The organism is Larkinella sp. VNQ87 (assembly GCF_049445795.1).
Taxonomy (GTDB): Bacteria; Bacteroidota; Bacteroidia; order Cytophagales; family Spirosomataceae; genus Larkinella.
Genome location: NZ_JBMSDT010000001.1, coordinates 1 through 115,343 on the forward strand (window position 1 = coordinate 1; position 115,343 = coordinate 115,343).

103 protein-coding genes (1 of these 103 running past the window's edge) are annotated in these 115,343 nt (G+C 53.1%); 65 read left to right on the forward strand and 38 right to left on the reverse strand.

Translation table 11 applies throughout. The features are described from left to right. On the forward strand, positions 1 to 1,842 hold a 1,842-nt coding region (locus tag ACO2Q8_RS00005), incomplete at its 5' end, for a gliding motility-associated C-terminal domain-containing protein (RefSeq protein WP_423342711.1). A 34-nt stretch (positions 1,843 to 1,876) separates the two neighbouring features. Further along, positions 1,877 to 2,116 carry a hypothetical protein gene (locus ACO2Q8_RS00010; protein WP_423342712.1) on the forward strand — a complete coding sequence of 80 codons (240 nt, stop codon included), beginning with the start codon at positions 1,877 to 1,879 and terminating at the stop codon, positions 2,114 to 2,116. Between the two features lie 15 nt (positions 2,117 to 2,131). Here the strand turns inward: ACO2Q8_RS00010 and ACO2Q8_RS00015 are convergent, their stop codons facing one another. After that, on the reverse strand, positions 2,132 to 2,845 hold the full coding sequence (locus ACO2Q8_RS00015; protein ID WP_423342713.1) for a YebC/PmpR family DNA-binding transcriptional regulator: 714 nt from the start codon (positions 2,843 to 2,845) through the stop codon (positions 2,132 to 2,134). Positions 2,846 to 2,935: 90 nt separating this feature from the next. Further along, positions 2,936 to 4,204, reverse strand: coding sequence for a diaminopimelate decarboxylase (gene lysA / locus ACO2Q8_RS00020; protein ID WP_423342714.1), 1,269 nt, complete (start codon positions 4,202 to 4,204; stop codon positions 2,936 to 2,938). A 158-nt stretch (positions 4,205 to 4,362) separates the two neighbouring features. Here lysA and ACO2Q8_RS00025 point away from each other — a divergent pair, with 158 nt between their 5' ends. The 7 genes from ACO2Q8_RS00025 to ACO2Q8_RS00055 all read left to right on the forward strand — a co-directional run bounded on the left by ACO2Q8_RS00025 (position 4,363) and on the right by ACO2Q8_RS00055 (position 10,780). After that, positions 4,363 to 4,668, forward strand: a complete 306-nt coding sequence (locus ACO2Q8_RS00025) for a hypothetical protein (protein WP_423342715.1) — start codon at positions 4,363 to 4,365, stop codon at positions 4,666 to 4,668. Between the two features lie 148 nt (positions 4,669 to 4,816). After that, positions 4,817 to 5,365 carry an RNA polymerase sigma factor gene (locus ACO2Q8_RS00030; protein ID WP_423342716.1) on the forward strand — a complete coding sequence of 183 codons (549 nt, stop codon included), beginning with the start codon at positions 4,817 to 4,819 and terminating at the stop codon, positions 5,363 to 5,365. Next, a complete protein-coding gene (locus ACO2Q8_RS00035) occupies positions 5,362 to 6,243 on the forward strand; it encodes an anti-sigma factor (RefSeq protein WP_423342717.1) in 882 nt (293 codons plus the stop codon). The genes ACO2Q8_RS00030 and ACO2Q8_RS00035 overlap by 4 nt, the downstream gene beginning before the upstream one ends. 168 nt (positions 6,244 to 6,411) lie before the next feature. Continuing rightward, a complete protein-coding gene (locus ACO2Q8_RS00040) occupies positions 6,412 to 6,975 on the forward strand; it encodes a fasciclin domain-containing protein (RefSeq protein ID WP_423342718.1) in 564 nt (187 codons plus the stop codon). A 101-nt stretch (positions 6,976 to 7,076) separates the two neighbouring features. Further along, positions 7,077 to 7,565, forward strand: coding sequence for a peptide-methionine (R)-S-oxide reductase MsrB (gene msrB / locus ACO2Q8_RS00045; protein ID WP_423342719.1), 489 nt, complete (start codon positions 7,077 to 7,079; stop codon positions 7,563 to 7,565). A gap of 234 nt (positions 7,566 to 7,799) precedes the next feature. Then, positions 7,800 to 10,373 (forward strand): penicillin-binding protein 1A, encoded by a 2,574-nt coding sequence (locus tag ACO2Q8_RS00050; protein ID WP_423342720.1) that lies wholly within the window; start codon positions 7,800 to 7,802, stop codon positions 10,371 to 10,373. 98 nt (positions 10,374 to 10,471) lie between these two features. Continuing rightward, the gene (locus ACO2Q8_RS00055) at positions 10,472 to 10,780 is read left to right on the forward strand and encodes a hypothetical protein (protein ID WP_423342721.1); all 309 of its coding nucleotides are present in this window, start codon (positions 10,472 to 10,474) and stop codon (positions 10,778 to 10,780) included. Positions 10,781 to 10,814: 34 nt separating this feature from the next. Here ACO2Q8_RS00055 and ACO2Q8_RS00060 read toward each other — a convergent pair whose 3' ends face one another. Continuing rightward, positions 10,815 to 12,575 carry an ABC transporter ATP-binding protein gene (locus tag ACO2Q8_RS00060; protein WP_423342722.1) on the reverse strand — a complete coding sequence of 587 codons (1,761 nt, stop codon included), beginning with the start codon at positions 12,573 to 12,575 and terminating at the stop codon, positions 10,815 to 10,817. 141 nt (positions 12,576 to 12,716) lie between these two features. Here ACO2Q8_RS00060 and ACO2Q8_RS00065 point away from each other — a divergent pair, with 141 nt between their 5' ends. Further along, complete coding sequence (locus tag ACO2Q8_RS00065) at positions 12,717 to 13,286, forward strand: DUF4126 domain-containing protein (protein WP_423342723.1); 570 nt, start codon at positions 12,717 to 12,719, stop codon at positions 13,284 to 13,286. Positions 13,287 to 13,310: 24 nt separating this feature from the next. Here ACO2Q8_RS00065 and ACO2Q8_RS00070 read toward each other — a convergent pair whose 3' ends face one another. The 4 genes from ACO2Q8_RS00070 to ACO2Q8_RS00085 form a co-directional block, all read right to left on the reverse strand. Beyond that, complete coding sequence (locus ACO2Q8_RS00070; RefSeq protein WP_423342724.1) at positions 13,311 to 14,390, reverse strand: dipeptidase; 1,080 nt, start codon at positions 14,388 to 14,390, stop codon at positions 13,311 to 13,313. A gap of 41 nt (positions 14,391 to 14,431) precedes the next feature. Then, entirely contained in the window at positions 14,432 to 15,148 is a 717-nt protein-coding gene (locus ACO2Q8_RS00075) for a membrane or secreted protein (protein WP_423342725.1), read from the reverse strand. A 164-nt stretch (positions 15,149 to 15,312) separates the two neighbouring features. Continuing rightward, positions 15,313 to 17,520 carry a molybdopterin cofactor-binding domain-containing protein gene (locus tag ACO2Q8_RS00080; protein WP_423342726.1) on the reverse strand — a complete coding sequence of 736 codons (2,208 nt, stop codon included), beginning with the start codon at positions 17,518 to 17,520 and terminating at the stop codon, positions 15,313 to 15,315. 95 nt (positions 17,521 to 17,615) lie between these two features. Continuing rightward, entirely contained in the window at positions 17,616 to 18,104 is a 489-nt protein-coding gene (locus tag ACO2Q8_RS00085) for a (2Fe-2S)-binding protein (protein WP_423342727.1), read from the reverse strand. Positions 18,105 to 18,280: 176 nt separating this feature from the next. Here ACO2Q8_RS00085 and ACO2Q8_RS00090 point away from each other — a divergent pair, with 176 nt between their 5' ends. Continuing rightward, positions 18,281 to 18,589, forward strand: a complete 309-nt coding sequence (locus ACO2Q8_RS00090; protein WP_423342728.1) for a GNAT family N-acetyltransferase — start codon at positions 18,281 to 18,283, stop codon at positions 18,587 to 18,589. On the opposite strand, the gene ACO2Q8_RS00095 is transcribed toward ACO2Q8_RS00090, so the two are convergent. After that, positions 18,586 to 19,482 carry a sterol desaturase family protein gene (locus ACO2Q8_RS00095; protein WP_423342729.1) on the reverse strand — a complete coding sequence of 299 codons (897 nt, stop codon included), beginning with the start codon at positions 19,480 to 19,482 and terminating at the stop codon, positions 18,586 to 18,588. The two genes, ACO2Q8_RS00090 and ACO2Q8_RS00095, sit on opposite strands and share 4 nt — an antisense overlap. A gap of 226 nt (positions 19,483 to 19,708) precedes the next feature. Here ACO2Q8_RS00095 and ACO2Q8_RS00100 point away from each other — a divergent pair, with 226 nt between their 5' ends. From ACO2Q8_RS00100 to ACO2Q8_RS00110, 3 genes are all read left to right on the forward strand, one after another. Beyond that, the gene (locus ACO2Q8_RS00100) at positions 19,709 to 20,260 is read left to right on the forward strand and encodes an outer membrane beta-barrel protein (RefSeq protein WP_423342730.1); all 552 of its coding nucleotides are present in this window, start codon (positions 19,709 to 19,711) and stop codon (positions 20,258 to 20,260) included. Positions 20,261 to 20,376: 116 nt separating this feature from the next. Further along, positions 20,377 to 21,408: a threonine aldolase family protein gene (locus ACO2Q8_RS00105; RefSeq protein ID WP_423342731.1), complete on the forward strand. Its 1,032-nt coding sequence runs from the start codon at positions 20,377 to 20,379 to the stop codon at positions 21,406 to 21,408. A gap of 90 nt (positions 21,409 to 21,498) precedes the next feature. Continuing rightward, positions 21,499 to 23,094 (forward strand): GNAT family N-acetyltransferase, encoded by a 1,596-nt coding sequence (locus tag ACO2Q8_RS00110; protein WP_423342732.1) that lies wholly within the window; start codon positions 21,499 to 21,501, stop codon positions 23,092 to 23,094. A gap of 141 nt (positions 23,095 to 23,235) precedes the next feature. Here ACO2Q8_RS00110 and ACO2Q8_RS00115 read toward each other — a convergent pair whose 3' ends face one another. Both ACO2Q8_RS00115 and fumC read right to left on the reverse strand, forming a co-directional pair. Then, positions 23,236 to 24,102: a glycerophosphodiester phosphodiesterase family protein gene (locus ACO2Q8_RS00115; protein ID WP_423342733.1), complete on the reverse strand. Its 867-nt coding sequence runs from the start codon at positions 24,100 to 24,102 to the stop codon at positions 23,236 to 23,238. Positions 24,103 to 24,211: 109 nt separating this feature from the next. After that, on the reverse strand, positions 24,212 to 25,615 hold the full coding sequence (fumC, locus tag ACO2Q8_RS00120; protein ID WP_423342734.1) for a class II fumarate hydratase: 1,404 nt from the start codon (positions 25,613 to 25,615) through the stop codon (positions 24,212 to 24,214). Between the two features lie 147 nt (positions 25,616 to 25,762). Between fumC and ACO2Q8_RS00125 the strand changes: the two genes are divergently transcribed. Together ACO2Q8_RS00125 and ACO2Q8_RS00130 are read left to right on the forward strand one after the other, a co-directional pair. Next, positions 25,763 to 25,972: an antitoxin Xre/MbcA/ParS toxin-binding domain-containing protein gene (locus tag ACO2Q8_RS00125; RefSeq protein ID WP_423342735.1), complete on the forward strand. Its 210-nt coding sequence runs from the start codon at positions 25,763 to 25,765 to the stop codon at positions 25,970 to 25,972. 6 nt (positions 25,973 to 25,978) lie between these two features. Further along, positions 25,979 to 26,596 carry an exonuclease domain-containing protein gene (locus tag ACO2Q8_RS00130; RefSeq protein ID WP_423342736.1) on the forward strand — a complete coding sequence of 206 codons (618 nt, stop codon included), beginning with the start codon at positions 25,979 to 25,981 and terminating at the stop codon, positions 26,594 to 26,596. Here ACO2Q8_RS00130 and ACO2Q8_RS00135 read toward each other — a convergent pair. From ACO2Q8_RS00135 to ACO2Q8_RS00165, 7 genes are all read right to left on the reverse strand, one after another. Beyond that, the gene (locus ACO2Q8_RS00135) at positions 26,585 to 27,103 is read right to left on the reverse strand and encodes an AAA family ATPase (RefSeq protein ID WP_423342737.1); all 519 of its coding nucleotides are present in this window, start codon (positions 27,101 to 27,103) and stop codon (positions 26,585 to 26,587) included. The genes ACO2Q8_RS00130 and ACO2Q8_RS00135 overlap by 12 nt on opposite strands. After that, entirely contained in the window at positions 27,100 to 27,765 is a 666-nt protein-coding gene (gene pnuC / locus ACO2Q8_RS00140) for a nicotinamide riboside transporter PnuC (protein ID WP_423342738.1), read from the reverse strand. The genes ACO2Q8_RS00135 and pnuC overlap by 4 nt, the downstream gene beginning before the upstream one ends. A gap of 134 nt (positions 27,766 to 27,899) precedes the next feature. After that, entirely contained in the window at positions 27,900 to 28,337 is a 438-nt protein-coding gene (locus tag ACO2Q8_RS00145; protein WP_423342739.1) for a DUF29 domain-containing protein, read from the reverse strand. A 36-nt stretch (positions 28,338 to 28,373) separates the two neighbouring features. After that, positions 28,374 to 29,171: an exodeoxyribonuclease III gene (locus ACO2Q8_RS00150; protein WP_423342740.1), complete on the reverse strand. Its 798-nt coding sequence runs from the start codon at positions 29,169 to 29,171 to the stop codon at positions 28,374 to 28,376. 13 nt (positions 29,172 to 29,184) lie between these two features. Beyond that, on the reverse strand, positions 29,185 to 31,995 hold the full coding sequence (gene leuS / locus ACO2Q8_RS00155; protein WP_423342741.1) for a leucine--tRNA ligase: 2,811 nt from the start codon (positions 31,993 to 31,995) through the stop codon (positions 29,185 to 29,187). A 147-nt stretch (positions 31,996 to 32,142) separates the two neighbouring features. Further along, the gene (locus ACO2Q8_RS00160; protein ID WP_423342742.1) at positions 32,143 to 33,603 is read right to left on the reverse strand and encodes a DUF7133 domain-containing protein; all 1,461 of its coding nucleotides are present in this window, start codon (positions 33,601 to 33,603) and stop codon (positions 32,143 to 32,145) included. A 185-nt stretch (positions 33,604 to 33,788) separates the two neighbouring features. Beyond that, a complete protein-coding gene (locus tag ACO2Q8_RS00165; RefSeq protein WP_423342743.1) occupies positions 33,789 to 34,859 on the reverse strand; it encodes a plastocyanin/azurin family copper-binding protein in 1,071 nt (356 codons plus the stop codon). Between the two features lie 214 nt (positions 34,860 to 35,073). Here ACO2Q8_RS00165 and ACO2Q8_RS00170 point away from each other — a divergent pair, with 214 nt between their 5' ends. From ACO2Q8_RS00170 to ACO2Q8_RS00235, 14 genes are all read left to right on the forward strand, one after another. Continuing rightward, on the forward strand, positions 35,074 to 36,246 hold the full coding sequence (locus ACO2Q8_RS00170) for a S8 family peptidase (RefSeq protein ID WP_423342744.1): 1,173 nt from the start codon (positions 35,074 to 35,076) through the stop codon (positions 36,244 to 36,246). A gap of 224 nt (positions 36,247 to 36,470) precedes the next feature. Continuing rightward, a complete protein-coding gene (locus ACO2Q8_RS00175; protein ID WP_423342745.1) occupies positions 36,471 to 37,529 on the forward strand; it encodes a sulfite exporter TauE/SafE family protein in 1,059 nt (352 codons plus the stop codon). A 78-nt stretch (positions 37,530 to 37,607) separates the two neighbouring features. Next, positions 37,608 to 38,801 carry a trans-sulfuration enzyme family protein gene (locus ACO2Q8_RS00180; protein WP_423342746.1) on the forward strand — a complete coding sequence of 398 codons (1,194 nt, stop codon included), beginning with the start codon at positions 37,608 to 37,610 and terminating at the stop codon, positions 38,799 to 38,801. 29 nt (positions 38,802 to 38,830) lie between these two features. After that, positions 38,831 to 39,040, forward strand: a complete 210-nt coding sequence (locus ACO2Q8_RS00185) for a UPF0175 family protein (protein ID WP_423342747.1) — start codon at positions 38,831 to 38,833, stop codon at positions 39,038 to 39,040. A 5-nt stretch (positions 39,041 to 39,045) separates the two neighbouring features. Further along, positions 39,046 to 39,501: a DUF3368 domain-containing protein gene (locus tag ACO2Q8_RS00190; RefSeq protein WP_423342748.1), complete on the forward strand. Its 456-nt coding sequence runs from the start codon at positions 39,046 to 39,048 to the stop codon at positions 39,499 to 39,501. Further along, the gene (locus tag ACO2Q8_RS00195) at positions 39,498 to 40,607 is read left to right on the forward strand and encodes a Gfo/Idh/MocA family protein (RefSeq protein WP_423342749.1); all 1,110 of its coding nucleotides are present in this window, start codon (positions 39,498 to 39,500) and stop codon (positions 40,605 to 40,607) included. The genes ACO2Q8_RS00190 and ACO2Q8_RS00195 overlap by 4 nt, the downstream gene beginning before the upstream one ends. A 54-nt stretch (positions 40,608 to 40,661) precedes the next feature. Then, positions 40,662 to 41,375 carry a phosphoadenylyl-sulfate reductase gene (locus ACO2Q8_RS00200; protein WP_423342750.1) on the forward strand — a complete coding sequence of 238 codons (714 nt, stop codon included), beginning with the start codon at positions 40,662 to 40,664 and terminating at the stop codon, positions 41,373 to 41,375. Positions 41,376 to 41,479: 104 nt separating this feature from the next. After that, positions 41,480 to 42,391: a sulfate adenylyltransferase subunit CysD gene (cysD, locus tag ACO2Q8_RS00205; protein ID WP_423342751.1), complete on the forward strand. Its 912-nt coding sequence runs from the start codon at positions 41,480 to 41,482 to the stop codon at positions 42,389 to 42,391. 12 nt (positions 42,392 to 42,403) lie between these two features. Next, complete coding sequence (locus ACO2Q8_RS00210; RefSeq protein ID WP_423342752.1) at positions 42,404 to 42,643, forward strand: hypothetical protein; 240 nt, start codon at positions 42,404 to 42,406, stop codon at positions 42,641 to 42,643. After that, a complete protein-coding gene (locus tag ACO2Q8_RS00215) occupies positions 42,643 to 43,071 on the forward strand; it encodes a type II toxin-antitoxin system VapC family toxin (RefSeq protein ID WP_423342753.1) in 429 nt (142 codons plus the stop codon). The genes ACO2Q8_RS00210 and ACO2Q8_RS00215 overlap by 1 nt, the downstream gene beginning before the upstream one ends. Further along, the gene (locus ACO2Q8_RS00220; RefSeq protein WP_423342754.1) at positions 43,071 to 44,324 is read left to right on the forward strand and encodes a sulfate adenylyltransferase subunit 1; all 1,254 of its coding nucleotides are present in this window, start codon (positions 43,071 to 43,073) and stop codon (positions 44,322 to 44,324) included. Before ACO2Q8_RS00215 ends, ACO2Q8_RS00220 begins: the two co-directional genes overlap by 1 nt. A gap of 286 nt (positions 44,325 to 44,610) precedes the next feature. Continuing rightward, the gene (locus ACO2Q8_RS00225) at positions 44,611 to 46,764 is read left to right on the forward strand and encodes a nitrite reductase (protein WP_423342755.1); all 2,154 of its coding nucleotides are present in this window, start codon (positions 44,611 to 44,613) and stop codon (positions 46,762 to 46,764) included. An 86-nt stretch (positions 46,765 to 46,850) separates the two neighbouring features. Next, positions 46,851 to 47,603 (forward strand): uroporphyrinogen-III C-methyltransferase, encoded by a 753-nt coding sequence (cobA, locus tag ACO2Q8_RS00230; RefSeq protein ID WP_423342756.1) that lies wholly within the window; start codon positions 46,851 to 46,853, stop codon positions 47,601 to 47,603. Between the two features lie 143 nt (positions 47,604 to 47,746). Further along, positions 47,747 to 48,316 (forward strand): precorrin-2 dehydrogenase/sirohydrochlorin ferrochelatase family protein, encoded by a 570-nt coding sequence (locus ACO2Q8_RS00235; protein ID WP_423342757.1) that lies wholly within the window; start codon positions 47,747 to 47,749, stop codon positions 48,314 to 48,316. Here ACO2Q8_RS00235 and ACO2Q8_RS00240 read toward each other — a convergent pair. Then, on the reverse strand, positions 48,313 to 48,648 hold the full coding sequence (locus ACO2Q8_RS00240) for a hypothetical protein (RefSeq protein ID WP_423342758.1): 336 nt from the start codon (positions 48,646 to 48,648) through the stop codon (positions 48,313 to 48,315). The genes ACO2Q8_RS00235 and ACO2Q8_RS00240 overlap by 4 nt on opposite strands. A gap of 89 nt (positions 48,649 to 48,737) precedes the next feature. Between ACO2Q8_RS00240 and ACO2Q8_RS00245 the strand changes: the two genes are divergently transcribed. Next, positions 48,738 to 49,205, forward strand: coding sequence for an OsmC family protein (locus ACO2Q8_RS00245; RefSeq protein WP_423342759.1), 468 nt, complete (start codon positions 48,738 to 48,740; stop codon positions 49,203 to 49,205). A gap of 109 nt (positions 49,206 to 49,314) precedes the next feature. Beyond that, positions 49,315 to 50,109: a thymidylate synthase gene (locus ACO2Q8_RS00250; protein ID WP_423342760.1), complete on the forward strand. Its 795-nt coding sequence runs from the start codon at positions 49,315 to 49,317 to the stop codon at positions 50,107 to 50,109. Positions 50,110 to 50,204: 95 nt separating this feature from the next. On the opposite strand, the gene ACO2Q8_RS00255 is transcribed toward ACO2Q8_RS00250, so the two are convergent. Beyond that, positions 50,205 to 50,489 carry a 2TM domain-containing protein gene (locus ACO2Q8_RS00255; RefSeq protein WP_423342761.1) on the reverse strand — a complete coding sequence of 95 codons (285 nt, stop codon included), beginning with the start codon at positions 50,487 to 50,489 and terminating at the stop codon, positions 50,205 to 50,207. Positions 50,490 to 50,629: 140 nt separating this feature from the next. Here ACO2Q8_RS00255 and ACO2Q8_RS00260 point away from each other — a divergent pair, with 140 nt between their 5' ends. The 18 genes from ACO2Q8_RS00260 (at position 50,630) to ACO2Q8_RS00345 (ending at position 74,767) form a co-directional block, all read left to right on the forward strand. Next, entirely contained in the window at positions 50,630 to 52,327 is a 1,698-nt protein-coding gene (locus ACO2Q8_RS00260) for a helix-hairpin-helix domain-containing protein (RefSeq protein ID WP_423342762.1), read from the forward strand. Positions 52,328 to 52,440: 113 nt separating this feature from the next. Further along, a complete protein-coding gene (locus ACO2Q8_RS00265) occupies positions 52,441 to 54,843 on the forward strand; it encodes a TonB-dependent receptor (RefSeq protein ID WP_423342763.1) in 2,403 nt (800 codons plus the stop codon). An 83-nt stretch (positions 54,844 to 54,926) separates the two neighbouring features. Next, positions 54,927 to 55,958, forward strand: coding sequence for a DUF4249 domain-containing protein (locus ACO2Q8_RS00270; RefSeq protein ID WP_423342764.1), 1,032 nt, complete (start codon positions 54,927 to 54,929; stop codon positions 55,956 to 55,958). A gap of 80 nt (positions 55,959 to 56,038) precedes the next feature. Continuing rightward, entirely contained in the window at positions 56,039 to 57,061 is a 1,023-nt protein-coding gene (locus tag ACO2Q8_RS00275; RefSeq protein WP_423342765.1) for a glycosyltransferase family 9 protein, read from the forward strand. Between the two features lie 14 nt (positions 57,062 to 57,075). After that, on the forward strand, positions 57,076 to 57,948 hold the full coding sequence (locus tag ACO2Q8_RS00280) for a carbon-nitrogen hydrolase (protein ID WP_423342766.1): 873 nt from the start codon (positions 57,076 to 57,078) through the stop codon (positions 57,946 to 57,948). Positions 57,949 to 57,956: 8 nt separating this feature from the next. Beyond that, positions 57,957 to 59,585 (forward strand): hypothetical protein, encoded by a 1,629-nt coding sequence (locus ACO2Q8_RS00285; RefSeq protein ID WP_423342767.1) that lies wholly within the window; start codon positions 57,957 to 57,959, stop codon positions 59,583 to 59,585. A gap of 263 nt (positions 59,586 to 59,848) precedes the next feature. Then, the gene (locus tag ACO2Q8_RS00290) at positions 59,849 to 60,586 is read left to right on the forward strand and encodes a hypothetical protein (RefSeq protein ID WP_423342768.1); all 738 of its coding nucleotides are present in this window, start codon (positions 59,849 to 59,851) and stop codon (positions 60,584 to 60,586) included. A gap of 115 nt (positions 60,587 to 60,701) precedes the next feature. After that, the gene (locus ACO2Q8_RS00295; RefSeq protein WP_423342769.1) at positions 60,702 to 61,730 is read left to right on the forward strand and encodes a hypothetical protein; all 1,029 of its coding nucleotides are present in this window, start codon (positions 60,702 to 60,704) and stop codon (positions 61,728 to 61,730) included. Between the two features lie 148 nt (positions 61,731 to 61,878). After that, the gene (locus ACO2Q8_RS00300) at positions 61,879 to 62,916 is read left to right on the forward strand and encodes a hypothetical protein (RefSeq protein ID WP_423342770.1); all 1,038 of its coding nucleotides are present in this window, start codon (positions 61,879 to 61,881) and stop codon (positions 62,914 to 62,916) included. A 119-nt stretch (positions 62,917 to 63,035) separates the two neighbouring features. After that, entirely contained in the window at positions 63,036 to 63,539 is a 504-nt protein-coding gene (locus ACO2Q8_RS00305) for a hypothetical protein (protein WP_423342771.1), read from the forward strand. A gap of 161 nt (positions 63,540 to 63,700) precedes the next feature. Beyond that, the gene (locus ACO2Q8_RS00310; RefSeq protein ID WP_423342772.1) at positions 63,701 to 64,780 is read left to right on the forward strand and encodes an agmatine deiminase family protein; all 1,080 of its coding nucleotides are present in this window, start codon (positions 63,701 to 63,703) and stop codon (positions 64,778 to 64,780) included. After that, positions 64,780 to 65,118 (forward strand): n-acetylglutamate synthase, encoded by a 339-nt coding sequence (locus tag ACO2Q8_RS00315; RefSeq protein WP_423342773.1) that lies wholly within the window; start codon positions 64,780 to 64,782, stop codon positions 65,116 to 65,118. The genes ACO2Q8_RS00310 and ACO2Q8_RS00315 overlap by 1 nt, the downstream gene beginning before the upstream one ends. Positions 65,119 to 65,127: 9 nt before the next feature. After that, positions 65,128 to 65,811, forward strand: a complete 684-nt coding sequence (locus tag ACO2Q8_RS00320; protein WP_423342774.1) for a hypothetical protein — start codon at positions 65,128 to 65,130, stop codon at positions 65,809 to 65,811. A 122-nt stretch (positions 65,812 to 65,933) separates the two neighbouring features. Continuing rightward, a complete protein-coding gene (locus tag ACO2Q8_RS00325; RefSeq protein ID WP_423342775.1) occupies positions 65,934 to 68,261 on the forward strand; it encodes a peptidylprolyl isomerase in 2,328 nt (775 codons plus the stop codon). A gap of 99 nt (positions 68,262 to 68,360) precedes the next feature. Then, positions 68,361 to 69,722 carry a foldase protein PrsA gene (locus ACO2Q8_RS00330; protein WP_423342776.1) on the forward strand — a complete coding sequence of 454 codons (1,362 nt, stop codon included), beginning with the start codon at positions 68,361 to 68,363 and terminating at the stop codon, positions 69,720 to 69,722. Positions 69,723 to 69,853: 131 nt separating this feature from the next. Continuing rightward, the gene (locus tag ACO2Q8_RS00335; protein WP_423342777.1) at positions 69,854 to 70,819 is read left to right on the forward strand and encodes an AAA family ATPase; all 966 of its coding nucleotides are present in this window, start codon (positions 69,854 to 69,856) and stop codon (positions 70,817 to 70,819) included. A 150-nt stretch (positions 70,820 to 70,969) separates the two neighbouring features. Beyond that, positions 70,970 to 73,423 (forward strand): carboxypeptidase regulatory-like domain-containing protein, encoded by a 2,454-nt coding sequence (locus ACO2Q8_RS00340; protein WP_423342778.1) that lies wholly within the window; start codon positions 70,970 to 70,972, stop codon positions 73,421 to 73,423. Positions 73,424 to 73,474: 51 nt separating this feature from the next. Further along, positions 73,475 to 74,767, forward strand: coding sequence for a serine hydrolase (locus tag ACO2Q8_RS00345; RefSeq protein WP_423342779.1), 1,293 nt, complete (start codon positions 73,475 to 73,477; stop codon positions 74,765 to 74,767). A gap of 468 nt (positions 74,768 to 75,235) precedes the next feature. Here ACO2Q8_RS00345 and pafA read toward each other — a convergent pair whose 3' ends face one another. Next, on the reverse strand, positions 75,236 to 76,930 hold the full coding sequence (gene pafA / locus ACO2Q8_RS00350; protein WP_423342780.1) for an alkaline phosphatase PafA: 1,695 nt from the start codon (positions 76,928 to 76,930) through the stop codon (positions 75,236 to 75,238). Positions 76,931 to 77,018: 88 nt separating this feature from the next. Here pafA and ACO2Q8_RS00355 point away from each other — a divergent pair, with 88 nt between their 5' ends. Next, positions 77,019 to 77,744, forward strand: coding sequence for a fatty acid desaturase (locus ACO2Q8_RS00355; RefSeq protein WP_423342781.1), 726 nt, complete (start codon positions 77,019 to 77,021; stop codon positions 77,742 to 77,744). Positions 77,745 to 77,830: 86 nt separating this feature from the next. Here the strand turns inward: ACO2Q8_RS00355 and ACO2Q8_RS00360 are convergent, their stop codons facing one another. Next, on the reverse strand, positions 77,831 to 78,805 hold the full coding sequence (locus ACO2Q8_RS00360; RefSeq protein WP_423342782.1) for a polyprenyl synthetase family protein: 975 nt from the start codon (positions 78,803 to 78,805) through the stop codon (positions 77,831 to 77,833). 177 nt (positions 78,806 to 78,982) lie between these two features. Between ACO2Q8_RS00360 and ACO2Q8_RS00365 the strand changes: the two genes are divergently transcribed. Next, a complete protein-coding gene (locus tag ACO2Q8_RS00365) occupies positions 78,983 to 79,900 on the forward strand; it encodes a patatin-like phospholipase family protein (RefSeq protein ID WP_423342783.1) in 918 nt (305 codons plus the stop codon). 6 nt (positions 79,901 to 79,906) lie between these two features. Here the strand turns inward: ACO2Q8_RS00365 and ACO2Q8_RS00370 are convergent, their stop codons facing one another. Then, positions 79,907 to 81,046: a DUF692 family multinuclear iron-containing protein gene (locus ACO2Q8_RS00370; protein ID WP_423342784.1), complete on the reverse strand. Its 1,140-nt coding sequence runs from the start codon at positions 81,044 to 81,046 to the stop codon at positions 79,907 to 79,909. A gap of 15 nt (positions 81,047 to 81,061) precedes the next feature. Next, positions 81,062 to 81,223, reverse strand: a complete 162-nt coding sequence (locus ACO2Q8_RS00375) for a hypothetical protein (RefSeq protein ID WP_423342785.1) — start codon at positions 81,221 to 81,223, stop codon at positions 81,062 to 81,064. A 265-nt stretch (positions 81,224 to 81,488) separates the two neighbouring features. Here ACO2Q8_RS00375 and ACO2Q8_RS00380 point away from each other — a divergent pair, with 265 nt between their 5' ends. Continuing rightward, positions 81,489 to 81,944, forward strand: a complete 456-nt coding sequence (locus ACO2Q8_RS00380; RefSeq protein ID WP_423342786.1) for a hypothetical protein — start codon at positions 81,489 to 81,491, stop codon at positions 81,942 to 81,944. Between the two features lie 82 nt (positions 81,945 to 82,026). Beyond that, positions 82,027 to 82,485, forward strand: coding sequence for a hypothetical protein (locus tag ACO2Q8_RS00385; RefSeq protein WP_423342787.1), 459 nt, complete (start codon positions 82,027 to 82,029; stop codon positions 82,483 to 82,485). 16 nt (positions 82,486 to 82,501) lie between these two features. Here the strand turns inward: ACO2Q8_RS00385 and ACO2Q8_RS00390 are convergent, their stop codons facing one another. Then, positions 82,502 to 83,827, reverse strand: coding sequence for an OmpA family protein (locus ACO2Q8_RS00390; RefSeq protein WP_423342788.1), 1,326 nt, complete (start codon positions 83,825 to 83,827; stop codon positions 82,502 to 82,504). 98 nt (positions 83,828 to 83,925) lie between these two features. Further along, positions 83,926 to 84,714, reverse strand: a complete 789-nt coding sequence (locus ACO2Q8_RS00395; protein WP_423342789.1) for a hypothetical protein — start codon at positions 84,712 to 84,714, stop codon at positions 83,926 to 83,928. A gap of 212 nt (positions 84,715 to 84,926) precedes the next feature. Here ACO2Q8_RS00395 and ACO2Q8_RS00400 point away from each other — a divergent pair, with 212 nt between their 5' ends. After that, complete coding sequence (locus ACO2Q8_RS00400) at positions 84,927 to 85,193, forward strand: hypothetical protein (RefSeq protein WP_423342790.1); 267 nt, start codon at positions 84,927 to 84,929, stop codon at positions 85,191 to 85,193. A 40-nt stretch (positions 85,194 to 85,233) separates the two neighbouring features. Here the strand turns inward: ACO2Q8_RS00400 and ACO2Q8_RS00405 are convergent, their stop codons facing one another. Then, complete coding sequence (locus ACO2Q8_RS00405) at positions 85,234 to 86,685, reverse strand: amidohydrolase (RefSeq protein ID WP_423342791.1); 1,452 nt, start codon at positions 86,683 to 86,685, stop codon at positions 85,234 to 85,236. Positions 86,686 to 86,899: 214 nt separating this feature from the next. Between ACO2Q8_RS00405 and ACO2Q8_RS00410 the strand changes: the two genes are divergently transcribed. The 3 genes from ACO2Q8_RS00410 (at position 86,900) to ACO2Q8_RS00420 (ending at position 89,568) form a co-directional block, all read left to right on the forward strand. After that, entirely contained in the window at positions 86,900 to 87,322 is a 423-nt protein-coding gene (locus ACO2Q8_RS00410; protein WP_423342792.1) for an OsmC family protein, read from the forward strand. 179 nt (positions 87,323 to 87,501) lie between these two features. Beyond that, positions 87,502 to 87,969, forward strand: coding sequence for a hypothetical protein (locus tag ACO2Q8_RS00415; protein ID WP_423342793.1), 468 nt, complete (start codon positions 87,502 to 87,504; stop codon positions 87,967 to 87,969). Between the two features lie 114 nt (positions 87,970 to 88,083). Continuing rightward, positions 88,084 to 89,568, forward strand: a complete 1,485-nt coding sequence (locus ACO2Q8_RS00420) for a helix-turn-helix domain-containing protein (RefSeq protein ID WP_423342794.1) — start codon at positions 88,084 to 88,086, stop codon at positions 89,566 to 89,568. A gap of 90 nt (positions 89,569 to 89,658) precedes the next feature. On the opposite strand, the gene ACO2Q8_RS00425 is transcribed toward ACO2Q8_RS00420, so the two are convergent. The 3 genes from ACO2Q8_RS00425 to ACO2Q8_RS00435 all read right to left on the reverse strand — a co-directional run bounded on the left by ACO2Q8_RS00425 (position 89,659) and on the right by ACO2Q8_RS00435 (position 93,813). After that, the gene (locus tag ACO2Q8_RS00425) at positions 89,659 to 90,846 is read right to left on the reverse strand and encodes an acyl-CoA dehydrogenase family protein (RefSeq protein ID WP_423342795.1); all 1,188 of its coding nucleotides are present in this window, start codon (positions 90,844 to 90,846) and stop codon (positions 89,659 to 89,661) included. A 9-nt stretch (positions 90,847 to 90,855) separates the two neighbouring features. Continuing rightward, the gene (locus ACO2Q8_RS00430) at positions 90,856 to 92,937 is read right to left on the reverse strand and encodes an alpha-L-fucosidase (protein ID WP_423342796.1); all 2,082 of its coding nucleotides are present in this window, start codon (positions 92,935 to 92,937) and stop codon (positions 90,856 to 90,858) included. A 165-nt stretch (positions 92,938 to 93,102) separates the two neighbouring features. Beyond that, positions 93,103 to 93,813 (reverse strand): TerC family protein, encoded by a 711-nt coding sequence (locus ACO2Q8_RS00435; protein ID WP_423342797.1) that lies wholly within the window; start codon positions 93,811 to 93,813, stop codon positions 93,103 to 93,105. 357 nt (positions 93,814 to 94,170) lie between these two features. Between ACO2Q8_RS00435 and ACO2Q8_RS00440 the strand changes: the two genes are divergently transcribed. Then, positions 94,171 to 94,806, forward strand: a complete 636-nt coding sequence (locus ACO2Q8_RS00440; protein ID WP_423342798.1) for an MCP four helix bundle domain-containing protein — start codon at positions 94,171 to 94,173, stop codon at positions 94,804 to 94,806. A 110-nt stretch (positions 94,807 to 94,916) separates the two neighbouring features. Here the strand turns inward: ACO2Q8_RS00440 and ACO2Q8_RS00445 are convergent, their stop codons facing one another. Beyond that, positions 94,917 to 95,459 (reverse strand): dihydrofolate reductase family protein, encoded by a 543-nt coding sequence (locus tag ACO2Q8_RS00445; RefSeq protein ID WP_423342799.1) that lies wholly within the window; start codon positions 95,457 to 95,459, stop codon positions 94,917 to 94,919. A 328-nt stretch (positions 95,460 to 95,787) separates the two neighbouring features. Here ACO2Q8_RS00445 and ACO2Q8_RS00450 point away from each other — a divergent pair, with 328 nt between their 5' ends. Both ACO2Q8_RS00450 and ACO2Q8_RS00455 read left to right on the forward strand, forming a co-directional pair. Continuing rightward, on the forward strand, positions 95,788 to 97,377 hold the full coding sequence (locus ACO2Q8_RS00450) for an FAD-dependent protein (protein ID WP_423342800.1): 1,590 nt from the start codon (positions 95,788 to 95,790) through the stop codon (positions 97,375 to 97,377). After that, the gene (locus ACO2Q8_RS00455; RefSeq protein ID WP_423342801.1) at positions 97,370 to 98,008 is read left to right on the forward strand and encodes an NUDIX hydrolase; all 639 of its coding nucleotides are present in this window, start codon (positions 97,370 to 97,372) and stop codon (positions 98,006 to 98,008) included. The genes ACO2Q8_RS00450 and ACO2Q8_RS00455 overlap by 8 nt, the downstream gene beginning before the upstream one ends. A gap of 9 nt (positions 98,009 to 98,017) precedes the next feature. Here the strand turns inward: ACO2Q8_RS00455 and ACO2Q8_RS00460 are convergent, their stop codons facing one another. Then, positions 98,018 to 98,809: a hypothetical protein gene (locus ACO2Q8_RS00460; RefSeq protein WP_423342802.1), complete on the reverse strand. Its 792-nt coding sequence runs from the start codon at positions 98,807 to 98,809 to the stop codon at positions 98,018 to 98,020. 463 nt (positions 98,810 to 99,272) lie between these two features. On the opposite strand from ACO2Q8_RS00460, the gene ACO2Q8_RS00465 reads away from it, so the two are divergent. Further along, the gene (locus tag ACO2Q8_RS00465; RefSeq protein ID WP_423342803.1) at positions 99,273 to 101,936 is read left to right on the forward strand and encodes a DNA gyrase/topoisomerase IV subunit A; all 2,664 of its coding nucleotides are present in this window, start codon (positions 99,273 to 99,275) and stop codon (positions 101,934 to 101,936) included. A 1-nt stretch (position 101,937) separates the two neighbouring features. Beyond that, positions 101,938 to 102,645 (forward strand): SanA/YdcF family protein, encoded by a 708-nt coding sequence (locus ACO2Q8_RS00470; protein WP_423342804.1) that lies wholly within the window; start codon positions 101,938 to 101,940, stop codon positions 102,643 to 102,645. Positions 102,646 to 102,647: 2 nt separating this feature from the next. Here the strand turns inward: ACO2Q8_RS00470 and ACO2Q8_RS00475 are convergent, their stop codons facing one another. Genes ACO2Q8_RS00475 through ACO2Q8_RS00490 form a run of 4 tightly spaced genes read right to left on the reverse strand, consistent with a single transcriptional unit; the run spans position 102,648 to position 106,177 of the window. Then, a complete protein-coding gene (locus tag ACO2Q8_RS00475; RefSeq protein WP_423342805.1) occupies positions 102,648 to 103,367 on the reverse strand; it encodes a DUF2490 domain-containing protein in 720 nt (239 codons plus the stop codon). Continuing rightward, positions 103,327 to 103,977 carry a DUF4956 domain-containing protein gene (locus ACO2Q8_RS00480; RefSeq protein WP_423342806.1) on the reverse strand — a complete coding sequence of 217 codons (651 nt, stop codon included), beginning with the start codon at positions 103,975 to 103,977 and terminating at the stop codon, positions 103,327 to 103,329. The genes ACO2Q8_RS00475 and ACO2Q8_RS00480 overlap by 41 nt, the downstream gene beginning before the upstream one ends. Next, positions 103,925 to 104,770, reverse strand: coding sequence for a polyphosphate polymerase domain-containing protein (locus ACO2Q8_RS00485; RefSeq protein WP_423342807.1), 846 nt, complete (start codon positions 104,768 to 104,770; stop codon positions 103,925 to 103,927). The genes ACO2Q8_RS00480 and ACO2Q8_RS00485 overlap by 53 nt, the downstream gene beginning before the upstream one ends. Before the next feature lie 6 nt (positions 104,771 to 104,776). Then, positions 104,777 to 106,177, reverse strand: coding sequence for a CotH kinase family protein (locus tag ACO2Q8_RS00490; RefSeq protein ID WP_423342808.1), 1,401 nt, complete (start codon positions 106,175 to 106,177; stop codon positions 104,777 to 104,779). A gap of 213 nt (positions 106,178 to 106,390) precedes the next feature. Between ACO2Q8_RS00490 and ACO2Q8_RS00495 the strand changes: the two genes are divergently transcribed. Further along, positions 106,391 to 107,719 (forward strand): adenylate/guanylate cyclase domain-containing protein, encoded by a 1,329-nt coding sequence (locus ACO2Q8_RS00495; RefSeq protein ID WP_423342809.1) that lies wholly within the window; start codon positions 106,391 to 106,393, stop codon positions 107,717 to 107,719. 2 nt (positions 107,720 to 107,721) lie between these two features. On the opposite strand, the gene ACO2Q8_RS00500 is transcribed toward ACO2Q8_RS00495, so the two are convergent. The 3 genes from ACO2Q8_RS00500 to ACO2Q8_RS00510 are packed head-to-tail and all read right to left on the reverse strand — an operon-like array spanning position 107,722 to position 113,437. Continuing rightward, positions 107,722 to 111,363 (reverse strand): BamA/TamA family outer membrane protein, encoded by a 3,642-nt coding sequence (locus tag ACO2Q8_RS00500; protein WP_423342810.1) that lies wholly within the window; start codon positions 111,361 to 111,363, stop codon positions 107,722 to 107,724. A 20-nt stretch (positions 111,364 to 111,383) separates the two neighbouring features. Then, entirely contained in the window at positions 111,384 to 112,220 is an 837-nt protein-coding gene (locus ACO2Q8_RS00505) for an SdiA-regulated domain-containing protein (RefSeq protein WP_423342811.1), read from the reverse strand. Positions 112,221 to 112,243: 23 nt separating this feature from the next. Then, positions 112,244 to 113,437 carry a Pycsar system effector family protein gene (locus tag ACO2Q8_RS00510; protein WP_423342812.1) on the reverse strand — a complete coding sequence of 398 codons (1,194 nt, stop codon included), beginning with the start codon at positions 113,435 to 113,437 and terminating at the stop codon, positions 112,244 to 112,246. Between the two features lie 234 nt (positions 113,438 to 113,671). On the opposite strand from ACO2Q8_RS00510, the gene ACO2Q8_RS00515 reads away from it, so the two are divergent. Then, positions 113,672 to 115,343, forward strand: the 5' portion of a protein-coding gene (locus ACO2Q8_RS00515; protein ID WP_423342813.1) for a DUF5686 family protein. Its footprint extends 857 nt past the window's final position; 1,672 of the gene's 2,529 nt are visible here — the first part of the coding sequence; the start codon lies at positions 113,672 to 113,674; its stop codon lies beyond the right edge, outside the window.

Here is a 115,343-nt window from a genome sequence, read left to right on the forward strand (position 1 = left end):
CAGAACGCCCCCGCCACCGGCACCTTCCGCTGGCAAACCGGCTGTGCCCACGTGCGCGACGAACCCTATGACATCGTCTTCCGCGTCGTCGACCTGCACCCCGGAGCCGGACAAACCCAACTGGCCACCCTGGAAGCCTTCCGCATCAAAATCTACGCCCCCCAGCCCCAGAACCTGACGGCTCGACCGGCCGCCGACCCCGCCGGACGCGCCATCGTGCTCAACTGGAACGCCTACGCCTGCGGACCCTCCGCCCTGCCCACCGGTACGGTCATGGCCATCTACCGCAAGGAGGGCTGTGAAACCGAAACCTTCGACCCCTGCGCCGACAACGACCAGCTCGTCGCCAACGGCTACACCCGCATCGACACGGTCGCTATCGCCCGCACCAGCTACACCGACAACAACCAAAACCAGGGCCTCCGGCGTGGGGTCCAGTACAGCTACCGCATCGTCGTCGAGCTGCCCCGCCCCAACAACGGCCGCAGTGCCGTCTCCCAGCAGGTCTGCGTCAACCTGCCCCAGCAGGTGCCCCTGATCACCAACGTCACCGTCGACTCGACCTTCCAGAGCCGGGGGGTGATCACCGTCCGCTGGACCCGCCCCCCCGGCATCGACCCCACCGACGGCACGGGGCCCTTCCAGTACCGGTTGCTGCGGGCCACGGGCCTGGAGGGCACCAATTTCACGCCCATCGCCACCATCAACACCAGCCTCTCACCCACCGCCCCCGACACGGTCTACACCGACCGCGGCCTGAACACGGTGGACAATGCCTACCGCTACCGCATCGAGTTCTACTACACCGACCCGGCCAGCGGTCAGTTGCAGCGCCTGGATGCCACCGAAAACGCCAGCTCGGTGCGGCTGACGGCCACGCCCGCCGTGCGCAGCATCCAGCTTAGCTGGCAGGCCAATGTCCCCTGGAGCAACGACAACCAGACCCACCGCATCTACCGCTCGCGGACGGGCCCCAACGGCCCCTTCAACCGCATTGCCGACGTGCCGGTGCAAGGGCCCAACACCTTCACCTTCACCGATCCGGGCACCGACACCTATGCGGCCGACGGGCTGCAGCCGGTCACCATGTCCCTCGACAGCAGCTACTGCTACCGGGTGGAAACCGTCGGCCGGTATGCGCCCCCGCTGACCACGCAGTTGCTCTTGAACTACTCGCAGGGGGTGTGTGCCTCGCCCATCGACACCACCCGCCCCTGTCCGCCCCGGCTGGCCATCGACACCGTGAACTGTGCCAGCCTGGCCGCCGATGCCTACTGCAACCAGACGAGCTTTGCCAACACGCTGAGCTGGCAGCCGGGTCAGGGCAGCGGCTGTGAGACCCAGGTGGCCTACTACCGCATCTACTTTGCCGCCTGCGCGGGCCAGCCGCTGGTGCTGCTCGACTCGGTCAATGCGCTGAGCTACCGGCATGAGAACCTGCCCTCGTTTGCGGGTTGCTACGAGGTGCGGGCCGTCAGCCGCAGCGGGCGGGAGAGTGCGGCCAGCAACCGGGTCTGCAAGGACAACTGTCCGTTGCTGACGATGCCGAATGTGTTCACGCCCAACGGCGATGGGCGAAACGATGTCTTTGAGCCGGTGCGGTGTGCACGGTTTGTGGAGTCGGCCGAGCTGACGGTGGTCAACCGCTGGGGGGTGCAGGTCTACCGCAGCAGTGATGCTTCATTGCGGTGGGATGGCAAAAACCAGCAGGGGCGGGCGGTGCCGGGGGGCTTGTACCTGTATCAGATCCGGGTCAAGTTCAAACGGCTGGACTGCTCGGCGCCGGCCGAGACCATCAAGGGGTGGGTCGAATTGCTCCGTGAAAACGGAGGAACCAATTGAGAAAAAGACGGTTTTCGCGCTAAACCAGGGAAGTATGTGGTATTTCACCATCCGACAGGATGATCTATCCAACGCTCAGTACCGGACGTTGCAGAAAGAAGCCAGGCTCACCGAGGTTGAAATTTTCAACGAGCCTTATGATAACTTGTGCGTGTTTGAAGTAGAACGGGAAAAATACCGCGATTTTGTCGATACACTTGACTTGGAGGGCTTGCGGTATGAAGTGGTCAGCGAGCGCCCTAGCCGACAGGATTTACTGGAGAGAATGCGGTAATCGGGAAGGCCCCGATTACCGCATGTTATGGAATACGTTCTGGACATCTTCGTCCTCTTCAATGCGTTCGAGCAATTTTTCGACATCAGCGGCTTCTTCTTCGCTTAGCTCCTTCATGTCATTCGGAATCCGCTCGAATTCAGCCTGTTTTAGCTCATAGCCTTTTTCTTCAAGGTGTTTCTGAATGGCTCCAAATGCTGTGAATTCACCGTAAATCACCAGTTGTCCGGCTTCTTCATCCAGGGAGATCTCGTCGGCACCAAAATCGATCATCTCGAGTTCGAATTCATCCAGATCGATATCGCCCGCCGGAATTCGGAATACACTTTTACGGTCGAACATGAAGTCAAGCATTCCGGACGTTCCCAGAGCGCCCCCGGATTTGGTGAAATAACTCCGCAGGTTGGCCACGGTCCGGTTGATGTTGTCGGTAGCGGTTTCGACCACAATAGCAATGCCGTGCGGACCGTATCCTTCGTAGGTGATCTCTTTAAAATCTTCCTGCTCTTTGGAGGTCGCCCGCTTGATGGCCCGCTCTACATTCTCTTTTGGCATGTTAGCCGCCCGGGCATTCTGAATAATGGCCCGCAAACGCCCATTTGAGCTGGGGTCCGGCCCACCGCTTTTCACCGCAAGGGCAATGTCTTTTCCAATTTTGGTGAAGGTCTTAGCCATCATCCCCCACCGCTTGAACTTTCTGGCTTTCCGGTATTCAAATGCGCGTCCCATCGTCAGTTATGAATTAAGAGTTAAGAGTTAAGAGTTGCGCTGCTAAATTGGATGCGTCCGCCAACTCATAACCGCACGGGCGGCCCCGTCTTAATTCTTAACTCTTAGATTTAAAATGTTTTCTTCTTCAAAATTAAGTTCAACCTGATTACGCACCAAATCCTCGAAGGTTTCGCGCTGGCGGATCAGGTACGGTTTTCCGTCGTACACCAGCACCTCGGCGGGGCGAAACCGTGAGTTGTAGTTGGAACTCATGCTATACCCGTAAGCACCCGCGTTTTTCAGGGCCAGCACATCGCCCGGCCGAACCTGATTCAGCGAACGGTCCCAACCGAGGGTATCGGTTTCGCAGATGTAGCCTACTACTGAATACAGATGCTTCTCACCCGACGGGTTCGATACGTTGACGATTTCGTGGTAGGCATCGTACATCATCGGGCGGATCAGGTGGTTCAGCCCCGAATCGACGGCCACAAAGGTCCGGCCCGGATTCTCTTTGACAATATTTACGTTAACCAGCAGAACTCCGCTTTCGCTCACGAGAAATTTACCCGGTTCAAACCACAACTCCAGTTCCCGGCCGTAGTCCTGACAAAAATGCTGGAATGCGGTAGTTACTTTCCGACCAAGTTCGGCCACATCCGTGCTATGGTCGCCTTCACGGTACGCAACTTTAAACCCGCTGCCAAAATCAAGGAATTGCAGATTTGGATAATCGTGAGCAAGGGCAAACAGAACCTCCGCCCCTTTCAGGAACGCATCCGCGTTCTTGAAATCCGATCCGGTATGAATATGTAACCCAATAATTGGAATACTGTATTGTTCAACCAGTACCCGAATGCGATCCCGCTGGGCAACGGAAATCCCGAATTTGGAATCGACGTGACCGGTCTGGATCTTGACGTTGCCGCCTTCGGCAATGTGTGGATTGATGCGAATGCCCACCGGTTTTCGGTTCCCATAGTTTTGGCCCATCCATTCGAGGAGCGGCAGGCTATCGACATTCAGCCGAACGCCCAGATCCAGGGCTTCCTGAATTTCGGTAAACGATACGCCACTCGGTGTATACATGATCTGGTCGGGTTCGAAACCTGCCAGTAAGGCCAGCCGGATTTCGTTGATCGACACGACTTCGACATCAATGCCCCGGCTGCGCATCAGTTTCAGAATAGACAGATTCGTCAGGGCTTTGGCTGCATACTTGATCTTGAGCGGAACGCCTGTAAATGCCGACTGGAGTGTACCGATTTTTTCGGTAATCTTGTCAGCATCATACACATAGACTGGAAGGCCAAACTGGTTGGCAATGTCCAGAACATCGACGCCCTGGATATGATAACGGTTTTGTTCGAACTGCATGAGCAGGAATATCAGCCAAAATTGAGGTGCAAATATAAACGATTTTACACCATTCCCGGCAACGTATGCTCGACACCCGTGCTTTATTAAATGGTCCTGAACATAAACATTTTGAGGTTAGTTGTGTTGAATTAGTACTCAACGAAGCACGAACAGCCATGAAAATAGTCACGCTTGCCACAGCCGGTCTGTTGTGGATTTCCACACAGACCTACGCCCAGACGCCGTCGCCGAACACGCATGCGCCCGAGCAGACTACGCAACATTTTCCGGAAGGCGACCCGACGGTAAAAATGGATTCGCTAAGAAGTAATCTGGTCAAAGGAACCCAATCGAGCCGAAACGCCCGTCGTACCTCGGAAGCTGCCAAAGCCAGCAGTGACAGCAACGCGAGCACGACGGTTCGGAAGAAAACCACCAAAACCGTCAAGTCGAAAAAAACCGACAACTCGTCGGACCAATAATTTTAGAATTTTTACCCAAAAGCCGTCTGACAGCCAAGCAGGCGGCTTTTTTTATTTTATTTTTTAAAAATAGCCCCACTTGTTCGGTCACATCAATTTATTTGTATTTTTGGCTTCGACCATTTGGTGACAGAATTAATCGGATACCTTGAAGCGTTCAAACCTCCCATTTTCGGAAGAGATACTGGTCAGCAAACTCCAACTGCGGGAAGAACAGGCTTTTCACCTGTTGTACGACCAGTATTCCCCGGCGTTATATGGCGTGATTTTGAAAGTTGTACGCGACGAAGAAACTGCCCGTGACGTTTTACAGGATTCGTTCGTCAAAATCTGGCGGAATATTCCTTCTTATGATTCTCAAAAAGGCCGACTGTTCACCTGGTTGCTCAACATCGCCAGAAATACCGCGATTGATGCCCTGCGCACCCGCCATTCGGGCCAATCAATCCAAACCAGCACCGACATCGTAGATATTGTTGATCAACATCGACAAACACATCAACCCGATGTGGAAACACTTGATTTGCCCGATAAGGTAAACCAACTGAATCCGGATCGCCGAACGGTTATAGATCTGGTTTACTTTTACGGGTATACCCATGAGGAGGTAGCCGAAAAACTCAATTTACCCCTCGGAACGGTCAAAACACGCGTTCGGTCGGCTTTACAGGATTTGAAGAAGTTATTCGGCTCATGAACATTCAAGAATACATCAACTCTGGGATACTCGAAGAGTATGTGCTCGGTACCGTCAGCCCGCAGGAAAAACGGGAAGTCGAGTGTCTATCGAGCATTTACCCGGAAATCCGTCAGGAGCTTGACACGTTGTCGGCTGCGATGGAAGAGTACGCCGAGACGCTGCGCCGTGAACCACCCGCCGAAATCAAATCCTGGTTATTAAATGAGTTAGATTTCGAAAAACCGCAGGATGAGGTAGTCAGTGAACCGACCCCGGTTCTTAGTGAGTCGACACCTGCTGCTACGGAAGAGGACAGCAACATTCGTCCGCTTCATACCGAGGAAATCGACCTAAATTCCCGGCCTACGTTTCGGATCACCTGGATGGTGGCCGCTTCGCTGGGCTTACTAGTTTTGGTTTTTGCTTACTTTCTGTACTCCCAACTCCAGGGTAGCCAGCAAACGCTGACAGCATTACGATCTTCCAACGAACAATTAAGCGACGAACTCCGAATCCTGAAAGCCCGGCAGGCCCAGTCTGACCAGACGCTTGCCATTTTGAAAGAACCCGGAACGCGTGTCGTCCGGCTGAACGCAACTGATACGACCACCGCCAACCTGGCAACGGTCTACTGGAATAGTACGACCGGACAGGTCAATCTGGAAATCGATTCGCTCGTTCGCCCGCCCGAAACCCAGCAATACCAATTATGGGCCATTGTCGATGGCAAACCGGTCGATGCCGGCGTTTTTGAGGTTGGTGAAGAAAACCGGGTGGTGCAACAACCCCAGAAATTTCGGCGGGCCGACGCCTTCGCCATCACGCTCGAACGACGCGGAGGAAGCCCCACCCCGACCTTGTCAGCAATGGTTGTCGTCGGCAATGTGAACTCGTAACACCCTCATTACACTTCATATTCAAGGCTCCGGCGGTTCGTCGGGGCCTTTTTTTATCTTTTTTCTTTCCTGGCAATCCAAATCCGCAGTTGGGGCGTAGGTATTGTGTGAGTCGGTTGCAACCAGATTCTTTTTCGTATTCACACATTTCTCAAATTACATAATCGTATGAAAACCAACGTCAAAGTCGGATTTTTTGCAACCATCCTTGCGTTTTTTATTTCCATTTCTTCGTTTGCCCAAAAACCCAAAGAGGTGGGTGGCGCGATGATGTATCCGAGCAAAAACATTGTTGAAAATGCCGTCAATTCGAAAGACCACACCACACTGGTTGCGGCCGTGAAAGCGGCCGGGCTGGTCGAAACCTTGCAGGGAGCCGGGCCGTTTACGGTTTTTGCGCCAACCAATGACGCTTTCGCCAAACTCCCCGCCGGAACCGTCGACAATCTGGTAAAACCGGAAAATAAAGCGACACTGACCGGTATTCTGACGTACCATGTAGTTCCAGGTAGGCTGGACGCTAAAGCGCTGGCGAAGCTGATCAAAGCCGGAGATGGTTCGGCTACGCTGAAAACCGTCGCCGGTGGTAATCTTACGGCCAAAATGAGCGGAAAAGATATCGTCATTGAAGATGCCAAAGGTGGAACCGCCAAAGTGACCATTTCGGATGTTTACCAGTCGAACGGTGTCATTCACTCCATCGACACCGTGCTAATGCCCATGTCCATGTAATCGAGTGATAGCAAATAGGGACGCTCGAAAGCCACATAGACACCTGTCGTGTGGCTTTTTTCGTTCGCAAACTATCCGTTCCAATAAATTGTTAATCAGGCATGAACCGTCATCTTTTCCTCGGAGCTCTGGGTGCGCTGCTGCTCACCGGCTCGATCGCTTCTATTTCGCCGACCACGGTCAGCGATGATACCAAACCCCGTAAAGTGGTTAAAACGGAGGCAGAATGGAAAAAAATTCTGACACCTCAGCAATTTTACGTTCTTCGTCAACAGGGCACAGAACGGCCATTTACGAGCCCATTAGTCGATAACCACGAAAAAGGGGTATTTAAATGTGTCGCCTGCAAAACGTCCCTGTTCAGTTCCGATACCAAGTTTGAGTCAGGAACCGGCTGGCCCAGCTTTTACAAACCCATTTCCAATCAAAATGTCGTGGAAAAAGTAGACCGCACGCATGGCATGATCCGGACCGAAGTGGAATGCGGAGTTTGTGGAGGGCACCTTGGCCACGTCTTTGATGACGGTCCGAAGCCCACCGGTCTGCGGTATTGCATGAACGGCGTTGCCCTCGAATTTGAGAAGAAATAAGCAAACTCTAATTTGCTGATTTTGAGCCAGCCGCCTTACCGGGCTGGCTTTTTTCATATTATATCGACTAAATTTCCGTTATATTTGCTCAGATGGACGGATTTCTCAATCCGTCTTTTTTGCCTGCAAGTGTAGATTTGCATTTTTTTTACCGGCGTATTCCCAACGTTCCTTCTCAAGGCTGCGAACATTTCGGAATCCGACCTTCGATTTTTAACCGTCAAATTACCCGGCATGAGTAAATTCTGGGGGCAGCTTCGTACCCTTTGGCAAAGCATCACCGGTTTTTTCGGTCGTGTGGGCGATGGCATCAAACGACTGATTTACCGCCTGATGTCAGGTATTTTCGGCACAGAACGCATTGATTCCCTCTCTCATCAATACCGTGCGGTACGGCTACGCTACCACAATTGGCTCAACGCCCGCTTCGATACCCGCTCGCTCGGTTTCAAGATCTTTTACCACACGACCAAGACCCTGATTTACGGGTTCGTGCTGGCCCTGTTCTACGTTTTTGTGCTCGAAACCAACTTTCTGTACCTGACCGGCGAGATGCCCAGCGTGGAGGAACTGAAAAATCCGAAAGTAGCCCAATCCTCCGAGATTTATTCGTACGACAAGGTGCTGTTGGGTCGGTTTTATACCGAGAACCGGACACCGATTGCCTACGAAAATTTACCAAAACCGCTCATAAATGCCCTTATCGCCACCGAAGACGTGCGATTTTATGAACACTCCGGAATCGACGGACGCAGCCTGGGCCGGGTTGCCTACGGCGTTTTGACCGGCAATAACGCGGGCGGGGGCAGTACGATTACGCAACAATTGGCTAAAAACCTCTTCAAGACCCGGCGCCGGGATTCGCGGGGGTTGCTGTACAACGTGCCGCTCGTTCGAACGGTTATTCTGAAAACCAAGGAATGGCTCATGGCCATCAAACTGGAACGGAATTTCTCGAAGGAGCAGATTCTGACCATGTACTTCAACACCGTCGATTTTGGCAGCAATGCCTACGGAATCAAGACGGCCGCCCGGACGTATTTCAGCAAATCGCCCGACAGCCTCAATGTGCAGGAAGCTGCCGTATTAGTGGGTTTGCAAAAGGCCACAACAACGTATAACCCGCTGATTAAACGAAACTTCGAGAAATCGCGCAACCGCCGGAACGTGGTCATTGCCCAGATGCAGAAATACGGTTTTCTGACAAAGCCCCAGGCCGATTCGATCAGTAAGCTGCCGCTGGTTACCCGGTTTAGCCCTGATAATCCGTATGCCGGACCGGCCAATTACTTCAAAAACGCCGTGGTCGATGTGGTGAAGCGGTGGGGCGAAGAAAACGGCTATGACCTGTATACGGACGGTTTGAAGATCTATACAACCGTCGATTCGCGCATGCAGAAACTGGCGGAAGAGGCCGTGGCCGAAAAAATGAAGCAGTTGCAGCGGACGTTCGACAACCACTGGTCGGGCCGGAATCCCTGGACCGACGAAGACGGCAAGGAAATTCCGGACTTTCTGAACAGGGTTGCTCAACGCACCGAACGCTACAAGGCTTTGCTTCAGAAGTTTCCGAACCAGCCCGATTCCATCAATTACTACATGACGGTCAAAAAAGACAGCATGACGGTTTTTTCCTGGAGCGGGCCGCAGAAAAAATACATGACGCCGATGGATTCCATTGCCTACTACAAACGGTTTTTGCAGGCTGGCTTAGTAGCCATGGACCCGCATACCGGTTTTATCCGGACCTGGGTAGGCGGAATCGATTACGAATTTTTCAAATACGACCACGTAAAGCAAGGAAAACGGCAACCGGGATCCACCTTCAAACCCTTCGTCTACGCGACGGTGATTGACGATTCCACCATTAACCTGGGCCCCTGCGACCGTCGGCGCGACGAACCGTTCCGGAAGGAATACATCAACGAAAAAGGCGAGGAAGATTTCTGGGCACCCAAAAATTCGGCCGGAACATTCTCTTACTCCAACATGACCCTGCGCCGGGCGATGGCGCGGTCGATCAACTCCGTGACGGCCCAGCTCACCAATGACGTGGCAACTCCGCAACGGGTGGTCGAATATGCGCACCGTATCGGGATCAAAAGTCCGTTGGCTGCGGTTCCCTCCATTGGCCTGGGTTCATCGGATGTTTCGCTCTACGAAATGGTAGCCGCTTACTGCACGTTTGCCAACAAAGGCGTGTACACGGAGCCGTTGCTGGTAACCCGGATTGAAGATCGCGACGGCAAGGTTATCGAAGAGTTTGAGCCCGAAAAAAAACAGGCGATTCGGGAAGAATCCGCTTTTCTAATGCTTCACATGCTGCGGGGTGGCCTGGAAGAGTCGGGGGGCACCTCGCAGAATCTCTGGTCGTACGATCTGTTCAAAAACCGCAACCAGGTGGGCGGCAAAACCGGGACTACGTCGAACAACTCCGACGGCTGGTTCATGGGTGTCACCCGTGACCTGGTGGTCGGGGCCTGGGTGGGTGGCGACGATCGCAGCATACATTTCCGGTCGACCGATATGGGCGAAGGGGCGAAAACTGCGCTCCCGCTGGTCGGGCGGTTTTTGGAGAAAGCATACCGGGAAAAGTCCCTGAAACTGTATCAGGGTCCATTCGATAAACCGTCGGTTCCGATCACGAAGGATTACCTGAACTGCCCCGGCGGTGGCGATGAAGAAGATGACATGGCCGATGATTCAACAGATGTGGAAATTCCGGCCGATTCGCTGTTTATTCAACCTCAGGCTCCCGAATCCGTCGATCCGCCCGACACCACGCAGGGTACCCAGCCCTTCCGTTAATGCTTCAGGCCAGCCCTACGGTTGGCCTTTTTGTTACCCATCCCGAAAACCAACACCCGCGCTGAATAGTTATTCCAGGATACCATCAACGCAAACACATGACACCATCACAAAATCCGAACCTCCATCCGCTGAAGAACATTGTTCCCGCGGACGGGTCTGATGCGGAAAATCTGTCGGAGATTCCATCCGGGATTCCATCGGGGATGGACAATGACCCAAATGCGGATGAGGAAATCATTGATCAAACCGGGCCACAGACCAGCGACCAGGAAACCACCCTGGAACCCAACGCAAACGGTATTGGCCGGATTCCGTCCGAGCAATCGCAGGATCCCACCAGCGACGACAATCTGACCGAAAAAATAGCCTACGCCCTCAACGGAGCGGAACCAAAAAGGAGTTAAGACGGGGCCGCCCGTGCGGTTATGAATTAACTCATCAAACCATTTCTTTGTATTGCATGCGGTAGAGGTTGGCGTAGGCGCCTTCGTGTTGGAGGAGTTCTTCGTGGGTACCTTGCTCGACAATCTGCCCTTTGTCAACTACAATGATTTTGTTGGCTTCCCGGATAGTGGATAGCCGGTGGGCAATGACGATGGCTGTACGGCCTTTCATGAGTTTTCCGATGGCAGACTGAATAAGGGCTTCCGTTTCGGAATCGACGGACGAGGTTGCTTCGTCCAGCACCATGATGCGCGGATTATAGACCATCGCCCGCACAAACGAAATCAATTGCCGCTGGCCAACCGAGAGCGTTGAACCGCGTTCCATGACGTTGTAATCGTAACCGCCCGGCAGTCGCTCGATGAATTCATGAACGCCCACCAGTTTAGCAGCTTCAACGATCTGTTCGCGTTTGATGGCTTTATTGCCCAGCGTAATATTGTTTTCAATGGTGTCGGAAAACAGAAAGACATCCTGCAACACCACGCCAATGCTCCGTCGCAGCGCTTCCAGTTTATAATCGTGAATTTCGATGCCATCGATCCGGATTTCACCTTTGTTAATGTCGTAAAACCGACTTAACAGGTTGATAATCGACGACTTTCCGGCCCCGGTTGCGCCAACGAAAGCCACGGTTTCGCCTTCCTTGACGGAGAAGGAAATATCTTTCAGGACGTAGTTCTCATCATTGTAAGCAAACCAGACGTTCTTGAACTCCACATTGCCCTTCCAGCTAGTCGGCTCGTAACTCCCAGTATTCGGCGTAAAATCGTCGCTATCAAGCAGTTTCAGAATCCGGTCAGTGCTGACGATACCCATTTGCAAGGTGTTAAACCGGTCGGCCAGCATTCGGATGGGTCGGAAAAACAGGTTGATAAACATAATGAAAGCCGTCACCGTCCCATACGTAACCTCCTGATTCAAAATTTCTTTGGCACCGTACCAGACCACCAGGCCGGTGGCCGCAGCCGACAGAATATCAGCCACCGGATAATATACCGAGTAATACCAGATCGACCGGATGTTCGCCTTCCGGTGTTCGTTGTTGATCTGCTTGAATTTATCGGCCTCAATCCGTTCGCTTCCGAAAATTTGCACGATATTCATCCCGGTGATATGTTCCTGGACAAACGAATTGAGATTGGCAACGGCCGTGCGGACTTCGTTGAAAGACACTTTGATCTTTTCCTTGAAAATGTACGTACTGAGCAGCATCAGCGGGATCATGGACAGGCTAATGGCCGATAGCCGCCAGTCGGTGTAAAACATGACGGCAATGATCAGCACCAGTTGCAGAATATCCCCCACGATGGCGGCCATGCCTTCGCTGAACACGTCAGCGAGGGTTTCAACATCCGAAATGGTGCGGGTGACGAGTCGACCGATGGGCGTATTGTCGAAGAACTTAAGCCGCAGTTGCAGCACTTTTTCGTACAGTTGAACCCGGATGTCCCGAATGACGTGTTGTCCCAGCCAACCCGATAGGTAGGTGTTAAAAAATTGGATGACGCCCTGCAACACCAGCACGCCGATCATCAGGATGAGCATGTTGGTCAGGCCCGCGTAATCGCCGGTAGCAATTTTAGCGTCGATGGTGTAACGAATAAGCAACGGACTGAGGGGCGCCAGCACAGCGCTCAGCAGAATAATCAGCACCAGAGCATAAAAATGCATCTGATAGGGTTTGACAAACGCATACAGCCGACGCAGGGTAATCCAGTCAAAAATCTGACCGCTCTTGGTTTCGGTATTCACAGAAGGCAGTTAGTTGGAAGGTTTCCGATGTAACAGAAATAGAGAGTTAAGAGTTTAGAGTTAAGAATTAAGAGTTAAAAAACTCACCTTCGCTCTAAAACAACAACTCTTCACTCTTCACTATTAATTCTTAACTCATTTATGGAATGGTTTTTAAGTCTTTGTCTGGGAATTGCGCTGAGCGCCTGCTGCGGTTTCCGAATCTTCGTTCCCATGTTGGTTTCGTGTCTTGCATTGAAACTAGGCTGGATTGCTGTGACACCCGGTTTTGAATGGATGAATACCTGGACAGCCCTATTCGTGCTAGCAACGGCCACCATCCTGGAAATCGGTGCCTATTACATCCCCTGGCTCGATAATGCCTTTGATACCATCGCCACGCCGGTTGCGTTCGTGGCCGGAACCATTCTGACAACCTCATTCATTGATGTCGATATTCCGATGCTCAAATGGGGCCTCGGCATGGTCGCGGGAGGAGGTGCTGCAAGCCTGATTCAGGCCGGAACCACCCTGCTCCGGATCGGATCAACGGCTACAACGGGCGGTTTGGGCAACCCGGTGGTCGCAAGCGCCGAAAACCTGGCTTCCTTTGGTCTTTCCTTCCTGGCGGTTCTACTCCCATTGGTCGCGGCTTTTCTGGTTTTGCTGATTATCGGTTTTTTCATCCGGCTGATGCTCACCCGGAAACGTCAGCCCCGGCAGAGCGTCTGACCAGACTATCCGAAACCGGCGCGTCTATTTCCAGGCGTTCCGCAAGAACCGAAGCCAGTTTTTGTAGAAAATATTTTCAATATCCTCCGTCGAATAGCCGCGTCGGGCCAGCAAACCAGTCAAGTTTTGCAGGTCGGCAATGGTGTCCAGATCGGTCGGCGACTGTTCCGTTCCGTACGTACCATCCAGATCGCTGCCGATGGCGATGTGTCGGCTGCTTCCGGTCAACTGGCAAATGTGGTCGTAATGGTCGATGATGGTTTCGATCGTGATGCCGAAGTCGGCCGGGTTACTGGTACGCTGTGTAAAACCAGGTTTCATCATCCAGGCATCGAAACATCCGCCAATCACGGCATCCCGCTCGGCCAATTGCCGAATCTGGTCGTCGGAAAGCTGCCGTTGATGGGGAGCCAGCGCCCGGCAGTTGTGGTGGCTCGCCCAAACCGGGCCTTCGTACAGTTCGAGCGCTTCCGCAAATCCTTCGTCGGTCAGGTGGGTCACGTCCAGAATGATGCCCAAACGATCCATTTCCAGCACCAGTTCACGGCCAAGGGGAGTCAATGGACCGGTCAGGCCTGTGCCGGGCGCATACCGCCCCGTGCTGTAATGTGCCGGTCCCAACGCCCGTAACCCGTAGGCATACGCTTTCTCCAGATACGACAGGTCGATCAGCGAATCAGCCCCTTCCAGACTGAGGATATAGCCCACCGGTTTTTCCTCGTCCGGAATGGCTTCATTGAGCCAAAGAGCGACATGCTGCTCCAAACCAGCCCGATCCTTGATCTGGACCATTTCCCCGGCGTCCTGCATAGCCTCATACCACGCCCGCTGCGCCTGGGTCATAGCCCAGGCCTGGTGCGGTGAATTCCAGCCTGCTCCCGGCAGGTTGCCGTTGCTCTGGTTGAACCGGGCGATCTGCGTAGCCACCACCAACCCGATTTGACCCCGACGCAAATCCGGCAACGAAACCGTGCCCCGCGCGCGGTCGATCTTGTCGGTTAGGCCCGCTTCCCGTTCTCTGATTTGGTGCGCCGACAGCCGATAGTCACGGTTCCATTCAATGGCATTCAGGGAAATATCCAGGTGGGCATCAATTAAAAACATAACCGTAAACTATAGACCGAAAACCGTACACTTTTCATTACTTACTTCTCCCGACTCCACACTTCGCTCACCTTCCCCCCCGTCGAGCTTTGGCCCCGGTGGTACCAGTCGTTGCCCTTCAATTCGGCCTCAAACTGGAGCGAACGCCCTACGCGGCTGTTGTCGCGGGAAAAAAAATCGATGGTTTCGGTATACTTGCCATCCTTGTAAGTATAGGTCCCCCCGCCAGTTCCCGAAAACTGTTTGGTTTCGGGATTAATAGCCGCCCATTGAAACCGGGTACCCGTCAGTAGTTTTAACGTTTTTCTGGCCGTTCGCTGGCGGGTTCTTATCTGCCCGTTGTCGTCAATATTACCCGTGATGCGCCACAGACCGGCCATCGGGGTCTGGGCCGATGGCTGATCAAACCGTTCATAGGTTTCGGTTCCGCCCTCACTCGTCAACACCAACCGGTTATCCTTGAATGAATCAATTGTCAGGGTTTGCGTGGTTCCGACCTGGGTGCTGTCTTCGCTGTTGAACTCCTGGGTGATCTTCAACTGCTTTCCGTCGGTCTGGTAGGTTCCGCCCTGCGTTCCCAAAAACCGGTTGGGTTCGTAAAACGTACCCATCATGTAATTATCCGACAAGACAAAAACCACCGAAGGCCCACCGCTATTAACCAGACGCCAGGCACCGGCCAGCGAAGGAGCCGCCTGACGCGAAGCAGTAAGAATCAAGGCTGTCAGACAAAGGCAAAACAAGGATGTAAGTTTCATGGCATGGGAATGGGTTTAGTAGAAAAGAATGAATGCTTTTGTTGCGGGAAAGTTACGCGAAAATACGATCGGTTTTCAATTCACCATCATCTGCCAAAACGCTAGTTCCCTGATCCATCCCGAACGGCTGAATCAGGGAACCCATTTTTGTATCCTTTCTGCTTCTACAGCTTTGCCAGATCAATTGGCAACGTACGCACCCGTTTACCGGTGGCAGAAAAGATCGCGTTGCACAGGGCCGGAGCTACCGGTGGCAAACCGGGTTCGCCAACACCTCCCGGCTCTTCCTCATTTTCAATGATGTGTATCTCGACCTCGGGCATTTCGTCGATGCGCATCGCCCGGAAATTGTGGAAATTACTCTGGTCGGCCTGGCCGTTGGTAAAGGTAATCCCGTCCTTGATGGCCGCCGACAGCCCATAAACAATATTGCCCTCGGTCTGCGCCCGCACATTATCTGGACTCACATACATACCACAATCCAGCACCGTCACGACTTTCCTGATTTTGACGCCTTGGGCGGTTTTTTCCACCAAAACCACGTGAGCACACTGGCTGGCAAACGAGCGGGCGATGGCGACGCCTTTCCCCTGTCCCGCCGGAAGTTGTTTGTCCCAGCCCGATTTCTCGCGCAGCACATTCAACACGTTGATAAAGCGCTTCGCCACGGCATCGTCTCCCGCCTTTTTGAGCAATTCCAGCCGGAGCGCCAGCGGATCTTTCCCGGCGGCATGGGCCAATTCATCGACAAAACTTTCATGCCCGAAACTGCCGTTCGACGGATACACCGAGCGCCACCAGACAATCGGAATCTCGGTTTTAACGCTGCTATTACTCACAACGGCATTGGGGAACGCGTAAGGGCTTTCCTCCTTGCCGATTCCCTCCTTCGCCCAGTCGTCGGCCTTTCCATCCAGATTGGCCCGGAAGACCTGTCGTTGAATGGATTCACCGATAAATTTGTGCTCAAATGCGACGACATTTCCTTGATTATCAACGGCTCCCCGCATGGCGCTGAGCATTCCGGGCCGGTACGGTCCCTGTGTAATGTCGTCTTCCCGCGTCCAGACCACTTTCACCGGCGCTTTTGCCTGTTTCGATAAATGAACGGCTTCCAGCACAAAGTCCAGATACGCTTTCCGGCCAAAGGCTCCACCCAGAAAAGGCACATGCACCGACACTTTTTCGGCCGGAATCTTCAAATAGCTCGATACCTCCTGAATTGCGCCATCCGGGCCCTGCACGGGCGCCCAGATTTCACAGCTTCCGTCGGGTTTGACATGGGCAATTGCCACTTCCGGTTCCAACGGCGCGTGGGCCAGAAAGGGCGTTTCGTACAAGCCTTCCAGCTTTTTCGGTGCATTTTCATAGGCGGTTTTAAAATCACCCGTTGTGTAGTACGGAATGGCGTCCTGTTTGCTCTTTTCACGCAGCTCACTGAAATAGCGTTCGGTCGTCATCGACTCATAACCGGCTTTATCCCAGGTTATTTTGAGCGCCCGACGTCCCTGCAAAGCCGCCCAGTAGTTGGTCGCCAGTACGGCCACGGCTTCCGACGTCCGGTGCGGCATGGGCCGTTCGGTTTTCACCACGGCTTTGACTCCCGGTATTTTTTTCGCCTGCGAATCATCAATCGAAACAACTTTTCCGTGCAAAACCGGGCAGTGCTCGATGCTGGCGTACAGCATGCCTGGAACCGTCATGTCCATGCCGAAAACCGCCTTTCCGGTTACTTTCGACGGAATGTCCGCCCGTTGCGCGGGTTTCCCGATCAGTTTGAAATCCTTCTTGGCTTTCAGCGTCACTTTTTCCGGAACCGGCAGTTTCGAGGCCTCATCGGCCAGTTCACCGTAGGTCAGGCTTCTGCCCGACGGTTTGTGTTTGATGGTGCCGTCTTCCGCGTAACACTCCCCGACCGGCACGTTCCAGCGGTTGGCGGCAGCCGTCGTAAACATCTGGCGAGCCGCGGCCCCCACCTCGCGGAGTCGCTTCCAGCCCGTGCGGACGGTACTGCTCCCGCCCGACAACTGGCTCCCGTATTTGCGCAAACCGTTGGATTGCTGCACGGTGATTTTGTCGAGCGATACTTCGAGTTCTTCGGCAATCATCGTCGGCACGGCCTGCCACGACCCCTGTCCCATATCCGGCCGGTGGTTGATGAGGGTGATACCGCCCGTGTTGTCGATGATGATGAACGGATTCAGTTCAAAAGCTAACACCGCATTGGGCGATTCGGCTGCGGTATTCGGATTAACAACCTGAAAACCCGCGCCGTTGGCCTGGGTCGTGAAGCCGAGCCAAAAACCGGCTCCGGTCAACCCGGCGGCTTTCAGAAACGATCGGCGGTTTATGGAAGAAGAAACTTGTTTCATTTTTTGAATGATGACGGGGCCGCCCCGTGCGGTTATGAATTATGAATGATGAATTATAAATACGTCAACCCACTCATAATTCATCATTTTTTTACCTATTCTTTTCCACTCGAAACCGTCACCTTGTTGAGTTGGGCGGCTGCGTGGATGGCTTTACGTATACGGGTATAAGTTCCGCACCGGCAGAGGTTGCCACTCATGGCGGCATCGATGTCAGCATCGGTCGGGTTCGGCTTGTCGCGCAGCAGGGCCACCGCCGACATAATTTGCCCGGATTGGCAATACCCGCACTGCGGGACTTGTTCGTCAATCCAGGCTTGCTGAACCGGGTGCAGCTTGGTTTCGGAGCCGATTCCTTCGATGGTCGTTATTTTTTTCCCGGCAATCGCCGAAACCGGCATTGAGCAGGAACGAATGGGCGTTCCATTTAAATGGACCGTACAGGCTCCGCATTGGGCCATGCCACATCCGAATTTGGTGCCTTTCAGACCGATAATATCCCGGACAGCCCAAAGCAAAGGCATTTGGGGATCAACGTCGATGGACTGTTTCTTTCCATTCAGCGTGAAGGTAACTAAAGCCATAGGTCGTAGAATTTATGCGCCTTAATTTCCGGAAAATTGGTCATTTTGCCAAGGCATCCCGGACCGTTCGCTCTTTTATTCGACAAACGACATGATTTCCCTTACAAAATACCCATAAAAATTAACATATTGTCTGGATTTAGGTTACCTTCACGATAACCTAAAAACTCCTCGCCATGAAAACTCAGGAACTCGCAGTGACCATCAACCGGGCCGAAAACCGCTTTGAACTCGAACTCGAAGGCAAGCTCTCCTTTGTCAGCTATTTTCCGAAAGATGATCAAACGTTAGTTTTGACGCATACGGAAGTCCCTGTCAACTTGAAAAGAAGCGCGATCAGCAGTCTGTTAATAAACGGAATGATTCAATACATTCAAAAGTACAACCTTAAAATTATTCCGCTCTGCTCATCGGTAACTTCCTATCTGCTGCGACATCCGGAGTATAGCCACTTGGTTAGCCCCGATTACCTGAGAGTGTGTTAATCGTTCAACGTCTTAACCACTTTAGCCTGTTTAGAAACGGTTTCCCGAAGTTGTCGGGTGGTTTTCCGTGACCCATCATGACTCCAGCCCGGCGGTCCGAACAAATACCGCACAGCATGCTGAATTGAACCTGCTCTGAACACATCCCGGCCCAGATCAACCCACTCATGAAAAGCAATCCGAACCGGGTTGTGTGTCTCAATATTCTTCGTCAATCCGTACGAAGGACGCTCCTGTTCCGGTTGAAACGTACCGAACAGCCGGTCCCAGATGATCAGTACCCCGCCGTGGTTTTTATCCAGGTACTTCAAATTCGAGCCGTGATGAACGCGATGGTGCGAGGGTGTATTGAAAATCGCTTCGATCCAGCCCGGAAGCCGGTGAATCAGTTCGGTATGAATCCAGAACTGGTACAACAAACTGACGGCCTGCATGGTCATGACAGCCGCCGGGTGAAAGCCGAGCAGGGGTAGCCAGATCCAGAAAAGAAACGCTCCACTCAAATTACCGGTCCAGGTTTGCCGCAGCGCCGTGCCCAGATTGTATTTCTGTGAAGAATGGTGAACCACGTGCGAAGCCCAGAAATACCGGCTGCTGTGACTGATTCGGTGAAACCAGTAGTACGAGAAATCATCCGCAAAAAACAGGATTACCCAGGCCCACCACCGGGTCAGATCGATGGTCAAAAACCGGTATTCGTAGACCAGCGAATACGCTCCGAAAACCAGCAGTTTACCGACTAAGCCGATAATCACATTTCCGATGCCCATTGACAGGCTGCTTAGCGTGTCGCGTGTCGCATAATAATCCTTCTGCTGGATTGCCGTTACCATGACCTCCGCCAGCAACAGAATTACAAAAGCCGGAATGGCATAATGAATCACATCATCCATAGTAGCCTGACTGAAAAGAATAACCAAATATACATTTTTCAAGATCATTCTAGACAAAAACAGGTGGCGATTTGTTGCTTTATCAAATTAAAATCCGTCCGCATATAGGGTGTTTTCTTCCGTTTAGCCCGATTATTCGCTACGCCCACGTAACTTTTTCTGACCTGCTCCGTCTCAAGGTAAAACATTTGAAAACCAACAACCTGTTTTACCAATTAGAAAACAAATGAGAAAAGTAACGATGAGTTTGATGCTGTCCGTTTTGACGATAGCTGGTGTGTATGCCCAAAAAAATACGGTTTTAGTTTACGGCTCCGTCGGGGCCAATTCACAGAAATATGCCGACGGCTCAAAAGCCAATCAATTTCACTTTTCACCGGCTGCTGGGTATCAGTTCGACGACCACTGGACGGCCGGCCTGACCCTGACGACCGAACGTGGCAAAACCGAGATCGACCTGGGGGAACTGAAAACATCCGCCTTTGCGGTCGGTCCGTTCATTCGGTACGCCGTTCCGCTCTCCGACATTTTTGCGGTCTATGGTCAATTTAACGCCGATGTGTTGTCATCAAAAGTGGGTGATGCAAAGTCTAACGGTTTCCGGGGCACTTTCTTCCCGGCAATCGGTGTTAATATGAAAAATGGTTTTGCCCTGAACTTTAACTTTGGCAACCTGAGTTTTAGCTCGTTGAAAGCCAAAGGTGCTTCCGAGAGCGCAACTAATTTTGACATTAGCTTTGGCAGCGGAGCCGGTTTTGGCATCTCAAAGAACTTTTGAGTTTGATGATAGTGAGAGTAGAGTAGTATTTGTTGTTACTGTTTGGAAAGCCGTCTCCGTTTTCGGGGACGGCTTTTTTGTCGACCTTTGTAAAAATTTCCCGAGGAATAAGTTTTATGTCAATTGACTTACGAAGTGATACCGTTACAAAACCGACTCCGGCCATGCTGGAGGCCATGTTTACGGCCGAAGTCGGCGATGATGTGCTGGGCGACGACCCGACCGTGAAAGCCCTGGAAGAAAAAGCCGCCCGCCTGTTCGGAATGGAAGCCGCTCTATTCTGTACTTCGGGCACAATGACCAACCAGCTTGCCATTCGGGTGCACACCCGCCCCGGCAACGATGTGATTTGTGACCAACTCTCGCATGTCTACCTGTACGAAGGGGGCGGTATTGCGGTCAACTCGCTGGCGTCAGTCAGTTTGCCCCAGGGTGAGCGCGGCAAGCTGACGGCCACACTCGTCCGCGACCACATCCAGCCCGACGATCTGCACAAACCGGTCACGCGGCTGGTGTGTCTCGAAAATACCGTCAACAAAGGGGGCGGCTGTTACTACAAACTTCCGGAGATTGCGGCCATCCGCCAGGTGTGCGACGAACACGGGTTACGGTTACATCTGGATGGCGCCCGGCTGTTCAACGCGCTGGTCGAAACCGGCGAAAACCCGGAAGCCTACGGGGCGTTGTTCGATTCGATCAGTATCTGTCTGTCGAAGGGACTGGGGTGCCCGGTGGGATCGCTCTTGCTGGGGTCGGCGGAGTTTATTAAACAGGCGCGCCGGTTCCGGAAGCTCATGGGGGGCGGCTGGCGGCAGGCCGGTTACCTGGCGGCTGCGGGCATCTACGCCCTCGATCACCACGTCAACCGCTTAAAACTCGACCATGCCCGGGCGCGGAGAATCGGACAGATGCTGGCTGAACTGCCGGAGGTGGAAGAAATCTACCCGATTGAGACGAATATTGTTATTTTTCGACTGAGTGAGAACATCTTAGCAGCCGATTACGTTGCAACCTTAGCATCTAAAGGCATTTTGGCGGTGACCTTCGGCAAGCACCTCGTCCGCTTCGTGACGCACCTGGATTTTACGGACGAGCAATTAGGGGAATTAGAATTAATATTGAAAAAGGGGGTTGTTACACAGAGTTGATCAGAGGTTACCAGGGTTTATCAGAGAAAAACTCTGTGTACCTCTGATATTCTCTGATTAACTCTGTGTAACAACCCATTTAAGCATACTATGCATATTCAAACCAGAACCTTACAGAAATCCGACTACCCCGACCTGAAAGAGGCCATGATTGAGGTCTACAGCGGGATTGGCGGGGATTATTGGGAAAAGAATCTCATCGATAAACTGCTTAAAATTTTCCCGGAAGGTCAGTTTTGCGTGGAGGTCGACGGCAAGGTCGTGGCCTGTGCGCTGGCGATTCGGATCAAATACGGCGATTTTGGCGACAGCCATACCTACGAGGAAATTACGGGCGGTTATACCTTCGATACGCACAATCCGAAGGGCAACTGGCTGTACGGCATCGAATTGTTCGTGCATCCCGAATACCGTGATCTGCGGCTGGGTCGGCGGCTCTACGATGCCCGGAAAGAGTTGTGCGAAAAGTTGAACCTGAAAGGCATCATGGCGGGCGGGCGGATTCCGAACTACATTAAGTACGCCGGAGAAATGTCACCCCGCGAATACATCGCCAAGGTGAAGCAGAAGGAAATTTACGACCCGACGCTCACCTTCCAGTTGTCGAATGATTTTCACGTCAAAAAAGTCCTGCGTGGCTACCTGCCCGGCGACAGCGAATCGCTCGAATACGCGACCCTGCTGGAGTGGAACAACATTTATTACGTTGACGAGAAAAAGAAAAAACCGCATACCGACTCCATCATCCGGCTGGGCGTGGTCCAGTGGCAAATGCGGCTTTTCCCGAACATGCAGGCCCTACTCGAACAGGTCGAATACTTTGCCGATGCGGTCAGTGATTATAAGGCGGATTTTCTGGTGCTCCCGGAATTTTTCAATACGCCCCTGATGGCGGATTACAACGACCTGCCCACGCCGGTCGCGATCCGGAAGCTGGCCGATGTCACCCATGAGGTTCGTCAACGGCTGTCGGAACTGGCGATTTCGTACAACGTCAACATTGTGGGCGGAAGTATGCCGCTGATGGACGATGGCAAACTGTACAACGTAGCTTACCTCTGCCGCCGGGATGGTTCGTATGAGGAATACCGGAAAATTCACATCACGCCCAACGAAGTCCGGCACTACGGCATGGTGGGTGGCAACGAAATACGGACGTTCGATACCGACTGCGGAAAGATCGGTTTGCTGATTTGTTACGACGTAGAGTTCCCCGAACTGAGCCGGATTCTGGCCGATCAGGGCATGCAGATTTTGTTTGTGCCATTTTTGACGGATACTCAAAACGGCTACACGCGGGTGCGGCATTGCGCGATGGCCCGTGCCATTGAAAATGAGTGTTACGTGGCGATTTCGGGCTGCGTCGGCAACCTGCCACGTGTCGCAAACATGGACATCCATTACGCCCAATCGGCGGTTTTTACGCCCTCCGACTTCCAGTTCCCCAACAACGCGATCAAGGCCGAATCGACGCCTAACACCGAGATGGTGCTGCTGACCGACGTCGACCTGTCGCTGCTGAAAGAACTACACGAACAGGGTTCCGTTCAGATTCTGAAAGACCGCCGGACTGATTTATACGACGTAACCGTGAAGCGGAATGCCCGCACGAAAGCGGAAAAGAAGAAGGAACTTTCCAGCGAAGAAGAGCAAAAAACCGTGCCGCCCGTGGTGGTGGTCCAGTAAAAATAGCAGGAAAAGCTGTCGTATATTAGTGCCGGTTTTTGTCAACCCGAGGAAGGAGGGATCTTCGAGCGCCGGAGGGAATGTCAGCCTCACGCGAAGATCCCTCCTTCCTCGGGTTGACAACTGTAAACGATTAACTACTTATTTAACTGCGTTGTAGACTTCGATCGGCCGATCCGTCGACATGATGTCTGCGCCGTTTTGGGCAAACTGTTTGTAGACCTGATCCCCTTTCGCGATGGCTTGTTTATCGAGATTGCCGAGCGTTCCCAAAATGCACGAAATGCCTTTTTCGTGCAGAAACCGGTATAACTCCGAATTGGGTTCCGAGACACCGACGAAAGCCACCATGTTGCGGTCGGAAATGCCGAGGTCGTGCAGGCGCTGGTAATCTTCTTTTTTCAGAATCGTTACAGAAAGCATCAGATTTGGGTCCAGCCGGTGGACCTCAGCCGCCTGTCTGGCGTTGTAAGTGATAATCACCGAGTAATCGGCCGCACCTGTCCGCTGAACCATCTCGACGACTTTCGAAAAGGGCACGTTTTTCTTCACGTCCAGCGTATAGACCACCTTGTTTTTGCCCCAGCGCAGAACCTGTTCCAGCGTCGGGATTTTGAACCTGGTGACATTACCGAAGTTGTCTTCGAGCCGGTATTGCTGAATTTCGTTGTACGTTTTTTCAATGAGTTTCCCGGTGCCGGTCGTCGTTCGGTCGAGCGTCTGGTCGTGCATCATCACCAGCACGCTGTCGCGTGTGAGGTCGATGTCAGTTTCAATGATCACCGGAAGCTTCCCGGCCAGGTATTCGAACGACTCGATGCAGTTTTCGGGGTAGCCTTTGATGTCGCCCCCACCCCGGTGCGCACTGACCATCGGCGTGCGGCCCGGCGTGTACTTGAAAAAGGTCGACAGCCCGCCCGCCGGGATCCGGTATTCGTTCAGGACGGTTTTGGGCGCGCAACCGGCCAGCACGGTGACGGTTAGGCCCAGGACAAAAAGGCGTTTCATGTTGTGAAGTGAAGTTGTGGCAAAAGCAAGCCGTGCCAATTGATAATACTTGGCACGGCCTTTACTTCTAATTAAATATGGCTTACACGGACTAAAGTCCGTGGGTACGTTAGACGTTGATATCGCCGACCATGTCTTCCGGTTTGACCCACTCGTTGAATTCTTCTTCGGTGAGGTAGCCGAGTTTGAGGGCGGTTTCTTTGAGTGTGCTGCCTTCGCGGTGGGCGGTTTGGGCGATTTCGGCGGCTTTGTAGTACCCGATTTTGGTGTTGAGGGCCGTTACGAGCATCAGCGAATTGTTAACGTGCTTCGTGATGTTTTCCTCGATGGGCCGAATGCCTTCGGCGCATTTGTCGTTGAACGACACGCACACATCGCCGATCAGCCGGGCCGAATGCAGGAAGTTATAAATCATGACGGGCTTGAACACGTTCAGTTCAAAATGGCCCATCGCGCCCCCAAAGTTGATCGCCACGTCATTGCCCATCACCTGGGCCGCCACCATCGTCATGGCTTCGCACTGCGTCGGGTTCACTTTGCCCGGCATGATCGACGAACCCGGTTCGTTGTCGGGAATGAACAGTTCACCAATCCCGGCGCGCGGTCCCGACGACAGCATCCGGATGTCGTTGCCGATTTTCATCAGGCTGGCAGCTACGGTTTTCAGCGCGCCGTGGGCTTCCACAATGGCATCGTGGGCGGCCAGGGCTTCAAATTTGTTTTCGGCGGTCACGAACGGCAAACCGGTCAGGTTGGCAATGTGCTTCGCGACGTTCTCGGAATAGCCTTTCGGCGTGTTGATCCCGGTTCCGACGGCGGTTCCGCCCAGAGCCAGTTCGCTCAGGTGCGCCAGCGTGTTCTTGATCGCCCGCAAGCCGTGGTCGAGTTGCGAGACGTAGCCCGAAAACTCCTGCCCGACCGTCAACGGCGTGGCATCCATGAAGTGCGTCCGGCCGATCTTGACCACATTTTTAAACTCTTTTGCCTTGGCATCCAGCGTGTTTCTCAGTTTCTCGATGCCCGGAATCGTCACCTCAACCAGGATTTTGTAAGCCGCGATGTGCATGGCCGTCGGAAACGTGTCGTTCGACGACTGCGATTTATTGACGTCATCGTTCGGGTGCAGCGCCTTCTTCTCGTCGGTCAGTTGGCCGCCGTTCAGGACGTGCGCGCGGTAGGCCACCACTTCGTTGACGTTCATGTTCGACTGCGTACCCGAACCGGTTTGCCAGACCACCAGCGGAAACTGGTCGTCCAGCTTGCCATCCAGGATTTCGTCGCACACCCGGCCGATCAGGTCGCTTTTTTCCTGGGGCAACACACCCGCGTCGAGGTTGGTCAGGGCAGCCGCTTTTTTCAGGTACGCGAACGCCCGGATGATCTCCCGGGGCATTTTATTGATGTCTTGCGCAATTTTGAAGTTGTCAATCGAACGCTGGGTTTGGGCGCCCCAATACACGTTGGCGGGCACCTGCACCTGACCCATCGTGTCCTTTTCAATACGGTATTCCATCGTGAAACGAAAGAGGTTAGACTTGAGACAAGAGAGCCGGAGGGTTCAACCGGCTCTTCGGCGGCAAAGGTAGGGTACAAGAAAGTATGATGGGCAACAAAATGATATATTTGTCGCACTGTTCATTAAGGCCCACTTTTCTGTTTTATGAATTCGCTTGAAAAAAGCGTTTCTCTGGAAGAAGTTTATGCCAAAGGCATTGAATTTTTTGAAGATAAAGTCATTTTTGAAGAGTGGTTGACTAAAACAAGACCAGCTTTAAATGATCAGAAACCGCTTGATCTCTTAAACACCGTAAAAGGTCGTAAGCAGGTTCTTACTGTCCTGAACGCACTTCTCTACTGTATCTATTTGTAAACCGCCATGCCATTCCTCGTCCTTGACCTCGAAATGACCGGCCCGGAGCCGGATTGGAACGAAATTATTCAGGTCGGTGCCGTGCTATTCGACGACAACTGGGTGGAAAAAGGCCAGTACCTGACCAACGTCTACCCCGAAAACGAAGACGCTTTTTCCAGTTCGTCGGAAAAAATTCACAACCTGTCGCTGGCCGATCTGGAAGATGCCCCAATGATTTACGACGTGCTCCCGGAGATGGAAGACTGGATCATCGAGAAACTCGGCATCCGGAAAACGCAGAACACCACCGACAACACGCCCTACCTCCGCGATGTGATCATCTGCGGGCAGAGTGTCATCAACGACATCAATTTTCTGAAGGAAGCGTACCGGCTCGAAAAACTCAAGTGGCCGTATTCACGCACGCTGGTCGATCTGCACACGCTGGCGTATTTTCTGTTCCGGATTCTGAAGAAAAACGGCAAACCGGTTCCGGCCCGGCTGAGCCTCAAAGACATTGCGGGGCATTTCGGCTTTGAGCGTGAATCCGAACACCACAACGCCCTCGAAGACGCCATCTTGACGGCCCAATGCATGAAAGAAGTGTTCAAATTGGCCGATAAGCTGCAATTAAGCCAGTAAGCGGTCAATTTCCCACGTGACCGTGTCCCACCGTTGTTCCCAGGTGCCCGAAACGTCGATGTAGTCGATGCCGCGTTCTTTGAGGGCGGTTTTGAAAAGCTGATACATATCCTCCCGACGGTGGCCCAGATCGCGCAGACCATCGGCGACCCAGGGCACATCGATGTTCAGCAGAAAGTATAAATCATAAGGCACCTGCTTCTCCAGTTCGGCCAAAACCGGCGGAACGTCATTCAGGTAAACCTGCGAATATAAAGCCGTCGTAATCAGATCCGTATCGCAGATCAGCAACTGGTTGGCTTTCGGCAAAGCATCCAGAACCGCCCGGGTTTGGGCGTGCCCGATCCGGACGTAATCGTCCAGTGTCAGGTCGTTGGAGGTGATGAGGTCACGGGCTACTTCGTGGACAAAAACCGTCTGGTAATGAGCCGCCAGTTGTTCCGCCAGCGTGGTTTTCCCGACGCTTTCGGGGCCGTACAGGCAAATCAGTTTTACGGAGTCAATCATACGGCAGACTGGGAATAACTCCGGTATTCCCGGGTAAAATGGTAGGCTCCCACCAGCGCAATCAGGCAGTAAGCCGCGTATTCGATCCCGACCACTTTCAGGCCCTTGACAAAGTACATGTAGGCGCTGATGGCGTCGACCAGCAGCCAGACGTACCAGGTTTCGACTTTCTTGCGAATCAGCAGGAACGTGGCTACAATGCTCATCACCGACGTAAACGAGTCGAGGTACGGGAAGGCGCTCGGTTTGTTGAACAACACCGGAAACCACTCGTGCAGGTTCCCGGCAATGGTGCCGAAAACTACCGTCGCTACTGAACCGGCCAGCAAAATCAGGCCAAACTGTTTCTGCGTCAACTGGCTCACTTTCAACTCGTTCTTTCGATCTTCTTCTCCGGTTTTCGGGTGTGTCCACTCCCACCAGCCGACCCCGTTCATGACAAAAAAGAAAATTTGCAGGAACATGTCGGGGTACAACTGGATCTGATAAAACATGAAGAAAAACGTCGTTACGCTAATCAGACCGGCGGGCCAGCTCCAGATATTCGCCCGCGCCGACCACCAGGTCGCAAACGCACCTACGACGGTTCCGACGAACTCCAGGTAGCTCATCGGATAGCCCAACACCGTAAAGAAGATGGAGTCAATATCGAAGAAATTCATTACAAATCAAGATGTCAGAAAAGAAACAAGAATAACGCACAATTCCGCCGACTCACTGTCTTGCTCCTGTTGCTTTTCTAACTAATTAACCAACAAATGGCATTGAGAAGAAAGCCAGTTGTTTAAAAGTGACTTTACTTTTTCAAGATAGAATATTCCTCCTCAAACACTTCCTGCCAGGTGAGTTGGCGAACGGTGGAGGTTTGCTGAGTCTCCTCTTCGGCTTTGCGCGTTGCCTGGCGAAAAGTTTTTTCCCAAATTTCTTCCAGGTACGGCTGATTTAAGCTCGGTTTTTCGGCCATGATTTCTTCGATGTTTTCCCGTGCATCCAGAATGGAAACCGCCCAGCTTCCCGACCGTTTTTCCGGCTGAATTTTCCATTTAATGATGTGCATCATCAGCCGGGAAAGCTGGCTCCGTAACGCCCGCTTGAGTTCCTGCGACATACTGCTGAATAAGGTTTGCAGCCCCTCGGCCACCTGCTCATAGTCTTGCTCTGCGAGCGTTACCTGCAGTTCAGCTACGGTATCTGAGTAAGAAGTAGCGGCCAAATTTTCCCAATCCCGTTTCATAGCGCCTTGATATTAAGCCAATTTACGGTAAAACCACTAAGAACTGCCCTTAGTTCGCAATTCGACCCAAACCGGTCCGTGGTCGGAGTGAACGGCGTCGGGCAGGTGTCCGGCGGCCAGAATCTGATCTTTGCAACACTCGCTCACGGAAATGTAATCGATCCGCCAGCCTTTATTGTTGGAGCGGGCACCGGCGCGGTAGCTCCACCAACTGTACGAAATCTGATCGGGATTTTTGTACCGGAACGAGTCGACAAAACCGCTGTCGAACCACCGGGTCATCCACTCGCGCTCTTCGGGCAAAAAACCGGACATGGTTTTGTTCCGCACCGGGTCGTGAATGTCGATGGGCGTATGCGCAATGTTGTAATCGCCGACCACAATCACGTTCGGCCGGGTTTTTCGCAGTTCCTGAACGTACGCGAAAAAATCCTCCAGAAACCGCATCTTGACGGCCTGCCGGACGTCGCCGGTCGTACCCGACGGAAAGTAGCAGTTCAACAACGTCAGGTCGCCAAAGTCGGTGCGCAGAATCCGGCCCTCGCAGTCGTAGGCCGGAATCCCGCAGCCCATCACCACCTGATCGGGAGCCAGTTTCGAGAAGGTTGCCACCCCGCTATAGCCCTTCTTTTCGGCCGCGTGCCAGTGATACCGGTAGCCCTGCGCTTCGAACGGCAGCAAATCGACCACGTCGTGCGTAGCCTTCACCTCCTGAAAGCAAAGGATATCGAACGGATTTTGCCTGAGCCAGTCGATCAGGCCCTTGCTCAGCGCCGACCGGATGCCGTTGAGGTTGTAGGTCAGGATTTTAAGCGTTTCGCCGGTTGGGTTCATGGTGTTGGTAAGGTTAGATCACCACATTCACAATCCGCTTCGGCACCACGACCACCTTTTTTGGGGTCTTGCCTTCAAGCCATTTCTGAACAACCTCGTTCGCCAGCACTTCCTGCTCGATTTCGGAAGCCGCCGAATCGGCCGAAAACGCCAGCGTCGTGCGGACTTTGCCGTTGATCTGCACGGGGTATTCGATGGTGTCTTCGACCATATACGCCGGATTGAAGACCGGGAACTGGGCCTGGCTCAGCGTGCCGGGCTGGTTGCCCAAAGCCGCCCAGAGTTCCTCCGTGATGTGGGGCGCAAACGGGGCCAGTACCACCACCAGATCCTGCAAAACCGCCTTTTTGTTGCATTTCAGCGCCGACAACTCGTTGACGCACACCATGAACGCACTCACCGAGGTGTTGAACGACAGGTTTTCGATGTCTTCGGCCACTTTCCGAATGGTTTTGTGCAACACTTTCAGTTCGGCGGGCGTGGGCGCGTCGTCAGTCACCAGCCAGCGGCCGGGCCGGGTTTCGGTCGATTCTTCGTAGAACAGCCGCCAGAATTTCTTCAAAAACCGGTACACGCCGTCGATGCCGTTCGTATTCCAGGGTTTGGCGTCGGTCAGCGGGCCGAGAAACATTTCGTACAACCGCAGCGTGTCGGCGCCGTAGCGTTCCACCACCGTGTCGGGGTTGACGACGTTGAACTTCGATTTCGACATTTTCTCGATTTCGACTCCGCAGATGTACTTGCCGTCTTCCAAAAGAAACTCCGCATCCTCCGCCAAATCCGGGCGCGTTTTTTGGAACGCTGCCACATCCAGCACATCGTTTTCCACGATATTGACGTCAACGTGCAAAGGCGTTACATCGTACTGGCTTTTCAATCCACTAGACACAAAAACCGGCTTTTTGCCTTCGCCAACCGATTCCTTCAGCCGATACACAAAATTCGACCGGCCTAGAATCATACCCTGATTGACCAGTTTCTTAAACGGTTCTTCTTCCGGCACGTAGCCCCGGTCTTTCATAAACTTGTTCCAAAACCGGCTGTAGAGGAGGTGGCCCGTCGCGTGTTCGGAGCCGCCCACGTACAAATCCACATCGCGCCAATAGTCGATCAAGTTCCGGTCGGCAAACACCTCGTCGTTCTGCGGGTCCATGTAGCGGTACCAGTACCAGCTTGAACCCGCCCAGCCGGGCATGGTGCTCAATTCGTACTCGTACTCGCCTTTGTATTTCCAACCTTCGGCGCGGGCCAGGGGCGGCTCGCCGGTTTCGGTTGGCAAATATTTGTCCACCGGTGGCAATTCGAGCGGCAGTTCGGATTCGTCCAATAGATACGGCAGGCCATCTTTGAAATACACCGGCACGGGTTCGCCCCAATACCGCTGGCGACTAAAAACCGCATCGCGCATCCGGTAATTGATCTTGGCCTTGCCGATCCCGTGTTCTTCCAGATACTGAACCAACACCGGCAGGGCTTCCGAATACGTCAGGCCATTGATCAGGCCGGAATTGATGTACCGCCCTTCTTTCGTATTATCAGCCTGTTTGTCAATGTCTTTCTGCGCGTCCAGAATCGGAATGATCGGCAAATCGAAGTGTTTGGCAAACGCCCAATCGCGCTGGTCGCCCGACGGAACGGCCATGACCGCTCCGGTTCCGTAACCCGCCAGCACGTAATCGGCCAGATAGATCGGCACGCGTTCGCCGTTGAACGGATTGATGCAGTAGCTGCCCGTAAAGACGCCCGAGACGGTTTTGGCATCGGCCATCCGGTCGCGCTCCGACCGCATCTTGGCCGCCATGACGTAGGCATCCACGGCCGGTTTTTGCTCCAGCGTCGTCAATTCCGGCACCAGTTCGTGTTCGGGAGCCAGCACCATGAACGACACGCCGAAGATGGTATCGAGCCGCGTCGTAAACACTTTGATCCGTTCCACCCGGTGCTCAATCTGAAAACTCACCTCCGCCCCGGTCGATTTGCCGATCCAGTTACGTTGTTGTTCTTTCAGGGATTCCGACCAGTCGACGGTATCCAGGCCGGTCAGCAAGCGGTCGGCGTAGGCCGTAATCCGCATCATCCACTGGCGCATGAGCTTCTGCTCGACCGGAAAACCGCCCCGCTCCGAAACCCCGTCTTTCACTTCGTCGTTGGCCAAAACCGTTCCCAAAGCCGCGCACCAGTTCACAACCGCGTCGGCCACGTACGTCAGGCGGTATTTCAGCGTGATTTCGTATTGCTCCCGTTCCGATTTGGCCTTCCACTCCTCGGCGGTAAAACTGGGCGTGTCTTCGTCGGACACGGACTTCAGTCCGTGGGTACCAGTTGCTTCAAATTTGGCGATGAGCGTTTCAATGGGCTCGGCGCGGTCGGTTTCTTTGTTGTACCAACTGCGGAACAACTCCATGAAAATCCACTGCGTCCATTTGTAAAAACCGGGGTCTGACGTGCGGACTTCCCGGCTCCAGTCGTAGCTAAAACCGATGTTTTTCAATTGCTCGATGTACCGGGCAATGTTCTGTTCGGTCGTAATAGCGGGATGCTGACCGGTTTGGATGGCGTACTGCTCGGCGGGCAACCCGAACGAGTCGAAGCCCATCGGGTGCAGCACGTTGAAGCCTTTCAGCCGTTTATAGCGGGTAACAATATCGGAAGCAATGTACCCCAGCGGGTGCCCGACGTGCAAACCGGCTCCGGACGGATACGGGAACATATCGAGGACGTAGTATTTCGGTTTGGAAGGATCGATCCCGGTGCGATAGGTGTGGTTTTTCTCCCATTCCTCCCGCCATTTTTTTTCAATTTCCTTATGGTTGTACTCAGACATACAGTGAAAAAGCGTTTTTGTCGAATAAGTTGTTACACAGGGTTGATTAGAGATTATCAGAGTTAATCAGAGTGTAACCCCTGATAACCTCTGATGTCCTCTGATCAACCCTGTGTAACAACCCAAGTCGCAAAAGTAGAGATTTTCTTACGGATTCGTCTGCGTATTTCGCGGAAGACGGTTCAGCGTGTAGCAAACCAGCCGGTTCAGGAGGTTTTGCTGGGTGGTCGAGCGGAGTTTACCCATTTCCAGTTCGTAGATGTAACCGGGTTTCAGGTCGGCCAGCTTCAGGGTCACGGTCCGGCCGTCGGGCGAAAGGTCGGCGCTCGTCACGGGAATGGCCTTCACATCAAACTGCTTCGACCCGTACGCTTCGTGGTATTCGTAATAATACCGCTTGAACTGAAAATTAGCCACTTCCTTCGCCACCGTCGCGTCGAGCGGTTGCGTAAAGGTCAGGGCAAAACCGGTGGACGTCACCTTCATATCGGCCAGTTCGAGCGGCACCTTGCCTTTCCAGCGAACACGCTGCATCCCCTCATCGCCCGCCCAGCCGTGGTCGGTCTGGCCCAGCCACAGGCTCCCGTCGGGCGCAAACGCCAGCCGGTTATTGCCTTTCCGCAGCCCCACCCCGGCCAGAAACGGCGCACAGGCTCCCTGAATTTGCCCATCGACAGTTTCGAGCATCAACCGAATCAGGTACGGGTGATCCATCTCGCCGATCAGCATTTTCCCGGCAAATGGCCCGAATTTCCCGCCCGTGTCGTCAAGCAGCGGCTGCGTAGGCGAGTTGGCAATCCGGCTGTGCGGAAACGCCACACTCTCGACCGTCCGCAGGCTATCCAGAAATTTAACCGGCAGTTTGCTGGGCGTCACGTGTGGAAAACCCTCTTTCCAGAGCAGGCTGGCCGGGTGGCCGTAGTGTTTACCTTCCTGCACATGATAAAGCTTGCTCGTTCCGAGCCAGTCACCCTGGTTATCGGCTGCATACAAGTTTCCCTGCGCATCAAAGCCAATGCTGTTCGGTGAACGAAAACCGCTGGCAAACGGATGGAGTTTGCCGTCGGGGGTCAGTTTCATGATCCAGCCCCGGTAAGGCACCGCCGAATACATGCGCCCCGGACGGCCTAGGGTGTCGAGTTTCCCGCGTACTTCCGGAAAAATACCGGCTCCGTTGGAGGCACAGTTCAGGGCAATGTAGATATTTCCTTTTTTGTCTTTCACCGGCCCGAATGCAAATTCGTGGTAATTCCCGGACAAGCCAAAATCATCGGTGACGGTCAGGTATTCGTCGGCCACCCCGTCGCCGTTGGTATCTTTGATCCGGGTCAATTCCGGGCGTTGGATCACCAGAATCTCGCTGTTGCTGACGGCCATAATCCCCAATGGGTCGTGAATACCCTCGGCAAACAGTTTCCAGGTCTTGGTTTTGGGGTTGTAGATCATGATTTCGCCCCGGTGAAAACCGGCCACCACCCGGCCGTCGGGCATCACCGCCAGGCCGTCGGTTTCGGCCGTCAGCCCCTTGGGCATCTGAATGGTTTCCACCTCGTAATAATCGGTGATTGTATCGGCGGGGAACAGCGGTTTGGCACTTACACCTAGCAAGGAAAGTGAATGAACCAGCAGACTGAAAAAGAGAATCTGTGCGGGTGCCGAGTTTTTACCCCTAAATCCCGAACGTCGGCCCGGCCTTAAGGGGAGTTTCAAATCCGGATTACGCAGTGTCCAAGCTCCCTTAAGGCCGGGCCGACGTTCGGGATTTAGGGGTACTTCTACGTTTAAAGTTGTTTTCATTCGGCCATCATCGTTATCGTGAAACTCTTCGTTCCGGCAGGCAAGCGGACAAAACCGTCCTGAATTTTTCCCACCGAGGGGCGGTATTTGACGCCATCGCCGGGTTTACAGACAAAATACACCGGCCCGGCCACTGTTCCGAGTTTGAACTGGCGCACCAGTCCCCGGCCCGTCGCCAGCGGTTTAATCATCTCGCGGACCTCCACCCCATTGACCGTGTACCAGAATTCCGGGTAGCGATTAATCAATCGGTAGCCTTTGAACTTGACCTCGGGCAATCGGTCGGCCGTACCAAACCGGAACGGAAAACCGCCTTTGTCCCGAAAATAAATATCCCCGATGATGTGCGTGGGTTTCTTGCCGTTGCCGTCCCAGTGATCGGTCTGGTCGATAAAACCGCCCGTCCAGGCATAGCGCAACCGGCAGGCTCCGGCATCCCAGCAGTAGGATTCTTTCGGTGTCAGTCCCACGGCAATCGACGCCGGTCCCGACTCGGGCATGAACGTCCGGTAAAGCGCCGGGTATTTCAGTTCATACGGATGATCCGGCTGATGGTGCGCATGTCCGGCATCATCTTTCCGGTTGGCAGCCACGTTCGGATCTTTGTCCAAAGCTGGAACGAAGGCCGGTCGGCGGGTGACGTAGATGGCGCCGTACATCACAAAACCGTGGCCGGGATACGTGCAGACGTAGGAATAAATGCCTTCATTTTGGAGCACGAAGCTGATTTTCTCGGATTTCCCCGGCTCGACCACGGGCGTGTGGGCGACCACATCCGGCGACCGGGGCACATAATTGAGTTTGACGGCCTGATCGCCCAGGGCCAGCGCGGTATTGACGACCCGAAGCCGGGAATTCGGCAGCGTCACGACCAGGTTGTGCGCCATGTCGTCGTAATTATCGAGGGTCAGGTTAACCCGGGTGCCGGGCCGAACCACAAAACGGGGAATGTCGAATTTTAGGCCTTCAATGGCCCGAATCGTCAATGTGGTGTCCTGAGCAAAAGAGGGCGGTTTAGGCAGGCTGCAAAAGGCCAGAACCAGACCGGCAACTACAAAATTTTTCATGCGGTTTGACTATAATCCAATAAGCAGGTCAGGGGTGTTTTCTACTAACGCTGATTAAGGCGAAAAAACGCAATCTACAAGGTTTTTCGATGCAATTTTCACCCCGGGCCGACGTTATTCCAACGGTTCCCCGCCGTACTAACCCAGATACTGTTCTGCTATCGACGTCTACTGCTACTTATTTCATTGTTAGCACTCTAATCCTTTGTAATTCATGCGGTGGACCTCTCTCGCAACGTTATCCTTTCACGTTGCCCTGTTTTCCTGCCTAATCAGTTGCCAATCCGATCAGGAGGACCCCGAACCGGCGGCCGATTGCCTGGTAAAAGCCTCGATCAACAACGGCCAGATCATCACCGGGGCTTACATCGTTACGTACAAACCGACCGACGACCTGCCGGTGGTGCCCAATGCCCGGGTAGGTTCGGCGGTTCAGCAATTTCTGTCCCGGCATGGCCTCAACGACCCGGAGGCCCAGGTGCTTTTTTCGGGCTCATCGACCGGTTTTCTGGCTCATGTCAGCGCTACCGAGGCCGAGCAGCTTAAAACCGACCCGGCCGTCGAGCTGGTGGAACCCGACCGCATTGTCTCGCTCTGTAGCTGCGTCGAAGTGAGCACCGCGTCTACCCTGACCTGGAACGTCAGCCAGACCGGCTACGGCCGGGGTGATCTGAATCCCGACAAAACCGCCTGGATTCTGGATACGGGCATTGATTTTGACCACCCGGACCTGAACGTGGATGTCAGCCGCAGCCAATCGTACATTTCCGGCAAAACCGCCGACGACGACAACGGCCACGGCACCCACATCGCCGGAGTCATCGGAGCCAAAAACAACACCATCGGTGTGACGGGTGTTGCTTCGGGGGCCACGCTGGTGGCGCTGCGGGTGCTCGACAACGAGGGCGAGGGCCGGTTGTCGGCGCTGGTTCAGGCGGTTCAGCACGTTTCCCAGAACGGCAAAGCCGGGGATGTTGTCAACATCAGCATCGGGGGCGAAGGCACGTCCACTACGCTTCAGCGGGCCATCCAGCAAGCGGCCGACAAAGGGATTCTGTTTGCCATTGCCGCCGGAAACGAAAGCGCATCGACCGAAAGCTACACCCCGGCCAGTATCAATCACCCCAACGTGTTTACGGTTTCGGCGATGGACCGCAATAACCGGTTTGCCTCTTTTTCGAATTACGGTGCATCCGTTGACATCTGTGCCTACGGTGTCCGGATTTATTCGACCTATAAAGATGGCCGGTATGCGACCCTCTCGGGCACCTCGATGGCTTCCCCCCACGTCGCAGGCCTTTTGCTAATCCGGGGCAGCAACCTTCCGACACGCGGTTTTGTCGCAAATGATCCGGACGAAAACCCGGACCCAATTGCGGGAGAATGATCCATTAAGGCGATTTGGTGTTTGGGGCAAACCAGAAAAAATCTCGGTTACAATTGGAAAAATTCTACCGGTAATGCATGCCGGTAGAATTCTACGCTTCTTTTCTTGCTTAAATACAACGAATTGCCCAACTTTGCAGGATCAATGAAAAATCCCGGACGGCACTTCAGTGTGCCGTTTTTCATAAAAGTATTTCTCTAGTAACTATATATACCTAATTAGTTATGCAACCTGTCTCAGCCGCCGACTCCACACCGGACTCTCCCCTACCCGTCGGTCTGAACCTGAATGGCCTTAAAATTACCGTGCAGGGCGAGTCGGCATCTGAACAGGTCAGCCTGCTTCGTTCGGCTTTCCCCGATTCGGACATTGACGTTGCTCCGGATACTTCGACGCGGGCGGTTTTGCTCCGTCGGCGTAACCGCACCGAGATTGCCATTTACGTTTTCTCGGCCCTGGCGTTGATGATTGTCGGGCACCTGCTGTTCAGCTACCTGACGCTCGACCGATTGACGCTGGTCATGAATACCTTGGAACTGAACAATGATTTCTGGTACTACCTGGCGGGCGGTTTTATTGCCCAAATGATCGACGGGGCGCTCGGCATGGCCTACGGTGTCACGGCCTCGACCCTGCTGCTGACAGTAGGTGTAAGTCCGGCGGCTGTCAGCGCGAGTGTTCACACGTCGGAGATTTTTACCAGTGGGGTTTCTGGTTACATGCACCTTCGGTTTGGCAACGTCAACAGCAAGTTGTTCAAAGCCGTTCTGATTCCGGGCGTCATCGGGGCCTGTCTGGGTGCCTATGTGCTGGTGTCGCTCGAACAATATTCCGTTTATATCAAACCGGCCGTGGCGGTTTATACGGCCATTCTGGGCATCCTGATCATCCGGAAAGCCCTGGCCAAACGGATTAAGAAGAAGCCGATCAAGAAAATCGGTTTACTGGCCTGGTTTGGCGGCACGATGGATGCCATCGGCGGGGGCGGCTGGGGGCCGATTGTGTCGTCGACCCTGATTGCCAGCGGACGGCACCCGCGTTACACCATCGGTTCGGTCAACCTCGCCGAGTTTTTCATCTCCCTGTCCAGTTCCCTGACGTTCGTGACGCTCATCGGACTGACCCACTGGCAAGTCATCCTGGGTCTGATCCTGGGTGGGATGATTGCGGCCCCGATTGCCGCCATTCTTTCGACCCGGTTACCGATAAAAGCCATGATGATCATGGTCGGCGTGGTCGTTATTATTGTAAGTTTGCGAAATATTTTGTCAGTTGTGTTATAGTATGGGGCAAAGGGCGCAGGACATAGGGAACGTAAACAACCCTTTGCCCCATGCCCTCTGCCCTCTGCCCTTCAGTTCATGAAAAAACAAACGAAAGCCATCCGTATCCAGACGAAGAAGTCGCAGTACCGCGAACATTCGACGCCTTTGTTTCTGACCTCCAGTTTCACGTTTGAGAGTGCCGAACAGGGAAAAGCCCTCTTCGAAGAAACCGAAGAAGGCAACATCTATTCCCGGTTTTCGAACCCCAACGTCACGGAGTTTGTCGACAAAGTGTGTATGCTCGAAAACGCCGAAGCTGGTTTAGCCACCGCAACGGGGATGGCTGCGGTTTTTGCGAGCATGGCCGGATTGCTGAAGTCGGGCGATCATATCGTGGCTTGCCGGGCTTTGTTTGGATCAGCCCACCAAATTATTTCGCAGATTCTGACCAAGTGGGGCATTACCTATACGTACGTCGATGCCACGGCGACCGAAGCCAACTGGGAAGAGGCCATCCAGTCGAATACCAAAATGGTGTACCTGGAAACGCCGTCGAATCCCGGCCTGGAACTGGTCGATCTGGAGATGCTCGTGCGGCTAAAACAGAAATACGGTTTTATCCTTAACGTAGATAATTGCTTTGCCACCCCGGTCCTGCAAACCCCGCTCGACCTGGGTGCGGATTTGTCAGTTCACTCGGCCACGAAATACATGGACGGCCAGGGCCGTGTGCTGGGGGGCGTCATCGTGGGTTCGGAAGAACTGATTGCGCCGATCCGGTTTTTCGCCCGGCATACCGGCCCGTCGATGTCGCCGTTCAACGCCTGGACGTTGTCGAAAAGCCTGGAAACGCTCGAACTGCGAATGGACCGCCATTGCGCCAACGCCCTGAAACTGGCCCAGGCGCTGGAGCAACACCCGGATGTTCAGACCGTGAAGTACCCCTTTCTGCCCTCCCACCCGCAGTATGAACTCGCACAGCGGCAAATGACGGCGGGCGGTGCCATCGTAACCTTCGAAGTGGAAGGCGGTTTTGAGCGGGTGAAAGCGTTATACGAAGCCTTGAAAATTGCCTCGCTTTCGTCTAATTTAGGGGATACGCGCACGATTGTCACCAACCCATTCACAACGACGCATTCGAAACTGAAGCCCGACGAAAAATCCGCCTTGGGCATCACCGAAGGGCTGATTCGGGTGTCGGTCGGTCTGGAAGACGGCGACGATCTGGTAGCGGATTTTACGCAGGCGCTAGCGAAGTCGGCCGAAGCCGTTCAGTCGGCCGCCCAGTGAACTTTGGTTTACGAATAAGCTTTTAACGCATGAAAACACTGACAATTCAGTTGCCGGATTCAATCAACGAGCACGATGTATTGATGCAGTTGGCCGGTGTATTGTTTGAAAAAGGGATTCTCTCCTCTGGTCAGGCTACCGAAATGGTCGGCATTAGCAAGGCAGAATTTCTTGAGTCAATCGGTCGTTACGGTATTTCAATTTTTGGCGAAACACCGGAGGACATCGAAAATTTATAGCCAAAATGATCATTGTTGCGGATACAAGTTGTCTGATTGTACTTCGTAAAATTGGATTACTTCATCTGCTTAAAGAGCTTTACAATACAGTTACAGTAACAAATGTTGTAAGTAGTGAATGCCGATTCGAATTACCGGATTGGGTTAAAATTGTTACCATCGAGCCCAACGTTTTTCTGGATGAATTACAACTAAAGCTGGATGCAGGTGAAGCCACTTCCATTGTACTGGCCCGCTCATTTTCAGAAAGCACCTTAATTATTGATGAAGCAAAAGGGCGTTTGGTTGCAAAGGAATGGGGCATTTCAATTATTGACACACTCGGCGTTTTGCTGAAAGCCAAAGAAGCAGGATTGGTTCACTCCTTAAGTCAGTTGTTAATCGAATTACGACTAAAGACTGATTTTCGATTTTCCAAAGAGATTGAAAAAGCCATTCTAGTTAAAGCCGGAGAGTTATGAAAAGACTGAAAATCGGTCTCACTGTTATCGTTCTGGCCTTGTCAAACCTGGGTCTTTTCGCACAGACTATGAAAAAACCGGTGCGCGTGGGCGTGGTGGGGCTGGTGCATTCACACGTTAACTGGATTCTGAACCGGGCCAAACAAACCGGTGATCCAACTATTGAGGTGGTTGGCATCGCCGAATCAAACCGGGAAGTAGCCGAACGCTACATGAAACGCTACGGGTTGCCGATGAGTCTGGTGTACCCCACACTGGAGGAGATGCTTGACAAAACCAAACCGGAAGCGGTGACGGCTTTTAACGAGATCAGCAACCACCTGAATGTCGTGAAGGTTTGCGCCCCGCGCGGCATTCACGTGATGGTGGAAAAACCGCTGGCCGTCAGTATCGACCAGGCCCGGCAAATGGAAGCGCTGGCGAAAAAACACAACATCCACCTGTTGACTAACTACGAAACGACCTGGTACGGCAGCAATCATAGAGCGTATAAAATGGCCGTTACCGACGGCGCGATTGGCCCGATTCGGCGGATTGTGGTTCACGACGGCCACGACGGTCCCGCGCAGATGAACAAAGAATTTGTCGCCTGGCTGACCGATCCGGTTACGAACGGCGCCGGAGCTTTGTTCGATTTCGGCTGTTACGGAGCCAACCTGGCGACTTGGTTGTTGAAGGGACAAAAACCGCTGACTGTCAGCGCCCAGACGTTGCAGATCAAACCGGATGTTTACCCGAAAGTAGACGACGATGCTACGATTTTGCTAACCTATCCGAAAACGCAGGTCGTGATTCAAGCCTCCTGGAACTGGCCATTCAGCCGGAAAGATATGGAAGTGTACGGCGAAACCGGGTATGTGTTCACGCTCGATGGAACCCGGATGCGCATCCGGCTGAAGGCGGATAAAACTGAACAAACCGCCGAAGCGGCCAAAACCGATGCGCCCGTGGGCGATCCATTTGATTATCTGGCCCAGGTGGTGCGGGGTGAAACTAAATCGGTAGATGATTTGTCATCGTTGCAGGTGAATATGATAGTCATGGAGATTCTCGACGCAGCCCGGCAGTCGGCCAAAGCAGGCGGGAAACCCATTGCATTGAAGTAACACAGACTATAGCTTAATTGGAACTTGATACGGGCTAAAGCCCGTAGGTACGCTATGATTGCAGAACCTTCTTATACAATTGAAAACCTGACGGAATTGCTGGCGGGCAAGAGCGAAGTTGAAAGCTTGAAAACGCTGGCCGAATTGTTTCCGGGACAGGTTGTTTTTTCCTCCAGCTTCGGCTACGAGGATCAGGTGATCACAGATCTGATTCTGGCGAACAACCTTCCGATCCGAATTTTCTCATTGGATACGGGCCGGATGTTCGGCGAGACATATCAGGTCTGGCAGAAAACCAACAGCCGCTACGACACCAAAATTGAAGCCTATTATCCGAAAAGCGAACCGCTTGAAAAACTTTTGAGCGAGAAAGGGCCGTTCAGCTTTTACGAGTCGGTCGAAAACCGGAAAGAATGCTGTTTTATCCGGAAAGTGGAGCCGCTGAACCGGGCACTGGCGGGTAACAAAATCTGGATCACAGGCATCCGGGCCGAGCAGTCGCAAAACCGCCAGGGCATGACGCAACTGGAAAACGACGAGGTGCATAACTTATTCAAATTTCACCCGCTGATGAACTGGACGTTCGAGGAAGTGAAAGACTACGTGCGCAAGAACAACGTGCCGTACAACCCGCTCCACGACCGGGGCTTTGTCTCGATCGGTTGCCAACCCTGTACACGCGCCATCCAGGAAGGCGAAGATTTCCGGGCCGGCCGCTGGTGGTGGGAGGATAATTCGAAAAAAGAGTGCGGATTACATGCCAAATAAACCTCCGATATACCCTGATGTTCTCTGATCAACCCTGTATAATAACTTTAAAAGCTGTTTCACAGGGTTGATCAGAGAACATCAGAGGTTAGCAGAGATGACATATGAGTACGTATAAACTGGATTATTTAGATCAACTTGAATCGGAAGCGATTCACATCATGCGCGAGGTAGCCGGGCAGTTCGAACGGCCTGCGCTCCTATTTTCGGGCGGCAAAGATTCCATCACGCTGGTACATCTGGCCCGGAAAGCCTTCCGGCCCGGCAAATTCCCGTTTCCGCTGGTGCACATCGACACCGGACACAACTTTCAGGAAGCCCTCGATTTCCGCGACTGGCTGGCCGAAAGCCTGGGCGAGAAGCTGATTGTCCGTTACGTGGAAGACACCATCCGGGAAAAGAAGCTGAAAGAGCCGACTGGCCGCAACGCCAGCCGCAACGCCTTGCAAACGTTTACGCTACTCGATACGATTGAAGAATTCGAGTTCGATGCCTGCATCGGCGGAGCCCGGCGCGACGAGGAAAAAGCGCGTGCCAAGGAACGCGTTTTCTCGGTTCGCGACGAATTCGGTTCCTGGGACCCCAAACTGCAACGCCCCGAACTCTGGAACATTTACAACGGCAAGATTCACAAGGGCGAAAACGTCCGGGTGTTCCCGATTTCGAACTGGACGGAACTGGATGTCTGGAATTACATCAAACGCGAAAACATTGCCCTGCCAGGCATCTATTTTGCCCATGAACGCGAACTGATTCTGCGCGACGGCAAGCTGCTGGCAACGGCCAAGGGCGTGATTCAGATCGAAGAAACCGACCAGATCGTGACGCGCAAAGTGCGTTTCCGGACGGTGGGCGACATTTCGTGCACGGCCGCCGTCGAGTCGGATGCCGACACGCTGGAAGCCGCCATTGCCGAAATTCAGGCCACCCGTATCAGCGAACGGGGCGAAACCCGGATTGACGATCAGGTGTCGGAAGCGGCCATGGAAGACCGGAAGAAGGGCGGGTATTTTTAAGAACGGAATGGTATGCAAGTTTTAATCGAAGTGCCTGACGAGAAAGCTCAATTTGTACTGGAGTTGCTTAAAAATCTGTCGTTTGTAGAAATCAAGGATGAAAAGAGAACCTCGTACCTTGAGCCCTTGTCCACGCAGACACAGCGTACGTTGTCGCCCAAAACCGCATCCTTGTTAGGCGCTTTTCCAGCCTTAAATAGTAGCGAATTCGACCTGGGGCGCACCGAAGCCGCAGCCCGAAAACACCTCTGATGACGCCGACTGTATTTATCGACACCAACGTAGTTATCGATTTGCTGGCGAAAAGGGAGCCCTTCTGGCACTCGTCAGCCAGCATCTTCGATTTGGCGGAACGAGAGAAAATTACGGCTTTTATTAGCCCTCTAACGCTGGTAACGGTTTATTACGTTCTCAGGAACTACTACAAACTACCACATTCTGGCATTATACAGCAATTTGATGTCTTGTGTAGTTACATTAGCCTGGCAAGTACTTCCGAGCAACACATATTGGCTGCTATTCAGTCAGCTTTTACTGATTTTGAAGATGCGGTTCTTTACGAAAGTGCTAAAGGCATACCAGCGCTTAGCGATATTGTCACCCGCAATCCGAAGCATTTCCTGGTCAGCGAGATTGCAATTGCTACTCCTGATGAGTTTTTAACAAAATATTCATTTTAATGGACCTCCTCCGATTTATCACCGCAGGCAGCGTCGACGACGGCAAAAGCACGCTGATCGGCCGCCTGTTATACGACTCCAAATCCATCCTGGCCGACCAACTGGAAGCCATCGAACGCGCCAGCAAAAGCCGCGATGAAGGCGAAATCGACCTGGCCCTGCTGACCGACGGCCTGCGCTCCGAGCGCGAGCAAGGCATCACCATCGACGTAGCCTACCGGTATTTTCAGACCCCCCAACGTAAGTTCATCATCGTCGATGCCCCGGGCCACATTCAGTATACCCGCAACATGGTGACCGGCGCGTCCAATTGTCAACTGGCGGTGGTGCTGGTCGATGCGCGGCACGGCGTGGTCGAGCAAACCCGGCGGCACTCCCTAATCGCTTCGCTGCTCGGCATTCCGCATATCGTGGTGGCCGTCAACAAGATGGATCTGGTCGATTATTCGCAGGACGTTTTTTCCAACATCTGCATTCATTACAATGACCTTGTCCAAAAACTGAACTTTGGCCCCGTAACGTACATCCCGATGAGTGCGCTGAACGGTGATAATGTGGTCGACAAGTCGGGTAACATGCCCTGGTACGAGGGTGAGCCATTGCTGAGCCACCTGGAAACCGTTGAACTGGACCAGGACGAAAACCTGACCGACGCCCGGTTTCCGGTTCAGTATGTGATCCGGCCCCAAACCACCGAATTGCACGATTACCGGGGGTATGCCGGTAAAATTACGAGCGGTATTTTCCGGAAAGGCGACGCCGTGACGGTTTTACCCACCGGCGAAACCTCCACTATCGACGCCATCGAGATCGCCGAGCAACACTTTGACGAAGCCTTTGCGCCTATGTCGGTCGTGCTGCACCTGGCCGACGATGTCGACATTAGCCGGGGCAACCTGATTGTCAAAACCGACAACCAGCCGATTGTCAGCCAGAACATCGAAGCGATGCTGTGCTGGATGGACACCAAACCGCTGAAAGTCGGGAATAAATATACGCTGCAACACGGCACCTTCCGGACCCGCTGCGCCATTCGCGAGATCATTTACCAGTTAAACGTAAATACCTACGAAGAAATCGGGGATGTGGAAAGCCTGAAACTGAACGATGTAGCTAAAATCGTCCTGAAAACGGCCAAGCCGGTCAGTTTCGATCCGTACGACAAAAACCGGGTCAACGGCGGGGCCATTCTTATTGATGAGACGTCCAATGTGACAGTCGGTGCACTCATGTTGCGGGGAGAGGTGGAGTAATAGCCTCATTCCCGAAATAAATTTGGCCAAAAGCGGTGCTGACTAAAACAGTGGCACCGCTTTTGGTATTTATGCATACAAGAGTTGAGAAAGTATGGCAAACCCATTGATAACCAGAAGTTATAACCTATAATCAAAAGTAGGCCTGTTAGCTTCCTGGGCGGAACTCAATAAGCTGTACATTTGTATGTAAACCATACCCTAACCGTGCCGGACTATTGCCGGCCTTTTGTTCAAGGTATTAGTCTTTTAATTCTATCGACTACCTCACTAAAGCTCATAGATTATGGCCGTTCAATTCACCGATAACGTCAGCGCCGTAGCCCAACGCGACATTTTGAATCTGGAAAAGAAGATTGGCGTCTTCAAAGACGGTGAAATGACCGAAGAGCATTTCCGTAAATTCCGGTTGTCACGCGGGGTGTACGGCCAACGCCAGCCGGGGGTGCAGATGATTCGAATCAAGCTGCCGTATGGCCGCATCAGCGCCGACCAGTTGATCCGGATTGCCGACATTTCTGACAAATATGCCACCGGTAATCTGCACGCAACAACCCGGCAGGATATTCAGTTGCACTTTGTCAAACTGGCCGACACCCCGCAACTCTGGGCCGATCTGGAAGACGCTGACATCACGCTGCGAGAAGCCTGTGGCAACACGGTTCGGAACGTTACCGGTTCAGCCAAAGCTGGTATCGATCCCGACGAACCGTTCGATATCACGCCGTATGCCTACGGTATTTTCAGCTACCTCCTCCGCAACCCAATTTGCCAGGAGATGGGCCGGAAATTCAAAATTTCCCTGTCATCCAGTGAAAAAGATAATGCGTACGGCTACATGCACGATGTGGGACTGGTTCCGCGCGTCAACGCCGACGGTCAGCGGGGCTTCAAGGTAATGATCGGGGGTGGTCTGGGGGCTCAGCCTTACATGGCCGAAACCGCCTTTGAGTTTCTCGAAGAAGACAAGATCATTCCATTCATCGAAGGTTGTATCCGCGTGTTCGACCGCTACGGCGAACGGACACGGCGGCACAAGGCCCGGATGAAGTTTTTGTTGCAGGACATTGGTCTCGAAGAGTTTCTGCGCCGGGTTGAAGAAGAACGGCTGGCACTGAAAAACAAAACTTACACGATCAATACCGAGTTAGGTTTCAACTCAGAGGATGTCCAGGCGTATGCCGAACCGACCAGCGCGGTAAATCCGGCTGAGCTATCGACCGATGAACGGTACCAGGCCTGGCTGAAAACCAACGTTTTCGAGCAGAAACAAAAGGGTTGGTACGCCGTACAACTGCGTGTTTTGCTGGGTGACATGCATTCCGATAAAGCCCGGGCACTGGCCGGACTTGTCAAGCAATACGCCGGGAACGATATTCGGGTGACGGTCAATCAGGGCTATTTGCTCCGGTTTGTCAGCCCCGAAAATCTACCCGCCTTGCATGCCGGTCTGGAAGCGCTCGGACTGGCCGATCCCGGTTTTGATTCAGCCGCCGACATTACGACCTGCCCCGGCACCGACACCTGTAACCTGGCGATTTCGAGCAGTTACGGAATTACGCGGGCGCTGGAGAAAATGATGAAGGCCGAGTTCCCGGACCTGATTTACAACAACGACATCAAAATCAAGATTTCGGGTTGTATGAACGGTTGCGGTCAACACTCGGTTGCCAACATCGGTTACCACAGCAGTTCAGTCAAAAACGGTGCTTATGTGATTCCGGCCCTGCAAGTGTTGCTCGGGGGCGGTTTTAACGGCAAAGGCGAAGGACTCTTTGGCGATAAAGTCATCAAAATCCCGACCAAACGCGGTCCGGACTCGATGCGGACACTGCTACGTGATTACGAAGCCAACGCCTTCGACGGGGAATACTACAGCGATTACTACGCACGTCAGGGTAAAAACTATTTCTACACGTTGCTGAAACCGCTGGCCGATCTGAAAACCTTGTCGCAGGAAGATTATACCGACTGGGACCATACCGAGCAGTTTGTAACCGAAATTGGGATTGGTGAGTGCGCGGGTGTCATGATTGACCTGGTTGCGACGACGCTGACCGAAGCCGGTGAAAAACTGGTCTGGGCGAAGGAAGCCTTTGCCGAAAACCGCTGGGCTGATTCAATCTACCACGCCTACAATGTGTTGATCACGGGTGCCAAAGGCGGTTTGATGATGAAAGACATCAACACCAACACGCAACACGGTATTGTCAGTGATTTTGACAAAAACTTCATCGGCGAAGGATTCCATACCGAAGAAGGAGAGTTTAAAGCGCTAGTTTTCAGCATTAACAAGAACGAACCGACGGAAGAGTTTGCGCAATCGTTCATTGCCCAAGCCGAAGCCTTCCTGGCGAATGTACAAACCTACCGAAACCAGCAAATCGAGCAGGAAGGCCTACCTGAACTCCGCGAACTGGTGATTGCAAAGGATAGTTAAGAATTAAGAATTAAGAATTAAGAGTTGGCTGACGCATTCAATTGAAGCAGCGCAACTCTTAATTCTTAATTCATAACTCATTGAAAATGAAGTTGACTTTGGTTGGGGCAGGGCCGGGCGATCCGGAACTGATCACGTTAAAAGGAATAAAAGCGTTGAAACAGGCCGCGGTGGTCATGTACGACGCGCTGGTGCATCCTGATCTGTTGGATTACTGCCGTCCGGATGCCCTGAAAGTTTATGTGGGTAAACGGATTAACGAATACTCGTGTACGCAGGAAGAAATCAATCCGCTGATTGTGCATTACGCACAAACGTACGGCCATGTCGTTCGGTTAAAAGGCGGTGATTCCTTCATTTTCGGGCGCGGTTACGAGGAGATGGAATACGCCCGTCAGTATGGTGTCGAAACCGAGGTCATTCCGGGTCTGTCGAGCAGCTACGCGGTTCCGGCACTGGCCGGGATTCCGTTGACCACGCGCGGTGTGAGCGAAAGTTTTTGGGTCGTAACGGGCACCACCAAAACCGGTCAGCTTTCGCAGGATTTACAAAAAGCCGCGCAATCGACGGCGACCGTCGTCATTCTGATGGGGATGCACAAGCTGGCGGAAATTATGGAGGTTTTCGGCGAATGTGGAAAAGCGGACTTGCCGGTTGCCATCGTTCAGAACGGTTCGTTGTCAGAAGAACAAGTTATCACGGGTCAAGTTTCTACGATTGTCGAGCGGGTAGCTTCCTCCGGTATCGGTTCTCCGGCTATCATCGTCGTGGGCGAAGTCGCCCGGTTGCGGGAATTGCAATTGGCGGATCTTCAGCAGGCCATCGCCAATCCCAACTAGCCCCCGTCCCCACATTTACATCTAGCGTTCATCATTTTACATTTATTGTTTCATTTAATTTCAAATGTAAACCGGGTCGCCGGAGCGATGATAAACGCTGAATGTAAAAGTGATTCGGTCTACCGTAAAAACCTGCTACCAGCATGAACACCCTCTTCCCCATTTTCGTCAAGATTGAAAACCTGCAAACGCTGGTTGTGGGTGGAGGCTATGTCGGGCTGGAAAAGGTTACGGCTTTACTCGCCAATGCACCCGATGCACCGGTAACACTGGTGGCACCCGAAATCCGGGAAGAAATTGTTGCCTTGGCCGAACAAAAGCCAACTCTTCAACTCGTTTACGACGTTTACCAACCCGGTTTTCTGGCTGGTAAAGACCTGGTGATTGTAGCGACGAACGACAAAACCGTCAACGCCCAGGTGCAGTCCGACTGCAAGGCGCACAAAATTCTGGTCAACGTAGCCGACACACCCGATCTGTGTGACTTTTACCTCAGTTCGGTGGTGAAGAAAGGGGATTTGAAAATTGCCATTTCAACCAACGGCAAGTCACCAACTTTCGCCAAACGGTTTCGGGAAGTGCTGGAAGAAATCTTGCCGGACTCGTTGCAGGATACGCTCAACAACCTGCAAACCATTCGAAATCGACTAAAAGGCGATTTTCAGGAAAAGCTGGATAGGCTGAACGAAATCACAAACGTAATGAAGTCCTAAAATTGGGGCAGTAATTGCGTAATGTTCAGCGGTTCTTTCCGGATGATGAAGAAATAGACCAGCCCGGCCAGCACCAGATACATGACGATCAGCCATTTTTTTTTCTGCTCAAATTCGGTCGGATGGTGGTGATAATCGTAATACATCGACGCCGATAGAGCCATCACCATCAGGAAAAAGGAGAAGATGGCACAATCGGTCCGATACGTGACAAATTCCTGCATAAAGCGAGCGCCCATCAGGATATACAGCAGCCAGAAACCAAAACCGGCGCGGTATAAATAGACGCTGAGTCGCCTGTCATTTTTGAGGTCAAATAGCTTATCCGACATGATTGTCAGGAATTTATTCGAGTGAAATTACGTAATTTATACGAAACAAGCAATTTTTAGCTGCAACGTATAGACATAACGAAAAACCCATGCAGACTGAGCAACCCAATACCCTTTCGTCCAAAACTAAAACCATGAAAGTGGAGCTGAACAGAGTCGACGATGCTTTTCACTTTGAAGCCACCGGCGTTTCTGATGTTCCGGTACACATCGACGGTGCTGTTGACATCGGCGGCCATAACGCGGGCGCCCGACCAATGGAAATGCTGTTGATGGGCCTGGCCGGTTGCAGTGCGATCGATGTGATTCTGATTCTGAAAAAACAACGGCAGGTTATCGAAGATTTTCGAATTACGGTCGAAGGCCAGCGCCCCGCCGATACCACACCCGCACCATTTCACACCATTCATCTGCATTACATCCTGAAAGGGAATCTCGACGAAGAGAAAGCCCGCCGGGCTATCGACCTGTCGATGGATAAATATTGTTCGGCTACAGCCCAACTCCGGCCTACAGCCAGCATCACGTATTCACTGACCATCGAAAAACCGGCTTAATTGGTAGAAAGAAGTCAGACAAAAGGCAAGAGAAGAGATCCCGGAAAAAGTCTTTGTTCTAGGGTCTCTTTTCTTTTGTCTAATGAAAGCCTTTCGTTATTTTGTCCGTATGAAACAGTACCACGATTTACTCCGCCATATTCTCGCAAACGGCACCCGAAAAACTGATCGTACCGGCACCGGTACGCTTAGTGTGTTCGGACACCAGATGCGCTTCGATTTGCAGGAAGGTTTTCCGCTCGTTACGACCAAAAAAGTACACCTAAAGTCGGTTATACACGAACTATTGTGGTTCATTAAAGGCGATACCAATATTCGGTATTTGAACGAAAACGGCGTGTCGATCTGGGATGAATGGGCCGATGAAGCGGGCGAACTGGGGCCCGTATACGGGAAGCAGTGGCGCAGTTGGGAAGCCCCGAATGGCCTGGTCATCGACCAGTTGCAGGACGTGTTGAAGCAATTGAAATACCGCCCGGATTCGCGCCGGATGATCGTATCGGCCTGGAACCCGGCTGATGTGCCCAATATGGCGCTCCCCCCCTGCCATGCCCTGTTTCAGTTCTACGTAGCCGAAAACCGACTATCGTGCCAACTCTATCAGCGCAGCGCGGATGTTTTTCTGGGGGTGCCGTTCAACATTGCCTCCTACGCCCTACTGACGATGATGATTGCCCAGGAGTGCGGCTACGAAGCCCACGAGTTCATCTGGACGGGGGGTGATACGCACCTGTACCTCAACCATTTGGAACAAGTTCAACTGCAACTTTCCCGCGAACCGCGCCCGCTGCCGATGATGCAGATGAATCCGGCGGTCAAGTCGATTTTTGACTTTACCTACGACGATTTCAAGCTTGAAAATTACGATCCGTACCCAGCTATCAAAGCGCCGGTAGCCGTTTAGTACCCAAGGACCGCCGGGCGGCCCCGTTTAGTCCGTGTGAGCCAGAATAACTCTTGAGGTAGTATTAACTACTGGATTATTGAAGCTCACACGGACTAAAGCCCGTGGGTGCGTTTGAGTCGTTCGTATTCGCGCTCGGCAAGCGTTTTTTCGTTAAAACCGTGGTAGACGCTGAAATAATGCGAGATCAATCCGATGCCCCATCCCAGGGTTGTCCAGATCGGCCAGGGATAAGTACCCCATTTTTCCTGAAAAACCAGGTAAATGATCAGCCAGATCAGCCAGAGAACAACATTGACGAACAGATAAGTCCGCAGGTGCATTTTAAAACCGGCACGAGCTTTAGCCTGCTTCCATAGATGGGGGTCGCGTGTGTCCATGCAAGGGGTTACAATTGTTGGGACAATTAAATTAGTCAGATTCGACACATAATCAATACATTGCTTCAACTTTCTTTTACACCGGACCCAAAAAAGGCCGGGGCCGGTTTTAACACCGTGTCCGATTCTCAGACAAAACCATGAGTAACACTGAAATCATCGATATCCTGGAATTGACGGCCAAATTGATGGAACTCCACGACGGAGATACGTTCAAAATCCGGGCATTTCAGGCAGCCGCATTCAACCTTGACAAAACCCCCGAAGACCTGACAAAAATGTCGTTTCCGGAACTCATCAAGTTGCCGGGTGTGGGTAAAGCCGTGGCCGGAAAAGTGCTGCAGATTATCGAAACCGGACGGTTGCAGGATCTGGACGATTTGTTGGCACAAACGCCGGAAGGCGTACTGGAAATGTTCCGGATCAAGGGCATAGGTGCCAAGAAAATCCGAACCATCTGGCGTGAACTCGGCATCGATACCCTCCGGGATTTGCGATTGGCCTGCGAAAGCGGTGAAATTGCCCGGATCAAAGGATTCGGCGAGAAAACACAGCAGGCTATTCTCGAATCACTGGCGTTTCTCGAAAACCAAAGCGGCAAACTCCGCATGGACAAAGCCGAAGCACTGGCCAACATGCTGCTCGATGTGTTCGAAAAAGAATTCAGCCGGGTTGAGATAACCGGCCAGATCCGGCAAAAAGCCGAGGAAGTCGACACGGTGCAGTTTGTTGTCAGCACTTCCAAACCGGTCGCAGCTTTTGATTTTTTGAACTCTTTGTCGTACCTCGAACCGAACGAAATCGAGTCGACACCGTTTGTCTGGCGTGGTCAGGCCAGCGGCTACGAAGTGCTGGTCGAAATCATCACCACTTCGCCCGACCAGTTCGAAAACCGGGTTTTCCTGCACTCGGCCGCCGAAAAGCACCTGGCAACGGCCGGGTCAGCGGGCTGGACGTTGCTACAAACCAGTATGGCCTACCCATCGGACCCTGAAGAAGCGGTTTACCAGCGGGCGGGTTTGCCGTACATCATCCCGGAAATGCGGGAAGGTGGTTTTGAATTCGACTGGGCTACAAAGCACAATTCCGATGAGTTGGTTACCTGGGATACTCTACGCGGCATTCTACACAACCACAGCACTTATTCCGACGGCAAGCACTCGCTCGAACAAATGGCGACCTACTGCCGGGAACTTGGTTTTTCGTATTTCGGCATTGCTGACCACTCCCAAACCGCCACCTACGCCCACGGTCTCGAACCTTTCCGAGTCAAACAACAGCACGAAGAGATCGATCGGCTGAACGAACAGTTCGGTGGTTCGTTCAAAATTTTGAAAGGCATCGAATCGGATATTCTCGGCGACGGCTCACTCGACTACCCCGACGAGATTCTGGCCTCGTTCGACTATGTGGTGGCTTCCGTTCACCAGAACCTGAACATGACCAGCGAAAAAGCCACCGCCCGGCTGATCGCGGCCATCGAAAATCCCTATACCACGATTCTGGGCCATCCGACCGGTCGATTGCTGCTGGCACGCGCTGGCTACCCGATCGACTACAAAGCCGTCATCGATGCTTGTGCCCAACGCGGGGTCGTGATTGAAATCAACGCCAGCCCCTGGCGGCTCGATCTCGACTGGCGCTGGATTCAATACGCAGTCTGCAAAGGCGTCATGCTTAGTATCAACCCCGATGCGCACGAAATGGCCGGTTTTCACGACATGCACTATGGGGTCGCCGTGGCCCGCAAAGGCGGCTTGACCCGGACGATGACCTTCAATGCCCTCACCTTACCCGAAATCGCGACCTATCTGGCAAGTCGAAAGCAACGGATTTAAGAAATTTGGACAGTGCGGTTGTAAAATTGAATTATAATTGCATGATAATTCGTAATTTACTCCCCGATCGCTGATCATCACGATCCTAAACCAATTATTACGACCTGACATAGATGCGGTTTTTCTACTCCCTTGTGGTGTGGAGCTGGTTTATTATTGCCCACGCGCTGGCCCAGCCCAAACCAGCCCCCAACACCGTATCGCTGACCGGCTATGTCCGCGATGCTAAATCCAAACAACCCATTTCGGGAGTAACCGTCTTTATTACCGAAAATCGGCGCGGAGTCAATACCAGCCGGGATGGTTTTTTTGTGATTGCGCTCCCGGCCGGAACCTACAATGTCAAGTTCTCGCACCTGGGTTTTCGGCCACAAACCCACCTCATTACCCTTGATAAGACCATTTTGCGGGAAATTCTGCTGGAAGATGACTCGAAAGATCTGGAAGAGGTTACCGTCACCACAGAAGCTCCCGACCGAAATGTCCGGAAAGTGGAGTTAGGCGTCACCCAATTGCCGATCAAAACCATCAAACGGGTCCCGGCTTTGATGGGAGAGGTCGATGTGGTGCGAAGTCTGCTGTTGTTGCCGGGCGTTACGACCGTTGGCGAAGGCTCGCCGGGCATCAACGTTCGTGGTGGGAGCACGGATCAGAACCTCGTTTTGATGGACGATGCTCCCATTTTCAATTCCAGCCATTTAATGGGCTTTTTTTCGGTCTTTAACCCCGATGTTGTTCGGGATGTCACCCTCAATCGGGGCGGTATTGCGCCGAGTATGGGGGGCCGGGCGGCTTCGGTGCTCGACATCCGTGTGAAAGAGCCGGAGATTGAACGATTCACGGTCAACGGTGGGATTGGGCTTGTCGCCAGCCGATTGGGCATCGAAGGACCATTGGGGTCGAAAAAGCTCTCTTTTCTGCTGGCTGGCCGGGCTTCGTTCAACGATTTTCTGTTCAAACTGATGCCGCCCCGCATTCGGGACACGAAAGCGAACTTTTTCGATCTGACGACGAAGGTGAAGTTCCAGCCGAATGAGCAACATACCGTTACCTTTACGGGCTACACCAGTTACGACAATTTCAAGCTGGCTTCCGATTCGCTGTCTTCGCTGGAGGTCAATGCCTCCTCCACCCTTTTCGAATACCACACGACGAACGGAACCTTGAAATGGAATTATTTCATCAACAACCGGTTCAATCTGACAACATCGGCTATTTTCAGTCAATACCGACCCGAAACTTCTACACCGGATTCGGCCAATGCGTTCCGGCTGACTTCCGAAATCCTGCATCGCCAACTGAAAGTCGACCTAAGCATAGCCGCCACTGACCAACACCAGTTACAAGTTGGAGGAACGCTCATCGACTATTACCTCCAGCCGAACCGGATTGTTCCTGGTTCAGGTTCGAATGTGCTACCCCAGTCGCTCCCGGTTGAGCGGGCCTACGAACTGGCTTTTTACGCCCAGGACGAGTGGAAAGTCAATGAAGCGATTGCTATCGTCGGCGGACTTCGGTACTCGGCCTTCCTGAATCGCGGCCCGGCAACCGTACCAACCTACCAGGAAGGCGTCCCGCGTGAACCCGAAACCAATACGTCTTCAACCACATACGGGAAAGGGCGGATTTTCCACCAAACCGGGGGACTCGAACCCCGGCTTGCCCTGCGCTGGACGCTGGCCGAAGGGCAGTCGGTCAAGTTTGGTTACAACCGGCTGCGACAGTATATTCAGCAAATCACCAACACGACGGCGGCCTTGCCCGTTTCCCGCTGGAAACTGAGCGACTCGTTTATAAAACCGCAAATTGCTGATCAATGGTCCCTGGGCTACTTTCGGAATACCGCTGGCAATGCCTTTGAAGCCTCGGCGGAGATTTATTACAAAACCATCCAGAACGCCATTGATTATAAGGATGGCGCCGAACTGGTGCTGAATGCACTGCCCGAAACCGAGTTGCTTCAGGGAACCGGCCGGTCTTACGGCCTGGAAACCATGGTTCGGAAAAACAAAGGTCACCTGATCGGCTGGTTGAGTTACACCTATTCCCGTGCGCTGTACACGATCGACGGTTCCTTCCCGAGCGAGCGCGTGAATAACGGCCGGGAATATCCGGCCAACTTCGATAAACCGCATATTCTGAATGCAATGGCCACACTCAGGCCCAACAACCGGGTCAACTTATCATTTAATTTCACCTACAGCACCGGACGGCCCGTGACCCAGCCTTACGCCCGCGCACGCGTTAACGGCATCCTCGTGCCGATTTATATCAACCGAAATCAGGAGCGGATTCCGGATTATCACCGACTCGATTTTGCGGTAGAATTTAATCAGGATCCTGCCAAGAAACGGCGTTACGAACGAAGTTGGGTCTTTTCGATCTATAACGTGTATGCTCGCAAAAACGCTTACTCCGTCTTTTTCAAGCTGAACTCGGCGGCCCTCAACGATGCCTATAAATTATCGGTCTTCGGCACAGCGTTCCCTTCCCTAACATACAATTTTAAATTTTGACCGGCTGGTTTTGACAAATGAACTCCTTAGCCAATCGCACTATATTGCCCATAGTTCGCCGATTGTGGCCATTCATCCTCTGCATGTCGGGATTAGTGGTCCATTCGTGCATCACACCGTACCAGCCCGAAGTGCAATCCATCGGCCGTGCCCTGGTGGTCGAAGGACTGGTTTCAGATCAGCCAGGCCCCTACACCGTCACCCTGTCGCAAACCGCGGATTACACCTACACCGGTTTAAATCTGTTTGTTCGGGGGGCAACCGTGACGCTTTCGGATAACGCCGGGACAAATGAAGTGCTTACCGAAACGTCCCCCGGTGTTTACCAGACAAGTGCCAACGGCCTGCGTGGAGTTGTAGGACGCACTTATAAAATTACGATTCGGACCAGCGATGGCCATTTGTATGAATCCACGCCCGAAATCTTGAAAGCCGCACCGCCCATCCAGAAGCTGACCTACGAATACCGGTACAACCCATTTGCCAACACCAACGATCAACGCAACACCTGGGACGTTTTTCTCGACACCCAGGACCCCGAAACGCCCGGCAATTACTACCGCTGGGTCTGGCGCAATTACGAGGCTACCAATGCCTGCTCCGTCAGCGACGATGCCAATGAGCAGGGAATTTATAGCGGGTTGCCCTGTTGTTCAGACTGCTGGAATATCAACCAATGTTACAGCAACTGCATCAACGTCAGCTCCGACGTTGCCATCAACGGAAAAGCGATTAGTCGACAGCCGATTCTGAGCGTGCCTTTCACCTCGCGTAACATCTACTACGTCGAAGTGGAGCAACAGGCCATCAGCGAAGGTGCGTACCGGTTTTTCAACAGCGTCAAAAAGCTTGTCAACAATACAGGTGGTCTGTTCGATGCTGCCCCCTCGACTGTGGGCGGAAACCTGCGTTGCACCAGTGATCCCGATCAACCGGTTTACGGTTATTTTGGCGCTGCGGGCATTAGCGTCATGCCCTTGAAAGTAGACCGGACCAAAGACGCCGTCGGCAATCCGATTTTCAAGCGCATCACCGTCGATTACCTCGCTCCCTGCCTGATCTGTGAAAACAATCTCTACCGCACCCGCATCAAACCCCGCTGGTGGGATCAGTAGCATCTCGCCCTGAAAGCCAGCAAATCAGTTAGGCAGTTTTCCTTCACAATGTCCCGGTCTTGTCGTAATTTTGGCGGCATATGCACACCGCTCCTGCAAAGTTTCTCATTCTTCGGTTTTCCTCAATCGGCGACATTGTGCTGACCACGCCGGTCATTCGTTGCCTGAAACAGCAGGTGCCGGAGGCAGAAGTTCATTTCTGCACCAAACGGGCGTACCGGTCCCTCCTTGAATCGAATCCGTACATCGACAAAGTCCATTTGCTGGATGATGAACTAAACGACCTTATTCGTCAGCTACGGGCTGAAAAATTCGATTACATTATCGACCTGCACAACAATCTCCGGACTTTCCTGATTAAACTGCGGCTGGGTGTTCGCTCCTACAGTTTCGACAAACTCAACTGGGAAAAGTGGCTCTACGTGCGGTTTAAGATGAAAACCATGCCCGATCAGCACATCGTCGATCGGTACCTTGAAACCACGAAAACGTTTGACGTCGTTAACGACAGCAGAGGACTGGACTACTTCATCCCGTACAAAGATATTGTTGAAACGGAGTGGTTACCCAAAACGCACCGCCGAAGCTTTATAGCTTACGCCATCGGAGGTCAGCACAATACCAAAAAACTGCCAGTGCCCCGAATAGTTGAATTGTGCCGAAAAATCAATTATCCCGTGGTGTTACTGGGTGGGAAAGAGGACATTGCTGCGGGCGAAGAAGTGCGTCATGCGCTGGGCGATAAGCTCATTTATAATGCCTGCGGCAAATACAACCTGAACCAGTCGGCTTCGCTCCTGCAACAATCGGTGTTGGTCTTCAGCCACGACACGGGTTTGATGCACATTGCGGCTGCCCTGAAAAAGAAAGTCTATTCGATCTGGGGCAACACAACTCCGCAATTAGGCATGTATCCGTACAAAACCGAACATGTTTTGCTGGAAAATAAACCCTTAGGCTGTCGTCCGTGTTCTAAAATTGGCTACGAACGCTGTCCATTGGGTCATTTCAAGTGCATGAACGAATTACCGTTCGATTTCGAGCTGACTGAACTCAAGCGCGGAGCCGGTCCCTCGACCCGCCGAACGGGTCCGGAACGTTAACATTCACTTAGCACATGTCTAAAAAAGTAAACATCGGGCTGGTACAAATGGCCTGTTCGGCCGATCTGGATGCCAATCTGGAAAAAGCCATCGCGGGCATTCGGGAAGCAGCCGCCCAGGGCGCACACATCGTCTGTTTGCAGGAATTATTCCGCTCGCTGTATTTCTGCGACGTCGAAGATCATCATAACTTCAGCCTGGCCGAAGCCATTCCCGGCCCGACGACGGAACGGCTGGGAGAAATTGCGCGCGAAACCAATACCGTCGTCATTGCGTCGTTATTTGAGAAACGGGCTGCCGGTTTGTACCACAACACCACGGCCGTGCTGGATGCCGACGGAACGTATCTGGGCAAATACCGGAAAATGCACATTCCCGACGATCCGGGCTATTACGAGAAGTTCTATTTTACGCCCGGCGACCTTGGTTACAAAGTTTTCGATACGAAATACGCTAAAATTGGCGTTCTCATTTGCTGGGATCAGTGGTACCCCGAACCAGCGCGGATTACGTCGCTGATGGGGGCCGAAATCCTGTTTTATCCCACCGCCATCGGCTGGGATACACAAGAAAACGACCCGAAAGTGAACGAGGAGCAATACAGTGCCTGGCAAACGATTCAGCGCAGCCACGCCATCGCCAATGGCGTGCACGTGGTGTCGGTCAACCGGGTTGGTGAGGAAAACGGCCAGCAGTTCTGGGGCGGTTCGTTCGTGGCAAATCCGCACGGTTCGCTGCTGTATCTGGCCCCCCACGACCAGGAAATTGTTCATGTTCAGGAAGTTGACTTAGGCCTAACGGACAAATACCGAACCACGTGGCCGTATTTCCGCGATCGGCGGATCGACTCATACCAGCCGATTACGAAACGTTATCTTGACGAATGACTCATCGCATGAAGCTACTTTTGATCTCCCTGGTGGCCGGTACATTGGGGGCTGGTTATTGGTATAACCGCTACGTGAGCGGCCCGGAGCCGGTGGTGGCCGTCCATCAGGGTGCCTTGCCCGCCCAGACGGCCCTCACGCCCACCCCCCGACAAGCCTTTACACCGACCACCCGCAAAGGCTACTGGAATCCGGATGTGGTCGGCGATTTTACGCTGCCATCCACCAAAGTCATTACCTTTCACGGGGCCGGTCGCAACCTGCACGTCGATCAGGACTGGTCGAAATTGTTCCGACGCGGTTTTTCGTCGGTCGATAAATCCCGGATGTCGCCCGACGAATTCCGGAGCCCCTGGAACCAAAAACCGGCGGGCTGGACGAGTCGGCTGAAACCGTCGCAACGGGCCTTGACCATCGGCCAGGGCTACATGGCCGATCCGCCGTTTAACATTAGCTGGTCGCGAGCGGGCGACAACGCGCCGGGTACCTGGTACGTGCGTCCGTGGGGCGATCAGGAGTACAAAAACAGCATTTCCTGGGCCATGCAGGAGCTGAGCGGGGAGTGTGAAAATTTCGGCGACTGCCCGCCCGACAAACGGTTGGCAACCTACGGCCAGATCTATTTTGACATTGAGAATGAGGGATTGAGTAACCCGCTGAACCGGCAGGAACAGGCCAATTTGTATGTCTTTATGATGAAAACGATCCGGCAGTGGATCAGCCCGTACACGCTGGTGGGCTCCATCGCACCGGTTCCGCATAACAGCTTTGGCTACTCCCGTGCCCGCGATTACACGGCGGGCCACGACTGGCTGTGGTCGATGCCCGCCAAACAAACAGACATTTCCAAGCAACGCGGCATGCCTGACGACATTGTGGGCAAATCTTACGCCGATTTTGCGGATTTTCAGATGCCCGGCACCTATTACCTCTTCCCCGAATTTGATTATTCCATCACTCACAACGACGACGGCTCGCGGCACTGGCTGGCGGCTCTGCTAGGCGAACAGGAAGTTAACATGAAGCTGTCGCCAAAAAAGCGGATTGCGTGGCAATGGTTGTTCAATACCCAGAGCAGTGATTTTCCGAACAGCGAGAAAGCCAAGAATGCGGCTCCGCCCGCGGTTGCCGAGGGCATGGCGGTTTTTTACTGGTTCACCGGTGCGTACGGCGTCCTGTTCTGGGACGATGCCAACGAGCTAAAACCCGACCAACCAACCCCGCAGGATGTAAATCAGCAGGGCCTCGGCAACGACCGGGTGTACGCCTGTTACGAACACTACATCCACGGACTCTGGCGTTTGTTCAAACACCACGGCGACCTGTTCAACGGGCAGGAGAAATATCTCAACGAACAGACCGAATGCTCCGTCGATGGCGGCAAGACCTGGCTGAAATACAACGCCAACCAATTGAAAACGAACAACCTACCTTTCGTGCGGGCCATCGTGAACGGCAATCAGATTCTGGTGTCGGCTACTCAGCCCTACGGAAAAACCGGCGAGAAAAAGCAGATCATGCTGCGGTATATTGAAGACGGATACCAGTTCTATACAACCATTAACCTGACTGGCGACGAAATCTATCTAGGCCGGGCCACCATGCCAAAAGCAGCCGGAGCGCGAAAAAAAGCCTGATTTTTCCGATTTTGCCCCTAAATCCCGAAGCGTCGGCTCGGCCTAAAGGGGACTTGGAAATCCGAGTTAGGCTGCGTCAAAATCCCTTCAGGGCAGGGGATTTAGGGATAAAATCCATGTAACTACATCTAATTCGGCCCGTTTTTTTTCCTTACAGGCCACAGGGGAACCGTTTGGCTTAAAACGGTTATTTTCTCATCTTGCGCCCGGCTAATATTGTTCCGTCTTTCATCCGTACGCGTGAAGCACTTAACGAAAACACGATGGCAGAACAATCAACGAGTTCGGGGCTGGAAGGCTTCGGAAAGAAACTCCTGAATCTCTTTATCAAGGATGCACCAACCCCATCCCAGGTGACTCTACCGTCTCAAAGTCAGTCGGTTTCACCACCGGCTGCGGTGAATACGAGTCGTTCGGCGATGGCTCCGGCCAGCCCGGTTACGCCCGTTGCTCCGGCTTCGGGTCCGGCCCCGGAAGGCGCGGTCGATACCAAATTTGTCGACCATTTTGCGTCGGTTTTGTCGAAAGCCAACCAGCCCGGCCCCGATTATTTTGAGTTTTGGGAAGCACTGAAAAACCTGTCGAACCTGAATCTGAGCGAGGATCAGCAGTACCAGGCCGCCTGGGCGAGCTTTAAAGCGATGGGCGGTTCGGCGGACGTCGCGGCTCTGGTGAGTTCGGCCAACCAGTACCTGACGGCCCTGAACAACGATCAACAGGCATTTGCCCGGACGGTCGATGCGGCCCTCAACGAGAAAGTGGGCGGTTTATCGAACGAGCAGAAACAGTTGCAAACTGAAAACGAACAACTCGCCAGGCAGATTCTGGAACTTCAGCGCAAGATCGACGCCAACAACGGTCGGCTGGCCCAGATTGGGGGCGAAATCGATGAGCAAAGCCGCAAGATTGCCCAGAATCAGAGCAATTACGAAGCGACGCTGGCGGTTTTCATCGGCCAGATCAAGCGGGATTTGCTCAAGCTGGGGGAGTATATTAAGTAGTGGGCGGTTTTACGGTTAACGGTTAATAAGTAACACTGAATATCGAACACTGAATACTGAAAACCGTATACCGTAATCCGTTAAACGTTTAACCTTAAACATCAAACAATAAAAAATGGCTTCAACTCCTGATTTTTCACAAGTGGGTGGCCGAACCGACGACGGCGACAAGCGCTCGTTCTGGAGCCGCCCCGAGGGCATCGCCGGGATGTTCTTTCTGGCCGCTATAGGCGCAATGGGACTGGTCTATTTCAACCGGATTGTCGAATTTCTGATTCGGGTGACCGAAAATACACTCTATCTGGCCGGTTTATTGGCCGTGCTAGGCTTCCTCATCTTCCTGTTTACGAGCAAGGACGTCCGGACGGCGGTTTTCTTTCTGTACAAAACCCTGATGCGGAAACTAACCGGGTTTGTCATCGAACTTGATCCGATTGCGATCATGAAAATTTACGTCGAGGATCTGAAAGACAAACGGCGGAAAATGCAGGGACAAATCGACACGCTGGCCGGGCAACTTGTCAAGCTGAACCGGAAAATTTCGGACAACAACGAAGCCATCAAGCAGAAGTTTGCCGAAGCCAACAAAGCCAATAGCATAGCCGACCGACCCGGCATGCGGGAAGCGGCCCAGTTAGCCACTATCGAAGGCGCCGGTTTGCAGGAAATGAACGAAAAACTGTTTCCGCTGCAGCGCAACATGAAAACCGTACTGGAATTCATGGAAAAAGTCAACAAAAGCGCCGACTACATCATCAAGGAAACAGAAATCAAGGTCAAACTGAAAGAAGCCGAATATCAGATCGTTAAGGAAAGCTCGAACGCCCTGCGGACGGCCATCAGCATCTTCAAAGGCAATCCCGATAAGAAGTTTTACTTCGACGAGTCGATGGAATACATCCAGGATGACATGAGTAAAAAGCTCGGCGAGATGAAGCGCGCCATGGATATGTCGATGGACTTTATCAACTCGGTCGACATCCAGAACGGTATTTTGTCGGACAAAGGGCAAGCGCTGCTCGAAGCCTACAACCAGGGCCAGTTCAAACTCGTCCAGCTCAACGAACAAACGCCCCCGCCCGTCCCCGCCAACCGCTCCGTCAATCCTCCGAAAGACGAAGGCTACCGGAGTCTGTTGGAATAATTGAGTGAATTGTGAATGAGCGATTGAGTGAATAGCTCCGCAGGAAGCCAATACGTTGGCGCATTTATCTACTCAATCACTCATTCACAATTCCCTCAATAATGAATTCACTCAATCGCTCATTCACTCATTCACTCAATAAAAAAATATGCAACGCTTAACCGTCGCCGGAAGGCTTTTGATTACGGCCCTGATTCTGGCCGCTATTTACTTCGGTTTTAAATACATCGGCGGAGTCGATCTGCTGAAAAAACTCTCATCAAAAGAAAAAACCGAACAATCGGCCGACTCGCCCACGATGCCGTCGGGCTCGTCGGAGTCCACCGAAGAAACCGCATCGAGTTCAGCCTCCGACACCGAAGCCACGGATGAAGGCGGTTCCCGGTCCACGTTCAACTACACGCCCCCAGCCCCGGAAAATGGCAAGCTGAAAGGCGTGGTTGAACTGGGAGCCAGCGGTTTTAACTCGTTCATTATCAACGTTGATCCAAAAAAGAACTGGAAGTTGGAAAAAGCCGAGTTCGGCAATAGCCTGGTGCTCGAAAACATGGCGACCGATCAAGACATCCGGGAAGGCCTGAAAAAGTACATTGCCCAGATGCTCAACTTCGGCGTGGCCGGTCGCGACATTCACTTTGTGGTCAGCTCGGGTGCCGTCAAAGCCGATAATACGCAGAAAATTATCCGAGCGCTGAAGTCGCTGAACTACGTGGTCAATACCGTGACGCCCGAACAGGAAGGCAAGCTGGCACTGCGGTCGGTGCTGCCGAAGGACTTTGAAAGCAATGCCTTTGTCGTCGACATTGGCTCCGGTAACACGAAGATTTCCTGGAAAGACGGCGGCCAAACGAAGGCCCTGGAAAGCTACGGTGCCAAATACTTCCAGAACGGCGACGACGATGCGAAAGTTTACGATGAAGTGAAAGCCAAAGCGGAAGAAGTGCCGTCGGGCAACCGCAAAACCTGCTTCATCATCGGCGGGGTGCCCTTCGAACTGGCGAAGCAGGTCCGCAACGGCAAGGAACGCTACACGGTTTTGAACGCTCCGGCCGCGTACAAGGCCACCGAAGCCAAGACCAAAGCCGGGGTGAACATCTACAAAGCCATCGCCGACGGCACCAACTGCGACCAGTTCGTATTCGACTGGGATGCAAACTTCACAATTGGGTATTTGCTGACGTTGTAATTTGTATTGTTTCGCGGAGATTAGCGGAGTTGTTTAGAGTTAAGCGGAGATTTTTAAGAAATAATTCTCTGCTTAACTCTAAACAACTCCGCTAATCTCCGCGAAATAACCTCTTGAAAATGACCCTCCAGGATTTCTTCAACGCTGTATCTACCAACCCTGCCCTGCTGACGGTTTTGCTGCTGTCGGTTCCGGCGCTGGCGTTCGTGGTCAATCTATGGTCGGGCGAGCGGGCGGAGGAAATCTGGCGGTGGCGGTTTGTGTATGCCACACTGGTGTACCTGGCCTGCGTTCCCGGTATTTTTGCGCTGACGCTCAATATCTACCTGTTTCTGTTCGAGCGTCAAAGCATCTGGCGCACGAACCTCGTCACGCAGGTGTTGCCGGTACTCACGATGGTCGCGACACTCCTCCTCATCAAGCGAAAACTGCCGTTCGACTACATCCCCGGTTTTGGCAAACTATCCGGTTTCATGACGCTGATTGCGGCCGTTATTGGCATTCTCTGGTTTATCGACCGCACCCGGATTTACGCCGTCACCTACATCCCGTTTGCTTACATCCTGATTGGTTTTGTCGGACTGCTCTTGCTGATTCGGTTTGGCTGGAGCAAGTTGTTTTAGTCAGTTTTAGGTAGTAGCTCAATCTGGCCCGTCATTTTTTCCTCAAATCAGGCTTTTAAATACTTCCTTCATTTATACTCAAAGTGGCAGTCTTTTATACAGACAAGCCATCAATCCTACAATTTTTGTAGTTTTGCGACAAAATTGGCGTTTGTTGACACATGGCTATTGATTCTCTCAAACATACATCGAGCAGTCTTTTCATCCCCGCTCAGCACGGTTTTTATTTTCCGGCTGAATGGCACTCGCACGTCGCGACCTGGCTCAGTTGGCCGCATACCGAAGCCTCCTGGTCAAACGAACGGCAGGAGTTGATGTTTCCGGCCTATATCGAGTTTATCCGGACCATCAGCCAGAGCGAGCAGGTCTGCATCAACGCCCACAACGAAACCGTCATGCAGGCGGCTAAAATGCGGTTGTTGCTGGCCGGAGTCGACCTGTCGAACGTCACGCTGCTCCCCCATCCCACCAACGATTCCTGGTGTCGCGACCATGGCCCGGCCTTTCTGATCAACCCGATTTCGAAGGAACGGATGATCGTCAACTGGGGCTACAACGCCTGGGGCGGCAAGTATCCACCCTACGACCGCGATGACTTGATTCCGGTCGAGATTGCGCATTACCGGGGCTTGCCGTACGTCAATCCGGGCATCGTCATGGAAGGCGGTTCGGTCGAGTTCAACGGCAGGGGGACGGTTTTGACCAGCCGGGCCTGTCTGCTGAACCAAAACCGCAATGCCCACCTGACCCAGGCGCAGATCGAGCGGTTTTTGTGCGATTACTACGGTGTCGAGCAGGTATTGTGGGTCGAAGAAGGCATCGTGGGCGACGATACCGACGGACACATCGACGACACGGTCCGGTTTGTGAACGAAGATACCGTCGTGGTGGCAACGGAAACCAATCCGAACGACGAAAACTACGCGTTCCTGGAAGAGATTCACCGGGATCTGAAGGCAATGCGGCTCCCGAACGGCAAGCAACTGAACATCGTGGAATTGCCGATGCCTGACCCAGTGATCAGCGACGACCTGCGGCTTCCGGCCTCTTACGCCAACTTTTACATTTCGAACGGCACCGTGATTGTGCCCACGTTCCGGTGCGCGAAGGACCAAACCGCCCTCGATATTCTGGAACGTTGTTTCCCCGACCGGAAAGTCGTCGGCATCGATGCCACCGAAATCGTCTGGGGATTGGGCACTTTTCATTGTTTAAGCCAACAGGAACCCGCTATCGACTGATGCAGTATAACCAGAAACTTTTTCGCTCCATTGCCAATACCGAAAACGGCGAAGTGAGTGCTGCAACCACGTTCTGGTATCACCAGGAAGGCGAGGTCGTCTGGGCCGACTACCGGGGCGGCTCGGTGGTCAAAGGGCACCTGATCGCGAAAATTCTGCCTGGTGGCGAACTGGACATGGTCTACCAACACCTGAACACGGGCGGGGAATTTCGGACGGGCGTTTGCCATTCGATTCCCGAACTACTGCCCGATGGGCGCATTCGGTTGCACGAACGCTGGCGGTGGACCAACGGCGACGGTTCGGAAGGCACCTCGATTATTGAAGAAGTTCGCTGATTGACTCGTATGAAACTGTACCATCTCGTCCTGATTTTGCTCCTTTCGGCCTGCGCCAGCCCCAAACCGCTGACCGCCGAAATGAAGCTGGGTAGCCTGAAAGCCGTCAACCTCGAAGAAACCATCACCCGGAAAGACGAGCTGATGATGACCTGGTCGCTGACGGCCTTCGACAGTCGGAATAAGCTGGTGGGCGTAGCTTCCAGCGCCTGGGGCGTCGAAACCATCAGGAAAGGGGCGGTTTTATCGTTCGCCAGTCAGGCGCCGGTCCAGGTGATGATTCCGAAAGGCGGCAAGGTTGTTGCTTCTCTGGTACTGATCGAAGTCGATGATTACACCCAGGCGCAGCAGTTGATCCGGCGGATTCGCGACATCAACGGCTGGATGCAGGTTCCGGCCGGTTTTTTCGAACTGGGTACGGAATTATTGACGCCCCTGAAATACGTGACTACGGCGCTGACGGCTGCGGGGCTGGGGGTTCAGGTGGCCGACCGGCTGGACAAAGACGACATCCTCGGCCAGAGCAGCGTCGAGATTCACGATCAGGCCGATTCCCGCAAAACGAAATCGCCGTCGGTCACTCACGTTCCGGCCCGGTTTACGGGGCGGCATCTGCGCGATTCGTTCGAATATGCCGTTGAATACGACATTCACCTGAAACGCATGAAAATAAAGCCTGCTTCAGGACGTTAAAATTAGATAGAACATGTAAACAAACGATGCACTGTCTTTCGTCCAGGTTCTACGTTCCAGGCTCCGTGTGCACTAATCCCAACAAACCGTATTTATCGTACTTACCGCAATTGTTTTCCGTTTTGACTTCCATTCGACTCTCCCAAAAAGCACCCGGCGTTCTACTTTTCTGCACCTTACTGGCGGGCTGCAAATCCTCCGCGCCGGTGGTGACCAAAGCGCCTGAGCCCGTCATTCTGAAGCTGGGGACCAAGGCGTTTACGACCGATGAGTTTTTTCAGTCGTTTACCAAAAACCAGATCAGCGGAGATTCATCGCGCCGGACCGATTTGCGTGAATACATCGATCTGTTCACAAACCTGAAGTTGAAAGTGCTGGCCGCCGAACAGGAAGGCCGGGATACCACGGAAGGTTTTCGGGAAGAGATTGCAACCTACCGTAAACAATTGGCTCAGTCGTACCTCAACGATAAAGAGGTCATTGAACGATTAACAGCCGAAGCGTACGAGCGATTGAAAGAGGAAGTCAGCGTTTCGCATATTTTATTCGCTGTGCCGGAAGATGCCGCCCCGGCCGACACCCTGGCGGCTTACCAGTCCGCGTTCGATGTGCGGAAACAACTGCTGGCTGGGACCGATTTTTCAACAGCCGCCCGCCAATACTCAAAAGACCCGACAGCCGCCACCAACGGCGGGCATCTGGGCTATCTGACGGCTTTTCAGGTAGTGTACCCCATCGAAACGGCCGCTTACACGACACCAGTCGGCAGCATCTCGGCTCCGGTTCGTTCCCGTTCGGGTTATCACCTGGTGAAAGTGCTTGACAAACGACCCAGCCGGGGCAAGGTGCAGGTGGCACACATTTTGGTCAGGATCAGCCCGAGCGCAGCGAGTTCAGGTGCCGGTGACGAAGGGCAGAAAGCCGCCAAAGCCCGCATCGATGAAGCCTATACCCGGTTAGAAAAAGGCGAACCGTTCGACGCCCTGGTGAAAGAGTTTTCCGACGACCGCGAGTCGCGCAACTCCGGCGGGGTGTTACCCGTCTTTGGAGTGGGGCAGATGGTACAGCCGTTCGAAGAAGCGGCCTACAGCCTGACCAAACCGGGCAGCTATTCGAAACCGTTCCAGAGCAATTACGGCTGGCACATTGTCCGGCTGATCGAGCGGCAACCCCTGGAATCGTTCGAGTCGATGGCGAGCACCCTGCGGCAAAAAGTAGTCACCGATACACGGGGCGAAATTGTCCGGCAAGCCCTCGTTGAACGGCTCCGGAAAACCTATTCCGTGGTCGAATCACCCGATGTGCTGGTCAAAACGCTGGCCCTGGCCGACAGCAGTTTGCTGGCCGGAAAATGGAAATTACCAGCTAAACTGGACCCGGCAATTGACAAAAAACCGATTGTGCTCGTGAATAAGCAGCCCTACACAGCCAACGAGTTTCTGGAAACCGTCGTCCGGCGGCAACAGCCCCGCCGAGCGCCCGCGTCGTCGGCCACGGTGCAGATGGAGCGGTTGTTCCGGCGGTTTGTCGACGATAAGCTGATTGAACAGGAAGAAGCCGGGTTGGAAAAAAAATACCCGGAATTCCGGTCATTGATGAACGACATTCGCGATGGGGTGCTGCTCTCGCAGGTGATGGAAACCAACGTCTGGGAAAAGTCTCTGACCGATTCGCTGGGGCAACGGACGGTTTATGACGCCAACAGGGAAAAATACCGCTACGACCAGCGGGCAGTAGCTTCGGTGCTGGTTGCGTCCAACGATGAAACGGTTCAACAGGCATCGGAAATGCTGGCAAAAAGTCCGTATCCGCTTCGTCGGTCGGTGGAAGAATTGGCTTATGGCGTCAACCAAACGGCGCTGACACCCCGTCAGCGGGAAACGTTGTTTGATCTGTTGGTGTTAATGATCAAGAATTCGGATTACATTGTGGAAGTCGCGGGCTCGGCCGACCCGACCGAACGGGACACGGTTTCGGCCAGCCGAATTCGGACGGTGGTTAACTTCCTGACGGCCAACCGCATCCCCATTGTCCGGATCATGGAAAAAGACCACGGCAAGTTTCGGCCGGGTACAACGGGCAAAAATGACAAGGCCCGGCGCGTGACGTTTCAGTTGTATTCGACGTCCAAAAAAGACGTAGAGAAGATTCTGAATGCGAAAGAACCGGGGACCGTCAAGCTCACCGAAGGTATTTTTGCCAAAGGGACCAATCCTTACCTCGATGCCGTCAACTGGGAACCGGGTACAACAACCATCCGGCGTGACGGCAAGGTGGCCCTGATCACCATCGACCGGGTGGAAGCCCCCCGGACGAAAACGTTTGAGGAAGCTCGGGGCGCCGTTATCAACGACTACCAGGCGATACTGGAAAAGCAGTGGCTCGACCGACTGAAGCAGCAGTATCCCGTTCAATTGAACGAGGAAGAAGTCCGGAAGCTGGCGAAATAATCAGATTCTTAACATGTTTTAACAGATTCGGCAGTTAATTCTATCAATAATTCTTGCCGAAATCCGTAATATTGGATAACAAACCTGAATACGATTTTAATGAAATCACCTCTTTTCTTCCTTTGCATGCTGGCTATGCTGCTGGCTTTGGGAACCTCGCCCGGTTTTTCGCAGGGAAAAGGCATTAGTTTGAACAAGATCATTGCGAAAGTCGACAACTATTATGTCCTGAAATCGGATCTTGAGCAAACCCGCCAGTCGTACGCGCAGCAGAACCAGAAAGCCCCGGCCGACTGCCAGATTCTGGAAAGCCTGGTGGTGCAGAAAGTGCTGCTGGCCAAGGCCGAGATTGACTCCGTGACGGTCGACGACAAGCTTATCGACAGCCAGATGGACAGCCGGATGTCGTACATGGTGCAACAATTCGGTTCGGAGAAGAACCTGGTGGAAGCCTACGGCAAGAGCATTGAAGCCCTGAAAAGCGAACTCCGCTCGGAGGTAAAGGAACAGATGCTGGGCCAACGGATGCAGACTAAAATCACGGACGAAGTAAAGGTCAGCCCGAACGAAGTCCGGAAGTTTTTCAACGCAATCCCGAAAGACAGTTTGCCCTATATTCCGGCCGAGGTCGAAATTGGCCACATCGTCCGGCTGGCGAAAGTGACCAAGGAACAGCGCGACGAACTGCGGAAACGCCTGCTGGCCCTGCGGGAGCGTGTCGAAAAAGGGGAAGACTTTGCTAAACTGGCGACTGAATTTTCGGAAGATGTGGGTTCGGCCCCGAAAGGCGGGAGCCTCGGTTTTGCCAAACGGGGGGCGATGGTACCCGAATTTGAGGGAGCCGCCCTGAAGCTGAAACCGGGCGAAATGTCGGACATTGTGGAGTCGGAATACGGGCTTCACCTGATTCAGTTGATCGAGGTTCGCGGGGCGGAATACCACGCCCGGCACATTCTGCTCCGGCCCGACTACAACCGGCTCGACCTGTCGGAACCCCGGCGGTTTCTGGACAGCCTGCGCACGCTGATCGTGGCCGATAGTATCAAGTTTGAAAAAGCCGCCAAAGACTTCTCCGAAGACAAAGCCACCGCCGACGCGGGCGGGGTCATCCGCGATCCGCAGTCGAATAGCTCCCTCCTGCCGCTGGATCAGAACATGGACTACACCTTGTACATGACGCTGGACACCATGAAAGTAGGCTCCATCAGCCAACCGATGGATTACCGCCTTGAAGACGGCAAAAGCGCCGTTCGGCTGCTGTATTACAAACGGAAGGTCGCCCCGCATACAGCCAGCATTAAGGACGATTACGAAAAAATTGCCAACATCGTTCTGGTCAACAAGAAGAACAAAGCCATCGACGAATGGTTCCGAAAAGCCGTCAGCGATGTCTACATCAACGTCGATCCCGAGTACGAAAGTTGCCGAATTCTCGGCTCCGTTAAAACCGAAGGACCTTAAGGGAGTTAAGAGTTAAGAATGAAGAGTTATGAGTTGGCTCTGCCACTTTACAGGAAACGGCGGAGCCAACTCTTAACTCTTCATTCTTAACTCTTAACTCTTATTTCTTAACTCTTAACTCCTATCTCCCTGTGGTACAGTACAACTCTGATGTGGCGGCTGCTGAAGCGCTGAATGAAGCATATAAAAAATTAACCGGCGAGATTTCGAAGGTGGTCATTGGGCAGGAAGAAACCGTTCGGCTGTTGCTAACAGCCATTTTTTGCCAGGGACACTGTTTGCTGGTAGGCGTTCCGGGGCTAGCAAAAACATTGCTCATCCAGACCATTGCGGGGGCTCTCGACCTGAGTTTCAACCGGATTCAGTTTACGCCGGACCTGATGCCGTCGGACATTCTGGGTTCCGAAACACTCGATCAGGAACGGCGGTTCAAGTTCATCAAAGGACCGGTTTTTGCCAACATCATCCTGGCCGATGAGATCAACCGGACCCCGCCCAAGACGCAGTCGGCGCTGCTGGAAGCCATGCAGGAGTACGCCGTGACGATTGCCGGTCAGAAGTACCCGCTCGACCGCCCTTTCTTCGTACTGGCTACGCAGAACCCCATCGAACAAGAAGGAACCTATCCGCTGCCGGAAGCCCAGTTGGACCGGTTTATGTTCAATGTCTTTCTGGACTATCCGTCGTACAAATCCGAACTGGACATTGTTAAATCAACGACCTCCGACCAGCGCTATCAAGTGCAGAAAGTGATTTCGGGCGACGAGATCACGGCGTTCCAGCATCTGGTTCGTCGGGTGCCGGTCGTCGATAATGTGGTCGAGTACGCGGTTTCGCTGGTGCATAAAACCCGGCCCAATACTGAATTGGCCGCGCCGGATACGAATACATACCTCGAATGGGGTGCCGGACCACGGGCCTCTCAGTCGCTGATTCTGGCGGCCAAATGCAACGCGCTGCTCAATGGCAAATACTCGCCCGACATTGAAGACGTTCGGGCGGTCGCACTTCCGATTCTGCGGCACCGGATCGTCCGAAACTTCAAGGCCGAAGCGGAAGGCATCTCGGTCGAACAATTGGTTAAACGACTTCTCTAAACAACCTCAGGCGGATCGAAAAGTCCGCCTTTTCTTTTTATTTTAGATGAATTCGGGTGCGCATCGGCACCGGTTACTAAATCGGTTTGCATCCGTCTGAACGGACAGGTAAGTTGTGCCCAAAACCACGCTACTCCATACCTTTACCGGATGAAATACGTTTACAGTCTGCTTTTTTATACGGTTTTACTTTCTGTCTCTCATGCTCAGGCGGTTTTTACCCAAACCGTCCGGGGACGTGTCCTGGATAAAGAATCCAAATACCCCCTCAACGACGTCAGCGTGCAGCTTCTGGAAACTGCCGGTTCATCGGTTTTAGGAACTACGACCGATTCGCTGGGCCGGTATCGCATCCCGAACGTGCCGGTGGGTCGGCGAACGATTCGGATTTCCCGAATTGGGTACAAAGAGGCCCTGCTGAACAACATCGTCATCGATGCCGGGCGCGAAACGGTTCTGGATGTCGAACTGGAAGAAGCTATCACCGAACTGACCGGTGTGACCGTCAAAGCCCAGCGTACCGGCGACGCTCGGAATGAAATGGCGGTTGTGTCGGCCCGGCAGTTTACCGTCGACGAAGCCGAACGCTACGCCGGAAGCCGGGGCGAACCCGCCCGGATGGCGTCGAACTTCGCCGGGGTTCAGGGGGCCGATGACTCCCGCAACGACATCGTGATCCGGGGCAACTCGCCAAGCGGAGTGCTGTGGCGCGTCGAGGGCGTCAGCATTCCGAACCCCAACCACTTCGCCATCGCCGGAACGACGGGCGGCCCGGTCAGCATCATCAGCAACAAAATGCTGGCGAACTCCGACTTTTTTACGGGCGCTTTTCCGGCCGAATATGGCAATGGGATTGCCGGAGTATTTGATTTGCGGCTTCGTAACGGCAACAATGAGAAGCACCAGCGCATGGTTCAGTTTGGTTTTCTGGGCACCGAGGCAGCCCTCGAAGGGCCGCTTTCCCGCCAAACCGGCTCGTCGTATTTCGTGACCTACCGCTACGCCAACCTCTGGCTGTTTAAAAAAGCCGGGATCGACATCGGCACCCAGGCCATCCCGACCTACCAGGATGCGTCGTTTCGGCTCAATTTCCCGCTCAAAAACAACGCCCGCATCGCGCTCTGGGGCTTCGGCGGCACCAGCACCATTGACCTGCTGATTAGCCAGCAGGAAGTGTCGGACCGGAATATTTTTGGGCAGAACGACCGCGACCAGTACTACACCTCGCGCATGGCCGTGGCCGGATTGACCTACGAAAAACCGCTCAACCCACGGACGTTCCTGAAAGCGACGCTGGCGGTTTCAGCCAATGCCCAGGATGCCAACCACAATTATCTTTTCTTTCAGTATGACGCCAATGGGCTTCCCGTCGTGGAGAACAATCGCTACAAAATTCTCAGCAAAGCACCCATTCTGGATTACCGGTTTTCGGAAACCAAGCCCTCGCTGGCGGCTTCGTTCAACCACAAGTTTAGCCCACGCAGCACGCTGAAAGCCGGTGTGAACACCGACCTTTACGCGTTCCATTTCCTCGACAGCGCCCGGGTGGTAATGCTCCAAACCGGCTCTCCGGCTCAGTTGGGCCCCTGGCAATACCGTTGGGATTCGCGCCGGACTGCCCTGTTGCTCCAGCCCTACGTGCAATGGCGAGTGAACCTCTCCGAACGACTGACCCTGAGCGCGGGGCTGACCAGCCTGTATTTCTCGCTGAACAAAAACAGTTTTTCACCCGTTGAACCCCGCGCCGGGCTGGCCTGGGATTTGGGCAATCGGCAAAAACTCAGTGTAGCCGCCGGGCTGCATAGCCAGATTCAACCCACGTACACCTATTTTTACGGCGAAGACCTACGCAACCCACAATCGCTGAGCAAGTTGTTAAACCAGGAGGTCGGTCTGACCAAAAGCTGGCATTACGTGACGGCCTACGACCGGCTACTGGGCCGGAATCTGCGGCTGAAACTGGAAGCATATTACCAGCGGTTGTTCAGCGTGCCGGTCGAGGAGCAACGCAGTTCGTTCTCGATCCTGAACACCGGTTCCGGTTTTTCGCGGGTGTTTCCGGGCAAGCTGGTCAATACCGGAACCGGACGGAATTACGGAGCCGAATTGACGCTGGAGAAATTCTTCAGCGACGGTTACTATTTTCTGGTGACTGGTTCGCTGTTCGATGCCAAATACAAAGGCTCCGACGGCGTTTTGCGAAATACGGACTTCAACGGCAAATACGCTTTCAACGCCCTGTTTGCCAAGGAATTTACCTTCCGTAAAACCAGCCTGAACGTCGGGGCTAAATTCACGGCGGTCGGTGGGCGCTGGTACGGGCCGGTCGATGAAGCGCGGTCGCAGGCGGCTCAGGAAATCATTTACCAGAGCGCCGGACGCAACACGCTCCAGTTTCCGGATTACCGCCGGTTTGACCTGAAAGTCGATTACAAAATCAACCGCAAGAGCCTGACGCATACCATCGCCGTCGACCTGGTCAACCTCCTCGGCATCGAAAACATCCTGACGCTCAGTTACGCCCCCCAGCCCGATGGCTCGTTCATCAAGCGCGAATACCAGTTGGGTTTCCTGCCGGTTTTTTATTACCGGGTGGATTTTTGATCTTTACCCTCACCCCCCTTCAGGGGGTTGGGGGTATTTCCAAACTTCGCCATGTACAACCTATTCTGTTTTCTATTCCTTTGTCTATTAACATTTTCCGCCCAGGCTCAGCCACGCACTGACGCGTTTCTGGTCGATTTGTTTGCCAAAAATCCGCATCCGGTTTTTCGGGAAGTCATTCAGCATCCGGACAAATACCGGCTGCAAATCATCTACACGCGCATCGACCGCGACAGCCGGAACCAGCCGACGTTTACGGACTATTTTTTCCACGTCGACAGCACGGCCTACTTCAATCCGGCGTCGACCGTCAAACTGCCGCTGGCGCTGTTGTCGCTCGAAAAACTCAACCAACTCAACCGCCCCGAGGTTACCAAGTACACGGCCATGCAATTCGACAGCGCCTACCGGGGCCAGACCCGGGAATGGCACGATCCGACGTCGGAAAGCGGTTTTCCGTCCATCGCGCATTTCATCAAAAAAGCCTTTCTGGTCAGCGACAACGACGCTTATAGCCGGATGTACGAATTTGTCGGCCAGCAAACCATCAACCGTGCGCTGCACGCCAAGGGCTACCGCGATACCCGCATCACGCACCGGTTTGTCCGGCTGACGCCCGAGGAAAACCGTCACACCAACCCCGTGCGGTTTATCCGGCCCGACGGCTCGTTGCTTTACGCCCAGCCCCCGGCCTACAACCCGGATGCGTTTGATTTCCGCCGAATCGACAAAATCGGGAAAGGCTACCTGAACGTCCGCGACAGCCTGGTGCTCGAACCGTTCGATTTTACGACCCGCAACAAATATCCGCTACCGGCTTTTCAGCAAACACTTCAATCGGTGCTGTTTCCGCGCTCGGTTCCGGCTTCGCAGCGGTTTTTGCTGACCGACGGGGATTACCGGCTGCTGCTTCAGTACCTCTCGCAGTTTCCTGGCGAAACCAACTACCCCAAGTACGACGCCGAACAATACTACGACAGCTACGTGAAATTCTTCTTCCGCGACAGCCTGCATCGGCGCTTGCCGGAGGGCGTGCGGGTGTTCAACAAAGTGGGCTGGGCCTACGGGTTTATGACCGATGCGTCGTACGTGGCCGATTTCAAAAACCGGGTCGAGTTCATGCTCGCGGCCACGCTTTACGTCAACGAAGACGAAATCCTGAACGACAACCGCTACGAATACGAAAGTGTAGCGCATCCGTTTCTGTACCAACTCGGCCAAACCATCTACCAATATGAACTAAACCGGAAACGCAAAAACCGCCCCGACCTGACCCGGTTTCAGCTTCCGTACGAAAAACGCCGGGAGGATGGAAGGGCGACGGTGCGGGATGTGGAGAATTGATGAACGATGTGGGCACAAGCTAAAAAGAGGAGGGCTTTATAATTAGCCAGCTTCTTTTCCCAGCGGATCAGCAAGCCCCGGTACTTGATATGGTCCTGATAGCCTAACAGACCAATCGTTGACCGCTGCAGCAAGCCATGTTTCCACAGGGTTTCAAACACGCCGGCCTGAGCCCAGACTTGATGGCGGTCGTGGACCGTCGAAGCGGCTCCCAATCACTTGAGGAGTGCTTTCCAGGGGCAACCCGTTCGCAGTCGATAGTAGATGGCGGCAAACATTTGTTGATTGGGTTTAGCTTTTCGGCCTGCTTGGCTCGTTTTTAGGGCTGTGGTAACAGGGGTTCAACGGCTAACCACAGCGACAAGGGTGGTAAATACGCCGAATTTATCTGATTCGCACCGGCGACCCGGTTCGTAGTCGAAAGCCTGCATGGGAGTAAGGTTGTGATGTCAGATACCACAAAATGGCTCACTTTGTCAGGCTTTCCCTATTTTCGGATAGACTCTTAATCGCTTCAAAAACCGGGTTGCCAATGTTTCCGCTCGGCTCCAGAATATGCAGTAGGGCCGAAACCGTCGAGGCAATGTCGGAAATATAGGTCCGGCGGGTTGTTTCGCCCGGTTTGACGCCCCAGCCGTAAAACAGCAGCGGTACGTGCGTGTCGTAGTTGAAAAGTGTTCCGTGCGAGGTGCCTCCTTTCTGGTAACCTTCCAGCCAGCCGGGTTGCGTCACCAGATACAGGTCGCCACTCCGTTTGGCGTTATACACATTTCGCAACAGCGGTACCCAGTATTCCGGTATTGACGCTGCGTTGATATCGTGGAGATTAATTACGTTCTGAATACCGGGTTCTTTCAGCAACGCCAGCCGCACCACTTCGGCCGCGTCGGCCATTTTGATTTTCTTTTCTCGCATCAGGTCGTGGTTCAGGTAGACTTGCCCATTGGCATTGCCAATCACCCATTTACCGGTGCCAAACGCATCAACCAGCGCTTTTTCGGTAGCCGCCCCAATGGTTTTTCCTTCCAGAAAACCGCCCGGCATCTTCATACTTTGTGAATACGCCGGATTATCAGCCGCGCCGTGGTCGGCCGACAAAAACGCCAGGTAATTGCCTTTCCCCACCTGCTCGTCAAGAGCCGTTAGCAGTTCGGCCATGACTTTATCCAGCCGCAGGTATTCATCCTCGATTTCAATGGACGATGGGCTGAACCGGTGCCCGATGGCATCCGGCGAAGAAAAGCTCACGCAGAGAAAATCCGTTTCCGGACCTTTGCCCATGTTTTCGCCTTTCAGGGCGGCCACGGCCATTTCTTTCGTTAATACATCGCCAAACGGGCTCGTCCGCAGGGCTTCGTATTTACTGCCCAGCGAGGCCACCGCCTGGTGCGGAAACACAGCTTTGGGTTCGCCCGCCAGCGGGTTTTCAAACGGTGTATCATCGATGGTGCTTTCCACGTACTGATCCAGCGGCAACACGGTTTCCCAGGCCTGTGCCAGGTACTTATCCGACAGCTTGCGGGCGTTGAATTCCTTGGCCCACTGCGGTTGCTCTTTCATGTAAAACGTACTCGAAATCCAGCTTCCGTCTTTGGAGTCGTACCAGTAAGCGGCATTGGCGGCATGTCCGGCGGGCAAGATGGCGCCCCGGTCTTTCATTGCCACGCCGATCACCTTCGAACGGCCTTGCGTCGCAACTTTCAACTGATCGGTAACGGTTGTGACGAGCAGGTTACGCGGGGACATTTTCCCGGCTGAGGTCGGACTGCCCGAAGCCGAAACCGCCGAAACCGTCGAGTCCTCAACGCAATACACCTCGCGATCCAGTCGCCGGTCGTACCAGTCATTGCCCACAATCCCCGAAATGGCCGGAGCCGAACCCGTATACACATGCGTATGGCCGGGGGCCGTGATCGTGGCTGCGTAATGATAATGGTTATTCCGCGCGTTGAAGCCGTCGCGCATCATCCGCTTAAAACCGCCTTCGCTATACTTATTGTAAAACCGATACAGGTAATCGTAGCGCATCTGGTCGACAACGATGCCAACAACCAGTTTTGGACGGCTCAGGGTGGAGGCTGGAACGGGGGCTTTTTTGGGGGCAGCTTGCCCAAACACCAGCGCGGGTGCTAGCAACAAAGCTGCAAAACGAACTACTTTCATGCGAGTTAAAAAATGGGGTCGGGTTTCCACCCCAAAAGTAGTGAACATTTCTGGTACACCTGGCGTTAGGCGTTAAAATGAATGTGAAATGATGCCACCCGCTATTGCCTTTAAACCGGCCCAGATCGGCAACCGGGGCCTGATGGCAGCCACGCTTATTTTGCTGTGCTGGTTTGGAATGCTGGCTTTTCTGCTTCAATATCCCATCAATTGGCAAAATCCGCTCACCTACGTTTGCGTGCTGATCCAGATGCACCTGTACACGGGCGTGTTCATTACCGCGCATGATGCCATTCACGGCGTGGTGACTCCCACCAACAAACGACTCAACCACGTCATCGGGTTTCTTTGCGCCACCTTGTTTGCCTTCAATAATTACCACCGGCTTAGCCGCAAACACCACCTGCACCATAAGCACGCAGCCACCGACGACGACCCGGATTTTCATGATGGCAACCCAAATTTTCTGGCCTGGTATTATAGTTTTTTGAAAGAATACATTTCGGTGGTCCAGATCGTGTTGATGGCTGTCACATACAACGTGCTGAAAATCTGGTTCCCGATGGAGAATCTGATTCTGTACTGGATGGTCCCGGCGGTTTTAAGCACCTTCCAGCTTTTCTATTTCGGCACCTACCTGCCGCACCGGGGAGAACACCACAATCCGCCCCACAACGCTCGCAGCCAGCAAATCAACCACGTCCGGGCGTTCCTGAGCTGCTACTTCTTCGGCTACCACGCCGAACACCACGCGTATCCTTATTTGCCCTGGTGGAAACTGCCCGAAGCAAGAGAAAAGAGTTCAGAGTTATGAATTAAGAGTTCAGAGTTGGCTCCGCCGTTTCCCGTAAAGTAGCGGAGCCAACTCTGAACTCTTAATTCATAACTCTGAACTCTTTTCTACTTGCTTCGCTCAATCGTGTATTGCACCAGTTGCTCCAGCGAGTTGCGGTATTTCGATTCGGGGAGGGTGAAGAGCAGGGCTTTGGCTTCGTCGACGTAGCGGGTCATGACTGTCGTGGCGTATTGAATACCGCCTGATTTCTTCACAAAGTCAATAACTTCGGCCACGCGCTTGGGGTTTTCGCTTTCGTTTTTGACGATGTTGATCATCCGGCGTTTTTCGAGCCAGGCCGCGTTGTTGAGGGCGTAAATCAACGGCAGGGTCATTTTCTTTTCCTTAATATCAATTCCGAGCGGTTTTCCGACTTCTACCTCGCCGTAATCGAAGAGGTCATCCTTAATCTGAAAGGCAATCCCGACTTTCTCGCCGAACAGCCGGGCGGTTTCGATTACCTCGGGCGAGGCATCCACGGAACGGGCACCCACTGCGCAGCAGGCCGAAATCAGGGATGCGGTTTTCTGGCGGATGATTTCGTAATAAACCGCTTCGGTAATGTCGAGCCGACGGGCTTTCTCGATTTGCAGCAACTCACCTTCGCTGATTTCCCGGACAGCCGTCGAGACAATTTTCAGCAGATCGAATTCGCTGTTATCCACCGACAGCAGCAGCCCGCGTGAAAGCAGGTAATCGCCCACCAGGACGGCAATTTTGTTTTTCCAGAGAGCGTTGATGGAGAAAAAACTCCGGCGGTAATTGGAGTCGTCGACCACGTCGTCGTGCACGAGCGTCGCCGTGTGCAGCAATTCGATCAGGGCCGCGCCCCGGTGCGTCGATTCGGTGATGGTGCCGCAGACTCCGGCGGTCAGAAACACGAACATTGGCCGGAGTTGCTTGCCCTTTCGGCGCACGATGTAGTTCATGATCTGGTCCAGCAACATGACTTCGCTTTTCATAAACTGCCGGAATTTGTGCTCAAATGTTTCCATTTCGGCAGCAATCGGCGCTTGTATGTCCCGGATCGATAGTGGCATTAGTACAAACCGGTCATCGGGTTAGACGAACGGTATTCAAGGCGCAAGTATACCACGGAAACACGAACATCAGGGCAAAACTGTAAAAAATTATGAATGATGAATGATGGATGATGAACGATGAAGCGAAAAGTTTTACATTCATCATTCATAATTTATCATTTATCATTCCACTTCATGCGTGCACTTGTTCTGGGGGGCGGTTCGCTCAAAGGAGCGTTTCAGGCCGGGGCTATTCAGGCCATTCTGGAAGGCGGTTTTGAGCCGGAAGCCATTTATGGTATCTCGGTCGGCAGTTTGAATGCGGTTTTCCTGGCCCACGAAGCCGGAAAGCAGTTTGCCGAACACGGCACGGTCGATTGGCCCAAAGCCGGTCGGCGGCTGATCGAGTTCTGGGTCCGGAACATTACCCGCCCCGAAGATGTAGCCGTGATTCGCTCGCGGTTCATGATGGGCTACAACACCCTGATGAGCCGGTTCGACGGACTGCTCGACAACGCGCCCCTGCAAAATTTGATTAAAGCTAATATCCAGCTTCCGACGCTCGTGAACAGCCCGGTCAAACTGAAAGTCGGGGCTGTCGATATTATTAAAGGCGATATGATTTACGCCAGCAACGACGATACCTCGATTCTGGATTACGTCATTGCCAGCAGTTCGCTGCCGTTTCTGATGCCCGCCGTCTGCATCGACAAAGACCCCCAGAAAATGTACCTCGACGGCGGTTTGCGGGAAGTGGCCCCGCTCCGGGAAGCCATCGACGACGGTGCCAATACCCTGGTTTGTGTGGCCTGCCACGCGAAACGGATTTTTACCGAGAAATTCAACTACCGCAGCCTGCTCAATCTGGTCGAGCGGGTGAAGGATATTACCGTTAACCAGCTCGTCAACAACGATATCGCCTGGGCCGAACGCTGGATCGAGCGCGAAAAACTGCGTGGCAAAGACATGCACCTGACAATCATCCGCCCGCATGAACCACTTTACCTGAACCTGATGCGGTTTTCGTCCGACGACATTGGCCGCCTGATCGTTCAGGGCTATCAGCACGCGACGGAAGTGCTCCGGGTCGAGGGCATTGAGCGGAAGGTGTGAACCAATTCAATCATCAAACCCGTTCCGCCACTTCTGAGCAATGGCAATGGCGGTTTCCAACATGGCAGGCTGCCAGCTTTCGACTTCCCAGGCCGAATTAGCCAGATTCGAAGTCGCCAGCAATGCCCGGGCGTGCTGACAGTCGGTTGCGGTTTCCAGAATCGCGGCTAAGGCTCGCTGCTGCTCGTACAGGCTTTGATCTTCCAGTGGTGGTTTTTGAGTCAAAATGGAAGAATCTGGCAAACAGGTCGGATGACCGGCAAAGTCAGCGGTTTTATTCGTTCCCTGCACGATGGCATTCAGACGCCGGAAGTCGGCGGCAAAACCGGCCTGGGCCTCGACGGTCTCCAGACTTCCGCCGATTTGTTCGAGCACAATGTACTTTATAGTCGGACAACGGTCGATTGCCGTTTCGAGCCAGTCGAACAGCCGGGCCGGTACCCGATCGTCGTGCGTATCGCGCCGAATCGTGCGGCCCGGTTCAATCGCCGACGGTTCCCAGCTTCCGCCCGACAGGTGAATTTCTCGCACCCGGTCCAGTGGGTAAAGCGCCAGCAAGTCCTCGAAAGAAACCTTGAAATTATGGTGCTGGCAATAGAGGTTATGCAGGTCCAGAATCAGAAAGCCATTCACCGGTTCGACCAGCCGGTGCAAATAATCGCCCTGCCGCTTCACCTCTTCGAGCGAATAGGCAAACGCCAGGTTTTCGAGCCCCGCCGGGCAGCTAGCCGCGTCCTGAATCCGCCGGAGCCGGTCCTGCCCGATGGCCAGCGTCGTAGCCGTCAGCGGCACACTGAGTGGAGCACCTTTGTGAAAATCGGCACCTGTCATGAAGCCAAAATGTTCGGTGACGTGGTCAAACCGGTACCGACCGGCGAGCGTTCGAAGCTGATTCAGCCAGGCCTGCTGCTCGGACGACCAGCGGCCCGAAAACAGCGAAAAAAACACGCCGTGGCCCACGAGCCGCCCGGCTTCGCCATACGTCCGGAGCAATTCATCAAACCAGTCGGGAAACGATTCGTACTGAAACAAGGTATCGAAGGCCCATTCCAGCGCGTCCACTTCCCCGGTTTCCCACAAAGGCAGACTGGCCTGCAAGAGGTGAACATCCCAGTTACAGGCCAGTGCCGCGTACCGTGCTGCCATTTCCTGTTCCGTATTTTAACCCAGACCGCAGGCCGGACAGTTATAGGGTTGTTGTTGCTCGGGATTTTTCTTGTCCTTTTCAGGTTTCACATCGTCATCCACCCCGCAGGCCGTATTGACGGTTGTAACCGTAACGGCCACAGCAATTGTCTGAAGCAAGGTTTTCGGGAGTTTCATAGGATAAAGCCGACCGGGGAAATGCCGGTCATTCGAACAGATTCCGTTGAGGCCGAAAGGGTTGGAAGTCTGTTCATTTTTTGTTTTTACCCAGTTTCACCGTTAAAAAACCGCTACCCAATTATCGTAACAATCCGGTCGATCTGCCGGTTATCCAGCTACACCAAGACAAAAGAAGAAAGAGACTAGACAAGCGATTGGTTGCCTAAAAAATGAACGGCAGTCTCTCATCTTTTCTCTATCTTCTAAATACTCTAAATACTATATGAACGATCCAGCAAAAAGCCTTTGGCAAGCCCTCGGCAGCGGTCTGTTGGGCGCAACGGTCTTGACGGTAGTCCACGAAACCGCCCGGCATTTGATCGCCGAAGCCCCCCGGGCCGACATTCTCGGCATGCGGGCCATCCGAAAAGTAATGGATAAAACCGATGCCAGGCAACCCGACGACGATACGCTCCACACCTGGGCGTTAGGGGGTGATTTGGTAGCAAACACGGTTTACTACAGCCTGATCGGGTTGGCTTCTCCCCGCTACGCTCTGCTGACCGGTACTGCTCTCGGACTGGCTGCGGGGGCCGGAGCGGTGGCGCTGCCGGGGCCGATGGGCCTGGGAACCGCCCCGAGCCAACGGACTACGGCTACGGCCGCCATGACTGTCGGCTGGTACCTGCTCGGTGGCTTAGCCACAGCCGGAGTGTATACCTTGCTGAAGCGTCGGTGAGAATGGAAGAGCAACAGGTCGTTTTTTACACGAAGTTGAAGCATTTTCCGTTCATAGGAAAAATCGTCCTGTTCCGTCGTTTATGAAAACCGCTTTCTTGCTTGGCCTGATGCTGAACACATTATGCGCAACAGAAGCCCACTGCGCTGCCTTGCTGATGAAGGCAGACTCTTTGCCGGGGGCATCTTCCGGCGGTTTTACCCGGGTCCGGTTTCAATCCGCTCCGTCAAGGATTGCGTTTCAGCCTGTGTTGTCGCTACACGGTTTTTCACAATCGGTCCGGCGCGTGGGCGTAACCCATGCCGAAGCCGGTGATGTTAGCATAGGCATGGCATTAGGTCTCGATGAAAAGAGCCTTGCTGTTTGGGCGAATAATGAGCTTTTAGAACCCGGTAAAGATTATATCTACCTGCCCGAAGGAAACCGGGTCCGGATTCTGAACCAGCGGGTACTGGCATCGGACGGAACCCTTGAAATTATGTATAAAGCCCAGCGGTTTAGGCCCCACCCCCGCTTTGCCATTTCGACGGAACCCAAATGAATCAGCGCATTGGGGCTTAGTTTCGCGAGAAGTGAATGACCACCCGGCGGTTTCGGGTTTTGCTTTCCTCCGAATCATTGGGAGCCACGGGCGAATCCGGCCCTTTCCAGGTCATCGAAAGCTGGCTCAACTGCGCGCCTTTCAAGCGCAGGTAATGCGCCACGGCTCGCGCCCGGTACTCGGACAGGGTAATGTTCAACTCGCGCTTGCCAACATTGTCGGAATGCCCCGTAATCCGTGCGAACAGGGTTGGTTGGGTTGCCAGCACCCCGTAGACCGAATCCAGCCGGAGTTTGGCTTCTTGGCGTAAACCGTATTCACTTTGGTCGAAGTAAAGCACCGTGCTGTCGAAAAACTTCCGGGATGCCGTTGAGCCAGCATTGGAGGAAAAAACCGCCGTCGGGTCCGGGTTGGTCGCACCCATCTGCATGAACATCAGACCAGGTTTGGCAACCAGTTTTTCGTTCATCAGTAATTGGCCATCCGAAGTCGTTGCAGAAAACTCGTATTCTTCGCCGGGATTCAACAAGCCTGGATGCCTAAACTGGATGGGAAACTCCGTTTCGAACCATATTTGATTTCTTGCCATATGGTGGAATTTATACTTGACTTTGCGGTCTTTCGGAACGTCGTACGACATAGCCAGGTTGTTGTTGAGCGGCAGGAGTTTGATTTGGCAAAGGTATTCCGGCGCTGTTGATGAACCCGTCCTGATTTCGCCCCGGTACGGCTGAAAGCCCCGGGCGCGTACCTCGAAGGTCAGTTGATCATCCGGTCGGAACCAGGCCCCCGTTGGTATCCGGGTCGAATCGACCGGCAGACACTGCGTTTGGCCGGTCCGGGCGCTCGTTACACAAACCGTAGCCTGCATTCGCCGGAATGATCGGGCTTCCAGCACCCTGAAGAAGAGGGTTTTATCATCTTTTTTCGCCCGGTTATTCACCTTTTTTTGGTTCCGGGGCTCCACAGCGTCATACGCCCGAAGCACTTGTTGCGAATCCGGGCTGATGGTCGGTATATCAATGGTAAAGTGAGCCTTCCGGTCGATGTTGCCCAAAACCGTAACCGGCACGGTGGTGCTTGGGTAGCCCTCGGCTTCGAAGGTCAGCGCCTGGATGGATGTCGGAATCCGGAGCCAGAACAAACCGGCCGGGTTGCTTTCGCCCATCAGCACTCGTTGCCCGTCCAAGGTGCCGAAAATCCGGGTTTTCAGGTCAACGCCGGTGGTGACATCCCAGTAAATTCCACTGACCAAAAGGCTGTCGGAAATCGGAGTATCATACAAACTTTCCGGTTTCGGACTTGTCAGGCATAGCAGGCCGGAGAGTAGCAGCGAAAACATTGGCGATACGGTTTAGGAATGAGCAGTTGGGTTCGGATTCTCGCTGCGGCACGGCCGGAAAGATCGGAATTTCGTTGAAAACGCAAAACCGACCGCTGTTACCGGCACGTTATGGTAAAGTCCAGTATCGTGTAATACGTGTTGCCGTTTTCGACAAAATCGGTGTACCGACGAGTGGGGCGCCCCTCGCTATCAAACAGGTAGTGATAGTCGACACGGGAAGTCACCGAGCCATCACCGGCATGATCCTCTTCCTGAATGAGCAGGTTGCGGCTGGCTTTGCCCATAAATTCCGGCTCTACGTAGCCAATGTTGGGTTTAGAGAGGTTATACGCAAACGTCCGGTAGCTGTTGACCGCCCCTCCCGGCGTTGAACGGTATTCGATCCGGACAACATTGCCATTTTCGATAATGTAATTGGTCGTCCCGGACTCGTTCGTGTCTTCGATCAAATACCCTTCTGAATCGTAGCTCAATCCGGTTCGGGCCCACAAGCCGCGCTCATTGACCGGAAACACATCGACCGCTACGGGCTCAGGCGAACCAAAGTTATACACCTTGCGCGTCACTGCCGTCGGACTGTATTCATACGTCGTACGCTGATCGACCGTGCTGCCAATAAACCGGTAATACTGACGCTCAATCAGCCGGTTTTGCTCATCAAACTGGTAAGAATACGATCGGGCTTTACCAATCGGGATCTGTTGTCCGTCGAGTTCAAAGATTTCGTCCTTATTCCGAACTTCCCAAAAGGAGCTTTTTTCCAGAATGTCGAGGGTGCGAATCTGACAGTTGGGCGTTGACGGTTGATGATCCTGTACGGTACAGGCATCGAGGAACATCAACAACGTTGCCGGCAGGCAACACAGGCGGAGAAATGATTTCATAGCGGTGTAGGATTTTGGAAAACAATTACCTAGCAAGAGCAGAATCACCGGAAAAAGGTTGCAGTGTTGTCAGAAAATTTACTAAATGCTCTGAAACTAGGCAACTCGTTGGTTTACATCCCTGCTTTCAGCGAAAATAAAAAGCATACAGGTTGGCTAACAATTGGCGGAAAAACCGGTTAGGCAAAATAACAATCAAACCCTGGTGAGAGATGACGGAGGAAGAGCAAAACGAAATCAATGCCAAACAGGCCATTAGTCCGGCCGGTTTAGGCGATCAGTCGGTGAGCGGAACCAGCGGCCTGGGCAGCCAGATTCCGGATGAGGAAATCAACGATATCCCGCCCAGCGACCTGGAAGACAAGTACCTCGATGGGGATGTCGATGAAACCGGGGCCAATGTCCGGGAATCGCATCCGAACCGCAACCGAAACGGAAAACCGCAACTCGATAAACCTTCCTACGGGGGAGGTCACTAACGGCAAACGGGGCGCTCAGGCGCCCCGTTTGCTTTATGTATTATTTCCGGTAATCGAGGGGCGGTTTTCGGTCGCCAGCCAGTGACTTGTACACAAACCCTTCTCCGCCCCGCGCCTGCTGCAATTCGGTTTTGGCCTGCTGCAAAACGGCCGGTTGCTGAAAGAGGTCGAGCGCCGTTAGGGCTATGGTTTTCGCGGCCACCATCATGCCTTTAAAGCCAATCGACATCCCGTCGCAGGCCACGGCCTGCCAGCTATGCGCCGGTACGCCCGGCACCCAGGTCGCGGCCGACAAGCCGACGGTGGGCACCACCCAGCTAACGTCGCCCACATCGGTCGAAGCCGAACCCACGCTGTTCAGCCGGTAGGGCTGAATGTCCGCGGCCTGGCTCAGGGGCGGTAACTGATCGGCGTTGACGGTTTTCCGAATCTGGTTGGCAAATTCCGTTTCCCGGTCCGAATACCGGTTTCCGCCCACCTGCTCCAGATTTTTTTGCATCAATTTGGCCAGCGTCTCGTTCGGCAGGAGGTTGTACAGGCCCGCAAGGACTTCATGGCTCATGGTGGTTTCGGTGCCGAGGGCGGCAGCCTGCGCAATTTTCATCAACCGTCCCCACACTTCTTCCAACCCCTGGGCCGTTGGGTGCCGGATGGTGTATTCCACTTCGGCAAAATCGGGAACGATATTCGACGTCAGCCCGCCTTTTTTGATCACATAATGAATGCGCGTGGTCGACGTTACGTGTTCGCGCATCAGGTTGACCATGTAATTCATGGCTTCGACGGCATCCAGCGCCGACCGGCCTTTTTCGGGTGCGGCTGCTGCGTGAGCCGCCAGCCCGTTAAACTGGAAGTTGGCCACGCGATAGGCCAGCGACGAAGCCGGGCTGGCGCTGTTGGCGTCGCCGGGGTGCCAGTGCAGCACGGCATCTGTTTTGTCGAACAAACCAGCTTTAACCAGGTAGGTTTTGCCGCCCCCGGCTCCCTCTTCCGCCGGGGTGCCGACCAACTGAATGGTGCCGGATTTACCGGACGCTTGCAAATAATTTTTGACCGCTATGGCTGCCGCTACCGAGCCAACGCCAAACAGATTATGCCCGCACCCGTGACCGTAGGCATTTGGAACCAAGGGTTTGCGAAACGGCACCGAATCCTGCGACAAACCGGGCAGCGCATCCATTTCGGCCAGAATACTGATCACCGGGCTACCTTTCCCGTAGACAGCCACAAAACCGGTCGGCATGTCAGCGACGCTGGTTGTGATTGTAAAGCCCTGCTGCTGGAGCTCCTTCTGTAAAAGGTTGCTGGTTTGGTGTTCCAGGTAACCGGGCTCGGCCAGTTTCCAGATCTGTTGCGCCAGTGATGAATAGTGGTGATACTGCTTGTCGAGTTGGGCAACGACAGTCGTTTTTTCTTTCTGAGCAAAAACCGGCCCAGCCAAAACCGCCAGCATCCAGCAAACAAAGACAGAAGTTTTTTGTAGTTTATACATAAAATAAGGTGATTAATTTGGATGAGCAAACCCTTTTCCAAATTTTCGGTGGTTTGACCGAAAATATACGAAACAGCACACGTATTTGCTACCGGAAAACGCGCGAACAAACGGAAAACCAAACCGTATTTTTTTTACCAATACCTAAGAATCGTGGTGAACCGGTTCGGAACATTTCTTACTTTTCCGGCTCAAACTCTAATTCACCCATATCATGGACATTAAACGCAATGCCACCGCCCATTGGGAAGGTTCGGGCAAAGACGGCAAAGGCACTCTGACCACCGCCAGCACCGTTTTGAACAACACGCAGTATTCATTCAATACGCGGTTTGCCGATGGCGTAGGCACCAATCCGGAAGAACTCGTCGCGGCTGCTCACGCCGGTTGTTTCGCCATGAAGCTGGCCTTTAACCTCCAGGAAGCCGGTTTTACGGCAACCTCCCTTGACGTAAAAGGCGTCATCACGCTCGATACCAACACCGGCAGTATCAGTAGTTCCAAACTGACCCTGACGGCAAGCGTTCCGGACATAACGAAAGAAAAATTCGACGAACTCGTCGCGGATGCTGAAGCCAACTGCCCCATTTCCAAATTGCTCAATACCGCTATCAGCGTCGAGACAACGCTGGCTTAACACGGCCTTTTTACAGACAGTCCCGCAGGCAGTTTTCAAGGCTGACGGGGCTGTCTGTTTTCATTTGCCGGTTTTCAAAATTTTCCTTTACCGACTACATACAATTATCAGCAGGCGGTTTTCGTTTGATAGATTGAAAATAATTCTCGATTTTCGAACATCCCTTTCGATCTACCACAATGACCAGAATCAGACTAGTATTTCTCCTTTTTATCTTCGTTGCGAGTGTATCGGCGTGTAAAAAAAGCGGCTCCGGGGAGGATGTCGATCCGCGCGAGCAGTACCTGGGCGTTTATGACATTGATTATTCGTCAAAAACGAGTGTAACACCAGGCTGGCCTACTTACAGCGAAGATGCTGGTGAAGGCACTATTACGATCACGAAAGCAGATGGGGCCAACGAAATGAGCCTCTTAATCAACTTTGACAATTATAGCTCTACAGAGCTCGTCAAATTGAATGGCTCTGAGTTTACCATGAATCGGACCAGGGATAATCTGCCCTTTGGAAACAAAGTTTACGATGGTGAATTTACGGGCACCGGCCGGTTTGAGGGCAATACCATTACGATGAATTCGGTCACCAAAGTTAGCCAGAACGGTGGCTTGGTCGAATGGAAACGGGCTTACAAAGGCTCAAAACGATAAAAAGCATTCTTTAAAAAGTCCACCCGGTTTCTGAGGATGCCGGGTGGACTTTTTTGTTTGCCGGTATTTTAGCGGTATTTTTACCAGAAGTAACCCATAAACCCCCGCGATTCAGTGGCTCAAACTCCCGACCCGATCCGCTTGCTTTTTGGCCTGAAGTTGAAACAGATTCGGTTGGATAAAGGTCTTTCCATCAGCGAGCTAGCCCAAAACTCCGGGCTTTCCATTTCGTACATTACCGAAATTGAGAAAGGGCGTAAATACCCCAAAACCGACAAGATAGCAGCCCTGGCCAGGGTTATGGATGTTGATTACGACACGTTGGTTTCGCTGAAACTCAACAAAAAACTGGAGCCAATTTCCGACCTACTCCGGTCCCGGTTTCTGACCGAAATCCCGCTCGAACTGTTGGGCATCGACCCCTCCGACCTGCTCGAACTGCTGGCCGAAGCCCCGGCTAAGGTCAGCGCCATGATCTCGACCATCATGAACATCGGCCGGAGTTACCACGTCAGCGTGGAACGGTTGTACATGGCGGTTTTGCGGTCGTACCAGGAAATGCATGACAATTATTTCGAGGACATTGAAGACGAAGGGGACCGGTTTTTGACGGAGTTTGCCTCGGGCCACGCTTCTGTCGATGAAGCGCTGCTCACCAGCCTGTTACGCACCCGCTACAATTACCAGATCCAGCCGTTCGACCGGGAAACGCACCCGGAGTTGGCGGCTCTGCGGTCGGTTTTCCGGCCCGAATCCGGCACGCTGTACCTTAACAGCCATTTATCGTCGGAGCAACGAACGTTTATTCTGGCGCGGGAAGTTGGTTTTCAATACCTTAACCTGAAAACTCGTCCGTATACCTACTCGTACGTCGAAGCCGACTCGTTCGAGCAGATGCTCAACAACTACAAGGCTTCGTATTTTGCCGGAACCATCCTGATTCGCCGGCTCGATCTGGTACCCCGTTTGCAGGAACTCTTCGACCGGCCCACCTGGAGCAATGAGGATTTCCTGGGCCTGATTCAGTCGTTTCATGCCACGCCCGAGCGGTTTTTCTACCGACTCAGCAACCTGCTGCCCAAGTACTTCGGCATCGACCAGTTGTTTTTTTACCGGTTTAACAACACGGCTGGTCAAACGAATTTCCACCTGACCAAGGAAATGCACCTAACCCGCCAGCAAGGCCCGAAAAGCATGGCGGATGAGCATTACTGCCGCCGGTGGGTCGCGCTCACGATCTTGCAGGAACTGGCGTTTCTACAAAAAAACAAAAACCATGTCGGGGCCTTGTGCCAGGCACAATTGTCGACCTATGCCGATACCGGCAACACGTTTTTCATCGTCTCGGTCGCCCAGCCCTACCAACCGCACCAGCAGCAGAACATGAGTGTATCGATGTGCTTCAAGCTGACCGACACGCTGCGCAGCAAAATGCGGTTTTTGAATCCGCTCACCCCCGACATTCCGCAGCGGATCGTCAACGAAGCCTGCGAACGCTGCGGCATTTTCGACTGCCGCGAACGCGTAGCGGCTCCCACCGTCCTCCAGAAAAAGCGCCAGATCGACGCGATGCGAAAATCCCTGGAAAAACTTAAATGAGTTATGAGTTAAGAATTAAGAGTTATGAGTTGGCTCCGCAGGAATAGAATGCGTCAGCCAACTCATAACTCATAACTCTTAATTCTTAACTCATTTAAACGCTTGGATGCCCGTGATTTCCTGGCCGAGGATCAGGAGGTGGATGTCGTGGGTGCCTTCGTAGGTGACGACGGATTCGAGGTTCATAAGGTGGCGCATGATCGGGTAGTCGCCCGTGATGCCCATGCCGCCGTGGATCTGCCGGGCTTCGCGGGCGATGCGGAGCGCCACCTCGACGTTGTTGCGTTTGGCGAGCGAAATCTGGGCGGTCGTGGCCTTTCCTTCGTTTTTCAGCACGCCCAATCGCCAGCAGAGCAACTGCGCTTTCGTGATCTCGGTCAGCATTTCGGCCAGCTTTTTCTGAACAAGTTGGAACGACGCAATCGGTTTGCCAAACTGCTGCCGCTCCAAGGCATAGCGCCGGGTCGAATCGTAGCAATCCATCGCGGCCCCCACCGCCCCCCAGGCAATGCCGTACCGCGCCTGATCCAGGCACCGCAGCGGGCCTTTCAGTCCGTCGGCTTCCGGCAACAGGTTTTCTTTGGGCACCTTCACGTCCTGAAAAACCAGTTCGCCCGTCGCGCTGGCCCGTAACGACCATTTGTGGTGAATTTCGGGCGTAGAAAAACCGGCCATGCCCCGTTCGACCAGCAAGCCCCGGATGCGCCCCTGTTCGTTTTTGGCCCAGACCACCGCCAGATCGGCCACGGGTGAGTTGGTAATCCAGAGCTTGGAACCATTGAGCAGAAAATGGTCATCGTGTTCGGTGAAGGAAGTCTGCATACCGGCGGGGTTTGAGCCGTGGTCGGGTTCAGTCAGGCCGAAACAGCCGAGCAGTTCGCCCGAGGCCAGTCTGGGCAGGTATTTCTGTTTTTGTTCTTCGGAACCGTATGCAAAAATCGGCCACATCACCAGCGAGCTTTGCACCGACACGCAGGAGCGCATCCCCGAATCACCCCGCTCGATTTCCTGCATCATCAGGCCATATGCAATCTGATCCAGGCCGCCCCCGCCGTACTCCGCCGGAATGGTGGGGCCAAACACGCCGATTTCGCCGAACTTCCGAACCAGGAAAGCCGGAAATTCGGCCCGCTGAGCATAGTCTTCGATGATTGGGCTGATTTCCCGATTTACAAACTCTCGCACGGACGCCCGCACCAGCTTCTGCTCTGGCGTCAACAGCTCGTCAATTTCGTAAAAATCCGGGGCTTCAAAGCCCGCTGATGCATACGTAGTCATTTGGAATAGTTAGTTGACGATCACCCCAACCTCAGCCGCCGAGGCAAACTGCTCGTTCTCGTTGACCGAAGACAGGGCCACCAGCTTGATAAACCGAGCCTGCTGCGGACTGGCAAACGGTACGGTTTGCTTTACGGGGTTGTTTTTGATGTTGGCAAAGGACTGTTTTTCCAAAACCGGTTTCCAGTCGGTGCCGTTTTCGCTCACGTAAACGCTGTACTGATAAATTGTACCCTCGGTGCGTCCGTCCTGCCGGGGTGTGTAGGTGAAACCTTTCAGATTAAGCGTTTTGCCCAGGTCGATAACCAGTTCCTGCGGCAGTCCTGTACTTCCCTCTTTCCGCGACGATTGCCAAACCGTTCCCGGATTCGAATCAATAGCCCGGCTGGCCGACCGTTTTGCATTTTCGTCGCTATTCACCACCGACCATTTTTCTGGTGCCAGATCGAACGAAGCCAGGATGGTTTCGGAAGCATCGGCCCCGTTGTTGATAAACGCCCGGGCTTTGATGGTGCCGCCTTGGGCAAACGGGAACGGAGTCGTATACCGCGCCGAGGCCAGCGTCGGTTCGGAGCCATTGGTGGTGTAGCGAATCACCGGGTCGGCCACGTCAGACGTGATCGTGACCATGCCCTGTTTGCTGCGCGCGATTTCCGGGTTTGATAGCAACTCGGGGGCTTTGTAAATACCGCATTCGGCCAAAACCGGGCAGGCATTGGCATCCAGAATCGTCACCCGTACTTTGTCGGTTTTCAGGGTCGGAAACACCAGAATCCGCTTGTAGCCAATGGTGGTTTGCTGGTCGATGGTTACGAAAGTTTTGCCGTTCCAGGCTTCCGCTTTGAACGATTTGACGCGCTGTCCCAATGGAATGTATTCCTGCAGCACAATCCGGTTAATTTCGGTCGGTTTGCCCAGATCGACCACGAACGAACCCGTTCGAACGGCGTCGTCGGTCGTCCAGTAGGTGTCGAAATTGCCATCGAGCAGGTTGACTGCCGAAAACCGCCTGTCGTTGCCGCGCGTGACCGAAGCCGTGGCGGTTTTGCCCAACGCCAGGTTTGTTCTAAACGATTCGGCAACGGTTTTCCGGAATTCCATCAGCCGGGCCGAATCGTTCGGATGAATCAGCCCTTTGGTCGAAACCGGCACATTCAGCAGCAAATTGCCATTCCGGCCCACCGACGAATAATATATCTTCATCAGGTGCGTCAGCGTTTTGACCCGGTCGTCGGTTTCCGGACTATAAAACCAGCCCGGCCGGATCGACACATCGACCTCCGCCGGAATCCAGTATTTGCCGTTTTCGTTGCCGGTATTCAGGACGTGCGTCGGCGGGGCTTCGCTGCCCATGCCAAACCCGTCGGTATTCAGGGTCGACCAGTTGGTTTCGCCCGCAATGCCGGATTCGTTGCCCATCCAGCGGCATCCCGGACCAATGTCGCTGAAAATGATCGCTTTCGGCTGGTGCTTGAACACCACGCCCCGGAACAGATTCCAGTCGTAAACCTGCTTTTTGCCGTTAGCCCCTTCGCCATTCGCGCCGTCGAACCACTGCTCGAACACGTCGCCATAGCTACTCAGCACTTCGTCGAGGGTGTTGGCAAATACCTGGTTGTAAGCGGGCGTTCCGTAGGCCGGGTGGTTACGATCCCAGGGCGAAAGGTAAACGCCGAATTTCAAACCGTATTCCCGGCAAGCATCCGACAGCTCGCGCAACACATCTCCCTTGCCGTTTTTCCAGGCGCTTTCCCGGACCGTGTGTGTACTGAATTTACTCGGCCAGAGACAAAAACCGTCGTGGTGTTTGGCCGTGATGATGATGGCTTTCATCCCGGCGGCTTTGGCCGTACGGGCCCACTGCCGGGCGTCTAGATTCGTCGGGTTGAATACTTTCGGGTCTTCGTCGCCGTGACCCCATTCCTTGTTAGTAAACGTATTTGGCCCAAAATGGATGAACATGTAGTATTCCATTTTCTGCCATTCGACTTGCTGGGGGCTGGGGACGGCTCCATAGGGCGCGGGCGGGGCGGTTTTCTGAGCCACCACCCGAAAGGCCATCAGGAATAAGAGGAAGATTACTTTTTTCATGGAAGAGGGGTTATTGAACAAACCGGATTCAGGGTCAAATATACCGCCAAAGCAATTCTAAATTATTTTAAAAACTCACACCCGGCCAACCTTTCGTTGCCAATTCTTCTGGTTGATGGCGTTTAAAACAAAAAAGCCGGAGCGTTGTAGCGCCCCGGCCCCCGCTCACTTCCGGGGTGGCGTTGACGGAACCGTTCGCATCTGGATCAGGTCCACCAGGAAAGCGAAGGCCATCGAGAAATAGATGTACCCTTTGGGAATTTCAAAATGCAAGCCTTCGGCCACCAGCGACATCCCGATAATCAACAGAAAACACAGCGCCAATATCTTGAACGAAGGGTGGCGGCTGATAAAGGCCGCAATGGGTTTGGAAGCAACCAGCATGATGCCGACGGTCACGACCACTGCCGTGTACATGATCCAGAGTTGCTTGACCATTCCGACGGCCGTGATGATCGAATCAATCGAAAAAACCATATCCAGAATCAGCACCTGAATCAGTAAATCACGAAAACCGGCTTTACGGGTGTCAGGCGCGTTGGCATTATCGCCCACTTCGGCTTTGTGGTAAATCTCTTTAGTACTCTTGTAGATCAGAAACAAGCCCCCGGCCAACAGAATCAGGCCTTTTCCGCTAAAATCGATCCCAAACAGGGTAAAGAGGGTTCTGTCGAGTTGCATGATCCAGGCCAGGACGGCCAACAGACCCAGGCGCATGAACATGGCCAGGCCCAGGCCCCAGTAGCGCAGCCGGTCCCGCTGCTCAGGGGGTAGTTTGTCGGCCAGGATGGAGATGAAGATGATGTTGTCGATACCCAGAATGACTTCGAGTACGATCAGCGTCAGGAGAGGAACGATACTATCTGCGAATGCCATAGAAGATTGGATCAATGAGGTCAAACCTAACCGAATGTTACTCACCCGGTTTCCTGTTAACCACGAGCGGTTAGCTGATGTTCTATAACCGGTGTAAACCGCTGTTTCAGGCAAAGTACCGAATCGCAATTTAGCTCCCAAATCGATTTTTAAGGGCAAAATCGATTGTATTTGGGGTTTCTAGCGTGGAGGTAACAAAAATTCAACTAACGCATCCGACAAAAATGGATCCAAATTTATATCTTGAAAACAAGCTGATTAGCACTGGAGGAGTTTCTACTCCGAAGAAGTAGTGAATCGACCGGTCGGCTTTACTAAACAATTCCGGCCGACCCTAACTATCCTTCCACTAACTACATGAAAAACAGTCAAATGAACCAGTCACCACTCCGTCTTACGTTGTTGGTTGTAGGTCTGTTGGGCCTGATCCTGACCAGCATTTTTTTGAACCGTCGGAGTGTTCAGCAAATTCAGGAAGCTTCGGCTTCCATTTATCAGGATCGTTTAGTGCCAACAGCGATCATCGCCAGGCTAACTTCCGATGTTTATCAAAAACGGTTACTCCTTGAGTCCTATGTCTTGGGGAAATCCGACCCTAAGCCCGCCGACCAGGCGTTTGTTTTTGACCGTTTCGATCGTCAGAACGACTCGTTGATGACGGTGTTTGGGCAAACGAAACTGACCCCCAAAGAGGCCGATTTGTATAACCTGCTAAAACAACGATTGGCCGATTATCGTCGGCTGGAGGGTGAGATTATCGGGAATCTGACCGACTTGCCAAAGGCGCAACAGGTCTTCTTTGTGGGAGACGGATACCGAGCGTTCAGCCAGATTGCCCAGACGCTGGCTGAGTTGTCGGCCTTGCAGTTAACCGTCGGTGAGGAACTGCTGAGCCAGTCGAGGGGACAGTCCAACTACATCTATGTACTCACCGCCCTACAGATTGGCCTCGTGCTGTTGATTGCCCTGAGTTTATTCTGGCATCGCTTCTAATCGATCAAAAAAGCCTGATCCTCAAATTTCCATAGTTGGAGTCTATCCGAAAATAGGGAAAGCCTGACAAAGTGAGCTAATTTGTGGTAATTGACCTCGTTTGGAAACGCTCACTCATTTTCGGATAGATTTTTTTTGAACTCATACCTCAGTTCGACCATTCCGTTTTTGTAGGCTGTCACCTCTTTTAAGTGTAAGGCCTGTTCCTGTCCGATTTGGTCAAAAAATCGGGTTCCCTCCCCCAATATAATCGGCAGTACGGATAACCTTATTTCGTCCGCCAAGTGTAAACGAATGAATTCCCGGGCAAGCGCTGCCCCCCCAACAAGCCAGACGTTTTTGTAGGTGGGTTTTAGGTGTTCATTCACCAGTTTCTTCAGGTCACCCGCGTAAAATTCAATTCCGGCTCGTTCAACCGGCAAGTTTCGGTTCGTTACGACCCAGGTTGGTGTGTCACCATAGGCCCACCCATAGGATCTTGAAAGTGCCAGGGCGTGTTCATACGTTCGGGAGCCCATCACATAGCAATCAATCGTTTTGAGAAACGCTTCCGGGTCTTGTCCGGAAACTCCTTTCTCGTAGGTGTCGGTCGTTTCGAACCAAGAAACACTGTTGTCTTTTTTGGCAATCAGGCCATCCAGGCTCGAAACCATGTGGATGGTCACTGAAAAGGCATCTATTATCATTTGTTAGCCATTTGCTCTCTTCGGTTTCCCGGACCAACCCTCTGCTTTTGAAAGCAGTCATGTACAAAACCGTATTAGACAGCAATTTATGCAATTTTATAAGGGAGACTAGTCTTTCCTCTGCTGATTTCTGTACCGAACTGAAGAGAAATTCCCCTCCTACTTAAGGAGTTAGCTCATAAAAACTGTAGTTTTAAGGTCACCGTTTTTTGGATGGGTAGGTATACGGCAGAAAAGAAACCGGCCGCGAACCCGAAACGCCGTTCGCTTGTTGAGGTAATAGGATTTTAGTACGATGATTCATTCTCTTTCGTTGACCCTCGAACCCGCCATCGCATTTGACGAAGCGGCTTTTGAGCGGGAAATATATACACGGCTGCAACTTCCGTCGGACCTCATGGCCCGGCCGGAACCGGAACGGCCTGTGGTCCGTAAAGTCCGGCAATCCATCGACGCCCGCTCCCGGCTGGTCAAGGTACACGTCGATGCCGAGGTATTTGTGGGTGAAGCTCCGCGTCCGTTAATTGCCTATCAGCGCAGCTATCCCAATGTCAGCCAGGCACGCCCGGTGGTGGTGGTCGGGGCGGGTCCGGCGGGCTTGTTTGCAGCTTTACGGCTCGTCGAGTTGGGCTTCCGACCCATTGTACTCGAACGCGGCAGTGATGTCCGGGCGCGTCGGCGCGATCTGGCGGCCATCAACAAGGAACACAAAGTCAACCCCGAATCCAACTACTGCTTCGGTGAGGGCGGAGCCGGAACGTATTCCGACGGCAAGCTGTACACCCGTTCCAAAAAGCGGGGCGATGTTCGGCGGATTCTGGAAATTCTGGTGGCCCACGGCGCGACCGATCAGATTCTGGTCGATGCGCATCCGCACATTGGCACCAACAAGCTTCCTGAGGTGGTGGTGGCTCTCCGACAAAGCATCCTCGACGCAGGCGGAGACATCCGGTTCAACACCCGTATGGTGGACCTACTGGTCGAACAAAATGAAATCAAAGGGGTTGTAACGGACCGGGGTGACGAAATTACGGGCCTGGGGGTCATTCTGGCTACCGGCCATTCTGCCCGCGACGTGTTTCAGTTGTTGCACGAAAAAGGCATTACCATCGAAAGCAAACCGTTTGCGATGGGCGTTCGGATCGAGCACCAGCAATCGCTGATCGATCAGTTGCAATACCACCGGCCCCAGCGGGGCGACTACCTGCCCGCGGCTTCGTACAGCCTGGTCACGCAAACCCGGCACAAGGGGGTCGAGCGGGGCGTGTTTTCGTTTTGCATGTGTCCGGGCGGTTTTATCGTTCCGGCGGCAACGGCTCCGGGCGAACTGGTTGTCAATGGCATGTCGCCCTCGCGCCGGGATTCGAAGTACGCCAATTCGGGCCTGGTGGTGGCCATTCACGACACCGATTTGAAACCGTATCGGCCGTACGGTCCATTGGCCGGGATGCAGTTTCAGAAAGAAGTGGAACAGCGGGCCTGCCAACTGGCGGGTGGCAACCAGACGGCTCCGGCGCAGCGGGTTTCCGATTTCGTCAACGGAAGGGTTTCGCGGGAATTGCTGCCGACTTCGTACCAACCCGGTTTGCAATCGGTCGATATGCAGGCGGTTTTACCCGATTCCATTGCCGCCCCGCTAAAAGCCGGTTTACAGCAGTTCGGGAAATCGATGCGCGGGTATGTCACCAACGATGCCCAAGTGATCGGGGTTGAAAGTCGGACCTCCTCGCCGGTTCGGATTCCACGCCGGCCGGACACGCTCGAACACATTCAGATCCGGCGGTTGTTTCCGTGTAGCGAAGGCGCAGGCTACGCGGGTGGCATTGTTTCGGCCGCCATGGACGGTGAAAAATGCGCTGAATTCCTGGTCAAACAATATGGTTGAAAGCACGTTCCATAGCTTTGCCAACGCCCTGCGGGAGCGACTGGCCGAACCCCTTCCTGGCCCTGAAGCCCATCTGAAAATGGCTTCGGCCTCGCGCCTACGCATGGCTATGCAACCGAACGAGCGAACCCGGCGCAGTGCCGTACTGATTGTGTTTTACCCCTACCAGCATTCGATTTATTTACCCCTGATCCTACGGCCCCAGTACGACGGCGTTCATGCCGGTCAGATGGCCTTTCCGGGTGGCCGCATGGAACGCAGCGACGAAAGCCTGATCCGGACAGCTTTGCGCGAAGCCCAGGAAGAAGTAGGCATCCGGGTGACAGACGTGAAAGTGCTGGGCAAGCTTACAGAACTCTATATTGCCCCGAGTAATTTCTTTGTCCAGCCCGTGGTTGGGATTCTGCCCTACCGCCCGGATTTTTACCCCGACCCCCGCGAAGTTGAGCACGTGGTCGAAGTCTCGCTCGATGAATTAATGGATGAAACCATCATCGGGGCCAATGCCGTCGAAGTGCGCGGCACCATCATCGACGCGCCTTTTTACCAGATCCAGGGCTTCAAAGTCTGGGGCGCAACGGCCATGATGATCAGCGAGTTGCTCATGGTGATCAACTCCGTCACCAAGTAAGCCCAACATTCAGTACGGATACCGAACGACGCTGAGCAACGATTGCCCCGTTGAATCGGCAAACGATTGCAAATAAGCGGCATCACTTAAATCCGCCATCGGGGGCCTTACAATAAAGGCAGGATCCCGGGTTTGGAGCGGTTTTTCCATAGACATCTGCCCGTTTTTTGCCACCATCGTCCCGTGCGCCAGATTAGCCGTCATCCGGAGTCCGGCACCATCGCTGACGACAACCTGCAACACCCACTTTCCATCCGGATCAATCGTCAGGCGTTCTTCGGTGTCGGTGCCCATACCGTCAGTCCTCTGGTAACGCGGGTGTTCGGGCCGGAAGACCATCGTCCGGGGCGCTTCGCCGTAAACCAGCCGGGCAATACGATCGGTTTTGGGGTAGGCTGTAGTTTGAATAGCGGCCAGGGCGGCATTGAAGTCCGGGCGCCTGGCATCAAAACAGGCCGCGATCTGGTTGAACTCGGCCAGGTTGAACGCTGCGGGCGACACATAAACCGTCCAGGGCTGGGCTTCCCGGTTTGTCCGGGCGGAATCATACTCCAGAATAATCCATTGTGGATAGCGCTCCGTGAGCAGTGGGAAACCGACGTTCTGGTCGCTCACAAGTTTGCCATCGAAAGTCAGTGTTGGCTGGTGTCGGTACATGCCCACGCCCACCATTGTGGTATGATCGGTGAGCGTCAGGGAATGCCCGTTGTGCGTGCTCACGACCAGCGTCTTCTCGTCGGGCGAACAACTTGCCAACCCACAGGCCAGCACGAGCAGAAAAGGTAGCAGCATCGAATTCATGCCCCAAAGATCTTGGCCATACCTGCCCGAACCCAGGACCGATTAATATCAGGCGGTTTTGACTAAACTGTAAACGGCAACTATCCGCTCCGTCACAGATTGACCTATATCCAGGTGATTATCTAAAACGGGATTTCTGGCCGGGAAATGGCCTTTCTATTTAAAAATCACTATATTTGTAATACAAGTATTATACAATATGCCGACATCATGAATACAACCTGCTTTACCGGAAATGTCGAATTACTCTCTTTTCGGGAAATGACCTGAACCGGCACTGCTTTTGCAAGTATTTATCAGGCTCCTTAGGAATACAACAGGTCTAAAAGCCTCCTTTTACTGCATTAAGGCACTATTTCTGAAAAACTGTTGTATCTTTAATGAGCTATCGACGGATTATTCCGACCCGCCGATCCCATCAATCCGATAGCATTTACCATCGATTTTATCCGTAATTACCCGAATGAGCGAAATTCTGGACCCCACTGAATTACCGGAAGAGCAAAATGAAGAAACCCTGCATCAGCAAACCGTGGTGTCGGGCCTGTATGAAAATTGGTTTTTAGAATATGCCTCCTACGTCATCCTGGAACGGGCTGTTCCGGCCGTTGAAGACGGTCTGAAACCGGTGCAACGCCGGATTCTGCACGCCCTGAAGGAGATGGACGACGGACGTTTCAATAAAGTGGCCAACGTGATCGGGCAAACCATGCAGTATCACCCGCATGGCGATGCCTCGATTGGCGACGCCCTGACGACGATCGGCCAGAAAAATCTGGTGTTTGACACCCAGGGCAACTGGGGCGATATCCGCACCGGCGACGGGGCTGCCGCGCCCCGCTACATCGAGGTCCGGTTGTCGAAGTTTGGCAATGATGTACTTTTCAATCCGCAAACGACAGAGTGGCAATTGTCATACGACGGTCGGAAAAAGGAGCCGGTGACCTTGCCGGTTAAATTTCCGCTGCTGCTGGCGCTGGGCGTCGAAGGGATTGCGGTCGGTTTGTCCACCAAAATTCTGCCGCACAACTTCATCGAACTGCTCGAAGCGTCGATCAACATTCTGAAAGACAAACCGGTAACCTTGTACCCGGATTTTCTGACGGGTGGCTACGTCGACATCAGCAACTACAACGATGGCGGCCGGGGTGGCAAAGTCCGAATTCGGGCCAAAATTGAAGAGTTTGATAAAAAAACGCTGATTATCCGCGAAATCCCATTCGGTACGACGACGACCTCCATTAAGGATTCGATCATCAAGGCTAATGACGACGGCAAAATCAAGATCAAGAAGGTGGAGGATTTGACGTCGAAAGATGTTGAAATCCACGTTCACTTGGCCCCCGGCGTCTCGCCCGACATTACCATAGACGCCCTGTATGCTTTTACGGAATGTGAAGTATCGGTATCGCCGAATGCCTGCGTGATCATTGACGAAAAACCGCATTTCGTCTCGGTTACCGATATTCTGAAAATCAACACCCACCAGACCGTTCGGCTGCTGGAGCGGGAGTTGCAGATTCACCGGGGCGAATTGCTGGAAAAGCTGCTGTACAGTTCACTCGAAAAAATATTTATCGAAAACCGGATTTACCGGAAAATCGAAGAATGTGAAACCTTCGAGGCCGTTCTTGAAACCATCGACAAGGGGCTAAAACCGTTTAAAAAGCAGTTTTACCGCGAAATTACGGAGGATGACCTGATCCGGCTGACCGAGATCCGGATCAAGCGGATTTCGAAATACGACGGTTTTAAAGCGGAAGAACTCATGCGCCGGCTGGAGCAGGACCTGGCCGAAACCGAAGATAACCTCGCCAACCTGACCCGCTATGCCATCAATTACTTCAAAGACTTGCTGAAAAAGTACGGCAAAGGGCGGGAACGGAAAACCGAGATTCGCGCATTCAACACCATTGCGGCCAATGTCGTGGCTGCGGCCAATGCCAAGCTTTACGTCGACCGTGAAGGCGGTTTTGTGGGCACCGGCCTGAAAAAAGACGAATTTGTGTCAGACTGCTCCGATATCGACGATATCATCGTGTTCCGGCGCGACGGCAAGTGCCTGGTGACCAAAATTCAGGATAAAACCTTCGTCGGGAAGGATATTATCTATTGTTCGGTCTTTAAGAAAAATGACGAGCGGAAGGTGTATAACATGCTGTACCTCGACGGCAAATCGGGTATTACGATGGCCAAGCGGTTCAGCGTGACGGCCGTCACCCGCGACCGTGAATACGATTTGACAATGGGCAATCCAAAGTCGAAAGTGCTGTGGTTTACGGCCAACGAAAATGGGGAAGCCGAAGTGGTTACCATCAACCTGACGGCGCAGAGTACAGCCAAGATCAAGCAGTTCGATTATAACTTTGCCGAAGTAGGTATTAAAAACCGGTCCGCCCAGGGCAATATTCTGACCAAATATCCGGTTCGGAAAGTAAGCCTGAAGTCGGGCGGGGTGTCGACCCTCGGCGGTGTCGACATCTGGTATGACGAACACCTGGGTCGGCTGAACCGCGACGAGCGCGGTAAATATTTAGGCAACTTCGACAACGGTGCGAGCATTTTGGTCGTCTATAAAGATGGACAGTATGAGTTGACAAACTACAACCTGACGAATCGTTACGAACCGGCCGAAATTGCAGTTTTGGAGAAGTTCGATCCCGAGCGGGTGCTGTCGGCGGTGTACTACGAAGCTAACCAGAAGGCTCACTACGTCAAACGATTTAAGGTCGAGACGACAACGCAGGACAAGAAATTCAGCTTCATCGGAGACACCAAAGGCTCGAAGCTGCTGGCCGTCACGGCCGACCGCTTCCCGCGTTTCGAGATTGCGCACCAGATGAAGGAGAAAGGCCCGTTAGAGAAAATGGTGCTGGAACCCGAAGGGTTTATCGACATTCGTGGCTGGAAAGCGCTGGGGGCGAAACTGCCCTTCGCGAGGGTCAAAGAAGTGAAGTTACTGGCCCCGCGACGGAATAATGAACGCGATGTGGTGGAAAATAGAACAGGATCGCCTAACTTACTCGTAGTAGAACCGGAAGTCGACGAACCGGAGGATGAGGGAACCGAAAAAGAAGTGGCTACCGATTCAGAGAAAACGGTTAAACAGCTAGGCTTGTTCTCATGACATGAATTCGATGCCGTACACGACTGGCCGATCTTCCGGCCATTACAAAGGAGCCCGACCCCGCGTCCCGATGTTTGGGGTGAAACGTCTTGTCAAAGGCAGCATTGTCGTTGCCTTTGTGGGTGTTACGGTTGTGCTTCTTTGTAATTTCTGGATCGTGTACAGTACCCGGAGCCAGGTGTATTTCAACATGGACGAACTGCCCACCAATGAGGTAGGTTTGGTATTGGGCACGAGCAAATCTGTCAAAAGCGGCAACGAAAACCTGTTTTTCCGCTACCGGATGGAAGCCACCGCCCGGCTTTGGAAAATCGGTAAGATCAAACACATTATCTTGAGCGGAAACAACGATTCGGAATACTACAATGAACCTTCCGACATGAAAAAGGCCCTGCTCCGGATGGGTATTCCCGAATCGGATATGACGCTCGACTACGCCGGTTACCGTACCTTCGACTCTGTGGTACGCTGCAAGCAGGTGTTCAATCAGGACAAGATCACGATCATTTCGCAAAACTTCCACAATGCCCGGGCGCTCTACATTGGCAATCATCAGGGCATGAAAGCCGTGGCCTTTGCCGCCCAGGACGTGCCGGGGGGCTATTCCTGGCGAACCCTCATTCGGGAATACCTGGCCCGTCCGCTGGCCGTACTGGATGTCTATATCGTTCATCCCCAGCCGATTATGGAAAACAAGGAAATCCGATAAGATTACTTTTTCCTGTATCCGAATTTCACCTGGTAGTTGATCCCGATAATGGTTCCGCTCTGTTCATCCGAACCGCTCAGTGCTCTGTCCCGGAATACCGCCAAATCCAGGCTCTGCTGTTTCGTCAGGCCAATGGATACCCCGGCTTTGTAACGAATCTGATCAAATTCGATTCCGACCAGGTAAAAAAGATCGGCGGAAACAAAGGGCGTAAACCGTCCCACCGCGTAGGACAACTCCAGCTTGTTCCGCAAATAACTGCCTGCCGCCACCAGCCCTTCCGTATCGTCTTTGAATTGATTCTGGTACCGAAGCCGATAATCCAGCTTTAGCTTACGCCAGAGTTTTCGGTCATAGCTGATCTGACCGTAGAACCGGTGATACGGCCGGAAATAGTAGTCGTCGGTTTCGTTGTTCCACTTCCGGCGGCCCGTATACCGGTAAAAACCGCTGATCTCCCAGCTTTTCGTCGGTTTGTACGACAAGCCCAGTTCGCCCAGAAATGCACGGGTAACCGACACATTCTCGCTAAACCGGAGTTGCGTATTTACCTGCATCGAAAACGTTTTGCTGAATTTCTTTTCCAGGCTGATGCCCGACCAGAGTCCCAGGCCGGGACTCTGCGCCAGGCCCACCAAAGGGAGAAAAGCCAGCAGGACCAGGCCAAGCGACCGGAAACGGTTACCGAAGCGGTGTTCCTGTGAGGGATTTGACGGATTCATGGTTGACATCGTTCTGATAGTAGTAAAGGATGATTTGGGCCGAATCCTTCATGAAATCAATGGTCTGAATCTCGATCCGGTGAATTTCCAGGCCCGTCCGCTCTTCCAGATCGAGCAGCAACTCCATCCGCTTATTCGGCACAATCAGGTCGGCCCGGTCGTAAAAGACAGTTTTGCTGAACTCCCTTTTAAATAGCCAGTTGCCCTCCAGCAGTTGCACCATACTCAGAATCAGGCCGTTGATCAACGCCAGCTTATGCCAGCTTCCCTGACTGACAGACGAGATCAACCCCACGGCAATCACCATGAAGAGATACGTCATGTCCCGGGCCGACAAGCCTTCTGTCCGGTAGCGCAGCATCGAAAAAACCGCAAACAGCCCGAAAGCCGCGCCGATCGATAGCTGCACCTGATTCAACAGAAAGGTGATCAGAAAAATGATGAGGTTGAACGTGAAGAAGGTTAGAAACAAGTCGGTCTTCCGGTACATCCGGTAATAAATCAGTCGAATCAGGATCCCCACCGAGCACAGATCCAGCCCCAGTCGAATGAAAAGATCATCCGGCAATTCGGTCAGATTCCGGGCTTCCGGTGCAGAAAGGTGTTGCAACAAGATGGTCATAAGCAAGCAACTTGCGAAAATGGTTGAGTTTTGGTTTGAAGAGATTTTGCTTCAGCGACGGATCAAGGCTAATCAGGCCCAGGCAGTATTTACTCAATGACCCCGGCTGAACCCGGGCCTTTTTCATGAGGTTCAGAAAAAAGGAAGGCTGGCGGGCATCCTGTTTTAACTCGGCAACTACGACCTGCGGGTAAGCCCGGTAACCGAAGTCGTTCCGAAAGTTCAGGTTCAGATCAATCGTCAGTCGCTCGGCCGTCGTCTGGCTCACGAGCGTCAACCGAATGTATTCTACCCACAATACCGGATTCAGCTTGTCGGGACCGAATCCTGTATGCCGGGTCAGAAAAACCGCGCTATCCGGGTCAAACCCTTTTCCGGGCGGGTACGCGTTCGGAATTCGGGTCTTGACCGTCCGGCCTTTGTTCGTTTTATGCTTTATCTCCGTAAACGTCAGGTTTGACGCGACATAATGCCGTTGCCGGATCTTGTACCGATTGAGCCGCTGGGTTCGGTGCGCGTGGTAGAACCGCAGGTCGACCGTATCAAAATACAGCGTTTCATACGCACAGAAGCGTTGTCCATCAATTTCCAGCCAGCGGTAGTGCTCACTTAATTGGTTCAGAAGCGACGGTAACCGACTCAATGGAAGTAGAAACTTGGTGTCGGTCCGATTCATTAAACGGACACGTTCCATCTCCGGCAAGGTAATCGCTGAAAACGACTGCGCCAGGGTTTCAATCGAAGGAGGTGTCAATTCAAAAATGGATTGGGAAGGAACCATACCACGCTAATTAACAAAATCATTAACCGCCTGAACCCGGGTGCTGACGTGCGATTTCAGCGAACTCAGCGCGCTGGTGAAACTGGCCGAGCTGCTCAGGTGCGTGTATTTGCCGCTTTCGGTGGCTTCCGGTCCAATGACGTAGGGCGAAATCAGGGTGTGGTATTTCGTAAACAGGGCGTCCATGTTAGCCGAGGTAAAGACCGATTGCCCAAAGGCCCTCACGTACTCTTTGTACCGGGCATAATAGACGGGGTCATCCGCAACGTAGCGCAACAAAGGCCAGCTCTGGGTTACTTCCGACATTGACAGCGAAACCGCCCGCATTCCAGCCATTCCGCCTGTGCTGCTGCTGGTCATTGACATGTTGTGATCCCACGGAATCCAGGTCAGCTTGCCCGTCGGCGAATTATAGAGGTAATAATTGTGGGCAATAGCCCCGTATGTATCCCAGTTGACGATGGTGTTATTGACAGCCAGGAACTTCAGGTAATGATCAACGTTGAAGGTATTTTCGAGGTTCGTCCGCCATTGCGCCGGATCGGAGGTCCGGTTTGAGGCATTCAGCGCCGTTATGAATGCTTGCACATCGGAATAATCGGCTTCGGTTTCATTGTTTTTCTTTTCAAACTCGCTTTGGGTAAACTGCCGGAAAGAGGACTCCGGTTTATAAATATTGCCCTGATCCTCGCCAAACTGATTTTCCACCATCGTGTCGTCGATCACTTCGACCATCGTGTACACGCCACAGTATTTTTGTCCTTCCCCAAAATCGATGTATACTTTGTAGAAAGCCGTTCGGGCGGCCGGAACGCCCGCCGAGCGAAAAATGTCGGCTACCACCTTTTCACGAATCAGGGAGTTGTCGCTATAACCCGGCGACATTGAGAGTTCTTTAAACCCGTAAAAGCGCTGGTTTTTTATCTCCGGATAGTCATCTTCAAACCGGTCAAAATGCAGTCGGAAGGGCAGTTTGTAAATTCCTGAACGCCAGGCCGACGACAAGCTGGAGTTGCCTTTCAGCCGAAAACCAACTTTTTCCCACACTTTCCCATTGAATTTAACCGGAACGGCCACATAGTCGGGATCCCCCGTTCCGAATTCGCCCGGCTGATTGCCTGCCCCCGGACGGCTCGATCCGCTACCCCCAAAATCGCTGCCAAATTTTTCCTGCATATCCGACCGTATGGCCGACCAGTCGGCGGCTGTCAGCGTAATCTCCAGCGTGTTGACCTGTTCCTGCGGAAAGACGACGGCATAATTCGGGTCAACGGTATTACTGTGCGTCTCTTCAGTCCAGTCGGAATTGGTCGAACCCGGTTCGACTTCCTCATCGATGGCCTTTTGCTGGCAGGCTCCCGTCGCGACAACCAGCGCGACGAATAGGATCAAGCGTGTTAGTCTCATGATTCTGTGCTCGTGTTCAGATGGATACTGATCCGTACGAGTGAATCTGCCGAAACGTTGCACACCAACTTTCTTGCGGGGATTTTTTTACACCCATTCTCTGGGGCTTCACACCCCTTCTTTGCCGATTCACGCCTGATTAGTACGCGCTTTCAACAAAAAAGAATTTATTTGCAGACACAATTGTCATGTAAGCATCCGAATCAAAACGCTATGACATTTATCTACCACAAACGCGAAAAGGCCGAAATCAGCCCGTATTTCAATCTGGCCTTTTCTCAGGAGAACCTCCGGCGCGAGCAACAGCGGTCCGGGTTGTTGGCTGCGGTTTTTGGAGCAGGTTTGGGAATTGCGGTGCTCATAAACGTTTTTATTTCCCAATCGACGCTCCTGCAACCGGCCCAGTACGAACTGATGCGGGATGTGTTTATCTTTCTGTCGTTCATGGCCGTTTATGAGCTAAACCTCTGGAACATGCTGCGAATTTGGCTGCGCAAGGGGTTCAGCATGCCGCAAATTGCCAAATTCCTCAACGCTACGTTTGAGATTTCAGCCATTACATTGCTGTTGTACGTCTTATCCGACAAATTTGATCACCCTATTCTGGTGATGCTTTCTCCCTTTGCGACGCTCTATTATTTTTTCATCATTCTGTCCACGGTTCGACTCAACTTCTGGATTTCCCTGTATACCGGGCTGATTGCGGGTCTTGAATTTTTTCTTCTGAGTCTTTATCTGCTGGAAGAGCCCACTACTGCCCACGACTCCGTCAGCCTTTATCTAAGTGTCCCTTTAGCGTATCTCACCAAGTCGTGCATTTTACTGCTGTGTGGGGTTTGTGCCGGATACGTCTCGCGGCAGATCCAGAAAAGCGTGCAAAGCTCGATTGAACGGAGCGAGATGCAGAATCAGTTGATCACGTTCTTTGGTCAACAGGTTTCGCCCGAGATTGCCGAGTTGATCATCAAGGAGAAAGGAATGCTGAAAAGCCAGCACATGAAGGTGAGCGTGCTGTTTCTGGATATTCGGAATTTCACCAAATTCGCCGATAAGCACACGGCCGACGAGGTAGTGGCGTATCAGAATTCGTTTTTCAAGATCATTGTCGAAATGGTCAACCGGCACGGCGGCATCGTCAATCAGTTTCTCGGCGATGGGTGCATGATTTCCTTCGGTGCCCCGATTCCGCTGGAAAATCCGGCCCAAAATGCCGTCAAAGCCGGATTGGAAATCCTGGCTGAGATAAAAAAAGCCGTTCTGGAAAACCGCATCATCCCCACCAGCGTCGGCATTGGCGTCCATGTTGGCGATGCCGTCATCGGGAACATCGGAACCGACACCCGGCAACAGTTTTCGATTACCGGCAACGTCGTCATTCTGGCCGCCCGGATTGAACAGTTGAACAAGGAATACGGGACCAACATGCTGATTTCGCAGGATGTCATCAATGAACTGGCCGATTATCCGGTTCCGACTGAGCAACTCGGCATCGTCGATGTGAAAGGTATGGAAGCAGGCGTTGAACTTTATAAATTATCCTGAACTCAGAACAGGAATCCTACCCGCACCATCGGCAAGTTTTCCTCTTCCGACATGGCGTATAAGAACGAAATAACCGCTTGCTTGTACGGACTGAGCCAGATGCCCCCGCCGTAGCCGTGGTGCCAAATTCGGGAGGTTTCGTTTTTGACCCAAACCCGGCCCACATCGTTAAAGCCCACTATTCCAAGGTATGCCGGGAAAAGATACGTCCGAATGCTGGCCACTTTCAGCCGCAGTTCAGTATTGTTGTACAGCATACTGCGCCCGGCAAACCGGGTCCGACGGTAACCGCGTAAGTTCGTTAGTCCGCCAAGGGTGTTGGCCTGGAAAAATTCAAAGTCCGTGAAATTGTGACCTCCCCCCACACGGGTAGCCAGCGTCAGCGTAGCCGGTAAGCGGAAGCTTGCGTAAAAAGCCAAATCCGACTGAAGCCGGGTCAGGTTTTTCGCAAAATCAGAAATACCGTTGTAAGCCCGCAACTCAGTCCGCCAGACCAAACCGCGCGCAGGCAGTACCTTATCATCCCGGTTATCGATCAGAAAACCGGCTTTCAACCCGGCATACCACCGCCGTTTGAACAAATTCTGTCCGTCGGGCAAGCTTTGAACATATTCGTTGATAAACCGACGCGAGTTTTCCTCGACTTCAATGCTTTCGACTGCCGGGCCATAATAAATCGTGGTATTGCCGACGTGATGTTGCAACAGGGCACTGAACGCAATGTTCTCAAACCGGGTCCGGTAATACGGGATGCCTTTCTTTTTATCAAAAACCGAATTGTTGCCCAGTCCAAAAAAGTTGGAAATGTAGTTCGGAGCCTGAATGTCGGCATCCAGCCGGAGGTCGGCTTTGCCGATCAAATCCGTAAATATGCCATCGTAGTTGAAATTGAAGGCATCCGTCGCGAAGGCATGGTTGGCCACAAACCGGTGTTGCTGAGCAAAGGGCTCTTTTCGAAAACCGTTCTTTCGAAAAAGCACACCGCCCCCCAGAAACAGGCCATCGTCGGGGTTATACTGCACCGAAACCTGCGGCAGCACCACATCATATTTAAACATCTTGCGGTCATAAGCATTCACCCGCGACTTACCCGATAACCGCAGCCGGGTTTCGTCGCCGGTTTCCGTGATGGTCTTTTTGGAATCATAGACGATGGTTTTCCGGAAAATCCCCGACACCCGCGAACTATCGACGATGCGATCCCGGCCTTTTCCTCCGATAATGCGCAGCAGGATGCTTTTATCGCTATGCCCCCGTACCACAAATTCGTCGTCGCCCCCCAACCCGTAGAGTCGAATCTCCTGCGTCTCGGCCGACCGAAACACCCGGCGATACAGCAGTTCGCCGTTTTCGCCTTCTTTCTTAAGCTTGTAAACGCTCACTACGAGTTGACCATCGGGCTGGCGTTCGGCCCAAAACCGTTCTTTCTTATCGCTGCCCGTCACATCGACGGTTTTGGCTAAAAAATGGTACAGCTCATCCGCATACCGGGGCAAGTCGGCCCGGCGGTTTTGCAGTTTGGCCCGAATGGTGGCTGCGGTTTCCTGATACGGGATGTCGGGTAGTTGTTTTAAGGCTTCGTTGATCACCGAATCGGTCACCTGAACCGCCAGCGAGCGGGCGGTTTCCAGCCACTCCTCCCGCGACGGTTCGGTTAGAAAGCTACGATCAAAATACCGGGCGTTGAAGGCCAGTCCGGGCACATCGCGAATCGTGTTGTTAAATCCCTGAAATTTCGGCATAGCCCACTTCCGGCTGACAATGCGCGGAATCAAGCCCATGTTGACAAAAAAGGCCTGGTCACGATCGCGCGGAATTGGCCGGAAAATCAATCCTTTATCAGCTTTGAAACTAGCCCAGCGCCATTGATCGTCGTGCCGGTCCCAGTCGCCGAGCCAAATATCAAACAATCGCGCCCGCAATACCGCCCGCTGATCGACCTGATTGTCGTTGTCGTCGGCCAGTTTGTTGAGCAATTTATCGGTGCTGTAAATCTTTTTCGTTCCGCCAAATTGGGAACTGTTTTCATAATTGCCATCGACCCGTTCCTCGAACAACGCCAGCGTCCGGGCAAACATCCGGCGGTAAGGCCCCAACAGGGAATCGTCAGGAACGATTACCAGCTTTGGATTGGTGTGAAAAATTCCGGCGGCATCGGCCAGACGCGGCACGACCAAAGCCGCATACGGGTGTGAAGCCGAAATCTGATCCTGCACCAAATCATTGACAAAACCGCTGCGGAGCGCTTTCGGAATGGCATTTTCGGCGTATTTCTCCACCGACCGCAGCACGTATTCCTTGCCGTCGTTGCCCAACAGCCGCAACGAGAACGTTTGCATTCCGCCCCCGCGCTGCAAGGGTTTCAGCCCACCGGCTTCGGTATGCAGGTTCAGGACCGGAACCGTTACCGGCGCTTTCCAGACGTTCCGGTAATTTTCCCCCAGCAGCATTTGATGGAACGGCGAGGCCTCGTACTGTGGACTTGCCAGGGTCGTTTGCGAAATCGGTTGAGCTTTGTAATCGTCAGTGATCTTCTGTTTAACGGGCAGCGTAAACGTCGTTTCAAATAGCAACCTTCCGGTTTCGACGGCGGCATCGGGGGCAAAAAAGCGGATTTGAGTCTGACCGTTTTCCAGAAAGTCCAGCCGGGCAAATCCTTTGGTCGACGACGCGAACAAGCTATTCCGGCCTTTTTTGACGGCTACCGATTTAGAACCGCTACCACTGGTCACATAGTATGTCGAATCGCGCAAAATCAGTTGTTCGTTGTGATCGTGCCCGTTGACGTAAATTACGTTCCGGTATTTTTTCAGCAGGGTAACAATCCCGTTGCGCATTAGTTTGTACTTCGGATGCTGAATATCCTGGATGTTTCCAAGCAAGGCCCGGTAAACCGGGTAGATCGACCCGAGACCCGGCAACGGCAAATACCAGTTCGGATTGATATCGGTCAGCGGAAACAAATGGTCCTTGAGCGTAAAATAGCCACCGTGTTCGCCGTGGCTGTACATTGGATGGTGTCCGGCCAGGACGACCTTCCGGTTTTGGTTCCGGGCCAGCACATCGTCGAGCAGAAGCAGAAACGAGGGCAGGTCTTTTGCTTCGCAATCCGACTCCTCTCCCGGTTTGTCCCACGGATGCAGCCACCATTGCGTATCGATCAGCACCAACGTCAGTTCCGGATTCAACGAGACTTCTACCGGTCCCGGACAGCCGTCCTGCGGGAAAAAAACATCATCCCGACCTAGTTCTGCGGCCACAAAACTGGCCTGGTTCCGGACGCGTTGCCAGCCTTCCCGGCGTCCCTGCTCCCAGTCGTGGTTGCCCGGAATCATGAACGTGCGGCCTTTGAAACCGGTCAGGATGGCAAGTTGATCCCGCAAGCGCTGCTCAGCTTCGGCGCGGTCGGAATGAGTCGAGTCCGGCAGCCCGCGCGGATACAGGTTATCGCCCAGAAAGATGAGACTACTGGTGGGTGCCGTGCTTTTCAATTGAGAATGAAGGGCTCTTAGCACGGCATCTTTGCCTTCGGGCTGGGGTTCACCAGCGTCACCGAGCAGAAAAACCGTATACGGTCTTGACTGTGCCCACAGCCAGGCAGGCGACAACAGCCAAAATAGCAATATCGGGTAAAGTTTTCTCATATACCTACTGTAAATCGGTTTTACGGCTGGTTCGCAAACTCCAGAATATAGCCAGCTTTTCCGGCCCCTTCACTGGCAATGTAGAGCGTGCCATCGGGGGCGAAGCAAATGCCCTCGGGTTGACGGAAGAGTTTCGAGTCCAGCGGTTCAGACGCGACAATGCGTCCTTTTCGGTTGACGATCACCAGCCTTTTCCCGACAGCCGTCAGGAAATAAAAGTCGCCGGTTTTGGGATGAACAGCTAGCCCCGACGGTTTGAATTTCCCGGCATCGATACCGGCTTCTTTCAGCGCACTTTCTTTAAGTGTTAGTCCTTTAAAGACCACTTTCGTTTTCAGGTCGTACATATAAACGACCTTCTCGTCTTTCTTGGCACCTTCTTTTACCGCAATCATCAGCCGGTCACTTTCCGGGTCGTAGGCCAGCCCTTCGACCTCCGTTTTGCCCGGCAAATCGGTCGGGATGCGGGCAATCTGCTTGGAGAACGGCTTGAAATGATACAGGTCGCCGTTGCTTTTCAAGGTGTAGATTTCGTTTTTCACCCACTCAATCCCCTCGTAATCACCATAATTGCCAAATACTGACGAATCGGCAATCTGCTTCCTGTTCAGGTCATAGATGTAGGCAACGGCAATTTCATCCTGCACACAGAGCAATTGATTGGATTTATAGTAAGCCAGACCCGACACTTCTTCCAGTTCGGCGGGCAGGGTAAACCGCCGGGCCGGACTATTCAGGTCGTACGGAACCGTCAGCCGTTCACCGGGTGTATCGTTTTGGGTCTCGTCCGTTTTTTTGGCGTTGCAAGCGCCCAGCAATCCAAGGAGAACAAGGCAATAGCATTGAATCGTCTGCATGGTATGGAAGTAAAAAGACGGCTTTAGCGAACCGGAAAGAAATAGGCCGCTACGCCAAAAGCCAGCACGGATGCTGCAAAACCGAACATAAAAATGGTGTAGGAAATTCGGAGCAGGTGGTATTTTTTCCCAAGAACCTTGCCGAGGAAATAAATATCACGGGTCATGCTGTTATAGAGAAAATCGGCGTCGTTCATCATTTCCCGCATGCCCCATTCGTAATCGGTCAGCTCCATTTTATGGAAATTCCCGAAAAACAGCAGGTTAGCCTGCTTCTGGTGAATATCTTCTTTCGAAAACCGCCCGCTGGTGATGGTAGGCCGGGTAGCCAGAATGGCAAAAATGGTTGCGAGCAGGCAACTGATCGTCAGCATGACGGTCGGAAGGATTAACTGGGGCCACTCCTCAAGCTTTCGGATCAGGATGCTGACGATGAGCGAAACGATGATCGTATTGACCGAAATCATGATATTGGCCTTATTATCGGCCATCGCGCTGAGCTGAAAGTGGTTTTGCGATGTTACTCGAAACATGGTTTCGATACCCCGATCCGGTCGTTTCTTTTTGGGCTCAGTGCTGGTCTGAACACTGTCCGTCGGTGTTGGCTCGCCATCTTCGGCTTCGAGTTCGGCCAGTTTCCGGCGCGCTTTCTTCAGATTTTTTTCTTTTTGGGGCGTCAAAACCGTCTTTCCATAGTCCGTAAAATAATGATGGTTTTCCATCAGCGCAATGGAGCCCTGCATCCATTTTTTCCGACTGATTTTTCCGGTGGTGTGTTTCATCTCCTGACGCATCAGCTCGCTTCGTTCAAAAAACAAGTCGGTGCTCAGGTGAAACATATCCGCATCACAAACCACCTCGGCCACTCGGCTGTGCGGTTTCTGGGGCAGCTTGGTTGCCAAAATCCCATCAACAACCGACTGAACCCGTTCAGGGCCAATCCCTAACGACTCCAGAAAGGGACGGGCAATTTCAACCCCAATTTCTTCGTGCTGCTGGCATTGGCGGGTGTATCCGATGTCGTGCAACCAGGCCGCCATCTGGGCTTCTTCCAATTCCTCCGGATTCAGATTTGCCTGTTTCCCAATTAGTCCGGCCGCTTCTACCACCTGGCGGGTGTGCTTCAAATCATGGTAAACAAACGTGTCGGGCAAAGCCTCCAGCAACGTTTCCGCGTATTCCCGCGTACGGTTAAGGGGTGATATGTCGGTGAGCATTTGATGGTTTCAGATCTACAAAAAAACAAGGTAAGAATTTGTGACAAAAAATGATTTATTTCGTCTAAGTCTTACGTATTTACGCCGTTATCAAAACGTTTAATAGGACTTTTCCGGTGATTCATCTAGATATTTTGGCGATTCATCTCCAATTAAACTAAATTCCATTACCTGGTAAACTCTGTTGACTACTTTTGTGTTAAGCGAGTGATACTCATACTCCACCATCAACGAATGAAGCACGTTCTACGAGGGCGGTTCGGTTTACTTCTGGTTATTCTGAATGCACTCATTTCACCGGTTTTTGCTCAGACCGTGTACAAAATCAGCGGCCGTATCACCGACGCGGCTACGGGCGAGGGTATTCCCTTCGTAAACGTTGCGGTTAAAGGAAAAACCTCAGGAACGACTTCCAACGAAAACGGAACCTATTCACTGACCACCACCCAAATCGGTGATTCACTGCTATTTTCCAGCCTGGGCTACCAAACCCGGGCGTACCGGCTTACGTCCGCTCCCGCTCAAACCATCAATGCATCCCTGCTGTCCTCGGCGACGAAATTGCAGGAAGTTCGGATTTACGCCAAAGGGGGTGATCCGGCCTACCGCATCATCCGGGAAACGATTCGCCGACGCGATCAGTTCGATCCGGACCAACTGACGGCATTTCAGTACGAAAGTTATTCAAAAGTAGAAGCTTACGTCAATAATTTTGCCAATCAGCGCAAGAAAGGACGCAAACCCGGCCCCGTCGGCCGCCTTTTGTCCAAATTACCGGCGATTTACGATAGTGAAGGAAAACCGGCGGTTCCGGTATACGTTTCGGAAACCTATTCGGAGTATTACCAAAAAACCAGCCCCCTCAAGACGAAAGAACGAATCCTGAAAAGCCGGGCGTCGGGTGTCGGCATCAGCGATGGCGGAGTTGCAGCCCAGCTTACCGGCTCCTCCTTCCAGCAATACAATTTTTACCGGAATTACATTAGCCTGCTTCGTAAAGACCTCCCTTCTCCGCTTGGGCAAGCCTGGCAGGCGATTTACACCTTCCGGTTGGTCGATACCGTCGATGTCGGCGGAACACTTTGCTATCAGATTGATTTTGAGCCGAAACGCTCGGCCGACCTGGCATTCGCCGGTACGGTCTGGATTGACACCACCCGCCTGGGGCTGGCGCAGATCGACGCCAAAATCGACCAGCGGGCCAACATTAATTTCGTCGATGAGATCCGGATCGAACAGGAATGGGAGGAACTGGACGACAGTACGCAGACCACCCGCGTACGATTCCCGGTTTTAACGCAGCTTTTGATCGATACGGACGAACCTACGCCCAACGCCCCCGGCGCGTTGGTCCGGTTTTACGTTGCAGCCCAGAACGTGCGGGTCAACCAGCCTAAAGAGCCTAAATTTTACGAACCGCCACTCGAACTGGCAGAAAACTACAGCGAAAAATCGCCGGCCTTCTGGCAAACCATCCGACCACAGGGGTTGAGTGCTACCGAGTTACGGGCCTTTGAAGTAGTCGATTCGGTTCGAAACGTTCCCTTTATGAAGGTGCTGGGGGAAATTGTAAACTTGACGGTTGTCGGCTATTATCCACTCGGCCCGATTCACCTCGATGTGGGGCCACTGCTGAATTCGTATGCGTTCAACAACGTGGAAGGACACCGGTTTCGGCTCGGGCTGCGGACCAACGCCGGTTTCAGTAAACGCTGGATTCTGGGCGGTTACCTGGCTTACGGTACCCGCGACGAGCAGTTTAAATACGGTATGAATGTCGATTATGTCGTTCGGAAAAAGCCTTATACTATTGCCGGGATTTCGAAAAGTTACGACATCGAACGCCTGGGGGCCTCTTCCGAAAACCTCGGCGGAAACACGCTTTTTGCGGCCTATACCCGATTCG

Excerpts from the sequence above, each read along its gene's own strand:
- ACO2Q8_RS00425 (WP_423342795.1), bottom strand. The coding sequence starts at position 90,846 with ATGACTACGTATGCATCAGCGGGCTTTGAAGCCCCGGATTTTTACGAA.
- ACO2Q8_RS00210 (WP_423342752.1), top strand. The coding sequence starts at position 42,404 with ATGCAAGTTTTAATCGAAGTGCCTGACGAGAAAGCTCAATTTGTACTG.
- fumC (WP_423342734.1), bottom strand. The coding sequence starts at position 25,615 with ATGGAATACCGTATTGAAAAGGACACGATGGGTCAGGTGCAGGTGCCC.
- ACO2Q8_RS00370 (WP_423342784.1), bottom strand. The coding sequence starts at position 81,046 with ATGGCAGCACGGTACGCGGCACTGGCCTGTAACTGGGATGTTCACCTC.
- ACO2Q8_RS00100 (WP_423342730.1), top strand. The coding sequence starts at position 19,709 with ATGAGAAAAGTAACGATGAGTTTGATGCTGTCCGTTTTGACGATAGCT.
- ACO2Q8_RS00400 (WP_423342790.1), top strand. The coding sequence starts at position 84,927 with ATGACGGAGGAAGAGCAAAACGAAATCAATGCCAAACAGGCCATTAGT.
- ACO2Q8_RS00305 (WP_423342771.1), top strand. The coding sequence starts at position 63,036 with ATGACCCTCCAGGATTTCTTCAACGCTGTATCTACCAACCCTGCCCTG.
- ACO2Q8_RS00220 (WP_423342754.1), top strand. The coding sequence starts at position 43,071 with ATGGACCTCCTCCGATTTATCACCGCAGGCAGCGTCGACGACGGCAAA.
- ACO2Q8_RS00455 (WP_423342801.1), top strand. The coding sequence starts at position 97,370 with ATGGTTGAAAGCACGTTCCATAGCTTTGCCAACGCCCTGCGGGAGCGA.
- ACO2Q8_RS00255 (WP_423342761.1), bottom strand. The coding sequence starts at position 50,489 with ATGGACACACGCGACCCCCATCTATGGAAGCAGGCTAAAGCTCGTGCC.
- ACO2Q8_RS00510 (WP_423342812.1), bottom strand. The coding sequence starts at position 113,437 with ATGCTCACCGACATATCACCCCTTAACCGTACGCGGGAATACGCGGAA.
- ACO2Q8_RS00125 (WP_423342735.1), top strand. The coding sequence starts at position 25,763 with ATGAATTCGCTTGAAAAAAGCGTTTCTCTGGAAGAAGTTTATGCCAAA.
- ACO2Q8_RS00070 (WP_423342724.1), bottom strand. The coding sequence starts at position 14,390 with ATGTTTTTAATTGATGCCCACCTGGATATTTCCCTGAATGCCATTGAA.
- ACO2Q8_RS00415 (WP_423342793.1), top strand. The coding sequence starts at position 87,502 with ATGACCAGAATCAGACTAGTATTTCTCCTTTTTATCTTCGTTGCGAGT.
- ACO2Q8_RS00440 (WP_423342798.1), top strand. The coding sequence starts at position 94,171 with ATGAAAAACAGTCAAATGAACCAGTCACCACTCCGTCTTACGTTGTTG.
- cysD (WP_423342751.1), top strand. The coding sequence starts at position 41,480 with ATGAGTACGTATAAACTGGATTATTTAGATCAACTTGAATCGGAAGCG.
- ACO2Q8_RS00275 (WP_423342765.1), top strand. The coding sequence starts at position 56,039 with ATGCACACCGCTCCTGCAAAGTTTCTCATTCTTCGGTTTTCCTCAATC.
- ACO2Q8_RS00135 (WP_423342737.1), bottom strand. The coding sequence starts at position 27,103 with ATGATTGACTCCGTAAAACTGATTTGCCTGTACGGCCCCGAAAGCGTC.
- ACO2Q8_RS00195 (WP_423342749.1), top strand. The coding sequence starts at position 39,498 with ATGAAAAGACTGAAAATCGGTCTCACTGTTATCGTTCTGGCCTTGTCA.
- ACO2Q8_RS00355 (WP_423342781.1), top strand. The coding sequence starts at position 77,019 with ATGATGCCACCCGCTATTGCCTTTAAACCGGCCCAGATCGGCAACCGG.
- ACO2Q8_RS00025 (WP_423342715.1), top strand. The coding sequence starts at position 4,363 with ATGAAAATAGTCACGCTTGCCACAGCCGGTCTGTTGTGGATTTCCACA.
- ACO2Q8_RS00345 (WP_423342779.1), top strand. The coding sequence starts at position 73,475 with ATGTACAACCTATTCTGTTTTCTATTCCTTTGTCTATTAACATTTTCC.
- ACO2Q8_RS00320 (WP_423342774.1), top strand. The coding sequence starts at position 65,128 with ATGAAACTGTACCATCTCGTCCTGATTTTGCTCCTTTCGGCCTGCGCC.
- ACO2Q8_RS00075 (WP_423342725.1), bottom strand. The coding sequence starts at position 15,148 with ATGAAACTTACATCCTTGTTTTGCCTTTGTCTGACAGCCTTGATTCTT.
- ACO2Q8_RS00300 (WP_423342770.1), top strand. The coding sequence starts at position 61,879 with ATGCAACGCTTAACCGTCGCCGGAAGGCTTTTGATTACGGCCCTGATT.
- ACO2Q8_RS00490 (WP_423342808.1), bottom strand. The coding sequence starts at position 106,177 with ATGAGACTAACACGCTTGATCCTATTCGTCGCGCTGGTTGTCGCGACG.
- pnuC (WP_423342738.1), bottom strand. The coding sequence starts at position 27,765 with ATGAATTTCTTCGATATTGACTCCATCTTCTTTACGGTGTTGGGCTAT.
- leuS (WP_423342741.1), bottom strand. The coding sequence starts at position 31,995 with ATGTCTGAGTACAACCATAAGGAAATTGAAAAAAAATGGCGGGAGGAA.
- ACO2Q8_RS00365 (WP_423342783.1), top strand. The coding sequence starts at position 78,983 with ATGCGTGCACTTGTTCTGGGGGGCGGTTCGCTCAAAGGAGCGTTTCAG.
- ACO2Q8_RS00500 (WP_423342810.1), bottom strand. The coding sequence starts at position 111,363 with ATGAGAAAACTTTACCCGATATTGCTATTTTGGCTGTTGTCGCCTGCC.
- ACO2Q8_RS00310 (WP_423342772.1), top strand. The coding sequence starts at position 63,701 with ATGGCTATTGATTCTCTCAAACATACATCGAGCAGTCTTTTCATCCCC.
- ACO2Q8_RS00055 (WP_423342721.1), top strand. The coding sequence starts at position 10,472 with ATGACACCATCACAAAATCCGAACCTCCATCCGCTGAAGAACATTGTT.
- ACO2Q8_RS00265 (WP_423342763.1), top strand. The coding sequence starts at position 52,441 with ATGCGGTTTTTCTACTCCCTTGTGGTGTGGAGCTGGTTTATTATTGCC.
- ACO2Q8_RS00430 (WP_423342796.1), bottom strand. The coding sequence starts at position 92,937 with ATGAAAAAAGTAATCTTCCTCTTATTCCTGATGGCCTTTCGGGTGGTG.
- ACO2Q8_RS00495 (WP_423342809.1), top strand. The coding sequence starts at position 106,391 with ATGACATTTATCTACCACAAACGCGAAAAGGCCGAAATCAGCCCGTAT.
- ACO2Q8_RS00410 (WP_423342792.1), top strand. The coding sequence starts at position 86,900 with ATGGACATTAAACGCAATGCCACCGCCCATTGGGAAGGTTCGGGCAAA.
- ACO2Q8_RS00285 (WP_423342767.1), top strand. The coding sequence starts at position 57,957 with ATGAAGCTACTTTTGATCTCCCTGGTGGCCGGTACATTGGGGGCTGGT.
- ACO2Q8_RS00295 (WP_423342769.1), top strand. The coding sequence starts at position 60,702 with ATGGCTTCAACTCCTGATTTTTCACAAGTGGGTGGCCGAACCGACGAC.
- ACO2Q8_RS00170 (WP_423342744.1), top strand. The coding sequence starts at position 35,074 with ATGCGGTGGACCTCTCTCGCAACGTTATCCTTTCACGTTGCCCTGTTT.
- ACO2Q8_RS00050 (WP_423342720.1), top strand. The coding sequence starts at position 7,800 with ATGAGTAAATTCTGGGGGCAGCTTCGTACCCTTTGGCAAAGCATCACC.
- ACO2Q8_RS00330 (WP_423342776.1), top strand. The coding sequence starts at position 68,361 with ATGAAATCACCTCTTTTCTTCCTTTGCATGCTGGCTATGCTGCTGGCT.
- ACO2Q8_RS00145 (WP_423342739.1), bottom strand. The coding sequence starts at position 28,337 with ATGAAACGGGATTGGGAAAATTTGGCCGCTACTTCTTACTCAGATACC.
- ACO2Q8_RS00390 (WP_423342788.1), bottom strand. The coding sequence starts at position 83,827 with ATGTTTTCGCTGCTACTCTCCGGCCTGCTATGCCTGACAAGTCCGAAA.
- ACO2Q8_RS00465 (WP_423342803.1), top strand. The coding sequence starts at position 99,273 with ATGAGCGAAATTCTGGACCCCACTGAATTACCGGAAGAGCAAAATGAA.
- ACO2Q8_RS00105 (WP_423342731.1), top strand. The coding sequence starts at position 20,377 with ATGTCAATTGACTTACGAAGTGATACCGTTACAAAACCGACTCCGGCC.
- msrB (WP_423342719.1), top strand. The coding sequence starts at position 7,077 with ATGAACCGTCATCTTTTCCTCGGAGCTCTGGGTGCGCTGCTGCTCACC.
- ACO2Q8_RS00360 (WP_423342782.1), bottom strand. The coding sequence starts at position 78,805 with ATGCCACTATCGATCCGGGACATACAAGCGCCGATTGCTGCCGAAATG.
- lysA (WP_423342714.1), bottom strand. The coding sequence starts at position 4,204 with ATGCAGTTCGAACAAAACCGTTATCATATCCAGGGCGTCGATGTTCTG.
- ACO2Q8_RS00385 (WP_423342787.1), top strand. The coding sequence starts at position 82,027 with ATGAAAACCGCTTTCTTGCTTGGCCTGATGCTGAACACATTATGCGCA.
- ACO2Q8_RS00470 (WP_423342804.1), top strand. The coding sequence starts at position 101,938 with ATGAATTCGATGCCGTACACGACTGGCCGATCTTCCGGCCATTACAAA.
- ACO2Q8_RS00340 (WP_423342778.1), top strand. The coding sequence starts at position 70,970 with ATGAAATACGTTTACAGTCTGCTTTTTTATACGGTTTTACTTTCTGTC.
- ACO2Q8_RS00115 (WP_423342733.1), bottom strand. The coding sequence starts at position 24,102 with ATGAAACGCCTTTTTGTCCTGGGCCTAACCGTCACCGTGCTGGCCGGT.
- ACO2Q8_RS00505 (WP_423342811.1), bottom strand. The coding sequence starts at position 112,220 with ATGCAGACGATTCAATGCTATTGCCTTGTTCTCCTTGGATTGCTGGGC.
- ACO2Q8_RS00165 (WP_423342743.1), bottom strand. The coding sequence starts at position 34,859 with ATGAAAAATTTTGTAGTTGCCGGTCTGGTTCTGGCCTTTTGCAGCCTG.
- ACO2Q8_RS00460 (WP_423342802.1), bottom strand. The coding sequence starts at position 98,809 with ATGAATTCGATGCTGCTACCTTTTCTGCTCGTGCTGGCCTGTGGGTTG.
- ACO2Q8_RS00110 (WP_423342732.1), top strand. The coding sequence starts at position 21,499 with ATGCATATTCAAACCAGAACCTTACAGAAATCCGACTACCCCGACCTG.
- ACO2Q8_RS00290 (WP_423342768.1), top strand. The coding sequence starts at position 59,849 with ATGGCAGAACAATCAACGAGTTCGGGGCTGGAAGGCTTCGGAAAGAAA.
- ACO2Q8_RS00185 (WP_423342747.1), top strand. The coding sequence starts at position 38,831 with ATGAAAACACTGACAATTCAGTTGCCGGATTCAATCAACGAGCACGAT.
- ACO2Q8_RS00035 (WP_423342717.1), top strand. The coding sequence starts at position 5,362 with ATGAACATTCAAGAATACATCAACTCTGGGATACTCGAAGAGTATGTG.
- ACO2Q8_RS00235 (WP_423342757.1), top strand. The coding sequence starts at position 47,747 with ATGAACACCCTCTTCCCCATTTTCGTCAAGATTGAAAACCTGCAAACG.
- ACO2Q8_RS00085 (WP_423342727.1), bottom strand. The coding sequence starts at position 18,104 with ATGGCTTTAGTTACCTTCACGCTGAATGGAAAGAAACAGTCCATCGAC.
- ACO2Q8_RS00180 (WP_423342746.1), top strand. The coding sequence starts at position 37,608 with ATGAAAAAACAAACGAAAGCCATCCGTATCCAGACGAAGAAGTCGCAG.
- ACO2Q8_RS00190 (WP_423342748.1), top strand. The coding sequence starts at position 39,046 with ATGATCATTGTTGCGGATACAAGTTGTCTGATTGTACTTCGTAAAATT.
- ACO2Q8_RS00375 (WP_423342785.1), bottom strand. The coding sequence starts at position 81,223 with ATGAAACTCCCGAAAACCTTGCTTCAGACAATTGCTGTGGCCGTTACG.
- ACO2Q8_RS00215 (WP_423342753.1), top strand. The coding sequence starts at position 42,643 with ATGACGCCGACTGTATTTATCGACACCAACGTAGTTATCGATTTGCTG.
- ACO2Q8_RS00175 (WP_423342745.1), top strand. The coding sequence starts at position 36,471 with ATGCAACCTGTCTCAGCCGCCGACTCCACACCGGACTCTCCCCTACCC.
- ACO2Q8_RS00010 (WP_423342712.1), top strand. The coding sequence starts at position 1,877 with ATGTGGTATTTCACCATCCGACAGGATGATCTATCCAACGCTCAGTAC.
- ACO2Q8_RS00225 (WP_423342755.1), top strand. The coding sequence starts at position 44,611 with ATGGCCGTTCAATTCACCGATAACGTCAGCGCCGTAGCCCAACGCGAC.
- ACO2Q8_RS00450 (WP_423342800.1), top strand. The coding sequence starts at position 95,788 with ATGATTCATTCTCTTTCGTTGACCCTCGAACCCGCCATCGCATTTGAC.
- ACO2Q8_RS00245 (WP_423342759.1), top strand. The coding sequence starts at position 48,738 with ATGCAGACTGAGCAACCCAATACCCTTTCGTCCAAAACTAAAACCATG.
- ACO2Q8_RS00445 (WP_423342799.1), bottom strand. The coding sequence starts at position 95,459 with ATGGTTTCGAGCCTGGATGGCCTGATTGCCAAAAAAGACAACAGTGTT.
- cobA (WP_423342756.1), top strand. The coding sequence starts at position 46,851 with ATGAAGTTGACTTTGGTTGGGGCAGGGCCGGGCGATCCGGAACTGATC.
- ACO2Q8_RS00485 (WP_423342807.1), bottom strand. The coding sequence starts at position 104,770 with ATGGTTCCTTCCCAATCCATTTTTGAATTGACACCTCCTTCGATTGAA.
- ACO2Q8_RS00435 (WP_423342797.1), bottom strand. The coding sequence starts at position 93,813 with ATGGCATTCGCAGATAGTATCGTTCCTCTCCTGACGCTGATCGTACTC.
- ACO2Q8_RS00095 (WP_423342729.1), bottom strand. The coding sequence starts at position 19,482 with ATGGATGATGTGATTCATTATGCCATTCCGGCTTTTGTAATTCTGTTG.
- ACO2Q8_RS00475 (WP_423342805.1), bottom strand. The coding sequence starts at position 103,367 with ATGAATCCGTCAAATCCCTCACAGGAACACCGCTTCGGTAACCGTTTC.
- ACO2Q8_RS00040 (WP_423342718.1), top strand. The coding sequence starts at position 6,412 with ATGAAAACCAACGTCAAAGTCGGATTTTTTGCAACCATCCTTGCGTTT.
- ACO2Q8_RS00150 (WP_423342740.1), bottom strand. The coding sequence starts at position 29,171 with ATGAACCCAACCGGCGAAACGCTTAAAATCCTGACCTACAACCTCAAC.
- ACO2Q8_RS00240 (WP_423342758.1), bottom strand. The coding sequence starts at position 48,648 with ATGTCGGATAAGCTATTTGACCTCAAAAATGACAGGCGACTCAGCGTC.
- ACO2Q8_RS00395 (WP_423342789.1), bottom strand. The coding sequence starts at position 84,714 with ATGAAATCATTTCTCCGCCTGTGTTGCCTGCCGGCAACGTTGTTGATG.
- ACO2Q8_RS00260 (WP_423342762.1), top strand. The coding sequence starts at position 50,630 with ATGAGTAACACTGAAATCATCGATATCCTGGAATTGACGGCCAAATTG.
- ACO2Q8_RS00130 (WP_423342736.1), top strand. The coding sequence starts at position 25,979 with ATGCCATTCCTCGTCCTTGACCTCGAAATGACCGGCCCGGAGCCGGAT.
- ACO2Q8_RS00315 (WP_423342773.1), top strand. The coding sequence starts at position 64,780 with ATGCAGTATAACCAGAAACTTTTTCGCTCCATTGCCAATACCGAAAAC.
- ACO2Q8_RS00250 (WP_423342760.1), top strand. The coding sequence starts at position 49,315 with ATGAAACAGTACCACGATTTACTCCGCCATATTCTCGCAAACGGCACC.
- ACO2Q8_RS00080 (WP_423342726.1), bottom strand. The coding sequence starts at position 17,520 with ATGAAACAAGTTTCTTCTTCCATAAACCGCCGATCGTTTCTGAAAGCC.
- pafA (WP_423342780.1), bottom strand. The coding sequence starts at position 76,930 with ATGAAAGTAGTTCGTTTTGCAGCTTTGTTGCTAGCACCCGCGCTGGTG.
- ACO2Q8_RS00270 (WP_423342764.1), top strand. The coding sequence starts at position 54,927 with ATGTCGGGATTAGTGGTCCATTCGTGCATCACACCGTACCAGCCCGAA.
- ACO2Q8_RS00405 (WP_423342791.1), bottom strand. The coding sequence starts at position 86,685 with ATGTATAAACTACAAAAAACTTCTGTCTTTGTTTGCTGGATGCTGGCG.
- ACO2Q8_RS00200 (WP_423342750.1), top strand. The coding sequence starts at position 40,662 with ATGATTGCAGAACCTTCTTATACAATTGAAAACCTGACGGAATTGCTG.
- ACO2Q8_RS00090 (WP_423342728.1), top strand. The coding sequence starts at position 18,281 with ATGAAAACTCAGGAACTCGCAGTGACCATCAACCGGGCCGAAAACCGC.
- ACO2Q8_RS00280 (WP_423342766.1), top strand. The coding sequence starts at position 57,076 with ATGTCTAAAAAAGTAAACATCGGGCTGGTACAAATGGCCTGTTCGGCC.
- ACO2Q8_RS00065 (WP_423342723.1), top strand. The coding sequence starts at position 12,717 with ATGGAATGGTTTTTAAGTCTTTGTCTGGGAATTGCGCTGAGCGCCTGC.
- ACO2Q8_RS00380 (WP_423342786.1), top strand. The coding sequence starts at position 81,489 with ATGAACGATCCAGCAAAAAGCCTTTGGCAAGCCCTCGGCAGCGGTCTG.
- ACO2Q8_RS00015 (WP_423342713.1), bottom strand. The coding sequence starts at position 2,845 with ATGGGACGCGCATTTGAATACCGGAAAGCCAGAAAGTTCAAGCGGTGG.